The organism is Streptomyces sp. Y7 (genome assembly GCF_043195415.1).
Classification (GTDB): Bacteria; Actinomycetota; Actinomycetes; order Streptomycetales; family Streptomycetaceae; genus Streptomyces.
In genome coordinates this window covers 1-111,543 of sequence record NZ_JBIDDQ010000022.1, presented here as the reverse complement: position 1 = coordinate 111,543, position 111,543 = coordinate 1, and the positions used below count along the sequence as shown (strand labels likewise).

The window sequence follows — 111,543 nt, the reverse complement described above, 5'->3', positions numbered from 1 at the left end:
CAGCAGCATCGGCAGGGCCGGCGGGGTGCCGATGAGCAGCGCCTCGCGCGGGGTGGCCAGGACGGTCTCGATGCGCTCGTCCGCGTCGCCGAAACCGATGCCCTGCTCGTGGAGGAAGGCGTAGAAGGAGGAGTCGGGGTCGAAGTCCACGTCCAGGCGCGGCACCCGGGACACGGCGACATACGTGCTCTCCAGGCCGACCCGCTCGTCGTCGGCGAGCAGGACGCGCTCCAGGTGCCAGACGGGTTCGCCGCGTTCGAGACCGGCCTCGGCGGCGAGGGCGGCGGGGCAGGGGAAGCGGTCGAGGGTGACGAGGGTTCGGCCGGGGGTGCGCCCCTGCCGGCGGACGCCCTCGGTGTAGCTGGCGAGGGAGAGGGGCTGTTCGAGCTTGGGCCCGGCGACGACCGTGCCCCGGCCCTGCCGCCGCAGTTTCCCCTCCAGCACGAGTTCGCGGATCGCCTGCCGGACGGTCTCGCGGGCGACCTCGTACTCCTCGGACAGGTCGCGCTCGGTGGGCAGCGGGTCGCCCTCGCCGAGTTGGCCGATGAGGTGGTCGAGCCGGGCCTTGACCGCGTAGTACTTCGGAATGCGGCCGTGCTCCGGGATGCCCTGGCGCACGGGGGCGCCGGGGGCCTGGTCGTTCGGGTAGTCCACGCAGGGATCGTCGCAGACGGGGCGGGCCGCCGGGTCGGCGCCTCCCGGCGGCCCTGCGGGAGCCCGGCCAGGAGGCGGGGCCGGGCCTCAGCGGCGTCTGCGGACGACCATGAGGCCGGCGCCGGTCAGCAGCAGGACCAGGGTGGCGACGAGGGTGACCCCGGGGGCCGAGGCCAGGCCGGTGCGGGCGAGTTCGTCGGCGAGGGTGAGCCCGCTCTCGGCCGGGGCGGTGCCGGGCGAGGCGGAGCCGTCCGGGCGGGCGGAGGCGTCCTGGTAGGACGGGTCGGCGGGGCGGATCTGTGCGGAGGCGTCGGACCGGTCCTCCGCGTCGGGGGCGCCCGTGGCGTCGGCCTCGATCCGGAAGCGGTAGTCGTTGGACTGGCCGACCCAGTCGCCGTCGCCCTCGTGCCGCTGGACGACAGCCGCGTTGGCGGTGACCTGGTTCGGTACGGCGTCGGAGGTGACCGCCAGCCGGATCTTCACGGTGACGGTCTTGCGGGGGCCGACGGTGAAGCCGTCGAAACCGTCGAAGGCGCCGACGAGTTCGTCCTGGTCGGTGGTCTCGAAGCGGACGGCGTGCGGGCGGGCGCCGGCCGGGCCGCCGTAGAACTCCAGCCTCGGCTGGGACGGCTCGAGCGCCCGCTCGCCGTCGACCAGGACGACGACCGGGTGGATGCCGGTGCAGGTCCGGCCGGTGGTGTTCCTGAGGTCCAGATACCAGGTGCCGAACCCGCCGCCGGCCACGTAGGAGGGGGGACCGCCGTGCAGGCGGGTGCTGAGGGGGAATTCCCCGTCGCCCCCGGCACAACTGGGAAGCGGGGCGGACGGCTCGGCCGAGACCGGAGACGCCGCGGTGAGGAGGGCGGCTGCTGCGAGGCAGAGGGGGACAGATGAGTGCAGTCGCATCATCACATGACCCTGCCGGGTGGAGGCGGGTTCGGGGTGGAGCCATTCCGTACGGCACCACAAGTCCCCTCGATCAGCGCACGCCCGCCGCCGCGCACTGACCAGCCTCACCGCCCGCCCGAACGGCGGCGCCGCAACTCCCCTCCATCAGAGGGGCACCTGGGCACACCCGTCCAACCTCGGTTCCCGTCCTCACCCGCCCGCAACTCCCTTCGATCGGCGCAGCACCTCGGCGTACCCGTCCGACGTCGGTTCCCGACCTCACCCTTCCGCCCGTCCGAACAGCGGTGCCAGCAGGAGTTGGGCGGCGCCCTCGGCCACCCCGCCGCCCCCGCCGGAGGCGACCCGTACCGGTACCGGGTCCTCGCCCGCGCGGCCGGCGCGTTCGGTGAGGACCGCGGTGACTCCTCGTACGAAGGTCTCGGGCGCGGTGGCGACCGTGCGGCCGCCGAGCAGGACGAGGTCGACGTCCAGCAGGGCGACCAGGTTGCCGGCCGCCGTACCGAGCACGCGTGCCGCCTCCGCCGCGTCGCCCCGCGCCACGGCCGCCAGGCACAGCGCCTCCACGCAGCCGCGGTTGCCGCACCCGCAGGGCGGCCCGTCCAGTTGCACCACCTGGTGCCCGAACTCCCCGGCCCCGGTGCGGGCACCCCGGTGCACCGCTCCCCCGATCACGAGCGCCCCGCCCAGCCCCGCACCGAAGTGCAGATACGCGAAGGACGCGAGGGACCCGGCCTCGCCCCCGACCGCCAGCCCGAGTGCCGCGGCGTTGGTGTCCTTGTCGACGACGACCGGCAGCGAGAGCCGCCGCGCGAGCACGTCCCGCAGCGGGAAGCCGTTCCACTCCGGGAACCCGGTGACCCGGTGCAGCACCCCGCGGCGGTGGTCCAGCGGACCGGGCAGCGCCACGCCGACGCCGAGCACCGCACCGGGCCGGCCCGCCTCGCCCGCCAGCTCCGTCACCTCGCGCACCGCCCGCTCGACGACCGTCCCGGCACCGGCCCCCAGATCCAGCGGGGCGCTGCGGCGTGCCACCACGGCGCCGGTCAGATCGCAGAGCACGGCCGTCAGCTCGTCGCGGTCCAGGTGCGCCCCGACCGCGTGCCCGGCCTCCGGCACCAGCCGCAGCACCGTGCGCGGCTTGCCCCCGGTCGAGGCCCGCCGCCCCGCCTCCGCCGCGAGCCCTTCCTCGCGCAGCCGGGCGGTGATCTTGCTGACGGCCTGTGGGGTGAGGCCGGTGCGCTCGGCGAGTTCGAGCCGGCTGATCCCCTCGGGCCCGGCGGTGCGCAGCAGGTCGAGCACGAGCGCCGCGTTGTGACTGCGCAGGGCGCCCAGATTCACGCCCCCGGCCGAGCCGCCACCTACACCCCCGCTCCCGGAGCCACCGACGCCCCCGTTTCCAGAAACGCTGACACCACCGCCACCCACGTCCACACCGCCAACGCCCGCAACGCCGGCTCCACCGGCGCCACCAGCTCCACCGACCCCGCCGCCACCGTCGTCCGTCCCGCTCACGCCACCCGTCACCCCGCCATTCTCCCCCGCGCTTGCACTTTGGCAACAGCGTTGCGAAAGTAGGCGGCATGACTGGCACTCCCGGCACGAACGCTCCTCCCCTGCGCGTGGGCCTCGTCGGCTACGGCCTGGCAGGCTCCGTCTTCCACGCCCCGCTGATCGCCGCCACCGACGGCCTCGCCCTGGACACGGTGGTCACCTCGAACCCCGAGCGGCAGAAGCAGGCCCTGACCGAGCACCCGGACGTACGCGTCGCCGCCACGCCCGACGAGCTGCTGGCCCGCGCCGGCGACCTCGACCTGCTCGTCATCGCGTCCCCCAACAAGACGCACGTCCCGCTCGCCACCGCCGCCCTCGAGGCGGGCCTCCCCGTCGTCGTCGACAAGCCGATCGCCGGCACCGCGGCCGAGGCGCGCGAGCTGGCGGCGCTGGCCGAAGAGCGCGGGCTGCTGCTCTCCGTCTTCCAGAACCGCCGTTGGGACAACGACTTCCTGACCCTGCGCCACCTCCTGGCCGAGGGCGAGCTCGGCGACGTATGGCGCTTCGAGTCCCGCTTCGAGCGCTGGCGTCCGGAGCTGAAGGGCGGCTGGCGGGAGTCCGGCGACCCGGCAGAGATCGGAGGTCTGCTGTACGACCTCGGCAGCCACGTCGTCGACCAGGCGCTGGTGCTGTTCGGCCCGGTCACCCAGGTGTACGCGGAGGCCGTCGTGCGCCGCGCCGGCGCGCAGACCGACGACGACACCTTCCTCGCGCTCACGCACGCGAACGGCGTCCGCTCCCACCTGTACGCCTCCGCGACGACCGCCCAACTCGGCCCCCGTTTCCGGGTGCTGGGCTCCAAGGCGGGCTACGTCAAGTACGGCCTCGACCCGCAGGAGGCGGCGCTGCGCGAGGGGCTGCGGCCCGGCGGCGGCACGGAATGGGGCGTGGAGCCCGAGGAGATGTGGGGCACCGTGGGGGCCGGCGAATCCCCCGTGACGGGCGGCGGCCGCGCCGAACCCACCCTGCCGGGCGACTATCCCGCGTACTACGCGGCCGTGGCGAAGGCCCTCCTGGACGGCGGCCCCAACCCGGTGACCGCCCTGGAGGCGGCCGCCACCCTGGACGTACTGGAAGCGGCGCGCCGTTCGGCGCTCGACGGAGTGGCGGTGACGCTGTGACCCACGGCAAGGCACACGGTTCGGAGATCACCCCGAAGTTCCAGCCCGAGCTGACCCCGCCGCTGGCGGAGCTGGAGGCGCAGGAACGGCGCCTGGTCTTCCCCCGGTTCACCCACGACGACGCCTGGGCGCTGGGCTCGCTGCTGGTCGAGATGGCCCGCGAGCGCCAGGCCCCGGTCGCGATCGACATCCACCGGGCCGGCCAGCAGCTCTTCCACGCGGCGCTGCCCGGCTCCACGCCGGACAACGACGCCTGGATCGCCCGCAAGCGCCGGGTGGTGGAGCGCTACGGCACCTCCTCCTACATCGTCGGCGCCCGCTTCCGCGCCAAGGGCACGACCTTCGAGGACTCCTCCCGCCTGGACCCCGACACCTACGCGGCGCACGGCGGCTCGTTCCCCGTCAACGTCGAGGGCGTCGGTGTCATCGGGTCGGTGACGGTGAGCGGACTGCCCCAGCTGGAGGACCACCGGATGGTGGTGGAGGCGGTGGAGCACTTCCTGGCGAAGCGGTAGGGCAACGCCCTGCTTTTGTTTTTCAGGGGCGCGGGGAACTGCGCGAGCAACCACGGACGGCCGCACCCGCCGTACACGCGCAGCCCCCACCCCTCTAGGCGTCCTTGAATTCCTGGCGCTGCCGACCGAGCCCTTCGATCTCCAGCTCCACCACGTCCCCGGCCCGCAGATACGGCTTGGGCTCGGGGTGGCCCATCGCCACGCCCGCCGGGGTGCCCGTGTTGATGACGTCACCGGGGTACAGCGTCATGAACTGGCTGACGTACCGCACGACCTCGGCGACCGGGAAGATCTGCTCCGCGGTCGTGCCGTCCTGCTTCAGCTCGCCGTTGACCCACAGCCTCAGCGAGAGGTTCTGCGGGTCCGGCACCTCGTCCGCCGTCACCAGCCAGGGGCCCAGCGGGTTGAACGTCTCGCAGTTCTTGCCCTTGTCCCAGGTCCCGCCCCGCTCGATCTGGAACTCCCGCTCGGACACGTCGTGCGCCACCGCGTACCCGGCGACATGAGCGAGGGCCTCCTCGGCGGACTCCAGGTAGCGCGCCGTACGTCCGATGACGACCGCGAGCTCGACCTCCCAGTCCGTCTTGACCGACCGGCGGGGCACCAGCACGGTGTCGTTGGGACCCACGACCGTGTCCGCGGCCTTGAAGAAGACGACCGGCTCGGCGGGCGGCTGGGCGCCGGTCTCGCGGGCGTGGTCGTGGTAGTTCAGCCCGATGCACACGACCTTGCCGATCCGGCCGAGCGGCGGCCCGACGCGCAGGCCGGTCGCGTCCAGCGCGGGCAGCTCACCGGCGTCCGCGGCGGCCCTGATCCGGCCGAGCGCGGCGTCGTCGGCGAGCAGCGGCCCGTCGATGTCCGGCACGACGCCCGACAGGTCCCGCAGGGTCCCCTCGGCGTCGAGCAGCGCGGGGCGCTCCGCTCCCGCCGTACCGACTCGCAGCAGCTTCATGATCACAATCTCCCTCGATCGCGGGCGCCCGCCGATGTGTGCAGCCATCGGAGGACTGGTCGATCCTCCAAGGTCCACGGCCAGTCCGCAATACCCGGTTCACGTACTGGACCGTAGGCTCCCGGGCTACCGATAGAGGGCGGCCCGCTCGACCGCGCTCCAGGTGGTGCTGGTCACCACGTACAGGGCGGCGGCCAGCGGCACGACCGCCACGGTGACCAGCGTGAAGAAGGACATGAACGGCATGACCTTGGTCATGGCCCCCACCGCGCCCATCCCCGGCACCACGGGCCCGTCGGCCACCGGCACCGCCGGATTGGCGGCCATCATCCGCTTCGTACGGCGGAAGTTGAACGCGGCGACACAGGCGACGACCACGAACAGCGCGACGTAGACCAGTCCCGCCGCCCCGAACGCCCCGCCGTCGCCGAGCGCGTCGGCCCACCGGTCGCCCAGGGGCGCGGCGAAGAGCTGGTGCGAGAGCAGCTCGTTGGCCCGGCCGCCGATCGTGGTGTTGGAGAAGAGGTGGTAGAGGACGAAGAAGGCCGGCAGCTGGAACAGTCCGGGCAGGCACCCCGCCAGCGGCGACACCTTCTCCTCTGCGTGCAGCTCCATGACGGCCCGCTGGAGCCTCTCGGGGCTCTTGCCGTGCTTCTTGCGCAGTTCGGCGATCTTCGGCTGCAGCTCGGCCCGCGCCTTCTGCCCGCGCGCGGCGGCCCGGGACAGCGGATGCACGAGCAGGCGTACGAGCGCGGTGAACAGGATGATCGCGGCGGCGGCCGCACCGGCGCCGAACAGCGGGTCGAGCAGATCGGCGAGCCGCTGAACTAGGTCGGCGAAAACGGACATGGGTGAGCCCTCCGGGGGTCTCGTCGTGCCGGATGGAGAGATGCCGGGAAACGGCATGGCGGCATGACGACCCGCGCGGGGTCACACGGCAGGGTGTGCGCTCTGGAGTGCGTGCCCTACGCGACGGTCGCCGGGAGGGCGTGTCCGGGTGCCCTGGGCCGTGGCCGGCCCGAGGCGTCGGGGTCGCGTTGCGGGAGGAAGGCCGTACGGCGGGCCCGGTCGCGGATGGCCGTACGTACCCGGGTCGGCGCCACGGCGGGCGCGGCGCGCGAGGCGAGCAGGGAGCAGACGGCGAACGCGGAGCCGGCGGCGGCGGTCGCGGCGAGCGCGACGGTCGCGGAGAGGCTGCCGGTGTCCAGCAGCGTGATCTCCAGGAAGAGCAGCACGAGTGCGGCGGCGGGACGCAGACTGACCGGAACACGGATCATCGGCGGCCCTCCCCTCGTATCCCCTCGTGCGGCTCCTTGCGGCGCCGCGCGTCCTGACGTTCACAGCTGCCGTGGTCACAGCTGCTTTCGTTATACACGATCCGTCATGCCGACCCGGCGCCGCCGGCCCCTTCGGGTGCCTCGTCCGCGCCGATGCCGTCGGCCTCGATGGGCCGCAGCAGCCGCCTCGGCTTCAGCAGCGCGCGGCTGACCGGATCCGCCGGGTCCGGATCGAGTCCGGGTCCCGGCGTCATGAGGACGTCACCGACCGGTACGACGGTTGCGCAGGCGGGGCACTCGCCGTACGGCCCGAGTTCGGTACCGCACTGGGCGTGCAGGAAGTAGCGCAGCCGGGCCTCGCCGAGGTGCTCGCGCCCCCACAGGCCGAGCGAGCGCAGGGTGGGCCACAGGGCGATGCCGCGCTCGGTGACGACGTACTCGTCGCGCGGCGGCGACTGCTGGTACCGGCGCTTTTCGAGGATCCCCTCGGCGGTGAGCGTCTGGAGGCGGGCGGCCAGGACGGCACGCGGGATGCCGAGGTGGACGAGGAAGTCGTTGTAGCGGCGCACGCCGTAGAGGGCGTCCCGGATGACGAGCAGCGTCCAGCGCTCGCCGACGATCTCCAGCGCCCGGGCGATCGAGCACTGCTGTGTCGCGTAGTCCTTGCCCAATGCCATGCCGTCCACTGTAAACCCTTTTCACCTTCTTGGTTCAATGAACGAACCTGCGGGTGTTACGGTGGGGCACATGCCCAGGTTCAATGAACGAACTCTCCCCGAGGTCGCTACCGCCACGGCCGCCCCCCAGGCCGCGCCCGTTCCGCAGACCCCGCCCGCTCCCTCGTCCGCCCCCGTGGCCGCCGCGGAGCCGGCCCCGAACCGGCGGGCCACCCTCGGCCTGACCAGCGCCGCCACCGTCGTCGCCCTGATGACCTACACGGCCCCGATGGTCTCCCTCCCCCAGACCGCGGCCGCCCTGCACACCCCGCTCTCCGCCCAGGCCTGGCTCCTCAACGGCACCCCGCTCGGCCTCGCCGCCCTCCTGCTGGTGGCCGGCAGCCTCGCCGACGACTACGGCCGCCGCCGGATCTTCCTCGCCGGCACCTTCGCCCTGGGTGTCACCACCGCCCTCGGCGCGCTCACCACCAACACCTGGATGTTCACGCTGGCCCGCGTCACCCAGGGCGCGGCGAGCGCGGCGCTCCTCGCCAGCAGTCTCGGCCTGATCGTCCACGCCTTCCCCGACCCACGCGGCCGGCTGCGCGCGACCGGCGTATGGGGCGCCTTCGTCAGCGGCGGCATCGCCCTGGGCCCGGTCGTCACCGGCGCGATACCGAACTGGCGCCTGTCGTACGGCGTCCTCGCCGCCGCCGCGCTGATCGTGGCGGCCCTGGCCACGCGCGCCCTGTCGGAGTCGCGGGCCCCGCGCGGCGGCCGCCCCGACCTCGCCGGCGCCGTGACCTTCGGACTGGCCCTGGTCTCCCTGGTCGCCGCACTGACCCTCGGCCGCGACGGCTGGCTGCGGGCGCCCGTGGGCCTGCTGCTCCTGGCCGCCGTCGCCCTGCTCGGTCTCTTCGTCGCCGTGGAGCGCCGCACGGCGACTCCGATGATCGACCTGAACCTGCTGCGCCGGCCCCGTTTCCTCGCGTCCTCCACCGGCGGCCTGTTCACCGGACTCGCGGTGATCGGCCTGTTCAGCTTCCTGCCGGCGCTGCTCCAGCAGACGCTCGGCCTGTCCGCGATGGACACGGCGTGGCTGTTCCTGCTGTGGTCCGGCCTGTCCTTCGCCGTGGCCCTCCAGGCCCGCCGCCTGAACGGCCGCGTGTCACCCCGTATCCAGCTCGCCATCGGGTTCGTCCTCCACGCGGGCGGCACCCTGGCGATGCTGGGCGCGCTCGACGCGGGCTCCTGGCCCCGGCTGCTTCCCGGTCTGCTGATCGCGGGCGTCGGCAGCGGCCTGCTCAACGCCGCGCTGCCGCTGCTGTCGGTGGAGTCCGTGCCGCCCCAGCGCGCCGCGATGGGCTCGGGCGCCCAGCAGACCTTCCGCTACATCGGCTCGTGTGCCGGCGTGGCCCTGACCATCGCCCTCGCCACGTCCGCGGGCGGCGGGCTGGCCCGGGGCGCGGACATCGCGATGCTGGTCTCGGCCGGGCTCGCGCTGCTGGCGGCGGTGGGCGTGGTGGCCCTGCGCGAGCGGACCGCCTGACGCACGGGCTGCCAGACGGGGGGCGGACGGACTGCCGGACGGATGGGCGGACGGACTGCCGAACGGATGGGCGGACGGACTGCCGGACGGATGGGCGGACGGCCTCAGGGGCGCGCGCCCCTCAGCGGGGCCGCATCGAGACCAGCTTGCCCCACACCACCAGCCGGTACTTCGACGTGTACTCGGGGGTGCAGGTCGTCAGGGTGAGGTAGTAGCCGGGCTCGTCGTATCCGTGGCCCGGCACGACCGCGGAGCGCGGGATCGGCCGGATCACGCCGCCGTCGTGGGCGGCGGTCTGCCGCAGGGTCCGGTCGACGGCGTACGTGTACGTCGCGCTCCGCGTCTCGACCCGGACCGTGTCCTTCGGCTCCAGCCGGTTGATGTACCGGAAGGGCTCGCCGTGGGTGTTGCGGTGCCCGGCGAGCGCGAAGTTGCCCGCCTGGCCCGGCTGCTGGGTGCCGGGGTAGTGGCCGACGTAGCCCTTGTTGAGGACGCCGTTCCTGCCGACGCCCTCGGCGACGGGGACGCGCAGGTTCAGACGCGGGACGGTGAGGATGGCGTAGGCCCGGGACCAGTCGGGCGCGGCCTCGGCGGCCGGACGCCGGACCCCGCCGGCGGACCGCCCGGACGCGGCGTCGGACGCGGGCGCCGGCGGGTCCGACGCCGCCGGGACCGCCGTAGGGGACTCCGGGGCTCCCCCTCCGTCCCAGGACCGCTCCAGTGCCCGGACCTCCCGCCGGGCCCCCGCCCTGGCCTCCCGGTTGGTCCACCACATCTGGTGGACGACCAGCAGCAGAAGGACGACCCCCACGGTGACGAGCACCTCGCCACCACCCCACAGCACGCGCCGCCGCAGCCCGCTGTGCCGCACGACGCGAACCCGCCCCATCCCGAGCCTCCTTCACCGGAACCGCCCGCACGATAGGTGCCGCGGGGCAAGGTCTCCAGACCCGTGCGCGCCCGGCCTGCGTCCGGTCGGCACCGGGGGTGCGTCCGACCCTCCGAACACTTCCTCCACAGGTTTGAGAAAGGGCTGTCGGAACCCTCGACAACCCCACGCGTCACACCCGATGCTTCGTGTCGGCATGAACGGGACAAGGCCACGGAGCCGGTTCGACGACGACACCGCCGACACCGGCCGTTGAGCGAAGCGGAGAAGTCATGATCCGACGCAGAACTCTGCTGGCGGCGACAGGCGGCGCGTTCCTCGGCGGCGCCCTGGCCACGGGCACCGCCCACGCGGACGCGACCGTCGCCGTCAACCCCGGCACCTCGTACGGCACTTGGGAGGGCTGGGGCACCTCGCTGGCCTGGTGGGCGAACGTCTTCGGCAACCGGAACGACTTCGCCGACCTCTTCTTCACCACCGGCTCGGTGACCTACAACGGCACGACCCTGCCCGGCCTCGGCCTCAACATCGCCCGCTACAACCTCGGTGCGTGCAGCTGGAACAGCGTCAACGGCGAGTCGATGGCCGAGTCGGCGAACATCCCCGGCTTCAAGCAGATCGAGGGTTTCTGGCAGGACTGGAACAACGAGGACCCCACCTCCTCGGCCTGGGACTGGACGGCCGACGCCAACCAACGCGCGATGCTCCAGAAGGCGACGGCACGCGGCGCGACCACGGAACTCTTCGCCAACTCCCCCATGTGGTGGATGTGTTCCAACCACAACCCCTCCGGCGCGGCGGACGGCGGCAACAACCTCCAGACCTGGAACTACCGCCAGCACGCCTCGCACCTGGCGGCGACGGCCCTGTACGCGAAGAACAACTGGGGCGTGAACTTCGCGACGGTCGACCCGTTCAACGAGCCGGCCTCCAGCTGGTGGACGGCCACCGGCACGCAGGAGGGCTGCCACATGGACCCGGCGGTCCAGGCGGCCGTGCTCCCGTACATGCGCAGCGAGTTGGACAAGCGAGGTCTGTCCGGCGTCCGCATCTCGGCCTCCGACGAGACGAACTACGACACGGCCCGCTCGACGTGGGCGTCGTTCGGCGCCTCCACGAAGGCCCTGGTCAGCCAGGTCAACGTGCACGGCTACCAGGGCTCGGGCGGCCGCCGCGACCTCCTCTACACGGACGTGGTCACCACCTCCGGCAAGAAGCTGTGGAACTCCGAGACCGGCGACGGCGACGGCACCGGCCTCACCCTGGCCTCCAACCTCTGCTACGACTTCCGCTGGCTGCACCCGACGGCCTGGTGCTACTGGCAGGTCATGGACCCGACGGCGGGCTGGGCACTGATCGCCTACGACGCGAGCACCCTCCAACCCACCACGATCCAGACCAAGTACTACGTACTGGCACAGTTCACCCGCCACATCCGCCCCGGCATGCGGATCCTCGACACGGGCGTGAGCTACGCGGCGGCGGCCTACGACGCCTCGGCCCGCCGCCTGGTGATCGTCGCGGTGAACACCTCGACCTCGCCGCAGACCCTCACCTTCGACCTCTCCCGCTTCACCACGGTCTCCGGCGGCACGGGCGGCCTGGTCCCGCGCTGGAACACGGTGACGACGGGCGGCGACCAGTACCGGTCGTACGCGAACACGTACCTGAGCGGGAAGTCGGTGGCGGTGCCGTTCGCGGCGCAGTCGGTGCAGACGCTGCAGATCGACGGCGTGGTGATCTGAGCCGGCGCCCGTGACGCAACCACGGGCGTACACGGACCGTCGTGTGTCACATGACGAAGGCAGCTCGGACGAAGGAGACGGATGAACGCGGGCGCCGTACCGGACACGGCATGCGCGCCCTCCTGGCGCCGGCCCTGGCCAACCTGGCCATCGGAGTGCCCGCGGTCATCCCGCTCCACCTGACGTACTGGCTGCTCACGGAGTACCTCCCCTCGGACTGCGACAGCTTCGCCCCCGACCGGGCCCTGTCGAACTGCGACTACCACACCCTCGACCACGCCCCCGTGGTGATGGTCCTGCTGGCCCTCACCGGCACGCTGCTCCTGCTCACGGCCCTGGCGGTGAACGTCCTGGGCCCGCGCCGCCGGTCGGAGAAGCACCCGGGGAGGTGGCTGGCGATGGCGACGCTGATCCCGATGCCGTTCGTGACGCTGCTGTGCTTGGCGAAGAGCTGACGGAGGCCGGGGCACCCCCGCCTCCGCCGCCTCGACCAGGCAATATCTGAACCCTGTTCTCCCCTCTGTTCTCCGCTCCGCCATCCATGGGCAGTACGGTGTCCCCCATGCGCCCCGACACGCCTGCCGAAAACGTCGACCACACCGCCGAAGCGGCACGCCTGGAGCGAACCGCCGGCCTCTACCCGGAGGACGCCGAGGCCCTGCTGCTGCGGGCCGCGGCCCACCTGGAACTGTCCGGCGACCGCCCCGCCGCGACCGCGCTCTACGACCACCTGCTGTCGTCGTCGACGCCTCTGGAGCACCCCCACCTGGTCCGCGCCCTGAAGGCCTCGAACCTGTGGGAGTACGGCCACGAGGCGGAGGCCCGCGCGATCATCGACGGCGTCAGGGCGGCCTCCCCCCGGGACCCGGCACCGTGGGTGATCGTGGCGGAGGCGCTGGAGGCCCACGACGAGCTGGAGCAGGCGCAGGAGACGTTCACGGAGGGAGTACGCCTCCTCCTGACCGACGTCCAGGAGCCCCCGTACGCCACCCACCCCCTCCTCTTCGGCCGTCACCGGGTCCGCCGCATGCTGGGCGCCCCGCACGACGAGTGGGACACCTTCGCGGACACCCTCCACTCGCTGCCGGTCTCCCTGGACGAACTCCACGACCCCAAGCGCGTGTGGTCCCTGGGCTCGGACAACCCGGCGGAACTGGAGGCGGAGATCTCCCGCCTCCGCGCGGAACTGGGCGCCTACCGCGAGGCTCTCTCCCGCCCGTTCCCGGTGGCGGTCCTGCACTGGACGGCAGAGGAACTGGCGGAGCTGGTGGCCGCGTATCCGTCCCTGGCGGCGGAGTACCCCTCCCACAACGACCACCTCACGACGATAGAGGGCTCCCTCCGCGAACTCTCGGCCTCCGGCACCCCGAACCTGGGCATCGTGACCGGCACGGTCCCCTCCTACGAAGCCTTCGCAGCCTCCGAACTCTCCTCCCCGGAGGACGCGACCCTGCTCCCCCAGTACGCGACGACACTGGCGGCCCGGGGGCGGGCGGTGGCTTGGCCTCCGCAGCGTTCATCGACGTGCTGGTGCGCCTCGGGCCAGATTTATGGGGAATGCCATGGGGTTCGACCGCCAGCCTAACTTCCGCCTAAGTGCTCGATCCCTCGACTGCCCGCAGACACGCGGACGCATTCCCCTTGGTGCGCACCCGTCATGCCTGCGGGTAGGTCCCCTCCGTCACTGACGGACGACGGGGAATGCTTTGGCGTAAGAGTCCCCTGTCGTGGCTGTTCGCATCCTGGCTTCCCTGCCCATCCGGAACTGGGCCTATGGACGCTGGGGTGGGTCGTGATTCAAAGCCCGGTCTCCACAGCCATATGCAACCGCCGCGAGATACCGTCGGCCCAAGGCAGGCATCTGGATTCACCGGGACGGTGATGAGTCACACCCTGCAATTCGCGGTCCGATCTCTCGCGACCTCCAGGTCATCGAAGAGCACTTGCACCTGCGCCGCCCCTACGAGACGCCTACTCTGCGGCATCTGACGGCACCCACCTAACCCGCCAACCTCCCGCTTCGCGCGAACTGCACACCGTCTCATACATGTTGACTAGCACGCCAAGCAACGCATTCCACCGGACCTCGATCCAGACTCCGGCCGCCCCCAGCGCACCCAGCTCCTGTTCGTCGCCTGCTACCTCGGTGCAGGGCCATGACGTACCCGGTGGATAGCGCGCTTGTTCTGCTCACCCTCGCGCCCACTTCTGCCCCGGTCCCTCAGGGGAGATCGGCGAATTCCTGGCGTAAGACGGCCCGCAGACGCCAGTCCACCTCTGCAGACCAGATCTACTGCACCTGTACGGCGACCCTGTAAGCAGCGGTGACGGCGGCCGGTAGCAGGGCACACGCCGCCTCTCCTGCGCTCATTTCGGCAGCACGAAGACGTCCGACGGCACCCGCCAGGACCAACCTCCCTCCTCACATGAAGTGTCAGCCTTTGGAGTCTCAAATGCCGCATTGACTACCCAACCGGCCTCGCACCCGCTGGTTCTCGGTTCACTGACGCCGGCTCAGCATCAGCACTAAGATCGACGGACACCTGCCCCAGAGACGGCAGGATCGATCACACGGGGTGGCACCATGACAAGCGCCTATGAGTCGGATCCAATCTTCGAGACGGTTCCTCGACAGCTCTCGAACCTGGTCACTCGGATCCACGGCCGCGAGATTGCACTTCCTGACTTCCAGCGGGACTTCGTCTGGGACGCGACGCGCACCGAAGAGCTAATACAGTCGATTATCTCGGAGTTCCCAGTCGGCACCCTGCTCCTCTGGAAGCAAGGGGACGGCGAGACCTTCGCAAGTCGCAGCTTCGAGGGCGCTCCTGACTTGGGGGATAAAAGGCCTGCGGAACTCGTCCTAGACGGTCAACAGCGCCTCACGGCGCTCTACCAAGCCCTCACTGGCGTGGGCGACGAACGCTATTATCTCAAGGTCGACGAATTCGTCCACGTGGCCGAGGACTACGTGAAAGAGTTCCACGAAGTTGATTTCGAAAAGGCCATCATATCTGTACCCGTAGCCGTAAGTAGGGGACAGCTCAAGAAGAACGAAGAGCTGCTTGGCAGCTCACATTTCCCCGTGTCCGATGTCAACAGCTTCGATGACTGGCTTGATGATTTCGTCGACGGAAGCGTAACCATTGACGGCAACTCCAACGCTAAGTACCTGAAATCCCTGTACAGGAGGATGCGCGACAAGTACATCGTCCCTTTGCGCTCTTATGGCCTCCCGGTTCTAACCCTCCCGGAAACGACACCGATAGAAGCAGTATGCACAATTTTTGAGACCCTAAATCGAACCGGAAAGCCACTGGGGCCATTTGAACTCCTAACGGCCCGCTACTACCCACAGGGTGTCAATCTGCGAGACCTCTGGATAGAGGCGCAGGACAACTATAAGGCCCTGGTTGACTTCAAGGTGGACCCGTACAGCGTACTTCAGACTGTATGCCTGAGATCCTATGGTTCGGCCCAGAGGTCGGACGTCCTGAAAAAGCTGACCGCCTCCGACATCGCCGAGCACTGGTCGGCAGCTATCAAAGGCGTGGCCGGCGTAATCGACATGTTGCAATCGGATTGCGGACTGGTCGCGCCGAAGTGGCTCCCTTACGGAATGCTGCTAATACCGATGGGCGCTGTATGGAATGACATTCAGAAATTGGAACCCCTCGAACGAGCACCGGCATACACACGACTCCAGCGCTTCTTCTGGTGCAGCGTGTTCACCACCAACTACGACCAAGGCGCCAACAGCCAGGCAGGAGCAGACTACGCCCGCCTGAAGGATTGGGTCCTAACCGGTGAGGGGCAAGCACCGGAGGCGGTGAAGGAGCTTCCACTGAGCGCATCCACTCTACGCTCCGCCTCGGTACGCCGGAAGGCTTTGTACTGCGGTCTAATGTGTCTTCTCGCGACGACCCGAGCTGAGGACTTCCACACCGGACAGGCCATGACTCCATACCGGGTGGGAGAGGTTCAGATAGATTCGCATCACATATTTCCCAAGGCCTACTTGGCGCGCATCAAGGCATCAGAAAGCTCCGAGCTACTCCTCAACAGAACCTTGATCGACGCGGAAACGAACCGCATTATAAAAGACAAAGCACCCAGTCACTATCTGGGCGAGATGGCCACTACTTACGGAGAGGAGAAGCTGGAAGCCGTTCTTTCCTCCCACGCCATCAGAAGCGACGCAGACAGCGGCCTCGCGAAGGACAACTACGATGCCTTTCTCGACGAGCGCCTCAACACGGTTGTCCAGCTGATCGAGCGGGTGACGGGACGCAGCCTTCAGGAGCAGTAACGCTCCTCCGCATCGGTTCTTCCCGCCGAAACCGAAGTAGTGGGGCAGGATAGAACTGCCCCACACATCCCGATGCACAGCAGCGACGCCACCTGCGGCAATGAGCGTCGACCTGGCCGCGACTTCTGCCATTGTTAGCACGTCGGCCGCACGGACCGGATAACGCCGGTCGGAAACCGCGCACCTTGCGGCTGTGCAGGATGCCGCTAGCTCTCGGCCAAGCTGGATCCGCATTGGAGGGCCGATCAGGAGACCGGGCTACCTCCAGAGCAAGCCCGGCAGCTCTGCTCGACCACGGAACAACCGCGGCACATCTGCTCGCGGTTGCCCGCCACAATTACTCAACGACAGGCGTGGCTACCCAGCACGAGAACACGGTTATCACGGGCGGAAGTTGGCGGTCGATGCCGGGCCGCTGGGGCTGAACTCCCCGCCGGACTGCCGAGAGAGTCAGCCTGGCCGAGGTCAGTCGCTTGGTGTACCAGCTGCGCGAAGTCGGCCTCGCAATCCTGTCCGTCGAGTCCGATGCTTGGTCCACCTCGTGCGCGCATCTTGCACGAGCCCGGCGCGACGGTTGCCCGCCGGGCCGAGTTCGACACTGAAGCCGCGTAGCTGACGCAGCCTCATCGCCTGCGGAGCTGATTGCCCCTCATGGCCGTGGTCCGTATGGCAGCTTCGAGGAGCGGGGGCAGGCATATCGGATTAGCCTCACAAATGAGCGCTAAATGGATCTTTAGTCGTGCGCTCTACTCGAACCAAGGAGGAGTCATGCGCAAGCTTCAGAAGGCCGCTCTCGCGGCCGCGATGGTCGGGTCCCTGAGCTTCATAGCCACCGGCACCGCCTCCGCGCAGCCCTCGGACGGCCACCACGGTCACGGGGGTTGTAAGTCCCACGACATGAACATCGACATTCTCGGCCAGGTCGGGGTGCTCCCCGGTCTTGCAGGGAACCTGGTCAACGGTGAGGGCAACCCCGGCGCGATGTACAACGACGTCGGGTCCGACTGCCACCACTGAGCCAGATCGATTTCGTGGAGTAGTTCAACGCAATGGGCCCCGGTGCCCTGGGCGACGAGCCCGGGCACCGGGCCTTGCTTTGGGCGCGCTGGGCTGCCTTGGGGAGGCCGGTCAGTGCGCCCAGTGGTCCCGTTCCGGCAGCCGTACCCACCTGTCCGGGATCCCCACTACCGCCCGTGTGTCCGTAGGGCGCACGCCCACCCATGCGCAGGCGTAGGCCACCGCATGGTGGCGGAACAGGTAGGAGGACAGCACCTCCTCGGGTGAGGACTCCTCGTCGGGGGCGCCGCCCGGGTGGAGGTCCCAGCCCTCTATGACGCCGTCTCGGGCGGTACTGCCCTGGTTGCCGCTCTTGGGGTTGGCGTAGAGGCCGTAGCTGACGGTGCCTCGGGAGAGACGGGTGTGGATGCCCGGCATGGACGGTGCGTAGCCCCAGGGCTGGCTGACCACACAGCCGCCCGGGACCGTCGTCACGCCGACGATGTGCAGGGTTTCGTCCAGGTCATGGTCGAAGGGGGTCGTCCAGGATGTCGGCCACCTCCGCCTCGTCCGCCGGCGTTGCCTCCAGGCGCTTCACCGCCTCCTCCGCGTCGATGCCGGCCACGCACGCCAGGCCGAAGCCGTCGTGGTCGATACCGGCCAGGGCCTCGGTCAGGCGTCTGCCTTCCTCGGCGGCCGCACGCTCGCGGTCGGTGAGGCCGGCCTCGCCAGGCGGCAGGGGGAAGAGGTCGGGAATGGGGCCGGCCAGACTCAGGCGGCCGGGTGACCAGCCGGCGATCAGGGGGCGCCAGGGGTCGGCTCCCGCGGCGGCGAGGGCGCGGGCGTTCTCCGGGCAGTCGGACATGACCGCCTCCCACAGCGCCGTTGTGCCCCCTTCGAGAGCGTCCACATCCGCCACACGTCTCGCCAGTTCCGCTACGACCTCCGGTGAGCCGTAGACCGCCGCCCGATGCAGGGGACGGCTCCCTCCGAGGCCCCAGCGCTCGGGATCGGCGCCCTCCTCCAGGCGGCGCCTGACGTCGTCGTAGTCCTGCCAGCCCCGCCAGTTCATGCCCGACCAGGCGGTGCTCACGAGCCGTCACCATGCCTCCTCCGGGCGCGATACGGGTCCATCGGTTCAGGTGGACGGGGGCTCTCGCCGCCTCCGCCCCATACGGCCGGCCCCCTCACTCACACCTTCGCAGGCGGCACTGACAATCCGTGAAGGGGAAGGCGGGGAGCAGTGGCTTCGTCGGGTTCCGGGAGCTCGCCTGGGTTCTGACGCTCTTTTGTGTGGCGTGTGGCGTGTGGGGCCGTCGTCGGTGAAGTGGTCACTCGTCCTGCCGAGTGGCTCGTGAGGTTGTCGTGGGCTCCCTTGCAGGGGCCGGCCAGGCTGCTGACGTCCGTGCCGGAGCCCTGGCAGAGCGTCAGGTCTGGCGGGGCGGGGGCGGTGCTCGGGGTCGTGGTCGGGTTCGTCGCGGTGCACGAGTCGCTGTCGGTGCACGAGTCGCTGTCGGTGCGGGTGTCCGCCGACCGTGTGGTGCTCGGCATCAGGGACTCCTCGCAGGAGTTCGGGCGTGACCGGATCGGCCTGGTGGTGCGGGACGGCAAGCGACTCGCACTGCTCGGCCCGACGGCATGGAGATCGCCCGGGAGGAGTGCGGTCTGTCCTGGACGCGGCTGACCGTGGCGTTCGCCGCGTACGGGTACCGGTGGGCGGACGAGGATCCGCACCGTGCGGACGAGAGGAAGCGGCAGTACTGGCGCACGCCCAGCCTCTCCTGAGCTCGCCCGCCCGGTTTCGTCTTCGCGTTCGAGTACGGCGGGCGTATCGGCTGAGAGGATGACCGCGACCGTACTGGAGGAAGAGGGGGATGGGCGTGACCGTGCTCGTGTTGGTGGGCGTGCTGCTGCTCGTCGTCGGGGGATGCGTGTGTGTCGTATGGGCCGCGCGCGGCGGCCCGCGCTGGGTGCGTGTGGTGTCCAGCGTGACCCTGGGGCTCGCCGAGGTCGTGGGGACGCTGGCCCGTGGCTCGGGGAAGTCGAGGTCGGGTTCGAGCTCCGACGACTGACCGGCCGACCGAGGCCGAACACAGGCGACCGACCGGCCGCACGTACCCACGCACCCACTGGCCGCCCGCGCCCGGCACAGGCACACAGCGGGCGCGCACGCGTGGATACGCCAACGCGGGCCGCCCCAGGTTGCGTTGGGCGGTGCGGCCCGCGTCGTGGGGTGGGTGGGCGCGTCAGCCGGACTTCGTCGGCGGCGGGCCTGCCGTCGTCGCCCTGCCCTCCGTCAGGAGCCACTCGTGGTGGAGGGCGCCCAGCGGGATCTTCGTCTGGAAGACGGGGGTGCCGAAGATGGTCAGCTGGAAATTGAGCGTGCCGGTCAGGTCCACTCCGCCGTAGACGGCGTACGCGCCGCTTGCGGCACCCGTGCCGTCGGTGGAGCCCTCGGCCGACGCGTCGGCGTGGGCGCGGACGTACGGGGCCAGGTCGGCGGTGACGCCCACCGTGCCGTAGAGGCCGACCGTGGCCTCGGCGCCGAGGGCCGCCTTGACGTCCCCCGCGGCCGTGACGGTGGTCTTCAGAGCCTCGCCCGTCATGTCGGACTCGCTCACCGGGGTCCAGCCCTTGGCCCACGAGAAGCTGCCGCCGACGCGGAAGTCGCCCTTGAGGTCCTGTTCGACGTCGACGGTGACCTTGCCGTCCGCGTTCACCTGGATGTAGCAGGTCAGGTCGAGGTTGACGACGACCGGGATCGGGCCGACCTGGATCACCGGGTCGGAGTGGAGCTCGGCGAAGGGGATGCGGATCGGCCTGCCCTCGGTCGAGCCGGCCGCGCGGCCCTTGAGGGTCCACTGGGAGGCCCAGTCACCCGACAGGCCCAGGAAGGCCGCGCCGGGTGAGGTGCCCTTGCCGTCCGAGCCGCCGGGGTTGCCCGAACCCTCCGAACCGGCGGAGTTACCCGAACCCTCCGAGCCGCCGGAGTTGCCCGAACCCTCCGAACCGGCGGAGCTGCCCGAGCCCTCCGCACCGTCGTACGAGAACGCGACCTCGGGGGCCAGCTGTACGAAGCCCTCCACGGACGCGGCCGCCGACGCCGGGGCGCTCTCGGCCGTGGCGACCGCTGCGCCGACGTCGATCCGCAGGCTGCCCAGCGGGAGTTTCGCGCCCTCGGGGCCGAAGTGGAGGTCGCCGGTCTTCGCCCAGGAGACCTTCACGCCGTTCATGAGCGGCTTGACGTCGACGGACGACGGGTCGACCGGGACCTCGCCCTCGGCCTTGCTCGCGCCGAGCACGGAGTTGAGCTTCGCCGGTTCCGTCTCGACGGCCGTACCGCCGTTCTCCGCGGCGCCCACGACGTCGGTGACCTCGGCCAGTACGCCGTCGGGGGCGCCGGGGGCGGGAGCGCTGGCGATGATGTCGCCGACGGCCACCGGGGGTTGGGTGGAAGGGGCACTGGCCGACGGATCGGCGGGGGTACCGGTCGACGGGGTCGCCGTAGGGGTGCCCGTCGGTTTCGCGGCCGCCGGCGAGGAGATGACGGCCCGGCCGGTCTTCCTGTCGTACGAGGCGACCTTGAGGGAGGACTTCTTCGCCCGGCCTCCGCCGTCGCCGTCGGCCACGGCGGTCGGGGTGGCCGCCCCGGACGGGGCCGACACGACGGCGAGTTGTTCCTGGGCCGCGGCCGGTCGTGGGCTCTCCGACGCCGTGGAGGCCGCCGCGTCCGTGGTGGTCGAGGAGTCGGTGGAGCAGCCGGTGGTCAGTACGGCCGCGAGAGCGATCGCCGTCAGTAGGGCGTGGCTCTTGAACTTGGGTCTGTGCACGCGTGTTCCTCGGGAGCGGTGTATGGGGGTGCGCTGCAGGAGGTGACGCATGGGGGAGGGCCGGCACGCCGATCGTCGAGCAGGCGTGCCGGTGGGGCCGGTCCGGCGCGGGGCGCGGACGGCGGTGTGGTTACCCCCCAGTAGTCATGCATGAGCATGCCAGTACGCCGAGGGGTGGCATCCGCTTTCTACGGACGGGAGGGCGGTGACGTGAGTCACAACTGGACGGGCGTCGGCGCACGCCGGGTCACAGAGGGTCGGCGGGGGTCCCCTCCATCGGCGTCAGGACCCGGGTGCCCGTCTGCCGGTAGATCACCGAGCTGCGGAACGTCACCACCTCGCGGCGGGCGCTGAAGCGGTCCATGAGGAAGGCGTGGAGGTGCTCGATGTCCGGGACGGCCACATGGACCAGGAAGTCGTCGTCGCCGGAGACGACGAATATGGAGACCACCTCGGGGAGTTGGGTGAGGTAGCCCTCGAAGTCGTAGATCACCTCCCGGCTCAGGGGGCGCAGCTTCACGAAGACGAGGGCCTGGAGCGAGCGGCCCAGCAGGCGTGGCTGTACGGCCGCGTGATAGCCGGTGATCACCCCGCGGGCGCGCAGGGCGCGGACCCGTTCCAGGCAGGTGGAGGGCGCGATGCCGACCCTGCGGGCGAGTTCGCGGTTGGTGAGCCGTGCATCGCGCTGGAGATGGGTGAGGATCGCCGAATCAGTGTCGTCCATGGGCGTGATTCTTCCCGCGTCGCCGAATTTGGTTCGGCCGGGCCGCCCAACTCCCGTATCCGGGCCTACATTTCACTCGTCGCCGCCGGATCGAAGGGAGCCCTCGTCCATGACGATCGCCGCCAACCGCGTGGCCGACCAGGCCGTCGACCACTACGACCGTTTCCTCGCCGAGCACTACACCTGGATGCTCGGCGGGGATCTCGACGCCCTCGCGGCCGGCCAGCGTGCCGCGCTCGCACAGTGGGGCGTGACGCCCGGGTCGGCGATCGGGACGGCGGCCGGGTCGCTGGCCGTGGATCTGGGGTGCGGGCCGGGGCACGCCAGCCTCGCGCTGGCCGCCCTGGGCTTCGACTCCGTCCTCGCGGTCGATCTGAGCCGGCCGCTGCTGGGGGAACTCGCCGCGCACGCGGCCGAGTTGTCGGCGGTGCGCGTGGTGCGGGCCGATGTGCGGAACGCTCTGCGGGAGCTGGTGCGCCCGGGGTCGGCGGGGGCCGTCGTCTGTCTGGGCGACACGCTGACGCATCTGCCGACCCGCGGCCACGTGGTCGCCCTCTTCGCCGACGTCGCCGCTGCCCTCGCCCCCGAGGGGACGGCCGTGTTCTCCTACCGCGACCTGACGGTCCCGCTCACCGGCACCGACCGCTTCCTTCCGGTGCGGGCCACCGAGGACCGGATCATGACGTGCTTCCTGGAGTACCCGGACGACTACAACGACTACACGGTCGTCGTGCACGACCTGATCCACACCCGCGCCGCAGCCGACGCCGACTGGACGCTCACCGCCCGCAGCTACCGCAAGCTGCGGCTCTCCCATGCCTGGGTGCTGGAGCAGCTGCGCACGGCCGGGCTGCGGGTGCGGCACGAGGAGAGCGGAGCGGGCGGCCTGCGGACGGTCGTCCTGGAACGTGCCGCCCGCTCCTCCACGTACGAGTAACGCCGTTTCTCCGTCGGTCAGTTGTCGGACCAGAACACCCCGTTCACGGGTTCCTGCGCGATCGTCCTGCTCATGACGTTGCCCTCCAGCACATAGCGCGCGTGCTTGTCGGTGAGGAAGAAGTCGAGGGCGTTGACCGGTGTCGTCGCGTCGCACGCCAGGTCGCCGCGGATGCAGAAGCGGGCGACCGGGACGCCCGGGAACTCGCGGGGGCCGGGGCCGGTGGAGGTGAAGCCGAGGGCTCCCAGGCCCTGCGGAACCTTGGACCACATGCCGGTGTCGGGCTGCTTCGGGTCGGCGTACAGCTTGCCGTCGACCAGTTCGCGCGGGATGTCGGTGCCGCCGTTCGCGATGGTCTCCAGGACCGCGTCGGCGGCCTGGGCGCCCTGGGAGTAGCCGACGATGGTCAGGCGGGCGGTCGGGTCCGCGCGGTGGGTCCTCTCGGCGGCCTCCAGGAGGTTGGCGTACCCCTGGGCCACGCTGCTGTCGTAGCTCGGCGCGGTGAGGTCCGGGGCGTTCCGGCCGTTGAGCCAGGGGCCGGCGCCGGCCGGGTAGCAGACGGGGACGACCTCCGCGCCGCCCTCCAGGTGCTGGTCGGCGTAGGAGAAGGTCCCGGTGCACTGGGGCGCGGCCTGCGCGGAGCCGGTGCCGCCGATCTGGAGGTAGTAGTGGCCGGGCGCCTCTTCGGCGTGCGCGACGGCGGGTGTGAGGGCGGCGGCGGCCGTCATCGCCGCCGTGACGGCGACGGCTTTGGCATGGCGCGTGAGTCGGTTGGTGCTCGGCATGGTCTCCCCCATGGTCCCGTTGACGGATCTCGCCTGTGATGTGACGCCAGACGCTAGAGAGGAGCGATGAAATCGTCGTGAAGGGCGGAGCGGCGATGGTGCCGGGCGAGGTGCTGTTGCAGCCGGGCGTGCCGGAACTGGTAGACCGCGCCGGCCTGGCGCAGCACCCCGCGCTGGTAGGCGTCCTCCAGGAACGTGACCACGGCCCACGGCAGGCGTCCGGTCAGCGGCAGCCATATCCGGGTGAGGACCAGCCACTGACCCCAGGCGGTCAGGGTGAGGGCGTAGCCGATGGCGCCGCCGAGGCCGCTGATGACGCCGAGCAGGAGGGCTGCCTCGGTGGTCCACACGAGGGGGCCGAGCGATCCCTGGAGGAGGTCGACCGCCGCACCGCTGCCGAAGCCGACCACCGCTCCGAACGTGGGTGCCCAGACCAGCAGTTGGGTGGTCACCGTGCCGCGGTTGGTGGTCAGCAGGCTGCGCGGGTTGACGGCGGAGTCGATGTCGAGGGGGGTTTCGAGGAGCCCGAGGAGACAGAAGGTCAGTCCGGTGGCGACGCCGAAGACCGAGCCGTAGACAAGGCCGTCGATCAGTCCGACCCGCACGATGATCGAGACGTCGTTCGTGACGGCGTAGGTGAGCACCATGCCGACCACGAATCCGTACGCGAGGCCGAAGACCGCGCCGCCGAGCGTGCCGATCACCAGGCGGGGGCCGGCCGTCCACACGGTGGCCCCGGGCCTGCGCCGCAGCTGCAGGCGTACGGCGGACGGTGTGGCCTGTTTGCCCTTGGCCGTGTACGTCAGCCAGTGCACGAACCCGAACATCAGGCCGGCGAGGAGCCCGACGACCGAGCCGTCCAGGAGGGCGCCGCTGAGCCTGCCGTGCACGGCGAGGGAGATGGCGCCGTCGACGAGGCCGATGGTCAGGCCGAGGATGACGGTGGTGACGAGGGTGCGGGTGGAGCGGCGCAGTCCGTTGCCGAGCCGCCACCAGGCGAGGTCGGGGGTCCTGAGTCCGCTCAGATGGTGGGCGAGGTAGCCGAGCCAGTGCCGGGCGCGGTCCGCGTCGAAGCCCTGGTGGTGCGGTCCGCCGGACGAACTGCCGTGCAGCCGGTGGCGGTAGACGGTCGGGATGAAGTTGTCCAGCAGATGGTCCTCCAGCTTCTCCGGGCTGCCGAACCGCTCGGTGTCCAGGAGGGAGGCCGGGTCGTGGTCGGGGGTGTCGCTGTAGATGGTGCGGGCGAGCGCGACCATCAGCGGCGTCTTCAGGACCGTGGCGAGGGGGGAGCCGGGCCGGTCCTCGGGCTGCTCGCGCAGGGCGGTCAGGACCGGGTCCCAGGCGTTCGCACCGGGGTCCGCGCGGCCGGGCTTGCGGGTGGTGCGGGGCAGATAGGCCGCGAGGTCGTCGAGGGTGAGGTCGGTGAGCTGGATCGCGGCGGCCGCGGTCAGCACGTCGGTCTCGGCGACCGCGGCGGCGTACTCGGCGGGACGGCTGGTGAGGACCAGGGGGAGGGTGGTGGCGTTGAGCGCCTCCAGCGCGGGGCGGCGCAGGCCGTCGGCGATCTCGTCGAAGCCGTCCAGTACGGGGAGGATGCGGCCGGACTCGACGAGCTCACCGGCCAGGCTCTCGCTGCCCCGGCCCCGGGCGGCGTAGCCGGGGTGATCCCGCGTCAGCTGCGCGGCCAGCCAGTCGCGCAGGGTGATGGTGGTGGGGTCCCAGGCGCCGACGCTGAAGATCACCGGGACGGGTTCGGAGGTGCTGCGCGTCCTGAGGTGGTCGAGGACGAAACGCAGGGCCAGGATCGTCTTGCCCGAGCCCGACCGGCCGAGGACCACCAGCCGGCGGGACGGGATACGCCGGTAGGTGCCGGCGATCTCACCGAGCTCACCGTCCAGGTCGAGGGGGTCGGCCGTGGCCTGCGCGGGGAGCCGGAGGATGTTGGCCCAGTGGTCGGTCACCGCGTCGGGGGCCGTCTCCCAGCGGACGGGAAGGGGGAACGGGTCCTGCACCTGCCGCTGTTCCTCTTCGCGCTGCCAGCGGGCGGTCACGAGAGCGGCGAGTTGCTCGACGGGGTCGGTCGGGGGGTGGGAGCGGTCGGTCGGGGCGCCGGGCCGGAGGACGGGTGGGGCGGTGGGTGGTGCGCTGGGCTGGGCGGGGGGTGGCGCGGGGGACGGTGCGGTAGTCGGGGCAGTGGGCGGTGCGGTAGTCGGGGCAGTGGGCGGTGCGGCGGACGGTCCGGTCGGCGGTGCGGCGGACGGGTAGCCGGTGGCGTCGTTCGGGCGGACGTCGGTGGGGTGAGGGATCCGGCCGACCGCCCTGTAGCCTGCGCCGTCGTCCGTCCGGACGTAGGCCGAGAGACCGGTCCGGCCGACCGCCGGGCTGTCCGTACGGTCTTCGCCGGGGGCCGCGTCGGGCTCTTCGCCGGGGGCCGCGTCGGGCTCGGCCCGTCGTTCGCCGTCCAGGTCGCGGGGGACGGCGGCGCCCAGTAACTCCGCGCGCTCGCGGGGCCGTAGCGGAAGCGCATTGGCCAGGTCCTGCACGGTGGTCATACGCGGATTGGTGCGCTTGCCGGTTTCCAGGCCCCGGATGGTGCGCACACTGACCCCGGAACGCTCCGCCAGTTCCTCCTGGGTCAGCCCCGCACCCGTCCGCAGCCGTCGCAGCACCTCGCCGAACTCACCGGCCACAAGTCACAGCCCTTCCCCCAGAGATGTCGACTTTTCGCAGGTGAGGGACTCTAGCGCGGTCACCGGCCACATATGACCGCATCAATGGCCTGTCCACGTTTCCTACACCCGGGCCACCTTCGATGGCATCGACGGGATCGACCGCGGCGAGCGCATCGCCCGGTCCGGAGAACGGGGAACCGCCATGCCTACGACGACCGCGCGCCAGGGACACCCGAGCGCCCGCCAGGGCTGCCTGGGCGCAACGCCCCCGGTACGCCCGAGTGCCACGTCCCAGGCACGCCCGGGCGCCACACCCCAGGCACGCCCGAGCGCCACACCCCAGGCACGCCCGAGCGCCACACCCCAGGCACGCCCGAGTGCCGCGTCCCAGGCACGCCCGAGCGCCACACCCCCGGCACGCCCGAGCGCCGCGTCCCAGGCACGCCCGAACGCCACACCCCAGGCACGCCCGAGCGCCTCCCATCAGTTGGCGCGCGAGCTCCAGGCGACGGGCCCGGGTCTCGCCGGGCTCAGCGGCCAGGAACGCGAGGTGCTCTACGCCCTCGGCTGCGGCCTGGCCGACGCCGAGATCGCGGACGCGCTCTCGCTGCCGGAGCGGGCGGTGGCCGGGCAACTCGGCCGTTTACTGGTGAAGTTGGGGCTGCCCGACCGGACCGCCGCCATCGTGCACGCCTTCGACTGCGGTCTGGTCGTGCCGGGGCAGGGGCCGCGCCGGCGAACCGCACCGGCGACCACCGGCAACGGACGGACGGGAGCCGGCGCGAACCTCGGCACCGGCACGGCACCTGACACGGGCCGCGGCCCGGCCCCCGGCACCAGCGGCGGCACCGGCACAGGTACCGACACCGGCACCAGCACCGGCACCAGCGGCGGCACCGGTACAGGTACCGACACTGACACCGGCACCGGCACCCCGGCCGACGCGCGGCTGCGGGTCTGCGTGCTCGGTCCGTTGCGGGCCCGGCTCGGCGGGCGGTCGGTGGACGTCGGCCCGGTCCGGCAGCAGGCCGTGCTCGCGGCGCTGGCCCTGAGCCTCGGCCGGTCGGTCAGCCGGCAGGCCCTGCTGGACGGGGTCTGGGGGATGGAGTCGCCCGGCGCGAACGTCGTACCGGTCTATGTGTACCGGCTGCGCAAGGGCCTGCGGCTCGGGGAGTGCGCCGACTCCGTGATCGGGCGGGACCGGTACGGCTACCGGCTGGTGCGCGACGCCGTCGAAGTGGACGTGACGTGTATGGAGGACCTGGTCAGCGCGGCCGAGGCCGCCGAGCGGGCCGGTGACGGGGGCGAGGCGGTGCGGCTGTACGGCCGTGCGCTGGAGCTGTTCCGGGGGGAGCCGCTGGCCGGACTGCCGGGGCCGTTGGCCGAGTTGGAGCGGTTGCGGCTCATCGAACGCAGGGTCGCCCTCGCGTACCGGAGGGCGCACTGGCAGCTACGCCTGGGGCGGGTCGCCGACGCGATCGCCGGCCTGTCCGCGCTGGCGGTGGACCAGCCGCTGAACGAACCCGTCGCCGCGCTCCTGATGAGCGCGCTGCACCGCGCCGGACGGCGAGCCGAGGCCCTGGCGGTCTTCGAGCGCACGGGACGCCGACTCGCCACCGAGCTGGGCGTCACCCCGGGTGAACCGCTGCGCCGGGCGCGCTGGTCGATCCTGCGCGGGGACGAGACGGATCGTGGCCGGGCGGGTGCGGCGTGAGCGACGACGAGACGGATGGGGAGGGGGGCCGGGGCCGGGACCACGTCCGAGGCCGGGAAGGGGAGGCGGCGGACGAGGGGACTCGACGGGGCGGGACGGAGGACGGGACCCGACAGGACCGGCGGTCCGAGGCAACACATCGCGCCTCCCGGGACTACGCGCTCCCCGACGACCCGCAACACGACACACCCCCCTGGCACCGCACCCCCCACCGAGCCGACGCCCTCCTCCTCGCGCGTGTCTCCGAGGCCGCTGGGCGGGCGCGTCTCGGTCGGCGGTGCGCCACCTACCGGCCGCCGGTCACCGAACCGGCCCGTCGCCAGGCCGTCCTCGCCGCAGCGCGTCGCCTGCTGCCGGGCGCCGAACGCGGTGGCTCGGGAAGCGGCCCCGCTCCCCGGCTGGACCTGTACGAGCACGGCCTGACGGTCGCCGTCGACGGGCGGATCCATGTCGTCCGGTACGACGGAACGGTCGTGCGCCGGCGCCGGGCGCTCTCCCCGCAGGGCCTCGTGCGCGCCCACGTCCTCGTCGACGTCGGCGGCGAGCGGATCGCCCTGCGCTGCGGCGACTTCGGTGAACCGGAGGTGTGGGGACCGGAGATCCATCGCTCCGTCGCGGACGCCCAGGTGCCGCGGGCTCTCGCCGCGCTGGCCCGGGGTGAGCGGCTCGACTTCGGCCCGGTGTGGATCACCAGGGCCGAGCTCGGGTCCCGCGGTACGACGCTGCGCTGGGCCCAGGTCCAGCGGATCGAGATCCTCCGGGGCTCCGTCGCCGTACGCACCGCCGGACGGTGGCAGGTGTGGGGGTCCGTGAGGTCCGGCATCCCCAACCTCTGCGTGCTGCACGCCCTCACCGAGTACCTCACCGCCGCCGAGCGCGACGACGGCTGACGTACGCCATCCGCCCCCCTTTCACCGTTCGACCCGCCTTCCGCAGAAGGAGATTCCGGCATGTCCGACAGCTATCGGCACCGATGCGGCGAGTGCGGGCACCGCACCGCCTGGGGGACCGAGTCCCGGGGCGAGCAGGCGATCGAGACCCACTACGCCCACCGCCATCCGCACATCGCCCCACGCACACCCCACGACGACGCACACCACACACGACACGGAGGACCATGTGAACGGGGCCGGCGGCAAGGCTCGTAAATCGTTTGTGACGCGGAGTCGGCTCGCCCTACAGTGAGCCGACTTCGACGAGACGTTCCCCCGGAAACACGCCGCAGAGCGGGAGCGTCCCACCTCGCTGAGGTGCCGGAGGGGGCGGCAACTGACATTGTCGACCCCTCATTTCGGAGGCTCTTCATGAACGTCGGTACGCATGTCGGTATCGGCCTGCCCGTCGGCGATCCGGCCGCCCTGCTCACCTGGGCCCGGCGCGCCGACGCCGGCCCCTTCCGTACCCTCGGTCTGCTCGACCGGCTCGTCTACGACAACCCCGAACCGCTGGTCGCGCTCGCCGTCCTCGCCGGCGCCACCTCACGCGTCCGCGTCCAGACCGAGGTGCTGCTCGCCCCGCTGCGCGACACCGCCCTGCTGGCCAAGCAGGCCGCCACCCTGGACCGGATGACCGACGGACGGCTCGTCCTCGGCCTCGGGATCGGCGGCCGGGAGGACGACCACCGCGCGACCGGCACCGACCTGCGCACCCGGGGCCGGCGCCTGGACCAGCAGATGGCGACGCTGTGCCGGCTGTGGCACGGCGAGCCCTACGGCGACGGCGTCGGCCCGATCGGGCCGGTGCCCGCCCGCGTCGGCGGCCCGGAGCTGCTCTTCGGCGGCTTCAAGCCCGCCGCTCTCGAACGCGTCGCCCGCTGGGGCGACGGCTTCCTCGCCGCCGCGCCGCCCTCCTGGGCGGGCGGCCTGTTCGACACCGTGCGCGGTTTCTGGAAGGCGTACGGCCGCGACGGCGAGCCCCGTCTCGTGGCCCAGGTCAACGTCGCGCTCGGCCCGCAGGACGTGGTCGACGACGCGCGTGCCCGGATGCGCGCCTACTACGAGTTCACCGGCATGTCCGACCGCATGGTCGACGGCATGCTCACCACCCCGGCCGAGATCCGCGCCGCGCTCACCGCGTACGCCGATCTGGGTGTCGACGAGGTGATGCTCTACTGCTACGGCGTGGACCCGGACCAGGTGGACCGCCTGGCCGACGTGCTGTGACGCCCCTGCCATGACGCCCGTCCTGTAGCACTCCTGTTGCCGGAACTGTGGGCTCCGTCACAGCCGGGTGCGCCGGGTCCTGTTGGACTCGGCGCACCCGTCGTCGTGTGCACGTCCGGAGGCCAGGTGTTCCTGCTGATCCTGCTGCTCGTACTGATCGCGGTCGTCACCGCGTTCGGTCTGACCGGACACGGCATCGGCACGCTGGCCGACCGGCGGGCCCGGCGTACCGGCACCCCCGGCACCCTGCGCGGCGTCGCGGCTCTGGCCGCCGCCGGGGCGTGCGCCCTGTACGCCTGGGGCCTGCTCGGTGTGTGCGGTGCGGTCATGACGGCCGAGGACGGCGGGACCGACTCGGCGCCGCCCCGCTCGTGCCGTACGGAGGGCTGGTGGGAGCGGCATCAGCGGGGTGTCGAGATCACCGACTACTCGATCTCGTTCGTCCCGCTCGGGTTCGTCTGCGAGACGAGTGACGGCGGGAGTTACGACAACGGTGACGTGCCCGGGTATGTGAATCCGTCGGTGCTGGTCCTCGCCGTCACCGCCTCCGGGTGCCGCATCGGCGCGGAGTACGTCTCGGAGCTGCGGGCCCGTGCCGAGTTCCGGCGCGGCGGGGCCGGTTAGCCTCGGATCTCCAGGGACCGGCCGAAACAGGGCGCCGGCCCGGCAGCAGTGGTAGGAGGCAACATGGCCAGGGTTCCCAGCGCGGTGGTCGCGGCGGGCGGGCTCGTCGGCGGGTACGGCGTGGCCCGCTGGACCAGGAACCGGCAGCTCGGCGGGGCCGTATTGGCGGTGGCCGGGGCCACCGCCGCACAGCAGTGGCGGCAGCGCGCCGGCGCCACGGCGGCGGGCGCCCTGACCACCGCGTACGTCGCCGCCTTCGCCGGTTCGCACCCCCTGGCCAAGAAGGTGGGCGCCTGGCCCGCCGTGTTCTCGGTGGCGGGGGCGATGGCCCTGGCGTCCTGGGCGGTGGCGGACCGACGGGGCTGAGGCGCGGGGTGCGCCGGGACGCCCCGTCTCCTCAGGACCGATGGCTCAGCACGTTCACCACCTGCCCGCCCGGGTCCCGTACGAAGAACCGCCGTACGCCCCACTCCTCGTCCTTCAGCTCCCGTACGATCTCCGCGCCCGAGGCGGCGACCCGGGCATACACCGCGTCGACGTCCTCGACCTCGACGCTCAGGTCGGGGACGACGGGGCCGGTGGCCTCCTCGGTGAAGAAGCTGATCTGGGCGGTGGGGTTGGCGGGGGACGCCATGGTCATCACCCAGCCCATGTCCATCACCTCCTCGAAGCCGAGCAGGCCGTAGAAGTCACGGCTCGTCGCGATCGCTTCCTCGGACCCGGCGTGGACGTTGGGGACGATCCTGCGGATGGTCATCGGTGCGGCTCCTCGGAGGGGTTCCGGAGTTTTTGTTATCCCCCGCAGTCTGGCCCCGTCTCCTCACCGTCCCCAGCCACAGGCACGCGAGGAATGAGCCACGTGACACGACAGATCAGCCGCCGGAGCATGCTCAGGGCCGCGGGAGCGACCGCCGGAGCCGTCGGAGCCGGAATCGGAATCGGAATCGGTACGAGCGTCCCGGCAGCCGCGGCCGGCGCCTCCCTCGTCCATCCCGGCCTGCTGCACACCCGCGCCGACCTGGACCGGATGGCCGCCAGGGTGAAGGCGGGCGCGCAGCCGTACACAGCCGGTTTCGCCGAGCTGGCCGCCAATCCGCATGCGCGCAGCGACTGGCGGCCCCGGCCCAGCTCCGTCGTCCACCGAGGCGCGGGCTCGCCGCAGAACTACGCGGCGCTCTACAAGGACATCCACGCCGCCTACCAGAACGCCCTGCGCTGGCACATCACCGGCGAGAGCGCGCATGCCGACACGGCCGTCGCCATCCTCAACGCCTGGTCGGCGACGCTGACCCGGCTCGCGGGCAGCGCCGACCGGTTCCTCGCGGCCGGGCTGTACGGCTACCAGTTCGCCAACGCGGCCGAACTCGTGCGCGACCACGAGGACTTCGAGGCCGAGCGGTTCCGCGGGATGCTGCTGGACGTCTTCCACCCGCTGAGCGAGAGCTTCCTCGCCCACCACAACAACGCGGTCGTCACCAACTACTGGACCAACTGGGACCTGTGCAACATGGCCTGTGTCCTGGCCATCGGCATCCACTGCGACGACCGGGCGAAGGTGGACCGCGTCGTGGAGTACTTCAAGCACGGCGAGGGCCTCGGCTCGATCCGCAACGCCATCCCCGTCGTGTACGACGACGGACTGGGCGAGTGGCTGGAGGCCGGCCGCGACCAGGGGCACGCGCTGCTCGGCGTCGGTCTGATGGGCACCATCTGCGAGATGGCCTGGAACCAGGGCATCGACCTGTACGGCCATGACGACAGCCGCTTCCTCAAGGGCGCCCAGTACGTGGCCAAGTGGGCGATGGGCGGGGAGGTCCCGTTCACCGCGAACACCCGCAGGAAGGGCGCGATCGGCGGCTGGTCGGGATCGGAGACCGTGACCGAGGCGGCTGCCGTGAACCCGGAGATGACCCGCCCGATCTGGGCGATGATCGCCAACCACTACACCAGGCGCCGCTCTCTGCCGGCCTCGTACGTCACCCGGATCGCCGCCCGGTCCGCGCCCGAGGGCGGCGGCGGGAACTACGGGCCGGACAGCGGCGGATACGACCAACTCGGTTTCGGGACGCTGGCGTTCACGCGCGAGAGGACGACCGGGGCGGCGGGTGCGGCCGGCACGGGTGGCTCACCGAGCGCGACCGCCGCAGCCGGTGGCGCTGCCGGGGCAGGTGACGCTGCCGGGGCGAGGAGCGGCGCGGATCCCCGGCCGCAGACGGCCACCACCGCCTCGCCCTCGGCCTCCCCCGCCGGTGGCGACCTCGCCGCCACCGGCTCGAACGGCCTCCTCGGCTGGACCGCCGCCACCGGCGTCACGGCCCTGGCCGGCGGCATGCTCCTGCTGCGCCGCCGCGACCGGGCCCGGCGCGAGCCGCAGTAGGACGCCCCCGGGAAGGGCTCCTCACGTACCCGACGCCTTCGCCGCCCGCACCCCCGCACCCGACGGCTTGGCCACCGCCGTGAGCGGACGGGCGATGTCCTCCAGCGAGCGGCGTTCCGCGCGCACCGCGAAGAAGGCCGCGACCAGGCCGGCCAGGCACATCAGCGCCGCGCCGATCTGGAAGGCGAGGACCGTGTCGCCGACCTTGCCCGTCCCGGTGAGGTCGGCGAACAGCAGCGGGCCGCTGATGCCGCCGGCCGCGGTGCCGAGGGCGTAGAAGAAGGCGATGGACATCGCGCGGGTCTCCATCGGGAAGATCTCGGAGACCGTGAGGTAGGCGCTCGACGCGCCCGCCGAGGCGAAGAACAGGACCGCGCACCAACAGGCCGTCATCGTGGTCGCGTTGAGCGCGCCCCGGTCGAACAGCCAGGCCGTGCCGAACAGCAGCAGACCCGAGAGCAGGTACGTCGAGGAGATCATGACGCGCCGGCCGACCGTGTCGAAGAGCTTGCCGAGCAGCAGCGGGCCCATGAAGTTGCCGACCGCGATGACCGCGAAGTAGTAGCCGGTGTTGCCGGTCGGCACGTCGAAGAAGGTGGCGAGGATCGCGCCGAAGCCGAAGGTGATGGCGTTGTAGAGGAACGCCTGGCCGATGAAGAGGGAGAAGCCGAGGAACGCCCGCCTGCGGTACTTGGCGAAGACCGTGCGGCCGATCTCCAGGAACGTCACACTGGGGCGCTGGTGGATGGTGATCTCGCCCTCGGGGCGCGGGAGCGGCTCACCCCGCTCGGACTCCACCTTGCTCTCGATGTCGCTCACGATCCGTTCCGCCTCGTCGTCGCGGCCGTGGATCAGCAGCCATCGCGGGCTCTCCGGGACGTGCCGCCGGACCAGCAGGATCACCAGGGCCAGGACGGCACCGAGCGCGAACGTCAGCCGCCAGCCGACATCCGCGGGCAGGATCGCCGTGTCCAGCGCGACGATCGACAGCAGCGAGCCGGCGACCGCGCCCAGCCAGAAACTGCCGTTGATCATCAGGTCGACGCGGCCGCGGTACTGCGCCGGGATCAGCTCGTCGATCGCGGAGTTGATCGCCGCGTACTCGCCGCCGATGCCGAAGCCGGTCAGGAAGCGGAACAGGAAGAACCACCAGGTGTCGAACGAGATCGCGGTGAGGGCCGTCGCCGCCAGATAGACCGCGAGCGTGATCATGAAGAGCTTCTTGCGGCCCCACAGGTCGGTCAGCCGGCCCCAGAACAGCGCGCCCAGGCAGGCACCGGCCACATAGAGCGCGGCGGCCAGGCCGGTGACCTGGCCGGAGGTGATCGGCAGGCCGCTGCCGGGCTCGGACAGCCGGGGAGCGATGCTGCCGACGACCGTGACCTCCAGGCCGTCGAGAATCCACACGGTGCCGAGACCGATCACGATCGTCCAGTGCCAGCGCGACCACGGCAGGCGGTCGAGGCGGGCGGGGATGTCGGTGGTCACGGTGCGGCCGGTCGCGGCCTGCGCTGAGGTCATGGGCCCCCTCCTCATCGAGCGGAACCCCGGCCGAGTGCCCCGAGGCCTTGGCCCTACGCCCCGCCGACCGCCCTGAGCTCCCGTTCTACGCCCCCAGCGCCCGCGACACGGTGTAGATCAGCAGTCCGGCGAGCGAGCCCACCACGGTGCCGTTGATCCGGATGAACTGGAGGTCGCGTCCGATGTGCGCCTCGATCTTCCTGGTCGTGTGCTCCGCGTCCCAGCTCGCCACGGTGTCCGTGATCAGGGAGGTGATCTCCTTGCGGTAGGTGGAGACGACGTACACCGCCGCGCCCTCCACCCAGCCGTCGACCTTGGCCTGCAGCCGCGGCTCGACCGCCATCCGCGCGCCCAGCGACAGCAGCGAGGCACGCACCCGCAGCCGCAGCTCGCTGCGCTCGTCCTCGGCCGCCGAGACGATCATCCGGCGTACGGCGGTCCAGGCGGAGGCGATCAGGTCCTGCACCTCGCCGCGGCCGAGCACCTCTCCCTTGAGCCGCTCGACACGCGCGCGGGTCTCGGTGTCGGACTGCAGGTCGGAGGCGAAGTCGGTCAGGAACCGGTCGAGCGCGGCCCGGGCCGGGTGGGTGGGCATGTCGCGCATCTCGGTGACGAAGCGCAGCAGTTCCTTGTAGACCCGCTCGCCGACCCTGCGGTCCACGAACCTCGGGGTCCAGCCGGGGGCGCCGCCCTGGACGGCGTCCATGATCTCGTCGTCGTGCAGGATCAGCCAGTTCTGCGCCCGGGCGACGACGAGGTCGACGACCCGCTTGTGGCCGCCGTCGGCGACGATCTTCTCCAGCATCTTCCCTATGCCGGGCGCGACCTCCTGGGCGTCGGCGCGCCGGGTGATCGCCTCGCCCACGACCGCCTGGACGTCCGAGTCGCGCATGACCGTCAGGGCGCCCCTGAGTGCCGCCGACAGCTCCGCCGTCACCCGGTCCGCGTGCTCGGGTTCGGCGAGCCAGGCGCCCAGCCGGCTGCCGATGCCGACGGCGCGCAGCCGCTGCCGTACGACGTCCTCGGAGAGGAAGTTCTCACCGACGAACTCGCCCAGAGAGACGCCGAGCTGGTCCTTCTTGGTCGGGATGATCGCGGTGTGCGGGATGGGCAGGCCCAAGGGGTGGCGGAACAGGGCCGTGACCGCGAACCAGTCGGCGAGCGCGCCGACCATGCCGGCCTCGGCGGCCGCGGCGACGTACCCGGCCCAGGCGCCCGCGCCCTGGTTCGCGGCGACCTTGGCGAGGACGTAGACCAGCGCGACGAGGAGCAGCAGCCCGGTCGCGGTGAGCTTCATCCGCCGTACGCCGCGCTGCTTCTCCAGGTCGGCGGCGGTGAAGGTGGTCATCGCACGTACGGCCGATGCGGGCACGCGCCGGTTATCGGCGGTGTCCGGCCGGGCATGCTGCTCTACGTCACGCGTTGCCGTTTCATCCGGATTCGTACGTTCCATTCCGCTCCACCCGTCCAGGATCCCCCGCACACATTGTCCCTTCCTGACCGACTCCTGGAACGAATCAAGAGTTCCCGGCGTCTGTCCCGTGGGGGGAGGTCGATGACGAACTCCGGATGAACTCCGGCGGCCCAATGGGGGGTCCGTGCAACTCCCCTCTGCCTCATGACGCATCATGAGGTGATCACATCGGAGCCTCGGGCTCCCATCCGCCCGAGGAGACACGCACCGCATGACCAGGCGAAACGGTTATGCCTTGCTCAGCGCGATCATCGCCCTGATCGTCACGCTTTCCGCCGCGATATACATCGGAGTCGCCTCCGACGACGGCAGCGCAACCGGCAAGAGCGCCCCCACCAAGACCGGCTCCGGACGGGGCCCCGTCGCCCCGGCCTCCACCGGCATCTGGGTGGGCGCCTGGTCCGCCTCCCCCGTCGGCGCCGAGCCCGGCACCGAGCTGGAGGGCCTCGCCGGCGACTCGGTACGCAACGTCGTGCACACCAGCGTCGGCGGTACGAGTGCCCGGATCACGCTGTCCAATCTCTACGGCCAGTCCCGGCTGACGATCACGCACGCGTCCGTCGCCCTCGCGGCCGGCTCCTCCACGGCGGCCGCGGTCGCGGACACCATGCGCCGGCTGACCTTCGGCGGCAGCCCCTCGGTGGTCATCCCGCCGGGCCAGCAAGTTCTCAGCGACGCGGTGCGCCTGACGATCCCGGCGGACACCGACGTCCTGGTGACCACGTACTCCCCCACCCCGTCCGGCCCGGTGACCTACCACCCGCACGCCCGCCAGACCAGCTATGTCGCCGAGGGCGACCTCACCGAGGACGCGACCGGCACGGCGTACACCGGGCAGGTCGACGCCTGGCGGTACCTGACGGCGCTGGACGTCCTCAGCCACGACTCCGCGGGCACCGTCGTGGTCTTCGGGGACTCCCTGACCGACGGCATCACGTCCACCCAGAACGCCAACCGGCGCTGGACGGACGTCCTCTCACGCCGGCTACGGGCCGCCGTCGCCGCGGGCGAGGACGTGCCGCGCTACAGCGTCGTCAACCAGGGCATCAGCGGCAACCAGATCCTCGCCAGCGGAGGCGGACGCCCCGCGGACAACCAGGCGGGCGTCGGCCGCTTCCACCGCGACGCGCTGTCGCGTACCAGCGTCAAGGTCGTCGTCATCGACCTCGGCGTCAACGACATCCTGCGCAACCCGAACCTCGCCGACCCCGACCGCATCCTCGACGGACTGCGCGCCCTGGTCCGCCAGGCCCACGCCCGCGGCCTCAAGGTCGTCGGCGCCACCCTGATGCCCTTCCAGGGCCACCGGGGCTACACGGACGCCCGCGAGAACGTACGGCAGCAGATCAACGCCGAGATCCGCGCCGGCCGGGTCTTCGACGCGGTCGCCGACTTCGACGAGGCCGTGCGGGACCCGTACAACCCGCGCAAGTTCCGCCCCGACTACGACTCGGGCGACCACCTGCACCCCAGCGACCAGGGCTACGAGCGGATGGCGGACTCCTTCGACCTGCAGTCCCTCAAGGGCGCGGCTCCAGCGGAGCTGTAGCGGGACCTGCTCAGCCGCGGACACTGGTGCCGCTGGGGCGGCACGGGCGGGCTCCGGGTGGCTGCCCTCCGGGGGAGGCATCCCGCGAGCGCGGGCGGGGCGGCCCCACCCTCGAGCGACAGCTCCGGCACCGCTCAGTCCTCGTCGCGCTCCCGGGCCTTCTCCCCGCGCGGCCCGCGCTCCCCGTGGCCGTGGCGCCACATGTCCCGGTGCTCCTCGAGCATCCCGCGGTGGGCCTCGTACTGCTCGTCGCGGGCCGAGGACCGCAGCTCCCGGCGCTCCTCGCGCCGTTCCAGCCGCTCCCGGCGCCGCTCCTCGCGCAGCTGGAGCTTCTGCGTCCGGGTCAGCTTCCGCTCGACCCCGACACCGCCCCAGAACGCGAACCCGGTCACGATCACCCGCGGCGCACCGGGATCCCCGGGCGCCCCGTCCTCGCGGTGGTCGAAACCGCCCATGATCCCGATCCCGCGCACCTCGACCTCGACGCCGGGCGGCACGACGACCTCCACTCCGCCCATGATCGCGACGCAGTTGATCTCGACCACGCCGTCCGCGAAGTTCGCCTCCCGCAGGTCGATCTCCCCGCCGCCCCAGAACGCGAAGCAGTTGAACCGCCTCGGCACGGTCCAGCGCCCCTTGCGCTGGAACCCCGACAGCACGGCGACCCCCCACGTCGACGACCCCTCGCCGCCGACGATCCGGTCACCCCAACTCCCGACGGCGGCCCCGGGCTTCTTGACCATGTCGACCTTCGGCACGGCCACCTCGCCCACCGGCAGATCCCGGGTGATCGGGGCCAGATCCCCGTAGGTGCGTGCCTTGTACGTCGCGTCGAGGCGTTCCTCGAACTCCTCCATGTCGAGCCGCCCCTCCGCGAGGGCGTCCCGCAGGACCTCGGCGACCCGTTCACGATCGGCGTCGGAGGCACGCAGCTCCGGTCCGGTTGGCCTGGGGGATGATCCCTCGGAAGGCACAGCGTCGCTCATGTAAGGCAGCCTACGAGCAACCCCGCTCCGGGGCTACGAGATCGCCCGCTCGGCCCGTCCCGCCTTCTCGGCCTGTTCCGCGTACATCTTGGCGATCACGGCCTCGATGTCGGGCTCTCGCACCGACAGATCCACCAGCGGATACTCCGCCGCGATCCGCGCCACCAGCACCGCCGCCGACTCGGCCGCCGGAAACGCCAGCCACTGCCGCGGCCCCTCGACCTTCACCACGCGCGCGGGCCCGGCCTCGATCGGCGGCAGCTCACGCTCCAGGTCGACGACCAGGATCCGCTCGCTCTCCCCCACCTCGTGCAGCCCGGCGAGCGGGCCGTCGTACATCAGCCGCCCGTGGTCGATGACCATCACCCGTGAGCACAGCTGCTCGATGTCCTGGAGGTCGTGCGTGGTCAGCAGCACCGTCGTGCCGCGCTCGGTGTTCAACTCCCGCAGGAACTCGCGCACCTTGGCCTTGGAGATGACGTCGAGCCCGATGGTCGGCTCGTCCAGGTACAGCACCTCCGGGTCGTGCAGCAGCGCCGCCGCGATGTCGCCGCGCATCCGCTGGCCGAGCGACAGCTGCCGTACGGGCACGTCCAACAGGTCGGCCAGGCCGAGGAGTTCCACGAGCCGGTCGAGGTTCTCGCGGTAGCGGGCGTCGGGGATGCGGTACATGCGGTGCATCAGCTTGTACGAGTCGATCAGCGGCAGGTCCCACCACAGTGTGGTGCGCTGCCCGAACACCACCCCGATGCGGTGGGCGAGCCGGGTGCGTTCGCGGGAGGGGTTGATGCCGGCCACCCGCAGCCGGCCGCCGCTGGGGGTGAGGATGCCGGTCAGCATCTTGATCGTGGTCGACTTGCCGGCGCCGTTCGGCCCGATGTAGCCCACCATCTCCCCGCATGCCACCCGGAAGGAGATCGAGTCGACGGCCCGCACCTGCCGCCGCTCCCGCTTGAGGAAACCGGTCTTCCTGCGCACGTCGAAGACCTTCTCGACATCGTCGAGCTCGATGAACGCCGCCTCTGACATGCCTGCCCCTAACTCCCCGTACTCCGATACGACCGCAGCCCGGCCCGCCACGCCAGACCGGCGAGCGCACAGCACACCGCCGCCACCAGGGGCGAGGCGAAGGCCGTCCAGCCGGGCAGGTCGATCGGGTACGGCCGCTCCAACACGTAGGCGGCGGGCACCCAGTTGACGAAGGCGAGGGGCAGCATGAAGGTCACGCCGCGCACCAGGTCCTTGCCGAACACGGTGGGCGGGTACTGCAGCAGCGTCGTCCCGCCGTAGGTGAACGCGTTCTGCACCTCGGCGGCGTCCTGCGCGAATATCTGGAAGGACGCGCCCGCCACGAACACCGCCGAGAAGATCGCCGCCCCACTGAGCAGCATCACCGGCACCAGCAGCACCTTCACGGGCGTCCAGTCGACACCGGCCGACACCAGCGCCCAGCCCAGGACCAGCGCTCCCTGGGTGATCCGGCCGAGGCGGCGCAGCGCGAACTGGTCGGCGCCGACCTGCGCGAGCACCGGCGCGGGCCGCACCAGCAGCGTGTCGAAGGAGCCGTCGCGGATCCGGGCGCCCAGGGCGTCCATCGAGCCCAGCACCAGGTCGGCGATCCCGAACGCGGTCGCCGACAGGCCGTACAGCAGGGCGATCTCCGGAAGCGACCAGCCACCCAGGGTGTCGACCTGCGAGAACATCAGCAGGATCGCCACGAAGTCCAGGCCGGTCACCATCAGGTTGCCGAGCACGTTGACGGCGAAGGAGGTGCGGTAGGTCATGCTGGAGCGCACCCACATGGCGGCGATCAGCAGGTAGGCCCGCAGCCCTTCGAACAGGGCACCGCGCTCACCCACCCTGCACCACCACCCGGCGCGTCGCCGCCGACTGCACGATCCGCCCCGCCGCCAGCAGCACCACCGCCCACACCGCCTGGAAGGCGAACGCCCCGAGCGGCGCCCGCTCCCCCATCAGCACGTCCGCCGGCATCTGGATCTGCGCCGCCCACGGCAGCACCCGTGCGACCTCGCCGAACACGCCCGGGAAGGCGTTCAGGGGCAGCACCATGCCGGAGAAGAAGATCCCGGTGATCATCAGGGCCTGGTTGACGCCCTTGCCGTCCAGCAGCCAGAACACGCTCAGGGCCGCCAGATAGCGGATCGCGAAGCTGACGACCGCCGCCAGCAGCAGGGTGACCGTGAAGGCCGCCCACAGGGTGACGTCCGACGGCAGCGCCATCGGGAAGAACACCGCGCCGAACAGGAACGGGACCACGCCCCGCCCGACCATCTGGAACAGCGCCCGCCCCATGTCCCCGGCCAGCCACCAGAGTTGGAGATCGGCCGGCCGGTACAGGTCGACGGCGATCTCACCGGTGCGGATCCGCTCCATGAGGTCCTTCTCGGCGCCGCCGCCCTGGATCGCGAGCGTCGCGTACAGGCACTGCCCCAGCCACACATAGGTGACGGCCTGCGCCTGGTCGTAGCCGCCGAGATAGGGCTTCTGGTCCCACAGCGCCAGATAGGTGTGGACGAGGATCACGCCGAAGACGGTGTTGGTGAACACGCCGGCGGCGGTGGCCACCCGATAGGTCGCGTACCGTCTGAAGCCGCCTGCCGCGACGGCCAGGTACAACCGCCCGGAGCCCACATCCACAGCCCTCCTCGCCCGCGCCCGGCACCGAAGCGCAGGAGCCTAGTGCGCGCGCGAGCGGGGCTGCCAGCCATTTTCCGGGCGCCGCGGGCAAATGAGTCTGCTCACTTTCCAGGACACGCGCCGGTTTCCGGGAACGGAACGCCCGATGCGAGAGTCTTCAATGGGGGCGCAGTAGGCGTACGAGGGCGTACGGGAACGTACGACGCGAAACAGGAGTCCGTGCCAGAGATGAGTGACGAGCCGCAGCCGCAAGAGCCGCAGGCCCAGCCACAGCAGCAGAACGGGAAGCCCAAGCGGCCGAAGAGGACGGGCTGGCGGCGGATCATCCCGACCTGGCGCATGGTGCTGGGCACCTTCGTCGTCGGCACGCTGCTGCTCGTCGGCCTGTTCTTCCTGGCCTACTCCCTGGTCAAGATCCCGCCGGCCAACGCGCTCGCGACGAAGCAGGCCAACGTCTACATGTACGCGGACGGCTCGGTGATCGCCCGCGACGGCGAGGTCAACCGGGAGAACGTCACCCTCGCGCAGATGTCCAAGGACGCCCAGCACGCGATCCTGGCCGCCGAGGACCGCGACTTCTACAGCGAGTCCGCCGTCGACCCCAAGGCGATGCTGCGGGCTGCCTGGAACACGGCCACCGGCAAGGGCAAGCAGTCCGGCTCCACGATCACCCAGCAGTACGTGAAGAACTACTACCTGCGCCAGGACCAGACGGTCACCCGCAAGGCGAAGGAGTTCATCATCGCGATCAAGCTGGATCGCGAGAAGACCAAGAACGAGATCCTCGAGGGCTACCTCAACACCAGCTTCTTCGGCCGCAACGCCTACGGCATCCAGGCCGCCGCCCAGGCCTACTACGGCATGGACGCCAAGGACCTCGACCCGGCCCGCGCCGCGTACCTGGCCGCGCTGGTCAACGCGCCCAGCGAGTACGACGTCGTCGCCCACCCGGAGAACAAGGCCGCGGCCGTGGCCCGCTGGAACTACGTCCTGGACGGCATGGTCACCAAGGGCTGGCTCAGCGAGTCCAAGCGGGCGGGCATGAAGTTCCCGACCCCGAAGGAGGCCGCGACCTCCACCAACCTCTCCGGTCAGCGCGGCTACATCGTGCAGATCGTCAAGGACTATCTGACGAGGAACAAGATCGTCAGCGAGGAGGAGCTGGAGCTCGGCGGCTACCGCATCACCACCACCCTGCAGAAGGACAAGCAGAACGCCTTCGTCGACGCCGTCAACGACCAGCTGATGTCCAAGCTGGACAAGAAGAACAACAAGGTCGACAACTACGTCCGCGCGGGCGGCGCCTCCGTCGACCCGAGGACCGGCAAGGTCGTCGCGATGTACAACGGCATCGACTACGTCAAGCAGTACACCCCGAACGCCACCCGCAGGGACTTCCAGGTCGGCTCCACCTTCAAGCCGTTCGTGTTCACCTCGGCCGTGGAGAACGGCTCGACCACCCAGGACGGCCGTCAGATCACCCCGAACACGATCTACGACGGCACCAACAAGCGCCCCGTCCAGGGCTGGACCGGTGCCTACGCCCCCGAGAACGAGGACCAGCACTCCTACGGCGACATCTCCGTCCGCGAGGCCACCGACTCCTCCGTGAACTCGGTGTACGCGCAGATGGCCGTGGACGTCGGCCCGGAGAAGGTCAAGGACACCGCGATCGAGCTGGGCCTGCCGACCAGTACCCCCGACCTCCAGCCGTACCCGTCGATCGCCCTCGGCACCGCCACCGCCAGCGTCCTCGACATGGCGGAGGCGTACGCGACCCTCGCCAACCACGGCAAGCACGGCACGTACACGATGATCGACAAGATCACCAAGGACGGCGCCGACGTCATCGAGCTGCCGGCACGCAAGACCTCCCAGGTCATCACCCGCGAGGCCGCCGACACCACGACCTCCGTCCTGCGGAGCGTCGTCGACAACGGCACCGCCACCGCGGCCCTGGCCGCCGGGCGGCCCGCGGCGGGCAAGACCGGTACCGCCGAGGAGGACACCGCCGCCTGGTTCGCCGGGTACACGCCCGAACTGGCCACCGTCGTCTCCGTCATGGGCCAGGACCCGGTCACCGCCAAGCACAAGTCGCTGTACGGCGTGATGGGCCTGAACCGCATCAACGGCGGCGGGGCGCCCACCGACATCTGGGCCCAGTTCACCAAGGAGGCCCTGAAGGGCAAGCCGGTCGGCGAGTTCGACCTGCAGCTCCAGGAGGGCGCGGACGTGCCCCAGTACCCGACGACCGACCCGACCCAGGGCGACGAGGACTCCGGCGACCAGGACGAGGACGGCACCACCGGGGAGACGACGACCGGCGGCCAGGACACCGAGGGCCAGACCGGGGGCGAGACGCCGGGCGAGACGGACGGCGGCACCACCGGCGACACGACGACCGGCGGCACCACCGACGGGGGCACCACCGACGGCGGCGCGACCGGCGGGACCGACACCGGCGGCACCGCGGACGGAGGCACCACCGACGGGGGCACGACGGACGGCGGCACGGACTCGGGCGGCACGGACACCGGCGGCACGACCGACGGGACCGACTCCGGCGGCACCGACAGCGGTGGAGTCACGCTCGGCACCACGAACGGGCCGCAGAGCACCAACCGCAGACAGTGAGCCCCCGGCCCGCCCGGCGACCGCCCGACCCCGTGGCCGCCCGACCCCGTGGCCGCCGGGACCCGGTGACCGCCGGGACTCAGTGACCGCTGGTCGCCTTGAGACCCACGACGGCGACCAGCAGCAGGCAGACGAAGAAGATCCGCGCGGCGGTGGCCGGCTCCCCCAACACGACCATGCCGACCACCGCGGCACCGGCCGCACCGATACCCACCCACACTCCGTAGGCGGTGCCGATGGGCAGCGACCTCGCGGCGTAGGACAGCAGCAGCATGCTGGCGACGATGCCGGCGCCGGTGAACAGGCTGGGGACGAGCCGGGTGAATCCGTCGGTGTACTTCATGCCGATCGACCAGCCGACCTCGAGCAGACCGGCGACGACGAGCAGAACCCAGGCCATGACAGGCACCTCCGAGACGTACGACATGGAACGGGGGTGCGTCGTCTTTGCGTACGTCCCGGTACGGCGCGTCTCGTCGGGTCCCTTCAAAACTAGCAAAGGAAACAGCGAAAGGGGCCGGTGACGATGGTCACCAGCCCCTTCGAACCGTCGATCCCGAGGCGGAGCGGACTACAGGTAGAGCCCCGTGGAGTCCTCCGCCCCCTCGAACCGGTCGGCGGCCACGGCATGCAGATCACGCTCGCGCATGAGCACGTACGCGACCCCGCGCACCTCGACCTCGGCGCGGTCCTCCGGGTCGTACAGCACCCGGTCACCGGTCTCCACGGTGCGTACGTTCTGCCCCACCGCGACGACCTCGGCCCAGGCCAGCCGACGGCCCACGGCCGCGGTGGCGGGGATCAGGATGCCGCCACCGGAACGCCGCTCGCCCTCGCCGGTGTCCTGCCGCACGAGTACGCGGTCATGCAGCATCCGGATGGGCAGCTTGTCGTGGTGGGGGCTGTGCTCGTTTCTGTTGGCGCTCACGCTGTGAACCTACCTGCCTTTACCGCCCGCGTACGCCCTCGGGTCCGCCGCTCAGCCCCGGCGGCGCCGGGTACCCAGGGCGAGCAGCCCGACAAGGCCGACCGCGACGAGCGCGACGGGCACGATGCGCTCCAGCCGGGGCGCGCCCGCCTCGTCGGTGAACTTGGCCGTCACCCCGCTCACGGCCCGGTTGACCTCGACATAGGCCCGCCCCAGGGTGTGGTCGATGTTCGAGACGACCTTGGCCTTGGCGTCGCCCACGATCGTCTTCGGGTGCACGCGCACCCCGATCTCGTCGAGCGTCTCGGCCAGCGCTGCGCGGCGGGCTTTGATGTCCGCCTCGATCTGCGCCGGTGTTCTGGTGTCCGACGTGTCCGCCACCGTACGGCCTCCGAAGTGAAGCTGATGCTGTTTCCGGACAGTCTGTCAGTTCCTCGCCGGACCGCACTGTCAGGCTCCCCGGTTACGCTGGTTCGATGAGCGAGCGACTCCAGCCGGGGGACGTGGCCCCCGCCTTCACCCTGCCCGACGCCGACGGCAACGAGATGTCCCTGTCGGACCACAAGGGCCGCAAGGTCATCGTCTACTTCTACCCCGCCGCCCTGACCCCGGGCTGCACCAAGCAGGCCTGCGACTTCACGGACAACCTGGAGCTGCTGGCCGGCGCGGGCTACGACGTGATCGGCATCTCCCCGGACGCCCCGGAGAAGCTCGCCAAGTTCCGCGAGAAGGAGTCCCTCAAGGTCACGCTGCTGGCCGACCCGGAGAAGTCCGTCACCGAGGCGTACGGCGCCTACGGCGAGAAGAAGAACTACGGCAAGACGTACATGGGCGTCATCCGGTCCACGATCGTCGTGGACGAGGAGGGCAAGGTCGAGCGGGCGCTGTACAACGTGCGGGCGACCGGCCACGTGGCGAAGATCATCAAGGACCTGGGTATCTGAACGAGATCCACACATCGGGAGCCAGGTCGGCCCGCCCCGGCACCGGCCTGCGCTCCTCGCTCCACATCCCCGGCGCGAGTTCCTCGGCGACCCGCCGCCAGAACCGTACGGCGCCCGCGTTGACGTCCTGAAAGGCGACGGCCCATTCCCCGGGATGCCGCCGCACCACCTCCCGCACCGCCTCCGACCCGACTCCGGCCCGGCGCGCTCCCCGCACCACGAAGAAGCTGTTGAGCACACGGGTGGGGCCACCGGCCGCCCGCACGAAGGCGAACCCGACGGGATGCTCGCCCCTGCTGAACAGATACGGCACCCAGTCGGCGTCACCGCTGAAAGCCGCCTCCAGCCGCTCCTTGCGAAACGTCCCGTCCGGGTGGGGCAGTTGCCCGCCGAACTCGGACAGGTCATGCCGGAACAGCAGCCAGAGGCGTTCGACGACGGGACGGTCCTCGTGTTCGGCCGGGCGCACACGCACCGGCACAGCACTGTGAATGATCATGAAAAAAGCCTCCCGGAGTTGCTCGGTCGCCCGAGCCCGGAAGGCTTGCCTGGTGATCCACACCATACCAGCGCCCCCGTCACCACCCGACCGCCGGTTCGTTGCTCCGTACGGGTCATGAACAGGTGACCGAGAGCGGAGGGGCGCGATGGGTGCCAGTGCGTACACCAGGGAGCGGTTGGAAGAGGCGGCTCGGGGGGCACGGACCTTGTCGGAGGCGCTTGAGCGGTTGGGGGTGGATCCGAAGGGCTGGAGACGGCGGTACATCCACGAGCGGATGAAGAAACTCGGGGTGGACGTCTCGCACTTCGAGCGGGAGGGGGCCAAGTGGACGAGGCAGGTCCTGGAGCCGGTGGTCGCGGTGTCGACCAGCGTCAACGAGGTCCTGCGGGAGCTCGGGCTCGAAGTGGTCGGGGGGCACCATACGAACATCTCCCGCCGTATCAAGCTCTACGGCCTCGATACCTCGCACTTCACGCCTGCGGTCCGCACCGAGCGGCATCGGAACAATCAGCGCCGCCACACGGCCGAAGAGATCCTCGTCGACGAGAGCTCGGCCGGGGCCGGGCGAGTGCCGGGCAGCCGGCTCAAGCGGGCGATGCGAGAGCTGGGCGCAGCGGAGAACTGTGCCCTGTGCGGGATCGAACCGGTGTGGCTCGGCGAACGCCTTCCTCTGGAGGTCGACCACATCGACGGCAACTGGCGGAACAACCGCATCGAGAACCTGCGGCTGCTCTGCCCCAACTGCCACTCGACCACGGACAGTTACCGGGGCCGGGGCAAGGGACGTGCCAGGGGCGGCACCTCATGAGCACCAGCGTGGAGTACACGCGCGAGCGACTGGCAGAAGCCGCCGCACTGTGCTCCGACATCGAAGAGGTCATCGCCTTTATCGGCACCAGGCCGTACCGCAATCTTCGTCAGCACCTGTACAAGCGCTTCGAGCACTTCGGCATCGACATCTCGCACTTCCCCCGCCGGAGGCGGGCCGGGAAGCCACACCCGAAACCGGCCCAGGAGGAGCTGCGGCGCGCTGTTCACGAGGCGACGTCCATCGCGGGGGCGCTCCGCGCCCTGGGACGACCTCGCACCGGCCAGTTCCGCACCCTGTTCCACCAGTGGGTGGCCGAGGAGTGCCTCGACACCTCCCACTTCCTGGGCCAGGCCCACCAACGGGGCAGACCGAGCGCGACCGCCAAACGCCCGGAGGACATTCTGGTGCTGCACGACGGCAGGCTCCGGACAAAGACCTCGCTGCTACGTCGCGCGCTCCGCGACGTCGGCGTACCCGAAAGGTGCGCCCGTTGCAGAGTCGCTCCGGAGTGGCTCGGCAAGCCCATGACGCTGGAGGTCGACCACATCAACGGTGACTGGCGCGACGACCGGCGCGAGAACCTGCGGCTGCTCTGCCCCAACTGCCATGCGATCACCAGTACGTGGTGCCGAGGTGGTCAGCGAGCAAAGCACAGGGCGCAGTAAAGTAGGCGGCGCTGCGGGCCCGTACCCCAGCAGGCTAGAGGGCGCCGGTTTAGGTCCGGTGTGTCGTGGGTTCGAGTCCCACCGGGCCCACACGAGAAACAGGCCCCGCGCCTTCACTTCTTAGGCGCGGGGCCTGTCCGCCCAGTCAGCCCACCAGCTCCCGCACCACCGGCACCAGTGCCCGGAACGCCTTGCCCCGGTGACTGATGGCGTTCTTCTCCTCGGGGTTCAGCTCGGCGCAGGTCCGGCTCTCGCCCTCCGGCTGCAGGACAGGGTCGTACCCGAAGCCGTTGGTGCCGGCCGGTACCTGGCGCAGGATGCCCCTGAGCTGTCCCTCGACCACGCGCTCCGTGCCGTCGGGCAGGGCGAGTGCGGCGGCGCAGGCGAAGTGGGCGCCGCGGTGGGCCTCGTCGATGTCGGAGAGCTGGGCCAGCAGCAGGTCCAGGTTGGCCTTGTCGTCGCCGTGCCGGCCGGCCCAGCGGGCCGAGAAGATGCCGGGGGCGCCGTTGAGGACGTCGACGCAGAGCCCGGAGTCGTCGGCGACGGCGGGCAGTCCGGTCGCCCGCGCCAGGGCGTGGGCCTTCAGCAGCGCGTTCTCGGCGAAGGTGACGCCGGTTTCCTTGACGTCGGGGATCTCCGGGTAGGCGTCCGCGCCGACGAGCTCGTGGTCGAGACCTGCGTCGGCGAGGATCGCCCGGAGCTCGATGATCTTTCCGGCGTTGCGGGTGGCGAGGATGAGGCGGGTCATGGCAACACAGTAGCCAGGCAGCCCCGGACGCCCCAAGGCGGCCGCGGAGCGGTCGATAGGGGCGCGGGGAACTGCGCGACCAGCCACGACGGGCCTGCGGCCGCACGCCGACGGAACCGGGGCCGACCGCCGACGGAACCGGGGCCGCCTGCCGACGGAACCGGGCAGATGAGTCGCGTCGGCGCGGCGTTACGGCGTGCAGACCTTCGTCAGCTCGCCGGCCGCGTCCGTGATCCCGCTGATGTCGGGCGTGGTGTCACCGTTCTCGACGGCCGTCTGGACCTCGAGTAGGGCCTTGCGCATGTCCGCGGTCGCCTTGTCGAGGTCGGCGTTGTCCGTCTTGCTGCCGATCTCGTCGAGGTTGTCCCCGATGGACACGATCGCCTCGTCGATCTGCGTGGGGTCGTTCGAGGCGTTGTCCACGGCCTGCTGGAGTTCCGTGACACTGTCGGCGACTGCCTCGGCGGTCTGGACGCAGTCCAGTGCCTTGTTGACGGCGTCGCAGCCGGTGGTCAGCCCGGCCGTCAGTCCTACCGCCGCGATCGTGGCGGCGGCTATGGCGATACGGCTCCGGCGTCGTCGGCTCGTGGCCATGCTTGACGTTCCCCTCCCTGCACAGGCCCCGCAGGCCCCCCGTGCTCACTGGCCGGGCGCACAGCGGTGTGCCGTACGCCCGTACCCCTAGTGACGCCGGGGAAGGCCGCGTGGTTGCCCGAAGCGGCGGCTCTTCTTGGCGCGCCCTTTACTTTTCGAGGACGGTATCAAGCGCCTTGCGCTGGAGGTCCGCCAGCTCCCCGCAGCCCGAAACGGCCAGGTCCAGCAGGGCGTTGAGCTCCTCGCGCGCGAAGGGCTCGGCCTCGGCGGTGCCCTGGACCTCGACGAAGCGGCCGTCGCCGGTGCAGACGACGTTCATGTCGGTGTCGGCCTTCACGTCCTCCTCGTAGCGGAGGTCGAGGAGCGGGACGCCGTCGACGATGCCGACCGAGACGGCGCTGACGGTGCCGGTGAGCGGCTTGCGGCCGGGCTTGATCAGCTTCTTGCCCTGGGCCCAGGCGATGGCGTCGGCGAGGGCGACGTAGGCGCCGGTGATGGCGGCGGTGCGGGTGCCGCCGTCGGCCTGGAGGACGTCGCAGTCGAGGACGATGGTGTTCTCGCCGAGCGCCTTGTAGTCGATGACCGCGCGCAGGGAGCGGCCGATGAGGCGGCTGATCTCGTGGGTGCGGCCGCCGATCTTGCCGCGGACGGACTCGCGGTCGCCGCGGGTGTTGGTGGCGCGGGGCAGCATGGCGTACTCCGCGGTGACCCAGCCCTCTCCGCTGCCCTTGCGCCAGCGCGGGACGCCTTCGGTGAAGGAGGCGGTGCACAGGACCTTCGTGTCACCGAAGGAGACGAGGACGGAGCCCTCCGCGTGCTTGCTCCAGGCGCGTTCGATGGTGACCGGCCGGAGCTGTTCGGGGGTGCGCCCGTCGATGCGGGTCGTTGAGGAGGTAGCTGCCATGGCGTGAGCCTAGCCCCACACGGGGAAGGGGCCCCTGTCGCGGTGGACGGGGGCCCCTTCGGTGAGCTGCGTCGCTCACATCATGTCTTCGATCTCCGCGGCGATCGGGTCGGCGTCGGTGCCGATGACGACCTGGATGGCGGTGCCCATCTTCACGACGCCGTGGGCGCCGGCGGCCTTCAGGGCGGACTCGTCGACCAGCGAGGCGTCACTGACCTCGGTGCGCAGCCGGGTGATGCAGCCCTCGATCTCCTCGATGTTGTCGATGCCACCGAGCCCGGCAACGATCTTCTCAGCCTTGCTGGCCATGTTCCTTCTCCCTGATCCGAACCGCTTTGTCGCAGTAACCCACAGTTGGCCCATCTTCGCGAGCGGTCATGCCGTGGGTGCCGAAGGATGGCGTTCACGACAGTGGAACCGTCGCCAACTGGTCTACACCACCTTACCGAGGGGCGTCCATGAGTGCCGACAGCTCCGCCATCAGTCCCGCGCGGGCGCGCTGGCACAAGTTCTTCCAGGGCCTGCAGAAGATGGGCCGCAGCCTTCAACTGCCCATCGCCGTCCTGCCCGCCGCCGGCATCCTCAACCGCCTCGGCCAGCCGGACGTGTTCGGGGACGACGGACTCGGCTGGACCGATGTCTCCAAGGTGATGGCGGGCGCGGGCGGCGCACTGCTGGACGGCTCGCTCGGGCTGCCGCTGCTGTTCTGCATCGGTGTGGCCATCGGCATGGCGAAGAAGTCCGACGGTTCGACGGCGCTGGCGGCGGTCGCGGGGTTCCTCGTCTACTACAACGTGCTGCGCCAGTTCCCGGAGGACTGCCCGGAGGGCTCGAAGGCGGTCCCCAACGTCGGCTGTCAGCTGCAGGACGGGACGGTGACGGTCTTCGAGTACCAGAATCCGGGTGTCTTCGGCGGCATCGTCATCGGTCTGCTGGCCGCCTTCTTCTGGGCCCGTTACCACCGTACGAAGCTGGTGGACTGGCTCGGCTTCTTCAACGGCCGGCGGCTCGTCCCCATCATCATGGCGTTCGTGGCGATCGCGTTCGCGGCGCTGTGCCTGTGGGTGTGGCCGCCGATCGGTGACGCGCTGGAGAGCTTCAGCGACTGGATGAGCGACCTGGGTTCCTGGGGCGCCGGTGTCTTCGGCATCGCCAACCGTGCGCTTCTGGTCGTCGGGCTGCACCAGTTCCTCAATGTGCCCATCTGGTTCCAGTTCGGCACCTACACCAAGCCGGACGGCACGGTCGTGCACGGCGACATCAACATGTTCCTCGCGGGCGACCCGGACGCCGGCCAGTTCACCTCGGGCTTCTTCCCGATCATGATGTTCGCGCTGCCCGCGGCGGCCCTCGCCATGACCCACTGCGCCAGGCCGAGCCGCCGTAAGGAGGTCGGCGGCCTGATGCTGTCGGTGGCCCTGACGTCCTTCGTCACCGGCATCACGGAACCGATCGAGTACTCGTTCCTGTTCGTCGCGCCGCTGCTGTACGCGGTGCACGCGGTGCTGACCGGTGCGTCGATGGCGGTCACCTGGGGCCTGGGCGTGCACGACGGCTTCAGCTTCTCGGCCGGTCTGATCGACTACATCATCAACTGGAACCTGGCGACGAAACCGTGGGCGATGATTCCGATCGGCCTGTGCTTCGCGCTCGTCTACTACGTGATCTTCCGCTTCGCGATCACGAAGTTCGATCTCAAGACGCCGGGCAGGGAGCCCGAGGACCAGGTCGAGGACGTCACAAAGGGCTGATTTAGGGCTTGATAACGGTCCAGAAAACCCTTGGGAATCGCGGGTTCCTTATCTCACCTTCATCGTGCTACAACAGGTCTACACCACTGAGTGGTGTAGACCACCACCCGATGGAGGAAGTCTATGAGCACCGCCACCTCGCCAACGGCGGCCCCCACAAAGAAGTGGGGATCCGGTCTTTTCCAGGGCCTTCAGAAGGTCGGCCGCAGCCTGCAGCTGCCGATCGCCGTGCTTCCGGCCGCAGGTCTCCTGCTCCGCTTCGGCCAGCCCGACGTGTTCGGCGCGGACGGGCTCGGCTGGGACAAGGTCGCGGCCGTGTTCGCCACCGCCGGTGGCGCGATCTTCGACAACCTGCCGATGCTGTTCTGCATCGGTGTGGCGATCGGCTTCGCCAAGAAGTCGGACGGCTCGACCGCCCTGGCCGCGCTCGTCGGCTTCCTTGTCTACAGCAACGTGCTGAAGGCGTTCCCGGTCACCGAGGCCAAGGTGCAGGCCGGCGCGGACATAGCCGCGACCTACAACAACCCCGGTGTCCTCGGCGGCATCATCATGGGTCTGCTGGCCGCCGTGCTGTGGCAGCGCTACCACCGCACCAAGCTGGTGGACTGGCTCGGCTTCTTCAACGGCCGCCGTCTCGTCCCGATCATCATGGCCTTCGTCGGCACCGTCATGGGTGTCTTCTTCGGCCTGGTGTGGGAGCCGATCGGTGAGGTCATCGCCGACTTCGGCGAGTGGATGACCGGTCTCGGCGCCGTCGGCGCGGGTCTGTTCGGTCTGATCAACCGCGCGCTGATCCCGGTCGGCATGCACCAGTTCGTGAACACCGTCTCCTGGTTCCAGCTCGGCGACTTCAAGGACGCCGCCGGTGAGATCGTGCACGGCGACCTGAACCGCTTCTTCGCCGGTGACCCGACCGCCGGTCAGTTCATGTCGGGCTTCTTCCCGATCATGATGTTCGGTCTGCCGGCCGCCGCCATCGCCATCGCGCACTGCGCCCGCCCCGAGCGTCGCAAGGCCGTGATGGGCATGATGATCTCGCTCGCCCTGACGTCCTTCGTCACCGGTGTCACCGAGCCCATCGAGTTCGCGTTCATGTTCATCGCCCCGGTGCTGTACGTGATCCACGCGGTCCTGACCGCCCTGTCGATGGCGATCACCTGGGCGCTCGGCGTCCACGCGGGCTTCACCTTCTCCGCGGGCTTCATCGACTACGCGCTCAACTGGAACCTGGCGACGAAGCCATGGCTCATCATCCCGATCGGCCTCGTCTTCGCCGCGATCTACTACTCCGTCTTCCGCTTCGCCATCACGAAGTGGAACCTCCCCACCCCGGGCCGCGAGCCCGAGGAGGAGCTGGAGGACCTCACCAAGGCGTGAGGCCGAGCCGTACGGCATGACGAAGGCCCCGGAACCGGGAAGGTTCCGGGGCCTTCTTCGCGCATACGGGCCTGAACCCCGTACGGGCCGTGTTCTCGAAGGCTAGATCTCGTACGTGCGCCTCGGCACCGCGAGTTCCACCGGACCGTCGTAGACCTCACGCGCGTCGGCCAGATTGACCTGGGGGTCGGTCCACGGCGGGATGTGGGTGAGGACCAGACGGCGGGCGCCCGCGCGGGCCGCCGACTGACCTGCCTCACGACCGTTGAGGTGCAGGTCGGGGATGTTCTCCTTGCCGTGCGTGAAGGCGGCCTCGCACAGGAACAGATCCGCGTCGCGGGCGAGTTCGTCCAGGGCGGTGCTGATGCCCGTGTCACCCGAGTAGGTCAGCGTCTTTCCACCGTGCTCGATGCGGATGCCGTACGCCTCCACCGGATGGGCCACGCGTTCGGTGTGCACCGTGAAGGGGCCGATCTCGAAGGTGGACGGCTTGACCGTGTGGAAGTCGAAGACCTCGCTCATGGACGAGGCGGTGGGGGTGTCGGCGTAGGCGGTGGTCAGGCGCTGCTCGGTGCCCTCGGGTCCGTAGACCGGGATCGGGTCGCAGCGTCCGCCGTCGTGCCGGTAGTAGCGCGCGACGAAATACGCGCACATGTCGATGCAGTGGTCGGCGTGCAGGTGGCTGAGGAAGATCGCGTCGAGGTCGTAGAGACCGCAGTGGCGCTGCAGCTCGCCGAGGGCGCCGTTGCCCATGTCGAGAAGCAGCCGGAAGCCGTCGGCCTCGACGAGGTAGCTCGAGCAGGCCGATTCCGCGGACGGGAACGACCCCGAGCAGCCGACGACGGTGAGCTTCATGAAACAGAAACCTCCGCTGGCGGGAAATCCAGAAGATCGGGAATTGGGGCTTCGGGGGTCGTGCGGTTTGTCGAGCGTAAGGCGCAAAACCTCCGGTCGCTCCTCCGCAAAGGTCTGTTGTGGGCGAACTCACCTGTGGTGTCACGCGTTCGGCTGGATATGGGACCCGAGTAACGGCAGGTGCGTGCGAAGCACTCGCACACGGTCGTGGCAAAGGGCAAAGAAGGCGGGGAAGAGGGCGCGCGCGGGCCGGGGCGCGCCGGTACCTTCTCCTCATGGACACGTCCTGGTGGCTGGCGCTCGCGGCGGTGGTACTGCTCGCGCTGATCGCCACGCTCGTGGACGGATGGGGGCGCGGCAGCCGGCCCAGGAGCCGTCGGACCCGCCCGCCGGGACGGCCCGCGGGGCGCGCGTCGGCGCGGCCGGAGCCCGCGGAGATCTGGTGGGCGCGAGTGCCCTACGAGGACGGGCCGGGGTCGAAGGGCGCGGTGCCCGGCGCCTCGGGCGCGGCGGTGGCGGCAGACGGGCGGGCCAAGGACCGGCCGTGTCTGGTGCTGGCGGTGCGCGGGCAGCAGGTGACCGTCGCGAAGATCACCAGCAAGTACCGCGCCGAACGCTACGGAGTGATCCCGCTGCCGCCGGGCGCGGTCGGCGACGCCCGCGGCCGGGCGAGTTTCCTGGAGACCGGCGAACTGCGGAACGTACCGGTGTGGGAGTTCCGGCGGCGGGTGGGGGTGATGGACCCGGTCGTGTGGGACCAGGTCCGTCACCTCGCCGAATAGGCGCTCCGCCGGGTGGGAGCGGGGCCCTCGCGGGCACCGCTCAGGCCCAGAGCTGACCCTGGAGGGTCTCGATCGCTTCCTCGGTCGTGGCCGCCGTGTAGACGCCCGTCGAGAGGTACTTCCAGCCGCCGTCGGCGACGACGAACACGATGTCCGCGCTCTCCCCCGCCTTCAGCGCCTTGTTGCCGACGCCGATCGCCGCGTGCAGGGCGGCGCCGGTGGAGACGCCCGCGAAGATGCCCTCCTGCTGGAGGAGTTCACGGGTGCGGGTGACCGCGTCGGCCGAGCCGACCGAGAAGCGGGTGGTCAGGACGGAGGCGTCGTACAGCTCGGGGACGAAGCCCTCGTCGAGGTTGCGCAGGCCGTAGACCAGGTCGTCGTAGCGCGGTTCGGCGGCGACGATCTTCACGTCGGGCTTCTGCTCACGCAGGAAGCGGCCGACGCCCATCAGGGTGCCGGTGGTGCCGAGGCCGGCGACGAAGTGGGTGACGGAGGGGAGGTCGGCGAGGATCTCCGGGCCCGTCGTGGCGTAGTGGGCGCCCGCGTTGTCGGGGTTGCCGTACTGGTAGAGCATCACCCAGTCGGGGTGCTCGGCCGAGAGCTCCTTGGCGACCCGTACGGCGGTGTTGGAGCCGCCCGCGGCCGGGGACGAGATGATCTCCGCGCCCCACATGCCGAGCAGGTCGCGGCGCTCCTGCGAGGTGTTCTCGGGCATCACGCAGACCATGCGGTAGCCCTTGAGCTTGGCCGCCATCGCGAGCGAGATGCCGGTGTTGCCGCTGGTCGGCTCCAGGATCGTGCAGCCCGGGGTGAGGCGGCCGTCCTTCTCCGCCTGCTCGATCATGTGCAGGGCGGGGCGGTCCTTGACCGAGCCGGTGGGGTTGCGGTCCTCCAGCTTGGCCCAGATGCGGACGTCCTCGGACGGCGACAACCGCGGCAGGCGCACCAGAGGGGTGTTGCCCACCGCGGCGAGCGGGGAGTCGTAGCGCATTCGGATCAGGCCATGCCGCCGGCCACGGCCGGCAGGATCGTCACGTTGTCGCCGTCGGCGAGCTTGGTGTTGATGCCGTCGAGGAAGCGGACGTCCTCGTCGTTGAGGTAGACGTTGACGAAGCGGCGCAGCTGGTCGCCGTCCACGATGCGGGCCTGGATGCCCGTGTGCCGGGTCTCGAGGTCGGTGAACAGCTCGGCGAGGGTGTCACCGCTGCCCTCCACCGCCTTCTGACCGTCGGTGTAGGTGCGGAGGATGGTGGGGATGCGGACCTCGATGGCCATGGCTCAGGGCTCCTGTCGGGAGTAGTCAGTCGGGGGCGCGCGGCAGCGCAGTACAGCGGGGTGGTGCGTGTGAAGCGCCGCGGCTCACGGCCGGTCGGCGGCAGGGTGTCGCGTCAACAGATGGCGCTGGCGAGCCTGCACAGGTCGACGTGCAGCCGCGCCACGAGCAACATGCCCGGCGTCTTCTCGCTCACGTCGTGGAAAACCATGGGGTCATCGTATCGATTCCCGGTCCGGCTTTTGGAAGGTGATCCCACATCGCGGACGGTTGAGGGCCGGGGAGTGAGACCGCACTGTTCAGACCGGCTCAGTGGGCCTCGACGACCTTGACCTCCTCCTCCGCCACCTCGCCGTCGACGATCCGGTAGGAGCGGAACTGGAAGTCGCCGAGGCCGTCGGTGTCGGCGGTGGAGACCAGGACGTAGTGCGCGCCGGGCTCGTTGGCGTAGGAGATGTCGGTGCGCGAGGGGTAGGCCTCGGTGGCGGTGTGGGAGTGGTAGATGACCACCGGCTCCTCGTCGCGGTCGTCCATCTCGCGGTAGAGCTTGAGCAGGTCGCCGGAGTCGAACTCGTAGAACGTCGGCGACATGGCCGCGTTCAGCATCGGGATGAAGCGCTCGGGACGGTCCGAGCCGGCCGGGCCCGCGACGACGCCGCACGCCTCGTCGGGGTGGTCCTTGCGGGCGTGGGCGACGATCTGGTCGACGAGGGCCTGCGTGATGGTCAGCATGTGCGTCAGGATAAGCAACGGGCCGCCCCGTACCGAAGAGTGGTACGGGGCGGCCCACATGCCGGACGCCCTGAGCGGCAGCCACCGGGAGCGCCACGAGTGCTCCGGGGGCGGGACGTCCTGGAGGGGCAGATCGGCAACGCCCTGAAGGGGCGCGGGGAACTGCGCGACCGGCCACAGCGGAGCCGCGGACGACCGATGGCCCCGCGCGGCCTTTACAGCGAAGCGCCTAGCCGACCTTCTCGAGCTCCGGCTCGCCCCCGCGCTCCCCGAGCTGCGGGTTACGGCGCTTGAGGACCGCCCAGCCGATGCCCAGGGCGACGGCCCAGCCGGCCGCGACGTACAGGCAGACCCGCGCGTCCTTGTCGTACGCGATCATGAAGGTCACGCCGATGAGGAAGAGAAGCGCGACCCAGCTGAAGAGCGCACCGCCGGGAGCGGGGAAGGACGAGGCACGCAGCCGGCCCGCGTCGACCGCGGCGCGGTAGCGGATGTGACTGACGAGGATCATCATCCACGTCCAGATGCCGGCCGCGGTGGCGACGGAGGTGACGTAGAGGAACGCCTTCTCCGGGACGACGTAGTTCAGGACCACACCGATGCCCATGAGCGCCACGGAGACCGTGATGCCGATGGCGGGCGTCTTGCGGGAGTTGAGCTTGCCGAACGCCTGCGGGGCCTCGCTGTTGGCGGCCAGGTCGCGCAGCATGCGGCCGGTCGAGTACATGCCCGAGTTGCAGGAGGAAAGGGCCGCGGTGAGCACCACGAAGTTCACGATGCCCGCGGCGAGCGGGATGCCGATCTTGCCGAACGCGTGGACGAAGGGGCTCTCGCCCGCGGAGAACTCGGTCCACTTCACGACGGACAGGATGACCAGCAGGGCACCGACGTAGAAGACGATGATGCGCCAGGGCAGCGTGTTGATGGCCTTGGGCAGGGTCTTCTCGGGGTTCTCGGACTCGCCCGCGGTGACGCCGACGAGCTCGACGGCGAGGTAGGCGAACATGACGCCCTGGAGCGTCATCAGGCTGGAGCCGATGCCGTTCGGGAAGAAGCCGTCGTGCGCCCAGAGGTTGGAGACGGTGGCGGTGTCACCGGCGTCGGAGAAGCCGAGGGTGAGCACGCCGAGGCCGATGACGATCATGCCGATGATGGCCGTGACCTTGATCATCGAGAACCAGAACTCGACCTCGCCGAAGATCTTGACGGAGATCAGGTTCACACCGAAGAGCACCACCAGGAACACCAGGGCGCTGACCCATTGCGGGATCTCGGGGAACCAGAAGTGGATGTAGATCGCGGCGGCGGTGAGCTCGGCCATGCCGGTGACCACCCACATGAGCCAGTACGTCCAGCCCGTGACGAACCCGAAGAAGGGGCCGAGGAATTCGCGGGCGTACTCGGCGAAGGAGCCGGAGACGGGCCGGTAGAGCAGCAGCTCGCCCAGGGCCCGCATGATGAAGAAGATGACGACGCCCGCGAGGGCGTACATGAGGATGATGCTGGGGCCGGCCTTCGCGATGTTCGCTCCGGCACCCATGAAGAGGCCGACGCCGATGGCGCCGCCGATCGCGATCATCTGGACCTGACGGCTGCCGAGACCCCGCTCGTACCCCTCTTCCGGGGTACCCGTGGCCTTCTCGTCAGTGACCTTCGCAGAGGTCATGTGTTGTGCGCCTTTCTCCATGCCGACCCGGACCTTCGTCGGCCCCGGATCGGGTCTCGATCCCCCCGGATTGCTGGAGCTGTGCCCTGCCGACGATCCGTCGGCCCTGTGGCGCACCCGGCCGAACATTCGGGTGGTGCTCGGCGGGCGTCGTGAAGATTTATCACGGCCTTAACCGTGATCGGGGGCGCTTCGTGTGGCGCATCGCACAGGAAGAAGCGGACAAACGAGACTGCCGCCCCCATAGCGGGTGGCGGCAGTGACGCGATCGTTATCCGGATTTGAGCGTCCGCTGAGCGAACACAAAATCGTCACACTTCAGCACAAGACGGTCGCGAACTACGGCATGAGCGTGGCGACCAGCGTCTCCTGGAGCCCTCCGAGCCACAGGTAGGCCATCACCATCGGCTTGCGCGGATCCTCGTCCGGGAGCCGGTAGAGCAGATCGGTGTCGTCCTCGTCGGCGATCTCCAGCCGGGAGCCGATGGCCAGGCGCAGGTCGTTCAGCGCGCCGAGCCACTGCTGGGACTCCTCGACGGAGAGCTTGAGCACGGCGCCGCCCTCACCGGCGGAGGCGGTGCTCAGCGAGTCCAGGCAGCGCACCACGGTGAGGGCGTTGTCCCGCTTGCCCGACCGCAGGTCGTTCTCGGTGTAGCGGCGGAATTCCGCGGAGTACGCCCGCTGCTCCTCGGCCTCCTTGGCCTGCGGAGTGCCGTCGGGGTCGCCGTAGGCGTCCGGGAAGAGGCGCTTGAGGACCGGGTCGGCCGGCGGTTCGCTCGGGCCCTCGGCGAACAGCTCGGCGAGCGGGTCGTCGGGGGCGTCCTCGGCGGGGCCGGGGCCGATGAGCTCCAGGAGCTGCACGGCCAGCGACCGGATGATGGAGATCTCGACGTCGTCGAGGGCGACGGCCGCGCCGCCGCCGGGGAGCGGTTCGAAGGTTCCTGGCATGAAGACGATTCGCTACTTCCGGTCCTGCTGCAGGGTGGCCCACAGACCGTAGCCGTGCATCGCCTGCACATCGCGTTCCATCTCCTCGCGACTACCGCTGGAGACGACCGCCCGGCCTTTGTGGTGGACATCGAGCATGAGCTTGGTCGCCTTGTCCTTCGTGTACCCGAAGTACGACTGGAAGACGTAGGTCACATAGCTCATGAGGTTGACCGGGTCGTTGTGCACGATCGTGACCCAGGGGACGTCCGGCTCGGGTACGGCGAAGGTCTCCTCCGCCGATTCGGTGCGTTCGATCTCTACGGGAGCGGGTGACGTCACAGTGCCCATGCTGCCACCGCAGGGGGGTGGTCGCACAAATCCCCGCCGAACTCCCGGGACCAAATCGTCAGACTGACGAAATGGGGGTACCATCGGTTGCCATGAACACAGCGGACCTTGGGCTGCCGGTGGACGTTCCCTCGACAGCGCTCTTCACGGACCAGTACGAGCTCACGATGCTTCAGGCCGCCCTGAAGGCGGGCACCGCCGAGCGGCGGAGCGTGTTCGAGGTCTTCACCCGGCGGCTGCCGGAGGGCCGGCGCTACGGCGTCGTGGCCGGCACCGGCCGAGTCCTGGACGCCGTCGAGAACTTCCGCTTCGACGCGGACGTCCTCGGCTTCCTGCGCGAGGGGAGGATCGTCGACGAGCAGACCCTGGCCTGGCTCGCGGACTACCGGTTCTCCGGTGACATCTGGGGCTACCCCGAGGGGGAGGTCTACTTCCCCGGCTCGCCGATCATGCGGGTGGAGGGCACCTTCGCCGAGTGCGTGCTGCTGGAGACGGTGATCCTCTCCATCCTCAACCACGACTCCGCGATCGCCGCCGCCGCCTCCCGCATGTCGTCGGCGGCCGGCACCCGCCCGCTCATCGAGATGGGCGCCCGCCGCACCCACGAGCTGGCCGCCGTGGCCGCCTCCCGCGCCGCCTACGTCGGCGGCTTCACCTCCACGTCCGACCTGGCCGCCGGCTTCCGCTACGGCATCCCCACGGTCGGCACCAGCGCCCACGCCTTCACCCTGCTGCACGACCGCGAGCGGGACGCCTTCCAGGCCCAGGTCAACTCCATGGGCCGCGGCACCACGCTGCTCGTGGACACCTACGACGTCGCCGAGGCGGTCCGTACGGCCGTGGAGGTGGCCGGGCCCGAGCTGGGCGCTGTCCGTATCGACTCCGGTGATCTGCTGCTGGTCGCGCACCGGGTCCGCCAGCAGCTCGACGAGCTGGGCGCGACCGGCACCCGGATCATCGTGACCTCCGACCTGGACGAGTACGCCATCGCCTCGCTGGCGGCGGCGCCGGTGGACGCGTACGGCGTCGGCACCCAGCTGGTGACCGGCTCCGGGCACCCGACCTGCTCGATGGTCTACAAGCTGGTCGCCCGCGCCGAGTCCACCGAGGCCGGCGCACCGCTGCTGCCGGTCGCGAAGAAGTCGACCGGGGGCAAGACCTCCATCGGGGGCCGCAAGTGGGCCGCGCGGCGCCTGGACGAGTACGGCGTCGCGGAGAGCGAGGTCATCGGCACGGCGGCGGTGCCGGCGGAACTCGCCGACCGGCAGCTGCTGGTCGAGCTCGTCAAGGGCGGGACCGTGGTGGCCCGGGAGCCGCTGGACGCCGTACGGGACCGGCACGCGGCCGCGCGCGCGAACCTGCCGCTGTCCGCCACGCAGCTCTCGCGCGGGGAACCTGTCATTCCGACCGAGTATGTCAACGGGCGCTCGGGGAGCTCCGCGGGGGCGTGAAGCGAGCGCGCCCGGCGTGCTCACCCCATGCCCCCTCCCGCACCGCACCCGAAGTCTCTAGGCTCGGAAGTTCACCGGCCGGGCCGGCACCGATTTTCAGCGTCCCGACCCCAGCGTCCATAACCGAAGGACACCGACCATGCGCCGCGCCTTGATCGTCGTAGACGTGCAGAACGACTTCTGCGAGGGAGGCAGCCTCGCCGTGGCCGGCGGTGCCGACGTGGCCGCCGCCGTCACCGAGCTGATCGGGCAGGCGGCCGGGTCCGGCTACCAGCATGTCGTGGCCACCCGCGACCACCACATCGCGCCGGGCGGTCACTTCTCCGCCCACCCCGACTTCCGGCACTCCTGGCCGGCGCACTGCGTCGCGGGCACGGAGGGGGTCGGGTTCCACCCGAACTTCGCCCCCGCGGTGGCCTCGGGCGCGATCGACGCGGTCTTCGACAAGGGGGCGTACGCGGCGGCGTACAGCGGGTTCGAGGGGGCCGACGAGAACGGCGTGAAGCTGGCGGACTGGCTGCGGGCCCGGGAGGTCTCGGAGGTGGACGTGGTGGGCATCGCCACGGACCACTGCGTGCGGGCTACCGCGCTGGATGCGGCGCGGGAGGGGTTCCGTACGCAGGTGCTGCTGGATCTGACCGCGGGGGTGGCCACGGAGACCACTGAGCGGGCACTCGAGGAGATGCGCGAGGCGGGGGTCGAGCTGTCCGGGAAGCCGGTCGTGGCGTAGCCGGTCCGCCCGACGGGGGTGCCGCGGTCGGCCGTCCGGCGGCTGCCGCGTCGTCGTGGCCGTTCGCGCAGTTCCCCGCGCCCCCAGGGCGTGGCCGCCGCCCGTGGCTCAGAGGGCGCCGGTGCTTCGTGTGCCCGGGGGCGTGGCTGCAGCCCGTGCCTCAGGGGCGCCCGCTGCTGCCTGCGGCCCAGGGGGTGCCGGTGCCGCTCCTGCGTGGCCCAGGGGGTGCCGGGCTGCTCCTGCGTGGCCCAGGGGGTGCCGGTGCTGCTCCTGCGTGGCTCAGAGGGTGCCGGTGGTTTCCGTGCCCCAGGGCCTTGCCGTGGGTCTCCTCAGGAGTGCCCTGATCGGGTGCCACAGTTCCTGCATCAGGTCCGGGGCGGTGGCGACACCGTTGTCGGGGGCCGTTCGCCATATCAGGCCGTCGGGGTGGTGCAGGACGGCGGTGATCTCGTCCGGGGTGGGCGGAGCGGCGTTGCCCCGCAGGTAGACGGCGCGCATGCCCAGGTTGCGGAGCCTGGTCAGGGCTCGGGCGCGGTTCTGGGCGTGGACGAGGACACGGACGCAGCCCGTGCCGTCGGCGGTGGGTCTGGGCAGGTTCAGAGCCACCACCACGCTGCCGGTCGGCAGCTTGCAGAAACCTCCTGCGGCCATGCGGTCACACCCCCGTGCGAGTCGGTGTCAGGGTCGGTGCCGGTGCCGTCGCCGGCCCCGGTGTCAATAACGGAAGCACAGGGTGCACCTAAACACGAGCGGCGGCAACCCCGCCAGGGGGTTGCCGCCGATCATGCTCTGACCTGCAATGATGCCGATTACTTCACCGCAGGAGCGACCTCGAGCTCGATCGTGGAGCCGTCCTTGGCCTCCTTGACGATCTTGATCTTGGTGTTGGTGTCAGTGATCTTGACACCGGCGGTCGGGGTCAGCGCGTCGTAGTACGTGTGGGTGCGGTCGTTGAAGACCGACACCCCCGGACGCGACGGGATCTTGGTCAGCGCGTCGGCGTTGTGCAGGTTGATGCCGTCCGTGCGGAACTTGCTGAACGGGGAGTCGAAGGACTGGATGCGGTTGCGCATCACCGTGCCGTCGGCCCACTTCAGCGCCGCCGGGTGCGAGTCGATCGGCAGGACCAGGCCGACACCGGGGTGGACGCTGGTGTTGTTGTCCGCCTGGGAGGTGTCCCACTTCCAGATCAACAGACCGTTCTGGTACGGGTAGTGCTCCACCCAGTCCGGACGGGTCGTCGCGAAGCCGAAGTTGTACGGGCCGGTCTTCAGGACCTTGTCGTACGAGACGTACTGACGGTTCTCGGCGATGTAGTACTGGGCGTAGTCGTCCGTGATGGACGCGCCGATGCGGGAGAAGCCCTTGGTCTTCCAAGCGGCGTCCGCGCTCTCGGCGTTGTCGGAGAACAGCGCCGTGCCGTCGGCCGTCACGGTGATCTGGTCGGCCGCGAAGCCCTTCTGGGCCACGCCGCCGTCGGTCTGGTAGCGGAAGCGCAGGTCGACCTTCTTGCCGGCGTAGGCGTCCAGCGGGAAGACCAGCTTCTTGTACGCGTCGACCGTGCCGGTGAGCGCCGGCTTGCCGCTGGCGTCCTTCGGGATGGCCGCACCGTCGACGGTGCCGTCGACGGCCGTCCAGTTGGCGCCGCCGTCGGTCGAGACCTCGGTGTAGAGGTAGTCGTACTCGGCCTCGATGTCGTACCAGCCGTCCAGCGTCAGCGAGGCGGAGGTCTTGCCCGTGAGGTCCACGGAACGGGTCAGGGTGTTGGCGAGGTTGTCACCGCTGCCGCTCCACCACTGGTTCGCGCCCTGCGCCGGCGCCACGATCGTCGTGGTGACCCGCTTCTTGGGCAGCTCGACCACAAGACCCTGCTTGTGCTTGGTGTTGTACTCGGCGACACCCAGCTTGTGCCACGAGCTCGTGGCGGCCTTGGCCGTGTCGTACTTGAGCCAGCCCAGCTGGAGCTTGTCCCAGGCGGTCATGTCGCCCGGCAGGTCACCGATCTCGTTCTTGCCGGTGCCGAGCCAGGAACCGGAGGACATCAGGGTCCAGAAGCCGGTGGAGTTGTCGCCGTTGCCGGTGGTGTCGTAGTGGTCCGGCAGGCCGAGGTCGTGGCCGTACTCGTGGGCGTAGACACCCAGGCCGCCGTTCTCGGGCTGGACCGTGTAGTCGCCGACCCAGACGCCGGTGTCGCCGATCTTCGCGCCGCCCAGCTTGTTGCCGGCGGGGCCGGTGGCACCCGCGTCGGTGCCGAACGCGTACCAGCGGTGGGCCCAGATGGCGTCGGTGCCCTGCGCGCCGCCGCCCGCGGACTCGTCCTCACCGGCGTGCACGACCTGGAAGTGGTCGATGTAGCCGTCGGCCTCGTTGAAGTCGCCGTCACCGTCGAAGTCGTAGCGGTCCCACTGGTCGAACTGCTTGACGTCCGCCTTGATCTCGGCGTCGGTCTTCCCAGCCGCCTTCTGCTGGGCGACCCACGCGTTCAGACCGTCGCTGACGACGTTCCAGACGCTGGAGCAGTTGGTCTGGCCGCAGGCGTTGTTGCCGTAGCGGGCCTCGTTATAGGGGACCTTGACCCAGTCGGCGACCTCGCCCTCGACCGAGTAGCGGCCCGAGGACTGCTTCTCGTAGTACTTCTTCACCGACTCGGTCTTCTTGCCGGTGCCGAAGTAGAGGTCCTCGTAGTGCTTCTGGTTGTAGTCCTTCTTCCACGCCGTGGAGTTGTCCAGGGCGCGGTCGGGCTCGGCTATCTGGTTGTGGGCCGGGCCGGGGGTGCCGCCGAACTCGCTGAGCTTGTCGCCGAACTCGACCAGGATCGTGAAGATCTTGTCGGTCTTCTCGCGCCCGAGCTCGACGTACTTGCTGTCGCCCTTCTTGCTCTTGAGCTGGACGACCTGCGAGCCCTCGCGCTTGGTCACCTTGGCGTCGCCGGATATGACCTGGTTCAGGGCTTCCTCGCGCTGGGCCTCCTGAGTCTTGCTCATCGGGCCGTCGAGGTTGTGCTCGGCGTGGGTGTTGTCCGCCGGGTCGTGCCGCTCCACGGAAGCCGGCGCGCCTTCGTCGGCCTGCGCCACCGCGAAGGTCGAGAACGTGGCCGCCGCCGTGGCGAGCGCGACGGCGGTCGCCGCCGTTCTGAACGTCCAGGGTCTACTGGTCACTTGAGATCCTCCCCCGCGCCGGGCGCGCGGAAGGAGGGTCCTGGTCATGGAGGATCCGCGCGCGGGATCAACGCGTGTAGTCAAGTGACGACATTTGACTAGAGGTTAAGCAGAAAAAACAGACCTTGACTTGAACAGGTCAATTGCATTATGCGGAGTTGGTGTTCGTTTAGCGAACAACGATCTTTGACGAACGGGCGCGTGCCGCCGTCCACTTGCTGGACGCCATGACTCCGTGCGCCCCCTGTGCACCGGCACTGTTGGTTAGGTCACGCTTACGGTTTGTTCCTCTCGGGCATGCACGCGGTTAGAGTCGGATGGCGGAACGCCCGGACGTCGGCGCAAAGCCAGGCCGAGACCCCCGTGCACCCCTGATTCCGAGGACACGATGATCATGCCTCGTCCGACTGCCGCACAGCTCTCCTACGGCTCGTGCACCGTGATCTTCTCCACGCTCGCCATGCTGCTGCTGTCACAGACCAGTTCGGGTGTGGGGATCGCGGTCATCGCCGTAGCGGCGCTCATGCTCGGCCTCCTGGTCGCCATGACGGTGCCGATCCCGAAGAAGACCCGCGTGGTGACGGTGCGCAAGCCCGTCGGCGCGGAACAGGAGAAGGCCGAGGAGCCCGCACTCTCGCAGTCCTGACATCCGTCAGCTGCCGGTGCTGACCACCACTGTCTTCGCCGCCTTGTCGTGCAGACCCTGTTTGTAGGGCCGGTCGAAGTAACTCCAACCGCCGCAGATCGCCGTCCAGATGCAGGCACAGCAGAACGCGAACGGGATCCACAGGACCGCCGCGCGGATCAGTGAGTTCTGCACGGACGGCGTGGCGCCGTTGTCGAGGTTGGCCACCCGCAGCTTGAACAGCCGCTTGCCGAGGGTCTGTCCGTCCCGGACCGTCATGACGGTGTCGTAGGCGATGTAGAGCACGGCAGCGATCGCCGACTGGCCGAGGGACTTGCCGTACTCCACCTTGTCGGTGTCCACGTCGAGTTCGGTGACGCCGAATCCCCAGGTGAGCAGCCAGACCACGACACCCACCAGGATCATGTCGAGGATGCGGGCGATCGTGCGTTTGCCGCTGTCGGCCAGCGGGGGCATCCCGGCGAGGGGGTCGCTGGGGTAACCGCCGCCGCCGTACGGGTCACCGCCGTAGGGACCACCACCGCCACCCGGCGGAGGCGGGGGCTGGCCGCCGTACGGAGGCTGATCACCGTACGGCGAACCCGAGCCCCCGGGCGGCGGGGGCTGCTTCCTGAACCTGTCGTCTTCCGGGGGCTGCTGCCCGGAACCGGGAGGCGGTTCGCTGCTCATGGCCCCGAGTCGACCGCGAACCCCGCGCTTTCGCATCCGGCGCGGGGCCGTCCGGAGTACGTAAATCCCCCGGGACGTACGCCGTACGGGTCAGCCCGCGACGAACGTATGCGCAGCCTTGTCGTGCCAGCACTGGTGCCACGGACGGTCGAACACGCACCACAGGACACCGACGACGCCGATGACGAGGAGGCCGGGGACGCTGTACACGAGCCAGCGGCGCAGGGCGGCGCCGAACTGCGGAGGCTCGTGGCCCTCGATGTCCCGCACCTCCAGGCCGAGCACCTTCTTGCCCAGGGTGCGGCCCCACTTGGCGGTGGGCAGCGCCTCGTAGACCACGCCGAACAGGAGCAGCACGGCCAGGATGACGCTGAGATACACGGACGTGGTGCCGTCCAGCAGCCAGACGGTGACCGTCTCGCCGGACAGCTTCGCGGCGTCGATCTTGTCGTTGACGTGGTCGATGGCCTTGGTGCCGAGCGGCACGGCGACCACCGCGGTGACGGCGGCCAGCACGACGGTGTCGAGCAGCCGGGCGGCCAGCCGCTTGCCGAGGTTGGCGGGGCGGGCGGCGGCCTGACGCATGGCGGCGGCCTGGAAGGGGTCCAGGGTCGGGGGCTTCCAGGGGGCGACGGGCTGGTCCTCGTCGGACGGGCCCGCGAGCCGGTGGACCTGCTGCGCCCAGGAGGACTGACCGCCGCCGGCGCCCGCGGCCATGGGCGTGCCGGAACCGGCGGCCTGCTGCTGCGGGCCGGCGGCCTGACGGGGAACGCTCGGAGCGGCCTGCTGCGGGCCGGGGACGCCTCCGGGGGTGCCGGCGGGCGCCTGGGCGGCGGACCCGGCTCCAGCGGCCGCCTGGGCCGGTGGCTGGGCCGTCCCGGCGCGTTCCGCGGCGGCCTTCCCCGCGCCGAAGCCGGGGCCCTGCGGGGCACCGGCCGCGCCGGGGCGCTCTGCGTCCGCACGTGCGGCGCCCGGGACGGCGGACGCGCCCGTGCCACCGGTCTGCGCCCCGGCCGCCCCGCCCTGCTGCCCCGTGCGCGGGGACACGGCGCGGATCGCCATGGTGCCGTCGGCGGGGGCGGGGCCACCGGGGCCGGGGATACCGGGAGCGGCCTGGCTCGCGGCGCCGGCGACGGGCCTGCGGATCATGAACGTGTCACCTGAGGCGACACCGCCGGAGTCCGCGGCCGGCTCGGCGGGCGGGATCGACGCCGTGCCGTCGGCGCGGGCGGCGTGGCCGTCCGGCTGGGCCGCCGTGCGCGGATCCCGCGGGTCGGGTTCGGGCTGCCCCCAGGAGACCCGGCGGTCCTGGTCGCCGCCGAAGCCGGACTGGTGCCCGGAGTCGGCGCCCCAAGCGGACGCCGGCTCGGGGCGGCTGCCGTGCTGGGCTCCGCCCGGTGCGGACCCGGCGGCCGGCTCCTCGTCGAAGAAGTGCGGGCCGGTCTCCTCCACCGAGGGCGGCTGGGACGGCTGCGCACCCGGCGGCGGCGCGAGCGTCTCGCCGTCCGTGGGTGCCGGACGGCTGGTGCCCGGCACCCAGGAGGCACCGTTCCAGTACCGGACATATCCAGGAATGGACGGGTCCGGGTAATACCCATCGCGGGGCCGGTCGTCACCGGGGGCCGGGGTAGGGGCGCTCATGTCCGTCGTCCGGTATCTGCTCGTGGGTCAAATGAGGGCCTCCACATCTATCAGACCGGCGCGCCAACCACCGCCGGTCCCGCCGGACCCGCCCCTTTCCAGGCAACCTCGTACACGTACTGCACACGAGCGGGACTCCGGTGCGGTATGCCGACGACACCACTCACTCGCGGCGGCTGCTCGGACAACGGCGGTCTCGCTCTGTCGGCTGGGGGTCCGGGGGTCACCCCCCGGGAAAGCACAGCCAGGCAACCTCGTACACGTACTGCACACGAGCGGAACTCCGGTGCGGTAGGCCGACGACACCACCCCGGGACCACCCACCCGCGGCGGCTGCTCGGAGACCGGCGGTCTCACTCCGTCGGCTGGGGGTCCGGGGGTCACCCCCCGGGAAAGCACAGCCAGGCAACCTCGTACACGTACTTCACACGAGCGGAACTCCGGTGCGGTAGGCCGACGACACCACCCCTGCGGGATCGGGCCGGAAAAAGTCGGGGGAAGTCGCGTAATGGTCCGCGGCCCCGCTCCCTCTCCACTCGTACGAGCCCGTCCGTGCGGCTCGCACGCGTCGCGAGAGAGGAAACGAACGCCATGCATCACACCGTCGTGGAGCGCGAACTGGAGTTGCGGCTCATCCTGTCGCCGGAGCGCAGTGTGCCGGTGCCGGCGCGGCTGGGTTATCGCAGCGACGATCCGTACGCCGTGCACGTCACCTTCCACATCAACTCCGAGCAGCCCGTGTTCTGGACCTTCTCCCGCGATCTGCTCGTCGAGGGGGTGTTCCGGCCGTGCGGGCACGGGGACGTGCGGGTGTGGCCGACGAAGGCCGAGGGCCGCAGTGTGGTGCTGATGGGGCTGAGCTCGCCCGACGGCGACGCCCTCCTGGAGGCACCCGCGGCGCAGGTGTCGGCCTGGCTGGAGCGGACGCTGCGGCTGGTGCCTCCGGGAACCGAGGGCGAGCAGCTGGGGATCGACGACGCGCTCGACCAGCTGCTCGCCCAGTGAGGTGCGGGACGTCAGAAGAGCTTGCCCGGGTTCAGGATGTCCAGCGGGTCGAAGACCTGCTTGATGCCCCGCTGCATCTCGATCCCGACGGGGCCGATCTCGCGCGCCAGCCACTCCTTCTTCAGGACACCCACGCCGTGCTCGCCGGTGATCGTGCCGCCGAGTTCCAGGCCGAGGGCCATGATCTCGTCGAAGGACTCGCGGGCGCGCCGGGACTCGTCGGGGTCCGACGCGTCGAAGCAGACGGTCGGGTGGGTGTTGCCGTCACCGGCGTGCGCGACGACGCCGATGGTCAGCTGGTGCTTCTCCGCGATCCGCTCGACGCCCTCGATGAGGTCGCCGAGCCGCGAACGGGGCACGCACACGTCGTCGATCATCGTCACGCCCCGCACCGCCTCCAGCGCGGTCAGGGACAACCGCCGCGCCTGGAGGAGGAGTTCGGACTCGGCGGCGTCGTCCGCCGGGACCACCTGGGTGGCGCCGGCCGCCTCGCACAGCGCGCCGACGGCGGCCAGGTCGGCCGCGGGGTCCGGGGTGTCGAAGGCGGCCAGCAGGAGGGCCTCGGTGCTCTCCGGCAGCCCCATGTGCGCGAGGTCGTTCACCGCCTTGACCGTCGTACGGTCCATGATCTCCAGCAGTGACGGAACGTGCCCGCCGGCCATGATCCGGCACACCGCGTCGCAGGCGGCGGCCGCGGACGCGAACTCGGCGGCCAGCACCAGCTGCTGCGGCGGCTGCGGCCGCAGCGCCAGGACGGCCCGTACGACGATGCCGAGCGAGCCCTCGGAGCCGACGAACAGGCGGGTCATGTCGTACCCCGCGACCCCCTTGGCCGTGCGGCGGCCGGTCGTCATCAGACGGCCGTCGGCGAGGACGACGTCGAGGCCGAGGACGTACTCGGCTGTGACCCCGTACTTCACGCAGCACAGGCCCCCGGAGGCGGTGCCGATGTTGCCGCCGATCGTGCACATCTCCCAGCTGGAGGGGTCCGGCGGGTAGTACAGGCCGTGTTCGCCCACCGCGCGCGACAGGGCGGCGTTGATGACGCCGGGCTCGACGACGGCGATGCGGTCGACGGGGTTGATCTCCAGGATGCGGTCCATCCTGGTCAGCGACAGCACGATGCAGCCGTCGGAGGCGTTGGCCCCGCCGGACAGTCCCGTGCGGGCGCCCTGGGGGACGACCGGGACGCGCAGCTCGGTGGCGGTGCGCATGACGTGCTGGACCTCTTCGACGGTGCGCGGCAGCACCACCACCGCGGGGGCGCCGGCCGGGCAGAAGCTGGCCATGTCGTTGGCGTAGGAGGCCGTGATGTCGGGGTCGGTGAGGACGGCCTCCGCGGGCAGACCCGCGAGCAGCCGCTCGGTGAGGTCACCCCGGGCCTGGGCGGGTGCGGCTTCGATACGGCTCATGATCACAGCGTGACACCCGGGGCCATCGGTGTGAACCCCGCGTACGGCAGCCGACGTAAGGCGGGTGCGGTCGTCGTGTCGGCGCACCGGTTTCACGCACAGTGAGCGCCATGGAGAACGACGCCGTGGAGAACGGACAGGACGCGCGGCCGGGGTTCTGGCGTGTCCGACGGCGGGCGCTGCTCGCCTCGGTGGCGGGGTGTGCCGCGCTCGGCGGGCTGCTGACGCTGCTGCCGTGGGGGTCGGGCGGGACCGGGGCGCCCGAGCCGGCACCGGGGGCGCAGGCGCTGGCCGCGGTCACCACGGGCGTGAGGGCCGCGCTGCCCGATCTGGCGGTGCTGATCGACGAGCGGGAACGGCACGTGCGGGCCGCCCCGAGGGACGCCGAGTCGTGGGCCGTGCTGGGTGCGGCGTATGTGGAGCAGGGGCGCCGGACCTCGGATCCGGCCAACTACCCGAAGGCGGAACGGGCGCTGCGGACGTCCCTGAAGGTGCGGGCGAGCAACGCCGGGGCGCTGGACGGCATGGCGGCGCTGGCGAACGCGCGGCGGGACTTCCGGGCGGCGCGCACCTGGAGCGAGGCGGCCCTGAAGGCGGACCGCAAGCGGTGGGCGACGTATCCGCAGCTGATCGAGGCGCAGACCGGGCTCGGTGACTACAAGGCGGCGAAGCGGGCGCTGGACCGGCTGGTGCAGCTGCGCAAGGGGCCGGAGGTGCTGGCGTGGTCGGCGGGCGTGTACCGGGACCGGGGCTGGCGGGAGGACGCGGCGGCCGCGTTGTCGGACGCGGCGGCGGGAGCCGAGGCGCCGGCCGAGCGGGCGGCGTATCTGGAGCGGGGCGGTCAGCTCGCCTTCGAACGCGGTGACCTGGACGTGGCCCTGCGGTACTTCCAGGAGGCGGTGCGGCTCGACCCCGACCAGCGGGCCGCGCTCGCCGGACAGGGGCGGACGCTGGCCGCGCTGGGCCGTACGACGGAGGCGCTGAACGCCTACCGGGCGGCCTTCGCCAAGCAGCCGGATCCGCAGTACGCGCTGGAGCTGGGCGAACTGTACGAGTCGCTGGGGCTGGGGCAGGCGGCGCGGGTGCAGTACGACGCGCTGCGGGAGCGGGCGGCGCGGGCCGCGGCCGGCGGGGTGGACGAGGAGCTGGTGCTGGGCCGTTTCGAGGCGGACCACGGCGACCCGCGGTCCGCGGTGCGGCGGCTGCGGGCCGAGTGGCGCCGGCAGCCGGGGATCGCGGTGGCCGACGCGCTGGGCTGGGCGCTGCACCGGTCCGGCGAGGACAAGGAGGCGCTGAAGTTCGCGCGGGTGGCGACCGACCGGCAGCACGGGGGCGGGGTGCGCAGCGCGCTGTACGTGTACCACCTGGGGATGATCGAGCGGGAGCTGGAGATGCCGGGGGCCGCGCGCCGGCACCTCCAGGAGGCGCTGCGGATCAGTCCCCACTTCTCGCCGCTCCGGGTGCCGTTGGCGGAGCAGGCGCTCCGGGAGCTGGGCGAACCGTCGGTGGAGGACGTGCCGGACATGGACGCGGAGCCCGAGGAGGAGTCCGAGGGGAAGCCCGGGGAGGAGTGAGCCGGGCCGGCCTTCAGGGGCGGTGCGGCTTCTGTCAGGGGCGGTGCGGCTCGCATCAGGGGCGGTGCGGCTTGTAGTAGACGGAGAACTCGCGGGCGCCCACCGCTCCGGACGCGAAGCCCATGCACAGCCACGGTTTCGGTGTCCGCCGCACCGCGAGGCCCTCCGGCTCGCGGAAGGAGAGCGAGTGACCGGCCTCGGTGCGCTCGCGCTGGACCGGTTCGCCGGTGCGGATGTCGAGACAGGACACATGGGTGTCGCCGCGGCCCGCGGGCGGGTTGGTCCGCGGGTCGTAGGGCGTTCCGGCGAGCTGGTACAGGTGGTCGCCGTGCAGGGCGAACCCCTGGAAGGGGACCGTCGGGTCGGGGTGCGTGCCGGTCTGCGGGAAGTCGGCGAGGTGCACGCTGTAGTCGCCGGCGACGAAGGCGGCGAGGTCGTAGATCCGGTAGCGCGGCACGTCGTCGACCCGGTGGCGGACGGCGATACGGCCCGTCGCCTGGCAGACCGACGGCTGGTTGCCGGCCGAACCCGGGACCGGGAAGCGGACGTTGACGTCGGCAGCGGTACGGGTGGCGCCGGGGAAGAAGCGGAAGCGGGTGACCCCCCGGCCGTAGCCGCTGTCGCTCGCGGCGCACTCGGTCCAGATCCAGACGGTGCCGTCGGACGCGTGCTGCACGCCGATGCCCACGCCGTGCCCGAAGCCGCGCAGGTACATGTGGCCGAGGCGTTTTCCCCGGAGGTCGAGCCGGTTCAGGCACAGGTCGCCGGCCTCGGAGCCGCCCCGGACGATCTGAAGGACGTACAGGTGCTGGTTCGTCTCGTCGAAGGCGAAGGACTGCAGGACGGTGGGCTCCTTGAGCGTGGTCCGCCTCCACAGCCAGCGCTCGGACGCCACGGACAGGTCGAAGCGGTCCACCGTGTCCCTCACGGGTGTCTCCCCCCGTCGTGCGGATGCCCCCCGTGACACCCGCACGACTGGAGAAGCTCAGTGGGCCGTCACAGGTTCCCGCGCTTGGCCTGCTCCCGCTCGATCGCCTCGAACAGGGCCTTGAAGTTGCCCTTTCCGAAGCCCATCGAACCGTGCCGCTCGATGATCTCGAAGAAAACGGTCGGACGGTCCTGGACCGGCTTGGTGAAGATCTGCAGCAGGTAGCCGTCCTCGTCGCGGTCGGCGAGGATCTTCAGCTCGCGCAGGGTCTCGACGGGGACACGGGTGTCGCCGACCCACTCGCCGAGGGTGTCGTAGTACGAGTCGGGGGTGTCCAGGAACTGGACGCCGGCCGCGCGCATCGTCCGGACCGTCGCCACGATGTCGTTCGTGTTGAGCGCGATGTGCTGGACGCCGGCGCCGCCGTAGAACTCCAGGTACTCGTCGATCTGGGACTTCTTCTTGGCGATGGCGGGCTCGTTGATCGGGAACTTGACCTTGAGCGTGCCGTCGGCCACGACCTTCGACATCAGCGCGCTGTACTCGGTCGCGATGTCGTCGCCCACGAACTCCTTCATGTTCGTGAAGCCCATGACCTTGTTGTAGAAGCCGACCCACTCGTTCATCCGGCCGAGCTCGACGTTGCCGACGCAGTGGTCGATGGCCTGGAAGGTCCGGTGGGCGGGCGGCTCGACCATCGGCTTCGCCGCGACGAAGCCGGGCAGGTACGGGCCGTCGTAGCCGGCGCGCTCGACCAGGGTGTGCCGGGTCTCGCCGTACGTCGCGATGGCGGCCAGCACGACCGTGCCGTGCTCGTCCTTCACCTCGTACGGCTCGGCCACCGAGCGGGCGCCGTGTTCGAGGGCGTAGGCGTACGCGGCCCGCGCGTCCGGCACCTCGATCGCGAGGTCGACGACGCCGTCGCCGTGCTCGGCCACGTGCTGGGCGAGGAAGTGGCCCCAGGCGGTGGCGGGCTTGATGACGGAGGTGAGGACGAACCGGGCGGAGCCGTTCTCCAGCACATAGCTCGCGGTCTCGCGGCTGCCGTTCTCCGGTCCGGAGTAGGCCACGAGACGCATGCCGAAAGCGGTCGAGTAGTAGTGCGCCGCCTGCTTGGCGTTGCCCACGGCGAAGACGACCGCGTCCATTCCCTTGACCGGGAAGGGGTCGGCCTGCCGGGCGGTGTCGGGAGTGTGGTGTGTGGTCTGCGTCATAGGCGCAGCCTCACTCCGGACGGCAAGGTGCGCAATAGTTTGGTTTTTCACTGGACAATATGCACAGTGCAGGGTCCGTTTCTGCGGGCTGTCTGTACAGGATGACCACCCCACCAGGGAGGCTGCTGTGGCGATCGATCATCTGGACGGACGGATCATCGTGCTGCTGGCGCGCGAGCCGCGGATCGGGGTGCTGGAGATGTCCCGGCGGCTGGGGGTGGCCCGCGGGACCGTGCAGGCGCGGCTGGACCGGCTTCAGTCGAACGGAGTCATCCGCGGATTCGGTCCCCAGGTGGATCCGGCCGCGCTCGGCTATCCGGTCACCGCGTTCGCGACTCTCCAGATCCGCCAGGGGCAAGGGCCGGACGTACGCGCCCACTTGGCGACCGTGCCGGAGGTGCTGGAGCTGCACACCACCACCGGGACCGGGGACATGATGTGCCGGCTCGTGGCGCGCTCCAACGCCGATCTCCAGCGGGTGATCGACCGGGTTGTCGGCTTCGATGGGATCGTCCGGGCCTCCACCGCGATCGTGATGGAGAACCCGGTGCCGCTGCGGATCATCCCCTTGGTGGAGCAGGCGGCTCAGGACAGGGCCGACAACTAGCCCGCGACCCGGTGGGGTGAGTGCGAGTGAGCTTCTGGGAGTACCTGGGCAACCGCCACCAGCAGCTGTTCGCCGACGCCCTCCAGCACGCCAGCGCCGTCCTGCAGTGCATGGTGGTGGCGACCGTGATCGGGGTGCTGATCGGCGTGGCCACCTATCGCACCGAGTGGGCGGGCAATCTCGCCACGCTGACCACCTCCGGCATCCTGACCATTCCGTCGCTGGCCATGATCGGTCTGCTCATCCCGATCGTGGGGCTGGGCGTGGCCCCCACGGTGATCGCGCTGACGCTGTACGGGCTGCTGCCGATCGTGCGCAACTCCATCGTCGGGCTGCGCGGGGTCGACCCGTCCCTGGTGGACGCGGCCAAGGGCATCGGGATGTCGCGGCTCACCCGGCTGCTGAAGGTGGAGCTGCCGCTGGCCTGGCCGCCGATCCTGACCGGGATCCGGGTCGCCACGCAGATGCTGATGGGCATCGCGGCCATCGCGGCGTACGCCTCCGGCCCCGGCCTCGGCAATGTGATCTTCCGCGGTCTCGCCTCGCTGGGCAGCGCGAACGCGCTGAACCAGGTACTCGCGGGCACGGTCGGGATCATCATCCTGGCGCTGCTGTTCGACGCCGCGTACGTCCTGATCGGGCGGCTGACCATCCCCAGGGGGATCCGTGCCTGAGAACAACGGTCACGACGGCCACCACGGCGCCTCCATCGAGCTGGAGAACCTCTCGAAGCATTATCCGGGCACGCCGCAGCCGGCCGTGGACAACGTGAACATGGAGATCAAGGCCGGCGAGGTCGTCATCCTCGTCGGCCCGTCCGGGTGCGGGAAGTCGACGACGCTGAAGATGATCAACCGGCTGATCGAGCCCACCGGTGGCCGTATCCGCATCGGCGGCGAGGACGTCACCGACATCGACCCGGTGAAGCTGCGCCGCAAGGTCGGCTACGCGATCCAGTCCGCGGGGCTGTTCCCGCACATGACGGTCGCGCAGAACATCGCCCTCGTGCCGAAGATGATCGGCTGGTCGAAGACGCGGATCGCCTCGCGCGTCGAGGAGCTGCTCGACCTCGTCGGGCTGGACGTCGGGGAGTTCCGCGGCCGGTATCCCCGCCAGCTCTCCGGCGGTCAGCAGCAACGCGTGGGCGTGGCGCGGGCGTTGGCTGCCGACCCGCCGGTGCTGCTGATGGACGAGCCGTTCGGCGCGGTCGACCCGATCACCCGTGACCATCTCCAGGACGAGCTGATCAGGCTCCAGCACGAGCTGCACAAGACGATCGTCTTCGTGACGCACGACTTCGACGAGGCGATCAAGCTCGGTGACCGTATCGCCGTGCTGCGCGAGCAGTCGCACATCGCCCAGTTCGACACCCCGGAGGCGATCCTCACCAACCCGGCGGACGACTTCGTCTCCGGCTTCGTGGGAGCCGGGGCGGCGCTGAAGCGGCTGAACCTGTCCCGGGTGCGGGACGTGGAGATCACCGACTATCCGACGGTCACCGTCGACGACCCGCTCCAGGAGATCTTCAACCGGCTCCGCTCCAGCGGCACCAACGAGATCCTGCTGCTCGACAAGCGGGGCCGGCCCTACAAGTGGCTCCGGCGCGGCGATCTGATGCGGGCCCGGGGTTCGCTGGCGCGGGCCGGGACGCTGGTGAACGACACGGTGACGCCGGACGCCACGCTGCGGGACGCCCTGGAGGCGGTCCTCACCGACAACGCGGGGCGGGTCGTGGTGACCGGGCGGCGCGGCGAGTACACGGGCGTCGTCGACATGGAGACGCTGATGAACTCCGTGCACGAGCTGCTGGAGGCCGACCGGCTGGAGGCGCTGGAGGCCCAGCACGAGCTGGAGGGGGCGCGGACGGAGCGCACGCACGCCGAGCAGGAGGGCGAGACAGGGGGGATGAAGGCGTGAGCAGTCCCGAGGCCCCCAGGACCTCCCGGGCACGGGAGACGTCCGGGGAATCCGAGGCTCCCGCGACCGGTGCGTCCACGGCGAGCGGGGAGGCCCCCTCCCCCACGCATGTCCGGGCCCCGGCCCGGCTGAGCTGGCAGAAGCTCACCGTCGTACCCGCGATGCTGGTGGTGCTGCTGCTCGCGACCTGGCTGTGGTTCCAGCAGGCCGACCTCGACGCGGTCTCCGAGAACGCGCTGTCGAACGGTCAGGTCTCCCAGGCCCTGTGGGAGCACATCGAGCTCACGGCGATCTCCACCTTCTTCGTGCTGATCATCGCGATCCCGCTGGGGATCCTGCTCACCAGGCGGCCGTTCCGCAAGGCCACCCCGGTGGTGCTGGCGTTCGCCAACATGGGCCAGGCGACCCCGGCGATCGGTCTGCTCGCGCTGCTGGTGATCTGGCTGGGCATCGGCCGCAGGGCGGCCCTGATCGGCATGATCGCGTACGCCGTGCTGCCCGTGCTGTCCAACACGATGGCCGGCCTCAAGGCGAACGACCCGACCATGCTGGAGGCGGCGCGCGGCATCGGCATGTCCCCGATGGGGGTCCTGTCACGGGTGGAACTCCCCCTGGCGGTCCCGCTGATCCTGGCGGGCGTGCGCACGGCCCTGGTCCTCAACGTCGGTACGGCGACCCTGGCGGTCTTCGGCGGAGGCGGCGGGCTCGGCGTGCTGATCACGGCCGGTATCACCAACCAGCGCATGCCGGTCCTGGTCCTGGGCTCGATCCTCACGGTCGCCCTCGCCCTGCTGGTGGACTGGCTGGCCTCGCTGGCGGAAGTGCTGCTGCGGCCGAGGGGGCTGGACCTGTGAGGCGGCCCGTGGTCCTGCTGACGGCGGGGTTGCTGGTGGCGGCCGCCGGGTGCGGTCTGACCAGCGGCTCCCCCATGGTGGACGACGTACGGCCCGGGACGATCGGCCGGGGCGAACCGCTCAAGGGCGCCGAACTGACGGTCACGTCGAAGTCCTTCACCGAGCAGCTCATCCTCGGCGCGATCATGGGCATCGCCTTCGAGGCGGCGGGCGCGGACGTGCTCGACCGCACCGGCATCCAGGGGTCCATCGGCAGCCGGGAGGCGGTCAGGAAGGGCGACGCGGACGCGGGGTACGAGTACACGGGCACGGCCTGGATCACGTATCTGGGCCACAGCGATCCCATCACCGACCCGCAGGAGCAGTGGGAGGCGGTGCGCAAGGAGGACGCGAAGAACGGGCTGACCTGGCTGCCGCCGTCCGCGCTGGACAACACCTACGCGCTGGCGATGAACCAGGCGAACCACAAGAAGTACCGCACGAACGACCTCTCGGAGGTCGCCGCGCTGTCCAAGTCGGACCCCGACGCGGTGACGCTGTGCGTGGAGGTCGAGTTCGCCAACCGGGCGGACGGGCTGCCGGGCATGCAGAAGGCGTACGGCATGAACGTGCCGACGGGCAACATCACCCAGATGGACACCGGGATCATCTACACCCAGGTCGCCAAGGGGACCTGCACCTACGGCGAGGTCTTCACGACGGACGGCCGCATCAAGTCCATGAACCTCGTGGTGATGGACGACAACAAGCACTTCTTCCCCAACTACAACGCCGCCCCGGTGATCAACACCAAGACCCTGAAGAAGTGGCCGGCGATCCCCGAGGTCCTCGACCCGATCACCAAGAAGCTGAACAACTCCGTCGCCCAGGACCTGAACGCGAAGGTGGACGTGGACGGGGAGGACCCTCATCAGGTGGCGCTGGACTGGATGAAGCAGGAGGGGTTCGTGAAGTAGGGCCGAGTGACCGGGAGTTGGGGGTTCAAAAGTTCCAAAGAACTCCTTGCAAAGAAGTAGTTGCACAACTACCTTTGCACGCATGGCCGGAGAGCACGACGTACGGAAACTCGACGCCCGTTCACTGCGCGGACTCGCGCATCCCCTGCGGATGGAACTGCTCGGCGCACTGCGACGGCACGGCCCGGCCACCGCGTCGATGCTCGCCGAACGTCTCGGCGAGTCCAGCGGCGCCACCAGCTACCACCTGCGCCAGCTCGCCGCGCACGGCTTCGTCGAGGACGCGCCGGAACGCGGCAAGGGGCGGGAGCGCTGGTGGAAGGTGGTCGAGCAGGGCATCTCGATCCAGGAGGACCTGCACCAGTCCACGGACCCGGCGGTGCGCGGCGCGGCCGACGTCTTTCTGCACGAGATGGTCTCGCAGCACCACCGCGACCTGACGAACTGGGTGGCCACCCGCGACCGGTGGGGGCCCGCGTGGTGGGACAACCGCGCCATGGACCTGAGCGACTGGGAGCTGCGCCTGACGCCCGAGCTCGCCCGTGAACTCATCGCCAGGGTCCATGAGTTGATCGGCACCTACGACGGCCTCGACGTCCCCGAGGACACCCCCGAAGCGGAGTACGTCCGCTTCCACACGCACGTCTTCCCCATCGCCACGGACCGAAAGAGCCCGCAGTGATCGACCCGGAAACCCACCGCGCCTTACAGCGCATCCGAGCCGCCGAACTCCACGCCCAGGCCGCCGCACACCGCCTCGCCACCGCGGCCGGCCCCACCCGTGACCTGCGTATCCGCCTCGGCTGGACCCTCGTGGAGGTCGGCCTGCGGCTGGCCACCCCGAGGTCGCCGGCGCTGGCCCGCTAGCAGCTGGGGACCGACCCCTTGCCCGACTCCAGGGCCTGAAGGGCGCTGACCGCACCCTTCAAGGTGGTCACCGGGATCAGGCGCAGGCCCTTGGGGAGTTCGGCCTTCGCGTCGCCGCACTCCTCCTTGGGGACCAGGAAGACCGTCGCGCCGTCGCGGCTGGCCGCCTGCGTTTTCAGGGAGACGCCGCCGACCGCGCCGACCTTGCCGGCGGGGTCGATCGTGCCGGTCCCGGCGATGGTGCGGCCGCCGGTGAGGTCGCCTCCGGTGCCGTCGCCGTTGAGCTTGTCGACGATGCCGAGGGAGAAGAGCAGACCGGCGCTGGGACCGCCCACGTCCGCGAGCTTCAGGGTGACCTTGATGTCCTTGTCGTCGAGGTCGAGGTAGTTCAGCGCGGCGTCGGTCGCGTCGCCCTGCGACTCCCGCATCTGCTCGGTGTTGTACTGCTCGATCTCCTGCGTGCTGCGCCCGCTCGGATAGACCGAGTCGCGCGGCATGACCGCCTTGTCCGTGCTGAACCACGCGTCGATCACATCGCCGAGCGACACGTCCGTGTCGGGCGAGGTCGCCTCGATCGTCGTCATGCGCAGTTGGCCGGTGGTGTCCCGGGTCGGCGCACCGGAGATCGTGATGACCTGCTCGCCCCGGTTCTCGCCCAGCACGTCCGCCGTCAGGCCGGGCTGCGTCAGCGAGAACGGCAGTGGCGCGAAGGCCGCCGTGGCGAGCAGGGCCACGACCGGGAGAGCGCAGAGGGCGACGGCCCGGGGGCGCGTGAGGCGAGAGAACACGGGATCAATCTAACGTGACGGCGGGTCGGGGCCAGGTGCAGGTCGGAGCTGCCCAGGCTGCCCCACCGAGGTCACGGACCAGGGCTCGTCAGGTCACGTACAGGTCTCGCCGCTCCCTGGTGAAGCGCCGCAGGACCTCCGGCAGCGGCCGCACCCCGATCCCCGGCGTCCGCGGCACCGGCAGATGCCCGTCCACCAGCACGAACGGCTCCGTGATGTCCTCGGCGAAGTAGCGGCTGGACGCGGAGGTGTCCCCGGGCAGCGTGAAACCGGGCAGGGCGGCCAGCGCCAGGTTCGCCGCCCGGCCGATCCCCGTCTCCAGCATGCCGCCGCACCACACCGGCACCCCGTGCGCGTGCGCCACGTCGTGCACCCGCCGCGCCTCCAGGTACCCCCCGACCCGAGCGGGCTTGACGTTCACGACCCGGCAGGCGTCCATCGCGATGGCGGACGCGGTGTCACGGGCGTTGTGCAGGGACTCGTCCAGACAGACGGGCGTCGAGATGCGCTGCTGGAGACAGGCGTGGGCGTGCAGGTTGTTCTCGTCCAGCGGCTCCTCGATCAGCAGCAGCCCGAACTCGTCCAGCCGCCGCAGATGCTCGGCGTCCGCGAGCGTGTACGCCGTGTTGGCGTCGACCTGGAGCGGCAGGTCCCACCCGAAGCGGTCGCGCACCGCCCGTACGGGTTCGAGATCCCACCCCGGTTCGATCTTCAGCTTGATCCGCACGTACCCCTCGGCGAGATAGCCCTCCACGGCGTCCAGCAGCTCGGCGATCGTCGGCTGGATCCCGACCGACACCCCGGCCGGCACCCGCTCCCGCACCGCTCCGAGATACGTGGCCAGCGACATCCCGTACGACCGCAGCTCCGCGTCCAGCACCGCCGTCTCCAGCGCCGCCTTCGCCAGCTCGTGCCCCTTGACGCCCGCCGTCGCGGGCGCGAGGTGGGCCGCGGCGAGCACGGGGAGCGCGGCGACGCGCGGCAACAGGAAGTCGCGCAGCACGATCTCCGCGCCGGCCACGAACTCCGAGCAGTACCCCGGTTCCGGGTCGGCCGCGAACTCCGACCAGCCCTCGGCGGCGTCGGTGACGACGCGCAGCAGGAAGGTGTCCTTCGTCGTCATCGTGCCGAAGGACGTACGGAAGGGGCTGACCAGCGGAATCGCCACATGGACGATCTCGACGCGTGCGAGCTTCACGAAGCGGCCTCCCGGCGGGTGAGCGTGTACCAGCCGTCACGAGACATACCCGTCGCGAGGAAACCGTCCGCGAACGCCTTCGTGAAGACGTCCCGTACGGCACGCCGCCAGCGCAGCGCCAGCCGGGGATCGGCGGCACGCAGCGCCACGATGTCGTCCGGCACCCGGCACCACACATGCCGGTCGGAGAGGTCGCGGCGGGCGAGCGGGCCGCCGTCGGGAGCGGCGTGCGTGGTGGGCGCGACCTCGCGCTCGGCCGGCCCCGCGACGCCTTCGTGCCGGCCCGGCTCGATCAGGTCCCAGGTCACCGCCAGCCGGTCGGTCTCGTCGCCGTCGTTCACGCCGTCCGCCATGGGGCCGTAGAAGTCGACGAGGTACTCGGTGCCCTCGGCGCCCAGCTTGACGAAGTTGAAGCGGGCGTTGCGCCCGACCAGCGGATCGAAGGTCCAGCGCATGGTGCGTGCCCCCAGCTCCACCGCCCACGCCCGCTGCGCCTCCTTGAGCGGCACCCCGAGCCCCCGCTCGGCGGCGGCCAGCACGGAGTACACCTCTCTCGTCAGCGGCGGCCCGAACACGGCCACACAGGCACCGGCGAGCCGCTCCCCGTCGAACACGGCGTGCACGGCCCCGCCCGCGTGGGCGATGCTGTGCAGCGTCTCGGGCAGTAAGGGAGGCGCGGTACGGGGCGTCTGCCATACGTCGCTGAAGTAGTCGGCGACCGCGGTGAACCCGGCGACGTCGTGAACCGTGCGGATGCTGAGTGAGGTCATGGATCGAGTGTCGGAGGTGGCACGGGCCCTGCCTAGAGCGCCTGCGCACCACGCCACCCGGCGACCGGCCACCGCACGGCATGGCCGACAGGCGTCAGCGCAGGGCCTCGGCCACCTCCTTGGCCGCGTCCATGACGCGCGGTCCCACCCGCTCCGGCACCGAGTCGGCCAGCATCACCACGCCCACGCTGCCCTCGACCCCCGTCACGCCGAGCAGCGGCGCGGCCGCCCCGCTCGCTCCCGCCTCCAGCTCGCCGTGGGTCAGGGTGTAACCGGGCTCCTCCATGGGCTGCCGCCGGGCGGAGAGTATGGCCCGGCCGGCGGCACCGCGGTCCAGCGGGTGCCGGAAGCCGGCCCGGTAGGCCACGTGGTAGTCGGTCCAGGTCGGCTCGACCACGGCGACGGCGAGCGCCTCCGTGCCGTCCACCAGCGTCAGATGGGCCGTCGCCCCGATGTCCTCGGCGAGCGAACGCAGCGCCGGCAGCGCGGCCTCGCGCACCAGCGGATGCACCTGTCGGCCCAGTCGCAGCACCCCGAGCCCGACCCGGGCGCGGCCGCCGAGGTCGCGGCGTACGAGGGCGTGTTGTTCCAGTGTGGCGAGGAGCCGGTACACGACGGTCCGGTTCACGCCCAGTTTGTTGGAAAGCTCGGTGACGGTCAGCCCGTGGTCCGTATCGGCCAGCAGTTTGAGGACACGCAGTCCCCGGTCGAGCGTCTGAGAGGTCTCCGCGGTCACGACGCCCACTCCTTAGTGGTGAGGTCGGCAGCCCCCTCGCGGCGGATGCGTCACCGAGTCCCGTCAGTGACGCGCTTCAGAGGCCGCCGATCGGCCTGCGGTCCGGCATTCCGGACCGCGTCGCTTCACGGCTGCGCTCCGCGGCGGCGCTGCCACGGGGCGTGTGCGTAGGCGGACATTAGCGAAGCCGGTTCGCTGAGCGGAAGGCTCCGTCCAGAATCCGGGCAGTGGCCGGTACGGACCACGCCCGTTTGCCCTGATACGTACGGCGCCCGCAGCGCCCCGAGGGGCGCGGGAACTGCGCGACAAGCCCCCACCGACCGCGCCCGCAGCGCCTCAAGGGACGCGGGGAACTGCGCGACAAGCCCCCACCGACCCGCACCCGAACCACAACCGGCACCACCCACCCGCGGCACCATCCCACCCGCGGCGTCACTTCATCCGCGTGGCCCACTCCTGCACCTTGGCGATCCGCTGCCGAAGCTGCCCGGCCGTCGCCTCCGCGCTCGGCGGCCCCCCGCACACCCGCCGCAGCTCCGTATGGATCACCCCGTGCGGCTTCCCGCTCTGATGCACATACGCACTGACCATCGTGTTGAGCTGCTTGCGCAGCTCCATCATCTCCTTGTGCGAGACGACGGGCCGCCGCTCGGCCGGCAGCTCCAGCAGATCCGCCTCGGAGTCCGGCTTCTTGCGGCTGTGCGCGATCTGCCGCGCCTGCCGCTTCTGGAGCAGGAGTTGGACCTGGTCGGGCTCCAGCAGCCCGGGGATCCCGAGGTAGTCCTGCTCCTCCTCGCTGCCCGGGTGGGCCTGCATGCCGAACTCGGCACCGTCGTAGAGGACCCGGTCGAAGACGGCCTCGGACTCCAGCGCCTCGAAGGAGAACTGCTCCTGCTCGCCGGTGTCCTCGTCCTGCTCCTTGTTCGCCTCCTCCATCTCCTTCTCGGACTCGGCGTACGGGTCCTCCTCGCCCTCTTTCTTCGGCTTGTCGAGGGCGTGGTCGCGCTCGACCTCCATCTCGTTGGCGAAGGTGAGCAGGTCCGGGACGGTCGGCAGGAACACGGACGCGGTCTCGCCGCGCCGCCGGGACCGCACGAAACGTCCGACGGCCTGGGCGAAGAAGAGGGGCGTGGAGATGGTCGTGGCGTACACGCCCACCGCCAGCCGGGGCACGTCGACGCCTTCCGACACCATGCGGACGGCGACCATCCAGCGGTCGTTGCTGCCGCTGAAGTCGTCGATCCGCTTGGACGCGCCGGCGTCGTCGGAGAGCACGAGCGTCGCCTTGTTTCCGGTGATCTCACGGATGAGCTTGGCGTAGGCGCGCGCGGAGTCCTGGTCGGAGGCGATGACGAGGGCGCCCGCGTCCGGGATGGCCTTCCTGACCTCGGTCAGCCGCTGGTCGGCGGCGCGCAGCACGCTCGGCATCCACTCGCCGCGCGGGTCCAGCGCCGTACGCCATGCCTGGCTGATGGCGTCCTTGGTCATGGGCTCGCCGAGCCGCGCGGCGATCTCGTCGCCCGCCTTGGTGCGCCAGCGCATGTTGCCGCTGTAGGAGAGGAAGATGACCGGCCGCACGACGTGGTCGGCGAGCGCGTTGCCGTACCCGTAGGTGTAGTCGGCGGCGGATCGCCGGATCCCGTCGTTCCCCTCCTCGTACGTCACGAAGGGGATCGGGTTGGTGTCGGACCGGAACGGCGTACCGGTGAGCGCGAGCCGGCGCGTGGCGGGCTCGAAGGCCTCCAGGCATGCCTCGCCCCAGGACTTGGAGTCACCGGCGTGGTGGATCTCGTCGAGGATGACGAGGGTCTTGCGCTGCTCAACGCGGTTGCGGTGCAGCATGGGCCGTACGCCGACACCGGCATACGTCACGGCGACGCCGTGGTAGTCCTTGCCGAGCGGGCCGGCGCTGTACTCCGGGTCGAGCTTGATGCCTATACGCGCGGCCGCTTCCGCCCACTGCTTCTTCAGGTGCTCGGTGGGCGCGACCACGGTGACCTGCTGCACGACATGGTGGTGCAGCAGCCAGGAGGCCAGGGTGAGGGCGAAGGTCGTCTTGCCGGCGCCCGGCGTGGCGACCGCGAGGAAGTCACGCGGCTGCTCCTGGATGTACTTCTCCATCGCGCCCTGCTGCCAGGCACGCAGCTTGCTCGCGGTGCCCCAGGGGGCGCGGCCGGGAAAGGCGGGGGACAGATGGTGCGAGGAGGAGGCGGCGGTGGTAGTCACGGTCTCCGTAAAGGGGTCGGGCGGCTCGGCTACGTATGACAACCGGGCCACCCTACCGGCGGCCCGACGGTGCCCAGGCGCGGACAAGGCCGGGTCACACGCGGGTGGGACCGACGTCACAACCGCCGCAGCCGGCCCGCTATCACGGAGATGTCGCTCTCGTCCCCGGAGGCCACATCGATGACCAGGTCGTACGCGGTGTCCTGGTCACAGCCCGCGAGATCGACGCCGTTGACGGCGAGGAAGGTCGCGGCGGCCAGCCAGGCCGTGCGCTTGTTCCCGTCCACGAGGGGGTGGTTCGTCGCGATGGCGTGCAGCAGCGCGGCCGCCTGCTCGTGGAGGTCCTCGTAGGCCGCCGTGCCGAACATACGGGCGCGGGGCCGGTGCACGGCGGACACGAACAGCCCCCGCTCCCGGACCTCCGGGGTACGCCCGCCGAAGGCGATCCGGGCGATCGTCGTGACCTCCGCGACCGTCAGATGCCTGGTCATTCGCCCAGCCTCCGCAGCAGTTCGGCGTGCGCGCCGGCGAGCGCCTGAGCCGTCACCAGCACCTGCGAGGACTCCTGCGTGAGCCGGTGCAGCACGGCGTCCACGGCGATGTCCTCGGGGAGCCGGCCGGTGGCGTCCGCGAGGTCGTCGAGCTCCCGCCGCAGGGCGGGGTCGAGACGGAGGATGAGCTCGTCCATGGCGGAAGGCTAGGCGCCGTACCCACCCGCCCACGACCGATTTACGACCGCCCCGGTCCCGGGACCGCCCGTTCCCTCACGTCTCTCCTCACCGCTCCCGCACCCGCGTGGTCACCCAGGCTCCCGCCAGCGCCACCGCCGCCATCGGCAGGAACACCGCGGCGAAGGCGGCCGGGTGCGAGCCGGACGTGGTGGACGCCTCCGTCGCCGTGTGGCTCACCGCGCCCCCGCCGAGTGCGGCGAACGCGGCACCGCCGATCGCCAGCAGGATCACGTTGGAGAGGCCGTCGGAGATCTGGAGGGCGGCGGAGTTGGTGCCGGCCTCCTCGGGGGCGGAGAGGTGGAGGAGCAGCACGCTGGTGGAGGAGATCACCAGGCCCATCCCGAAGCATCCGAACGCCCACGCCACGGCCAGGGACCAGGCCGGCACGGAGTGGATCAGCACGCTCGGCGCGGCCGCGATGGAGGCCGCCACCAGCACCATCCCCAGCGTCATCAGCCGTTCCCGGTACGGCTCCAGCCGCGGCCGGGACTGCAGCCAGGACCCCAGCGCCCAGGTCCCGCCACCCGCCGCGAGCGAGAACCCGGCGAGCGTCGGCGACAGCCCCCGCTGGGTGACCAGCATCAGCGGCACGAACGACTCGGCCGCGATGAACGACCCCGCGGCCACCCCGCGCAGCAGCACCACGGACGGCAGCCCGCGCGCCGCCCGGTAGGTGCCGCGCGGGAGCAGCCCGAGCACGGCGGGCACGAGGAGCGCGGCGCCGGCGACACCGGGGACGAGGGAGAGCCACCTCAGGTCCTGGGCGGCGTACTGGAGCAGACCCGCGCCGACGGAGATGCCGAGGGCGAGCCGGATGCGGCGCCGGTCGAAGGAGGCGGGGCGGCCGGAGCCGTCGAGGGGGCCGCCCGCCCGGCGCCGTATCTGCGGCAGCGCGAGCGCGAGCGGGAAGACGACCAGGACCGGGATCCCGACGAACACCCAACGCCAGCCCAGATGCTCGGTCACCGCTCCCGAGGCCAGCGGCCCCACGATCGACGGCACGACCCAGCTCGCCGCGAACGCCGCCATGATCGCCGGCCGCAACCGCTCCGGGTAGGCCCGGCCGACGACGACGTACAGGGCGACGATGACCAGTCCCCCGCCGAGCCCCTGCACGGCCCTTCCGAGAATGAACAGCCACATCACCCCGGCCGTCCCGGCCAGCAGCAGCCCGGCGCCGAAGGAGGCGATGCCGGCCGTGAGCGCGCCGAGCGGTCCGCGCCGGTCCGACCACTGCCCGGCGAGCACCATCCCGAACAGGCTGGTGGTGAAGTACCCCGAGAACGCGAACGCGTACAGCGACACCCCGTCCAGCTCGCGCGCCGCGACCGGCATCGCCGTCCCGACGGCGGTGGCCTCGAAGGCGATGAGCAGCACGACGGAGACGATCCCGATGCTGAGCGCCCGGTAGGACCTGCCCAGCACACTCTCCTCGGACTCGGGGACCGAGGGCACATCGGATGTCTTCGCGAGGTCGGCGTCGCGCGGCTCGAGGGCAGTCATGGTCGCCAGCGTAAGGTCCACAACCCGCTTTGGCCCCTGTCGGGAGGCGGCCCCGGGGTGAGACCTTGGTCGTACGACCACGGGGTTCGTGAACGGGGTGTGGCAGTCGCATTGCAGCGCGCCCGGTTTGCTTGAGGCGCCGGCGAGCCGGGTCGTACGGTCGATCCACCGGGTTCGGAACGGAGTCCCGCTCCCCCGACACGGCCGTGTGCCCGAGTGGTTCAGGGATTCGCCTGCAAAGCGAATTACGCGGGTTCGATTCCCGCCACGGCCTCCACCTCCACTCCCCTCACACGACCGTGTGCCCGAGCGGTTCAGGGATTCGCCTGCACCGCATCCATCAGCGAGCTCCGCTCGCGGGGAATCACGCGGGTTCGATTCCCGCCACGGCCTCCAGTTCCACTCCCCTCAGACGACCGTGTGCCCGAGCGGTTCAGGGATTCGCCTGCGCCGCATCCATCAGCGAGCTCCGCTCGCGGGGAATCACGCGGGTTCGATTCCCGCCACGGCCTCCAACTCCACTCCCCCGACACGACCGTGTGCCCGAGCGGTTCAGGGATTCGCCCGCACCGCATCCATCAGCGAGCTCCGCTCGCGGGGAATCACGCGGGTTCGATTCCCGCCACGGCCTCCACCTCTTCCCCTCGTCCGCACCGTCTCCTTCGTCTCTCCTCAAACAGGAGTACAACCCTCGACGCCTTCGGGGTGTCCAGGACATGACTGGACGGCAAAGCTCCGGTCGCCGTGCTTCCTGTTTGGACGAGGAGACCCATCCGTGCGCCAGCGCCTCCGCCCCTCGCACCTCCGTACGTCGGCGGCCTTCGTGGCCGCCGCCGCGATCGCCGCGGCCGTTCCCGCGGTCGTCGCCCCTTCGGCACACGCCGAGGAGGCCGCGCCCGCCCTGGTGATCTCGAACCTGCCGAGCGCGTCCCCCAAGCCGGGCGATGTGTACGACGAGAACGTCGTCATCACCAACAACGGCACGGCGGCCGCGGACGGCGTCACCTTCCGGGTCCGCCTCACCCGCGGCCTCGACTTCGCCGAGGAGACGAAGGGCTGCACGTACTCGACCGTCCAGGACCAGGTCCGCCAGGCCCTGTGCGAGCTCGACCTCGACGTCGCACCCGGCGCCTCCGTCGAGACGCCCGTGCGGTTCAAGGCGCTGGACAGCGCGCTGATGGAGGCCGTCGAGTACGGCACCTCGGCCACCGGCGAGGCCCCGGGCGAGGGCTACGACGACAGCTACCGGCGGATGACCCTGACCGCCGACAGCTCCGCCGACCTCGTCGCCGTCGGCGAGGACACCGAGGCCCTCGCGGGCGACCGGCAGTCGATCACGGTGCAGCTCCGCAACGACGGCCCCGGCTGGATCCAGAACCAGGAGAGCGACGACCAGCCGGCCCTCATGGTGAAGATCCCGAAGGACACCGTCGCCAGTGAGGTGCCCGAGGAGTGCGCGCCGTTCGGCATCGACGGCCCGACCGGTCCGGGTGGCACGCCGGGCAAGTCCACGTACGTCTGCTCGCCCGCCGACCACACCATCGACGTCGGCGAGGCCCTCTCCTTCACCTTCATGCTGGAGATCGACGAGGACGCCAAGACCACCACCGGCGAGGTGAAGGCGACCTCCGTCTACGACATCCACCCGGAGTTCGACAAGAACCCCGCCAACGACACGGCCCCGATCCGCGTCGCCATCCCCACCGACTACGAGCCCGACCCCGGCACCTCGGGCGGCACCTCCACCGGCGGCTCCACGGACGGCGGCGCCGGCACGGGCGGCAACGACCCCGCGGGCCAGTCCACCGGCGGCACGGGTTCCACCGGTGGCAGCGGCTCCTCGTCGGCCGGCACCTCCACCGGCGGCTCCACCACCGGCTCCGTCGACGGCAACCTGGCGAGCACCGGCTCCGACGGCACCCCGCTGATCGCCGGTTCGGCGGCCGCCGCGGCGGCCCTCGGCGGCGCCCTGATCCTGGCCGTGCGCCGGCGCCGCGCGAACGCCAAGTCCTCCTGACGCCCCGCTCCTGACGCCGGCGGCCGACCGCTCCCGGTCAGCCGTCGGCCGCAGCGGGCCGCTGCCCGAGCCGGTCGCCGGCCGGGCTCAGCGCACCCCGCCCACCGATTCGAGCACCCCGCTCGCCTCGTCCTGGAACACCTCGGTCCAGTAGTGCCGGCCGTCCCGGCCCGCCCTGGTGCCGGTGGGGTCGACCGTCGACAGGACCTGAAGCATGGTCATGGCGAGCTGGTCGTAGGTGTCGCTGGTCAGCGCATGGCCCGACGCCTGGTCTATCGCCTGCTCGCGGTGCAGCAGCCAGAGGGTGAAGGCGAGGGTCGACACGTCCGTGTTCAGCGGGAAGAGCCGCGCCTCGGACTCGCTCCAGTTCAGCACCGCACCCGACGCGCCGTCGACGACCAGGCTGTTGTCCTCGACGAGATGACCGAGGCGGATCAAGTGATCGGCCCGGGCCGGGAGTTCGGCCGAGGGGTCGACCTCGGCGTAGTACTCGGCGAGCGTCGGCAGCGACACGTCCGTGTCCAGGCAGAACAGGAAGCCGTCCTCGGGCAGGCCCACTTCGCGCAGGAAGCGGCGGGTCGGCTCGTGCGTGAGCGTGCCGGGGAAGTCGACGTCCTCGAAGCGCACCACCTGGCGCCGGCCGAACTCCTCGTCCAGCAGACGGGACGGCAGGTCCAAGGCCAGGCCCGAGGTGCCGGCCCGGCCGGCGACGAGCGCCAGCGGCCGGATCAGCGCGGCCATCTTCCAGAACGGCGCCGGCTCACCGTCCGCGCCCTCCTCGAACACCGCGAGCAGGTGCCGGGACGCCTCCGCCACCGCCTTGGGGCCGTACCGGCCGACGTAGGAGGCGAACTGGCCGCGCAGGCCCGCCAGTTCGTCCGTCGCCTCGGCGAAGCGCACCAGCGTCCGCAGGGACGGCGCCAGGGGGCGGCGGTCCATCAGGTCGGGGCGGTCGTGCAGGAAGTGCGTCGTCGAGATCTCGCCCGTGACGCCGTCCAGCAGGAGCGACTCCGTCTCCAGGCCGCCGGGCCCGAGCAGTCCGCCTATCACCAGCTGGTCCCTGAGCCCGGCCGCGAGCCGGTCCCCGGGGTCGCCCGTCGAGTCCGCGACCGTCCGCAGGCCGTCCCGGCCGAGCTCGGCGAAGGTCAGCACACCGCTGTCGCCGGGCAGTCCGGGTCCCGTCAGCCAGCGCCGCGTCGACGCGTGCGTGACGTAAGGACCCAGCTCGGCCTCGGTCAGGACGATCGCCGTATCAGCGACGTGAGTCGTGGTCGTCGTGCTCATGGCTCCCCCGCATGCGCTTTCTCGCCACCCCGGGCACGACACGGCCTACCGACCGGCCCGCCGGACCCGGCTGCCGTCCCCACTGCCCAGAACACTACGCGCCACCACTGACAACGCCCCTGGACCAGCTCGCCCGCTGACAGCGCTTCACATCAGTAGACGCTCGACGCACCCCAGAACGTTCCCTCCTCGCTGGAATCGCTCCCACGAGTCAGCCCGCGAGTCGGTCCACGAGCGGGGCGAACCGGGAATTCGGCACATCAGGGCGTGCGGCGGTCCTGCCGGTCGGACGGGTCGGCCGACCGTCGGCTCACTGCGCGTTGACCACCGCGGCCTGCGGCCTGATCGGCAGCCGGTTCACGGGACGGCCCGTCGCCGCGCGCACGGCGGACGCGATGGCCGCCGGCGACGTCACCACCGGCACCGCGCTGACCGCCTTCGCGCCGAAGGGCGCGACCACGTCCCGCTCCTCGACCAGCTTCACGATCCGGATGTCGGGGGCGTCCAGGGCCGTCGGCAGGGAGTAACCCGTCAGATCCGGGTGCCGGATCAGGCCACGTGCCGAGCGCAGGTTCTCCGTGAGCGCTATGCCCACGCCCTGCGTCACGCCCGCCTCGATGCGCGCCTCCAGCTGCGCCGGGTTCAGCACCCGCCCGACGTCCTGGGCGAGCGCCAGCTCGACCACGCGCACCGAGCCCAGCTCGATGTCGACGTCGACGACCGCGCGGATCGCGCAGAAGGACATGCCCACGAAGGCGTCGCCCTGGCCGGCGTCGTTCAGCGGCTCGGTCGGGTGCGGGCGGCACTGGGCCGTCGCCCACAGCTCCTTGCCGTCCATCGCCTCGGTGACGGTGGTCGACAGGACGCCGTCGTACGACGTGATCTTGCCGTCGGTGATCTGGAGCAGCTCGGTGGACATGCCGAACTTGTGCGCCAGGGGCTGGAGGAGCTGCGTGCGGACCATCTTGGCCGCCCGCTCCACCGCGCCGCCCGACACCCAGGTGTGACGGCCGCGGCAGCCCGCGCCCGCCGGGGGCTGGTCGGTGTCCACGGGTGCCACGTGCACCTCGTCGATGCCGAGGGTCTCCTGGACGATCTGCCGGGCCAGGGTCGTGAAGCCCTGACCGGTCTCGACGGCCGCGCAGAGCACGGTCGCCACGCCGTCGTGGACCTTCACGGTCGCCGTGGAGACCTCGTCCGCGCCCTCGGCGCCGAGCATGTGCACCATGCCCAGGCCGTAGCCCACGCCGCGCCGCACGGCACCCGGTTCGCCCGCGCCCTCGGGGCCGCCGGGCAGCAGCCACTCGTCCTCGGGGGTGTCCTTGGGCAGCGCCGGCAGCGGGTAGTCCCGTACCGCCTGCAGGAGCTCGGCCACCGGGGCCGGGCACGTCACCGTCTGCCCCGTCGGCAGGACGTCGCCCGTGGCCAGCGCGTTGCGCAGGCGCAGCTCCGCCGGGTCCAGGCCGAGCTTCTTGGCGAGCTTGTCCATCTGCGCCTCGTAGGCGGCGCACACCTGCATGGCGCCCTCGCCGCGCACATGGCCGGAGGGCGGGTTGTTGGTGCGTACGGCCCAGCCCTCGATGAAGGCGTTCGGGACGACGTACGGGCCGCAGGCGAAACCGACGGCGGCGGCCAGGGCTTCGGCGGAGGTGTCGGCGTAGGCGCCCGCGTCCAGCAGGATCTGTGCCTCGACCTTGACCAGTTTGCCCTCGGCGTCCGCGTGATGGCGGTAGCGCAGCAGGGTCGGGTGCCGGTGGGTGTGGCCGAGGAAGGACTCCTCGCGGGTGGCCGTCAGCTTCACCGGGCAGCCGGTCTTCAGCGCCAGCAATCCGAGCGGGAGCTGGAAGCCCTGGTCCTCGCGGTCGGCGGTGGCGCCGGGCACTCCGGTGACGACGACCTTGACGCGCTCGGGTTCCAGGCCGTAGCAGGCGGCGGCCCGGTCGCGGTCGGTGTGCGGGTCGGTGGAGGCGAGGTAGAGCTCCACGCCGCCGTCGGGCCGCGGCACGGCGAGGCCGGCCTCGGCGCCGATCGGGGCCGGGTCCTGGCGGCCGATGCGGTACAGGCCCTCGACGACGATGTCGCCGGCCGCGTCCGGGTCGCCGTGGCGCAGCGGGATGTGCCGGATCAGGTTGCCGTCGGGGTGCAGCGGCTCGGCCTCGAAGGCCTGCTCGGGGTCGGTCACCGGGTCGAGCGTCTCGTACTCGACGATGACGGCCGCGGCGGCCAGCCGGGCGGTGTCCGGGTGGTCGGCGGCGACGGCGGCGATGGGCTCGCCGTGGTGGCGTACGACCTCAGAGGCGAAGACGGGGCGGTCGGCCTTGCCGCGGCCGACCAGCGAGCTGCCCGGCACGTCCTCGTGCGTGACGACGGCCCGGACGCCGGGCATCTCCCGCGCGTGGGCGGTGTCGATGGACTTGATGCGCGCGTGCGGGTGCGGCGAGCGCAGTACGGCCGCCCACAGCAGGCCCTCGGCCCACAGGTCGGCCGCGTACGGGAACGTGCCCTCGGTCTTGGCGCGGGCGTCGGCGGCCTGGAGTGAGGCGCCGAGGCCGTGCGGGATCGGCTCGGGGGCGGGTGCTGCCTCCGCGGCTGTGGTCGCGGTGGCGGCTTCGTTGCTCACGCCTGGCCTCCGTCCTGGCCGTACGCCTGGTCATGCGGTCCCCTGGCGCCCCGTGGCTCGAACGCCGACGGGTTGACCCCGCCGGCTCCCGGGCCCGCCTGGTGGGGGATACGCGGCTCGTCCCCGTCCTGTTCGTCGTCGGACCCGCTGTGCGCCTCGCGTTCGGCGACGACTTCCTTCACGGCGTCCACCACGCCCCGGTAGCCGGAGCAGCGGCACAGGTTGCCGCACAGCGCCTGGCGGGTCTCCAGCTCGGTCGGCGCCGGGTTGCCCTCCAGCAGGTCGTGCACGGTCATCGCCATGCCCGGCACGCAGAAGCCGCACTGCACGGCGCCGCAGCGGGCGAGCGCCCGCTGCACGTCCGAGGGCTGCCCGTCGACGGCGAGGCCCTCGACGGTGCGGACCTCGCTGCCGGCGGCGGTCACGGCGGGCACCAGGCAGGACGCGACGAGGCGTCCGTCGACCTGCACGTTGCAGGCGCCGCACTCGCCCTGCGAGCAGCCGTCCTTGGCGCCCGCGAGGCCGAGCCGCTCGCGCAGCACGTAGAGCAGCGACTCCCCGATCCAGGCGTCCGAGACGGGCCGGTCGACCCCGTTGACGCGCAGCACGTAGGAGGCCAGGGGGTGTTCCTCGCCGGGCAGCGGCGGCGCGTCGTCGGCCTGCTCGGAGTCCTCGGCGGCCGCGGGGCCGGAGTCGCCGTCGTCGGGCGCGCTCTCGGCGGTGGGCTCCGCGGGGCCCTGGGGGGCCTCTGTGGCGCCCCGGGCGTCCGGGCGGTCCGTGGCGGGCTCACCGGTCCCGGGAGCGGCCTGTGGGGCCTCTGGAGCGCTCTCCGCGGAGTCCTCGGAGTGGCCCGGGGCGAACGCGCCGGGTGCCACGCGTGCGTGGGGGTCCGCGGACGGATCGCCGTCACGGCCGAAGGCGGCGGACGCGGGCCCGGTTCCGACCGGCCGCCGCGACGGGCGCCCGCCGGCGGGTCCGGCCTGCGGGTCGCCGGCGTGCGGCCCCGGCTGTCCGGGAACGTGCCCGGTGTCGGCGGGCCCCGCGGGCGCGGTTCCCAGCGCCTCGGCGGCCGCGGTCTCCGTCTGCTGTCCCCACGGCTGCCCGGTCGCCTGCGGCGCCCAGGGTGCGGCCGCGCCGCCCGGCAGCGTGGCGGGCGGTGTGCCGCCCCACTGCTCGACGAGCGACGACGTGGTGAACTCGCCCGATTCGTCCGGAAGGTCACCCCCGGCGACGGGGATCGACCACTGCCCGGTGACGTCCTGCCCCGGAGCCCCGGGGTCCTGGCCCGCCGCGGTCTCGGAGAAGTTCCACTGCTGGGTGGCGCCGGGGTTGTAGGTGAACCGGTCGCCGCCCGGCTCCTGCGGGGCGTTCGGGTCGGGCCATCCGGTGCCCTCGGCGGGCGTGCCCGCGGCCGGCCAGCCGCCGGGGGCCGAGGGGTCGGTGCCCGCGCCCGTGCCCGGCGTGACCGTTATCTGCGGCGGGACGTACCCGTGGCCGGGCGCGGCGAGCGGGCTGTCGGAGGAGGCCAGGAGGGCCTCGATGCCGCCTTCGGGGAGCTTGACGAAGGCCGTGGCCCCGTCGTCGTACTCGCCCTGGGGCAGCGGGTCCCAGCGGCCCCGGCCCCGGGGCGTGCCCTCTCCGTGCTGGTCGTCGGTCACGACAACGCCCTCCCCAGTGCTCGTCGGGCCAGCGCGGCGACGGTGCGCCGCAGGTGCAGTACGGCGGGCGGATGCTGCGTCACGGACCCGTCCTCGGCCGGGGCCGGGTCGGGGATGCAGGCGGCGGCGACGTACTCGCCGAAGGCGTTGAGCGCCTCGGGGACGATCGCGCGGCTGTTGTCCCAGTCGATCAGCTGGGCGACCCACTGCTCGGCCTCCAGGGGCCTGAGCGGCATCGGCGCTATGGCGCCGACGGCGCACCTGACTCCGCGCCGGGCGGGGTCGAGCACGACGGCGACGGAGGCCATGGCGCGTCCCGGGCCGGTGCGCCCGGTGGCCTTGAGGAAGACCTGCGGGGCGTGCAGCAGCGGCACGCGCACGTACCCGATGAGTTCGCCGGCGCGCAGCATCTCCATGCCGGCCAGGAGGTGCGACACGGGGATCTCCCGGCGGGCTCCGCCCGGGCCCGCGACGATCAGGGTCGCTTCGAGCGCGGCGAGCACCGGCAGGGCGTCACCGGTCGGTGAGGCCGAGGCGATGTTGCCGCCGAGGGTGCCGGCGTTGCGGATCTGCGGCGGGCCCGCGGCGCGCGCGGCGGCGGCGAGCGCCGGGATGAGGGCCGCGAAGTCGGGGCGGCCCATGCGCGCGTGCGTGAGGCCCGCGCCGAGCAGCGCGTGGCCGTCCTGGTACTGCCAGCCGCGGATCTCGCTGATCCGGCCGAGGCCGACCAGCGCGGCCGGCCTGAGCTGCCCGGAGTTGACGGCGGCCATCAGGTCGGTGCCGCCCGCCACGGGCACGGCGGCGGGCATGGCCGCGAGGGCCGCCACGGCCTCGTCCAGCGTCGTGGGCAGCGTGACGGCCTGCGCCGCCTGCGGTGCGTGCGTGGTCAAACCGGCTGCCCCTTCCCGCTGCCCCACCTGGTCCCACCTGTGTTGCCGTACGGTACGTGCTGACAGGGCGGACGTGGCAACTCTGGCACATCTTCGCAGGGCACGAAGACAGGGGTCCGCTAGGAGGCATTCGCCCACCTGATCAGGGAGATGGTCCGTTTTCGTACGCCATCACCGATCTTGACCGATTGACACTCTTCGGTGACCCCATGCCGGTTTTTTTCCATTATCTGTTCGGGGGCGGCCCGTCGATCGGCCGGCCCGGGACGCCGGGGCGCCGCTGCCAGGGCCGCGGTCCGGCGGGTGGCCGGTACGCGACCCCGAGAGCGTCAAGTCGCCCGTAGTGGGCGGCCAGTCGGCGCTCGAAGCCGGCGAAGTCCCGTTCCGCCGAGGCGGGCAGGTCGCTCCAGGCCACCTCGGCGAAGGCGGCCAGGCGCGGAAACGCCTGGTAGTCCACCCTGGACCGGTCCTCCATCACCTCGGTCCACAGGTTGGCCTGGGTGCCGAGCACATGGCCGGCCTCCTCCGGCGTCAACTCCGCGGGAACGGGCTCGAACCGGTAGACGTCCTGCAGGGTGCGCACGTAGCCGATCGGCACCGGCTCGTCGGGGCCCGCGTCCTGACGGTGGTCCAGATACACCTGCTGCTCGGGGCACATGACGACGTCGTGGCCCGCGCGGGCCGCCGCGACACCGCCGGCGTATCCGCGCCAGGACGACACGGCCGCGCCTTTCGCGAGCCCGCCCTCCAGAATCTCGTCCCAGCCGATGAGCCGGCGCCCGCGGGCGGTGAGCCAGGTGTCGAAGTGGCCGATGAACCACGCCTGGAGCTCGTCCTCGTCCTTCAGCCCGAGTTCCCGGATGCGCTCCTGAGCGGTGGCCGACTGCCGCCACTGGTCCTTGAGGCATTCGTCGCCCCCGACGTGAAGGAACTCCGAGGGGAACAGCTCCAGGACTTCCTCGAACACCCCCTCGTAGAAGCGCAGGGTGTTGTCAGTGGGGGCGAGTACGTTCGGATTGATCCCCCAGGTGTCCCAGACCGAGAGCGCGGAGGTGTCGATGACGTCGGTGTTGCCGAGTTCCGGGTACGCGGCGATGGCGGCCTGCGAGTGGCCGGGTACGTCGATTTCCGGGACGACGGTGATATGCCGCTCGGCGGCGTACGCGACGATCTCGCGGATGTCGTCCTGGGTGTAGTGGCCACCGTGCGGCTTCTCCTCCCACAGCGGCGAGGCCCGGTGGCCGAATTTCGTGCGCGCCCGCCAGGAGCCGACCTCGGTGAGCCGGGGGTACTTCTTGATCTCGACGCGCCAGCCCTGGTCGTCCGTCAGATGGAAGTGGAAGACGTTGAGTTTGTGGGCGGCCATCAGGTCCAGGTAGCGCAGGACGCCGTCCTTGGGCATGAAGTGCCGGGCGACGTCGAGCATGAGGCCGCGCCAGCGGAATCGGGGGGAGTCCCGGATCTCGGTCAGGGGCAGCCGCCACGTACGACCGGGAAGGGGGGCGCGCCGGAAGGCGTCGGGGCCGAGAAGCTGCCGCATCGTCTGGGCGCCCCAGAAGACGCCGGCGGGCGATCCGCCCTGGATATGGACGCCGTGGGGGGCGACGACGAGGCGATAGGCCTCGGCGTCGAGGCCGGGCCGGACGGACAGGTGGAGGACGTCGTGCTCGTCCCCCTTCCTCGGCGGCAGCGCGAGCCCGGTCGCCGCGCCGAGCGTCGCGCGCAGCCAGCGCGCGGTGTCCTCGGTGCCCGGTCCGGCCTCGATCCCGAAGCCGTCGCCGAGTTCGAAGAAGCCCTCGGCCCGCTCCATCTGCTGAGGCAGCGGAATGAGATCCATGAATGATCAGGCCTTTCAGTCCTTGACCGCCCCGCCCAGCCCCGAGACCAGACGTCGCTGTACGAGTACGAAGAAGATCAGCACCGGAATCGTCATCACCGTGGACGCCGCCATCACGCCGCCCCAGTCCGGCTCGTCCGGCTTGTAGAAGACGAGCAGGGCCATCGGCAGCGTGGACTGCGAGGTGTCGCTGATGATGAACGACTTGGCGAACAGGAAGTCGTTCCAGGCGGAGATGAAGGAGAAAACGCTGGTGGCCACCAACCCCGGGAAGACCAGCGGGAAAAGGATCTGCCACAGGAATCGCGAGCGGCTCGCCCCGTCGATGTACGCGGCCTCCTCCAGGGCCTCCGGAACGGCCTTCACAAACCCCCGCAGCATCCAGATCGCGAACGGCAGCGAGAACGCGATGTGCGGCAGGATCAGCGACCCGAGCGTGTTCAGTTGGCCGAAGTCCCGCATGAGGAAGAACAAGGGGATCGTCAGGGCCTCCACCGGCACCATCTGGGCCACCAGAAACATGATCAGCAGGGTGGTCCGGAAGCGGAACCGGAATCGGGTGACCGCGGTCGCCGCGAGAAACGCGATCAGCGCCGAGGCGATCACCACGGTGCACGCGACGACAAGGCTGTTGACGAAGTAGCGGCCGAATTCGTTCTGCTCGAAGACGCGCCGGAAGGATTCCAGCGAGGGCTCCAGCGTCCACGGCCGCGGCTCGCTCGACTCGATCTCCCCGGCCGGTTTGAAGGCGCCGAGCACCATCCAGTACAGCGGAAACGCCACCACCACGGCGATCAGCAGCGCGGACGCCTCCGCCAGCAGCCGCCAGGGCCGCCGTACGAGACGCGTCGGATTCATGGAACTCACAGCTCCTCCCCCTGTCTGCGCAGCAGCCGCAGATACCCGAGCGTCACCGCCAGCAGGATCAGCAGCATCACCACGCCGATCGCCGAGCCCAGGCTGTACTGCGAGGACGCGAACGCCTTCTGGTAGGCGTACACGTTCAGCACGAGGTTCTGGCCTGCGATGCCGCCGCCGCCCGTCATGACGTAGATCTGGGTGAAGACCTTGAAGTCCCAGATCACCGACTGGATGGTGACGACCACCAGGATCGGCCGCAGCATCGGCGCCAGCACCGACCGCCAGATCCGCCACTGCGAGGCGCCGTCCAGCGCGGCGGCCTCCAGCACCTCGGCCGGGACGGAGCGGATACCGGCGTAGACCGTGACCATCACGAACGGGAAGGAGCACCACACCACTTCGAGCAGCACCAGGAAGAAGGCGCTGAACCGCCCGTACGTCCAGGAGTGGTCACCGAGCCCCAGCAGCCGGTTCACCGGTCCGAAGTCGGGGTCGAACAGGAACAGCCACACCGTCGACCCGGTGATGGCCGGCGTCGCCCACGCGCCCAGCGCGGCCAGCATCAGCGCCAGCCGCGGCACGGCACGCACCCGCGTGAGCAGTACGGCGAGGGCGCATCCCACGGCGAGCGTCGACACGACACACGCCGCCGCGAAGACGACGGTGGCCAGCAGCACCTGCCAGAACTGCGGGTCCGAGAACAGCTCCGCGTAGTTCCCGAACCCCTGGAAGGTGGTCGGCTCCCCACCGCTGACCTGTGCCTGCGTGTACTGGAAGAGCGAGATCAGCCCGAGCTGATAGACGGGGTAGACGAGCAGCCCGCCGAGGACGACGAGGGCGGGAGCGAGATACAGCCAGGGAGTCCAGCTCTTTCGACGCCGGCCACTGGAACGCCCCAAGGGGCGCGGGGCTGTGTTGAATGTGCGGCTGCCGCCGCGTGTGCGCGACCAGCCACGATCCACCGGCGGCCGCACACGATCCGCACGCCCCGAGCTCGTAGGCGCAGTCATCCGGCGGACCCGAACGCCTCATCCATCTTCTTCGCCGCGTCCCCCGACGCCCCGGCGACATCCTTCTTGCCGCTGATGACCTCCTGGAACATCGTCGGCAGGACGAGCGACGAGTCGATCTCCGACCAGGCGGGGGACGCGGGCACGAACTTCGTCCCCGAGGACAGCGTCTCCACGAAGGGCTTCACGTACGGCTTCTCGGCCGCGGCCTTCTCCCGCACGTCCCCGAACGTGGGCAGGAACCCCATCGCCTCGAACATCGACGTCTGCGTCCGCTTCGAGGCCAGCTGCTCCATGAGCTGGACCGCCAGCGTCCGGTGCGACGTGCTCTTCAGGACACCGATGTTGTTGCCCCCGGCGAACGCCGGCGCCACGGACCCCGCCTTCACGCCCGGCAGCGGCACGACCGCGTACTTGCCCTTCACCTTCCCGGCCTCCACGGCCGCGTGGCTGAAGTCGCCGCCGATCGCCATGCCCGCCTTGCCGGCCGCGAACGCGGTGACCGTGTCGTTGCCGCCCATGCCCGCGCACTTGGCGGCCGGACAGTTGTCGTCGGTGAAGAGGGCGGTGTACTCCTTGATGCCCTTCTGCGCGGCCTCGCTGTCGATGGCCGAGGCGTACGAGCCGCCCTTGCCGGTGGCGATCTCACCGCCGTTGGCCCACACGAACGGCATCGCGCCGTAGGTGTACGCACCGCCCACCACGAGCCCGTACAGCCCGGGCTCGGCGGCGCGGATCCTGCGGGCCGTGGTTCCCAACTCGGCCATGGTCTTCGGCACTTCGAGACCGAGGTCCTCGAAGACGTCGGTGCGGTAGTACAGGGCGCGCACTCCGACGTAGAAGGGGGCGCCGTAGATCTTGCCGTCCACGGTGACGGACTGCCTGGCCGTGGGGTCGGTGTCCTCCGCCTCGCTCCAGGCGCCGAACTCCTTCGTGACGTCGAGGAGTCCGCCGTCCTTCACATAGCCGGCGGTGTCGGTGTTGCCGTACTCGATGACGTCGGGGGCGGACTTCGGGTCGTTGAAGGCGGCCTTCACGCGCTGGGCGCGGGTCTCGACCGGGATGTACTCGACGTCGACCTTCGTGCCCTCGTGCTCCTTCTCGAAGGCGGCGACGACGGAGTCGACGACCTTCTCCTTCGGCTGGTTGCCGACCTCCTGGAAGAGCCAGACCCGCAGGGTGCCGGTCTTCTCGTCCTTGTCGGAGGAGGCGTTGTCGGAGGTCTGGGGGGCGCAGGCCGCGACGACGAGCGCGGCAGCCGCGAGCGCGGGGACCCGGAGCGAACGGACGGACAGCTTCATGGTGCTCCTCCGATGAGGTGTTGCAACATGCGCAATGACGGTTTCGCTGTGCACAACACTCGGAGGCTAGGGAGTTCATGAACACGACCACAAGAGGTCTCAACCACTCTGTGACCGGCGGACGCACTCCCTGCAACGCAGGGGCAGCACAAAGGCCCCCAGGGCGCGCAAAACGCACCCTGGGGGCCTCGCGGGGGCTAGCGGGCCTTACGGCCGCCGGGCCGGGGCCGGGCTACTTGTCGCCCTTGCCCTTGTCGTCACCGCCGCCGGCGCCCATGGACTCGTAGATCTCCTTGCACATGGGGCACACGGGGTACTTCTTCGGGTCGCGGCCGGGCACCCAGACCTTGCCGCACAGCGCCACGACGGGGGTCCCGTCGAGGGCGCTCGCCATGATCTTGTCCTTCTGGACGTAGTGGGCGAAGCGCTCGTGGTCGCCGTCGCCGTGGGAAGTCTGCGGCGTGGGCTCGACGAGGGTCCCCGTACCAGTCCCGCGCTCGGGCTCGAGAGTGCTCATACCGCCAAGAGTACTGAAGCTCACACGCATCAGTTGAGCGACGGGTCGTCGGGGTACGTGGCCACCATCGCGAGCTCGTTGCGCTGGCGGCGCAGCACCGAGCGCCACAGCCCTTCCGGGGACGGCGAGGACACATCGCCCGGTTCGGACTCCACGACGTACCAGGCGCCCTCCACCAGCTCGTCCTCCAGCTGGCCGGGCCCCCATCCGGCGTACCCGGCGAAGATTCTCAGGGATCCGACGGCCGAGGCGAGCAGCTCGGGCGGTGCCTCCAGGTCCACCAGTCCGATCGCGCCGTGCACCCGGCGCCAGCCCAGCGGGGCGCTCTCGCCGTTCGCGTCGCCGGGGATGACGGCCACGCCGAGAGCCGAGTCCAGCGACACCGGGCCGCCCTGGAAGACGACGCCGGGCTCGCCGGCGAGATCCGCCCAGCCCTCCAGGATGTCGCCCACGTCGACGGGGGTCGGACGGTTGAGGACGACACCGAGGGAGCCCTCCTCGTCGTGGTCGAGAAGGAGCACCACCGCGCGGTCGAAGTTCGGGTCCGCCAGGGCGGGCGTTGCCACGAGCAACCGCCCTGTGAGCGAGGACACCTCGGTCATGCCAGACATGATCCCGCATCTTCCCTCCATGTGGGGAGGCAATGCCGGTTCGGGAGTGAATGCAGCTCAGGGCGGACGGAAGCGCTGCCCGGCGCACAGCCGCGACGGTGACCGCTCGTGCCCGACGGGGAACCGTTCGTGTTGTGACAGAGCTATGACGTTCCTGAGCCGTACTTGGGCTTACTGAAGGGGGGGCGACGGCGATTACCCTTTCCCTCCTGGCCCCTGCCCAACTCATCGGAACGCGAGATACATGACCGTCAACGACGATGTCCTGCTTGTCCACGGCGGAACCCCGCTGGAGGGCGAGATCCGTGTCCGCGGTGCGAAGAACCTCGTACCGAAGGCAATGGTCGCCGCCCTGCTGGGCAGTGAGCCGAGTCGACTGCGCAACGTGCCGGACATCCGTGACGTGCGCGTCGTACGCGGTCTGCTGCAACTGCACGGGGTGACGGTCCGTCCCGGTGAGGAACCCGGCGAGTTGGTGATGGACCCCTCGCACGTGGAGAGCGCGAACGTCGCTGACATCGATGCCCACGCGGGTTCCAGCCGGATCCCGATCCTCCTGTGCGGTCCGCTGCTGCACCGCCTCGGGCACGCCTTCATCCCGGGCCTCGGCGGCTGCGACATCGGCGGCCGGCCCATCGACTTCCACTTCGAGGTGCTGCGGCAGTTCGGCGCGACGATCGAGAAGCGGGCCGACGGCCAGTACCTGGAGGCCCCGCAGCGGTTGCGCGGCACGAAGATCCGGCTGCCGTACCCGTCCGTCGGCGCCACCGAGCAGGTGCTGCTGACGGCCGTCCTCGCGGAAGGCGTCACCGAGCTCTCGAACGCGGCCGTGGAGCCGGAGATCGAGGACCTCATCTGCGTCCTGCAGAAGATGGGCGCCATCATCGCGATGGACACCGACCGGACCATCCGCATCACCGGTGTGGACCGGCTCGGCGGCTACAACCACCGCGCGCTCCCGGACCGCCTGGAGGCCGCCTCCTGGGCGTCCGCCGCGCTGGCGACCGAGGGCAACATCTACGTCCGCGGCGCCCAGCAGCGCTCGATGATGACGTTCCTCAACACCTACCGGAAGGTGGGCGGTGCCTTCGAGATCGACGACGAGGGCATCCGCTTCTGGCACCCCGGTGGCCAGTTGAAGTCCATCGCCCTCGAAACGGACGTGCACCCGGGCTTCCAGACCGACTGGCAGCAGCCGCTGGTGGTGGCCCTCACGCAGGCCACGGGCCTGTCCATCATCCACGAGACGGTCTACGAGTCCCGCCTCGGCTTCACGTCCGCCCTGAACCAGATGGGCGCGCACATCCAGCTCTACCGCGAGTGCCTCGGCGGCTCCGACTGCCGCTTCGGCCAGCGCAACTTCCTGCACTCCGCGGTGGTGTCCGGTCCGACGAAGCTCCAGGGCGCCGACCTGGTCATCCCCGACCTGCGAGGCGGCTTCTCGTACCTCATCGCCGCCCTCGCGGCCCAGGGCACGTCCCGGGTCCACGGCATCGACCTCATCAACCGCGGCTACGAGAACTTCATGGAGAAGCTCGTGGAGCTCGGCGCGAAGGTGGAGCTGCCGGGCAAGGCACTCGGCTGACACACACGTACGCCGATGGGGCGGCCACCCGGTTCCGGGTGGCCGCCCCATCGGCGTTGCTACAGCGCCCCGAAGGGGGCGCGGGGAACTGCGCGGCCGGCCAGGCGGCCCGCAGTCGCCCACGGCGCCACACCACAACGGCGCTCGGGCGGACCCTTACTTGCCCTTGGCGGCTTCCTTGAGCTTGCTGCCCGCGGAGACCTTCACGCTGTAACCGGCGGGGATCTGGATCGGGTCGCCGGTCTGCGGGTTGCGGGCGGTGCGAGCGGCACGGTGGGTGCGCTCGAAGGTCAGGAAGCCGGGGATGGTGACCTTCTCGTCGCCCTTGGCGACGACCTCGCCGACGGTCTCGGCGAACGCGGCCAGCACGGCGTCGGCGTCCTTGCGGGTCACCTCGGCGCGGTCGGCCAGCGCGGCCACCAGCTCACTGCGGTTCATGTTGTTACTCCCGTGTTCATTTGCCTTGAGGCGTGCCACGCGGCGGAGCCGCATGTCGGGCACAGCGATGTCGATGCTGCCAGGGTCCTCGGTGTGACCCGGGACCCGGGTCCGTCGTCAGACCCTCGCGCCCAGAGACGCATCCTGCCCCTACCTGCGGCGGGAAAGCCAATCCGGCGCCCGGAGGAGTCGTGAGAACACCCGTGGGGGTCACACGAAGAGAGGGCCTGAGCTTGGCCGTCACGATAAACGGCGTGCCAAGGCCCCAGGTTCCACGACGCGCCGTTACAAGGGCTTGCCGTGGCGATCCTCACAGCCCATGCACACTTTTCAGGGCTGTGAGGCGCCGAACCCGTGCGATTACTCGCCCGACGTCACCGCGGAGACGGCCTTCGCGGCCTCCCGCACCGCGCCGGCGACCGCGCCCGCGACCTTGTCGTTGAACACGCTCGGGATGATGTAGTTCGGGTTCAGCTCGTCCTCGGTCACCACGTCCGCCAGGGCCTTCGCGGCCGCGAGCATCATGTCCGTGTTGACGGTGCGGGACTGAGCGTCCAGCAGACCGCGGAAGACGCCCGGGAAGACCAGCACGTTGTTGATCTGGTTCGGGAAGTCGGAGCGGCCGGTGGCCACAACTGCGGCCGTCAGACGGGCGATTGCCGGGTCGACCTCGGGGTCGGGGTTCGCGAGCGCGAACACGATCGCGTTCTCCGCCATGGCGGCCACGTCGGGGCCGTCGAGGACGTTCGGGGCGGAGACGCCGATGAAGACGTCCGCGCCGCGCACGGCCTCCTTCAGCGTGCCGGTCAGGCCCTCGGGGTTGGTGTTGTCGGCGATCCAGCGCAGCGGCGAGTCGGCCGCGGCGTTCACCAGGTCCTCGCGGCCGGCGTGCACGACACCGTGGATGTCCGCCACGACGGCGTTCTTCACACCGGCGGCCAGCAGCAGCTTGAGGATGGCCGTACCGGCGGCGCCGGCACCGGACATGACGACGCGGATGTTCTCGATGGCCTTGCCCGCCACCCGAAGTGCGTTGGTGAGCGCGGCGAGGACGACGATCGCGGTGCCGTGCTGGTCGTCGTGGAAGACGGGGATGTCGAGGGCCTCGCGCAGGCGGGCCTCGATCTCGAAGCAGCGCGGGGCGGAGATGTCCTCGAGGTTGATGCCGGCGAACCCGGGGGCGATCGCCTTGACGATCTCGACGATCGCGTCGGTGTCCTGGGTGTCCAGGCAGATCGGCCAGGCGTCGATGCCGGCGAACCGCTTGAACAGGGCCGCCTTGCCCTCCATCACGGGCAGCGCGGCCTTCGGGCCGATGTTGCCCAGTCCCAGCACGGCCGAGCCGTCCGTCACAACCGCAACGGAGTTGCGCTTGATGGTCAGGCGGCGGGCGTCCTCGGGGTTCTCGGCGATCGCCATGCAGACCCGCGCCACACCCGGCGTGTAGACCATGGACAGGTCGTCACGGTTGCGGATGGGGTGCTTGGACTGCATCTCGATCTTGCCGCCGAGGTGCATGAGGAACGTACGGTCCGAGACCTTGCCCAGCGTGACGCCCTCGATGGTGCGCAGCTGCTCCACGATCTCGTCGGCGTGCGCGGTGGAGGTGGCGGCGATGGTGACGTCGATCCGGAGCTTCTCGTGCCCGGAGGCGGTCACGTCGAGGCCGGTGACCGAGCCTCCGTGAGACTCCACGGCCGTGGTGAGCTGGGAGACCGCGGTTCCGCTCGCGGGCACCTCCAGCCGGACCGTCATCGAGTAGGAGACGCTGGGCGCCGTTGCCATGGCCGACTTCCTCTGCTTTCACCGTGTGTCGCTGTATGCCGTCCGATCGTCGCACCTACCGCTGAGTAGGAGTTAGCCGGGCATGGATTGCGAACGTATTGTTCGCCACGTCTTCGCAAGAAAAGAGGCCCACGTCACATCGTGACGTGGGCCTCTTCTACGTTCATGACACCGACCCGCCATGCTCGCCTCGCGGCAAGTGGTCGCTCGTAGCGACGAAGGTTGGGCCCGGGGGCTTGGATCGAGCCGGTGTCACACCCAGGCTAACAAACAGATCCCGCAAGGCCATTCCCGTACCGCGAGTTCATTTCCCCGCCGCCGGCAAAGCCCCCGTTCGGCCCCGCTCCGTGCGTCAGTCCCGCAGCAGGTCCGGCACGCCGGACGCATCCGGCTCGTCGCGGTCGCCCGAGACCACCGTCAGCTGCTGGGTCGCCCGGGTCAGTGCGACGTACAGCACCCGCAGTCCGGCCGGTGACTCGTCCGCGATCTCCGCCGGGGAGACGACGACCGTGGCGTCGTACTCCAGGCCCTTCGCCTCCAGGCTGCCGAGCGCGACGACGCGGTCGCCGAGCCCGGTGAGCCACTTGGCCGCCTCCTCGCGCCGCCGCATGGCGACGACGACGCCGATGGTCCCGTCGACCTGGTCGAGCAGCCGGGCCGCCTCCTCGCGGACGGTCTGCGCGAGCGTGTCGCGGACCACAGTGAAGCGCGGCCGTACGCCGGTGGAGCGCACCGCCGACGGGGACGTCGAACCCGGCATGGCCAGGGCCAGCACCTTCGCGGCGAGCTCGGCGATCTCGGCCGGGTTGCGGTAGTTCACGGTGAGCTGGAAGCGGCGGCGCGGGCGGGTGCCGAGAGCCTCGTCGCGTGCCTCGGCCGCCTCGTCCACGTCGGACCAGGAGGACTGGGCCGGGTCGCCGACGACCGTCCAGGTGGCGTGCCGGCCGCGGCGGCCGACCATGCGCCACTGCATCGGCGTGAGGTCCTGGGCCTCGTCGACGATGACGTGGGCGTACTCGGTGCGCTCGGCCGCCAGCCGCTCGGCGCGCTCGCGCTGCGACTCCTCGCGCACCGGCATCAGCTCCTCCAGGCCGGTGAGCTGGTCGAGCGGGTCCAGGTCGCGCTTCTTGCGCGGGCGGGCCGGGGTGCCGAGGATCGCCTGGAGCTCGTCGAGCATGGCGATGTCGTGCACGGTGAGGCCGTCGCGCTTGAGCGAGCGGGCCACCTTGCGTACCTCGCCGGGGTTGAGGATGCGGCGCGCCCAGCGGCCGAGGCGGCGCTCGTCGGCCATCGCCGCGAGGACCGCCTTCGGGGTGAGCTCCGGCCACCACGCGTCGAGGAAGGCGATGAAGCTGTCCTCCGAGGCCACGTCCTCGTCGAAGGAGGAACGCAGCTCGGCGGCGAGCTCCGGGTCGGTGTGCCGGGTGGCGCCGCCGGACTGCGCCCACAGGGCGTCGAGCAGCAGCTTGCGGGCGCGCGGGCGCAGCAGGTTCACGGGTGCCGTGCCGCCGAGGGCGGTGCGGCGGACGCGTTCCAGCGCGTCGGCCTCCAGCTCCAGGCGGCGCCCGAAGGCGACGACGCGCAGCCGGGTGGGGGGTCCGGCGGGGGCCGGCACGGGACTGTCGTCGGCGTCGTCGCCGAAGGCGAGCTGCCCACCGCGGTCCGCCCCGGCGCCGCCGGCGACGGCCGCGCCGCCCGTACCCAGCTCCAGCGCGCCGCGCGCCGCCTTCCGCAGCACCTTGAGCATGCGGTACGAGCCCTTGGCGCGGGCCGTGGCCGGGGAGTCGTAGAGCGTGGCCTCGACGCCGTCGACGAGGGACCCGATCGCGCGGATGGCGACCTGGCCCTCCTCGCCGAGCGACGGCAGGACGCCTTCGGTGTACGCCACCAGCAGCGGGGTCGGCGAGACGATCAGGATGCCGCCCGCGTAGCGGCGCCGGTCCTGGTAGAGCAGATAGGCGGCGCGGTGCAGGGCGACGGCGGTCTTGCCGGTGCCGGGGCCGCCCTCGACGTAGGTCACCGAGGCGGCGGGGGCGCGGATGACCAGGTCCTGCTCGGCCTGGATGGACGCCACGATGTCCCGCATGGTGTGGCCGCGGGCCTGTCCGAGGGCCGCCATCAGGGCGCCGTCGCCGATGACGGGCAGTTCGTGCCCGTCCAGGAACGCCTTGAGCTCGGGGCGCATCAGGTCGTCCTCGACGCCGAGCACCTTGCGGCCCTTGGAGCGGATGACCCGGCGCCGTACGACCCGCCCCGGGTCGACCGGGGTGGAGCGGTAGAAGGGCGCCGCGGCCGGGGCCCGCCAGTCGATGACCAGCGGGGCGTAGTCCGCGTCGAGCACACCGATACGGCCGATGTGCAGGGTCTCGGCGATGTCGGCGGTGCCGTCGTCGCGCACCGCGCCCTCGGCGGGCTCGACGGCGGTGTAGGCGCCGTCGGGGCCCTTCTTGCCGTCCTTGCCGAGGAGCAGGTCGATGCGTCCGAAGAGGAAGTCCTCGAACTCGTTGTTGAGCCGGTTGAGGTGCACGCCGGCCCGGAAGACCTGCGCGTCCCGCTCGGCGAGCGCGCCGGGCGTGCCGACCTGGCCGCGCTGGGCCGCGTCGTTCATCAGGAACTCCGCCTCGTGGATCTTCTCCTCGAGGCGCCGGTACACCCGGTTGAGGTGTTCCTGTTCGACGCCGATCTCTCGGTCTCGCAGGGAGTCGAGCGCGGTTTCCTGTGGAGCCTGAGCGGCCACCGGGCCCCCTTCTGACGTGCTGGGCAGCCGTCAACCGTACGCGAAGGGGACCCGGAAAAGCTACGTCGACTACACGTCGACCTCGACGAGCTTGTTTCCGTCGAAGTCCATGACCTCGACATGATCGACCTCGTCGGGTGCCATGGACACGCCACCGCTGACGTAGAGCGGGTTCCTGGCCTGCTCTGTCTTGGCGTCCGGGATGCCGTAGCCCCACTTGGGGACGGACCAGGAGGCCGCCGTCTCGCGCTGGCCGTCCTTGCCGACGAAGATCAGGGAACACTTGAGCGGGCCCTTGACGCCCTTGAGCTCCAGGCCCGTCTGGGTGCCCCAGGGCTTCGCGTCCAGGCCGACGGTCGCGCTGACCCCGGTCTTCGCGTCGTTGCCCGAGACCTTGTTCTCGATACCGGTGAAGAGGTCCTTGGCGGGGTTGGTCGCGCTCACGACCCGGTTGCCGCCGTCACCGCCGCTGTCGCTGCCGCCACTCGCCGCCATCGCGGCGAACGGACCGCCGACGATCAGCGCGGCCGCCGCGGCCACCATGTAGAAGCTGCGCCGGCGCTTCTGGGCGCGCCGCTCGGCGACCTCGTCGACGAGGTTGTTCACCATGCGCGGGCTGGGCTTCGCCGACAGGGACTCACCGATCGCGGGCGAACCGGAACCCGGCAGGTCCGCGAGCGCGGCCAGCATCGGTTCCATTCCGGCGAGTTCGTCCAGTTGCTGGGCGCACCATTCGCAGGTCGCGAGATGAGCCTCGAAAGCGGTTGCCTCGGCGTCGTCGAGGATCCCGAGGGCGTAGGCGCCGACGGTCTCATGCTCACTCGGGCCCGGTCGTCCCTGCGTGGGGCTCATGGACCCAGACATACCCGAACCGCCCATCCCGAATCCCTGGTTTCCCCCGTAAACACTCATCACGCCGTCACCCCCCGCTCCTCCAGAGCCAGCTTCATCGACCGCAGGGCATAGAAAACCCTTGAGCGAACGGTGCCGCTGGGTATGCCCAGCGTCTCGGCCGCCTCATTGACGGTACGCCCCTTGAAGTACGTCTCGACGAGAACCTCCCGGTGGGCGGGGGTCAGGTCGTCGAGTGCGTCCGACAGCGTCATCAGCCACAGCGCCTTGTCGATCTCGTCCTCCGCGGGGATGACCTCCAGCGGCGACGGATCGACCTCCTGCGGCCGGGCCTGCCGACTGCGGTGGCCGTCGATGACGATGCGCCGGGCGACCGTCACCAGCCAGGGGCGTACCGATCCGGTCGCTCGATTGAGCTGTCCGGCGTTCTTCCAGGCACGGATGAGCGTCTCCTGCACAACGTCCTCTGCTCGTTGCCGGTCACCGGCGACCAGTCGAAGGACATACGCGAGGAGGGGTCCGGCGTGCTCTCTGTACAGCGCACGCATCAGCTCCTCATCAGGTTCCGAGGGCTGGGACATGCGATGTCGGGCCCTCGATCCACGTTCATTGGCCACGACGGAATCCTTGCGCACGCCCACCTCCGATGTCCGGGGGTTCCCCCAGTCGGTCGCTCGACCACCCGTACGCAAGCGATGCGTTGAGTGTTCAAAGTGAGGCGACAGTTTTCTTCGGAGTGACGTGACGAGCGGGACATGGCAGCACATTCCCACCGCGCGATCTTTACATTTCCGTCACATCGGCAAGATCATCTCCACGCTTCCCTACGGTCGCGTAGGTAAACGGCATGTAATCGAAATCACTTCGACAGCCGTTTCACAGAAGCCGCATAACGGACTGTCAGGCGCGGGTGAGGGCCACTCGGCGACGATGCCGGGCCACTCTTTCGCGATTCCCGCAGACCTCACTGGAGCACCAACGCCTCCTGCGCCCCCGTGATGTGTCGAGATAGACGATGGGGCAGTTGTCCCCTTCGCACTCTCTGAGCGCGGCCCGCGCGACGGGGTCGGTGAGCAGTTCCAGGGCGTCCCGCGCGACGGCCCCGAGCAGCGCGGCGCACTCCGGCGGATGATCCAACTCCCGCACCAGCGTGCCGTCCTCCCCTCGCACGGCACGCGGCGCCGGGGGCGCGGCGCGGGCGACCTCGTTCACCATGGCGAGCGCGATGTCGTACGACGGCCAGGGCTCGGGGGCGAGCGAGCCCCGCACCAACTGTCCTATTCGTCCGCGCAGTTCACGGAAGTCCACCAGCCAGGGCGGGCCGGCGTGGGCCAGCGGGGTGCCGGGCGGGACGAGACCGGCGCCGACGATCCAGGCACACAGCACCTCGACGGAGTCGAACCGTTCCTCCGGGTGTGTGGTCGCGAGGAGATCCAGAGAGATCCGCCCGGCGTCGAACCGCAGTTCGTACGGGTCCGTGGCCGTACCCAGTGCCATGTGCCTGTCACCGCCTAGGGGTCAACCCGGTCAGGAGGGGTCGGTGAGATGCCGTGAGGAGAGCTGGGGGGAGATCTGGGGGAACCGTTCCCTCTTACAGTGCCTGCCCCGTGGCGGGGCCGGAACCCCTCGTACCGGCGGTCGGCGCTGGACGACCGCGTATGCGGCTGCGCGTGACGGCCATGTTCGCCGGGCCCGCGCGGCCGTTGACTGAGGGACATGACACGAAACAACGGGATCGCCGGAACCGTACTGGGCGCGGCCATGGTCACCACGGGCCTGATCGCCGGGGCCTTCTACATCTTCGCCTGCGCCGTGATGCCGGCGCTGGCCCGCAGCGACGACCGCGTGTTCGTCGACGTCATGCGCGACATCAACGACGTGATCCAGAACCCGGTGTTCCTGCTCGGCTTCCTAGGGGCGCTGGTGCTGACGGGGGTGTCGGCGTGGCAACTGCGCGGCCGCCCGTACCGGTGGTGGGTGTGGGGAGCGCTGGTGGCGTACGGGCTGGCGTTCCTGGTGACGGTGGCCTTCAACATCCCGCTGAACAACGGCCTCGACGCCGCCGGGGATCCGGCCACGCTGCGGGAGGAGTTCGAGGATCCGTGGGTGGCGTGGAATGTGGTGCGGACGGTGTTGTCGACGGTGGCGGTGGGGTTTCTGGGGCGGGCGTTGGTGGGGTACGGCCGGGCGCGCGCCTGACCAGGGGCCGGTCCGCACCCATCAGCCCGTGCGACGTGAGCGGACGGGCCGGTCCGCACTCTTTCAGCCCGTCCGACGTGGGCGAACGAGCCGGTTCACATCCATCAGCCCGTCCGACGTGGGCGAACGAGCCGGTTCACATCCATCAGCCCGTCCGACGTGGGCGGACGGGCTGATGGA

Annotated in this window: 108 protein-coding genes, 5 tRNA genes and 1 riboswitch (1 of these 114 only partly in view); of the genes, 45 read left to right on the top strand and 68 right to left on the bottom strand. The window is 70.8% G+C overall.

Annotated elements, in window-relative coordinates; all coding sequences use genetic code 11:
• From ACGFW6_RS35470 to ACGFW6_RS35460, 3 genes are all read right to left on the bottom strand, one after another.
• Positions 1-654 carry the 5' portion of a GntR family transcriptional regulator gene (locus ACGFW6_RS35470; protein ID WP_393519446.1) on the bottom strand. Its footprint begins 102 nt before the window's first position, so the window shows 654 of its 756 coding nt (coding positions 1-654); the start codon lies at positions 652-654; the stop codon falls past the left edge of the window.
• 87 nt (positions 655-741) lie between these two features.
• Positions 742-1,566 carry a hypothetical protein gene (locus ACGFW6_RS35465; RefSeq protein WP_393519443.1) on the bottom strand — a complete coding sequence of 275 codons (825 nt, stop codon included), beginning with the start codon at positions 1,564-1,566 and terminating at the stop codon, positions 742-744.
• A gap of 255 nt (positions 1,567-1,821) precedes the next feature.
• The gene (locus ACGFW6_RS35460) at positions 1,822-3,075 is read right to left on the bottom strand and encodes an ROK family protein (protein WP_393519441.1); all 1,254 of its coding nucleotides are present in this window, start codon (positions 3,073-3,075) and stop codon (positions 1,822-1,824) included.
• A gap of 68 nt (positions 3,076-3,143) precedes the next feature.
• On the opposite strand from ACGFW6_RS35460, the gene ACGFW6_RS35455 reads away from it, so the two are divergent.
• Complete coding sequence (locus ACGFW6_RS35455) at positions 3,144-4,235, top strand: Gfo/Idh/MocA family oxidoreductase (RefSeq protein WP_393519438.1); 1,092 nt, start codon at positions 3,144-3,146, stop codon at positions 4,233-4,235.
• On the top strand, positions 4,232-4,750 hold the full coding sequence (locus ACGFW6_RS35450) for a heme-degrading domain-containing protein (RefSeq protein WP_393519435.1): 519 nt from the start codon (positions 4,232-4,234) through the stop codon (positions 4,748-4,750). The genes ACGFW6_RS35455 and ACGFW6_RS35450 overlap by 4 nt, the downstream gene beginning before the upstream one ends.
• A 94-nt stretch (positions 4,751-4,844) precedes the next feature.
• Here ACGFW6_RS35450 and ACGFW6_RS35445 read toward each other — a convergent pair whose 3' ends face one another.
• The 4 genes from ACGFW6_RS35445 to ACGFW6_RS35430 all read right to left on the bottom strand — a co-directional run bounded on the left by ACGFW6_RS35445 (position 4,845) and on the right by ACGFW6_RS35430 (position 7,656).
• A complete protein-coding gene (locus ACGFW6_RS35445) occupies positions 4,845-5,702 on the bottom strand; it encodes a fumarylacetoacetate hydrolase family protein (protein WP_393519432.1) in 858 nt (285 codons plus the stop codon).
• Between the two features lie 126 nt (positions 5,703-5,828).
• Positions 5,829-6,551, bottom strand: coding sequence for a YidC/Oxa1 family membrane protein insertase (locus tag ACGFW6_RS35440; protein WP_393519429.1), 723 nt, complete (start codon positions 6,549-6,551; stop codon positions 5,829-5,831).
• A gap of 116 nt (positions 6,552-6,667) precedes the next feature.
• Complete coding sequence (locus tag ACGFW6_RS35435) at positions 6,668-6,979, bottom strand: DUF6412 domain-containing protein (protein ID WP_393519426.1); 312 nt, start codon at positions 6,977-6,979, stop codon at positions 6,668-6,670.
• Positions 6,980-7,083: 104 nt separating this feature from the next.
• Positions 7,084-7,656: a winged helix-turn-helix transcriptional regulator gene (locus ACGFW6_RS35430; protein WP_393519423.1), complete on the bottom strand. Its 573-nt coding sequence runs from the start codon at positions 7,654-7,656 to the stop codon at positions 7,084-7,086.
• Between the two features lie 70 nt (positions 7,657-7,726).
• Here ACGFW6_RS35430 and ACGFW6_RS35425 point away from each other — a divergent pair, with 70 nt between their 5' ends.
• A complete protein-coding gene (locus ACGFW6_RS35425) occupies positions 7,727-9,184 on the top strand; it encodes an MFS transporter (protein WP_393519420.1) in 1,458 nt (485 codons plus the stop codon).
• 121 nt (positions 9,185-9,305) lie between these two features.
• On the opposite strand, the gene ACGFW6_RS35420 is transcribed toward ACGFW6_RS35425, so the two are convergent.
• Positions 9,306-10,073 (bottom strand): class E sortase, encoded by a 768-nt coding sequence (locus ACGFW6_RS35420; RefSeq protein WP_393519417.1) that lies wholly within the window; start codon positions 10,071-10,073, stop codon positions 9,306-9,308.
• A 272-nt stretch (positions 10,074-10,345) separates the two neighbouring features.
• Between ACGFW6_RS35420 and ACGFW6_RS35415 the strand changes: the two genes are divergently transcribed.
• The 5 genes from ACGFW6_RS35415 (at position 10,346) to ACGFW6_RS35395 (ending at position 17,144) form a co-directional block, all read left to right on the top strand.
• On the top strand, positions 10,346-11,818 hold the full coding sequence (locus tag ACGFW6_RS35415; RefSeq protein WP_393519414.1) for a glycoside hydrolase: 1,473 nt from the start codon (positions 10,346-10,348) through the stop codon (positions 11,816-11,818).
• 50 nt (positions 11,819-11,868) lie between these two features.
• Positions 11,869-12,273, top strand: a complete 405-nt coding sequence (locus tag ACGFW6_RS35410; RefSeq protein ID WP_393519411.1) for a hypothetical protein — start codon at positions 11,869-11,871, stop codon at positions 12,271-12,273.
• Positions 12,274-12,380: 107 nt separating this feature from the next.
• Positions 12,381-13,403 carry an SEC-C domain-containing protein gene (locus ACGFW6_RS35405; protein ID WP_393519408.1) on the top strand — a complete coding sequence of 341 codons (1,023 nt, stop codon included), beginning with the start codon at positions 12,381-12,383 and terminating at the stop codon, positions 13,401-13,403.
• Positions 13,404-14,402: 999 nt separating this feature from the next.
• Entirely contained in the window at positions 14,403-16,127 is a 1,725-nt protein-coding gene (locus tag ACGFW6_RS35400; protein WP_393519405.1) for a DUF262 domain-containing protein, read from the top strand.
• A gap of 768 nt (positions 16,128-16,895) precedes the next feature.
• Entirely contained in the window at positions 16,896-17,144 is a 249-nt protein-coding gene (locus ACGFW6_RS35395; protein ID WP_393519402.1) for a hypothetical protein, read from the top strand.
• Between the two features lie 111 nt (positions 17,145-17,255).
• Here ACGFW6_RS35395 and ACGFW6_RS35390 read toward each other — a convergent pair whose 3' ends face one another.
• Both ACGFW6_RS35390 and ACGFW6_RS35385 read right to left on the bottom strand, forming a co-directional pair.
• Positions 17,256-17,618, bottom strand: coding sequence for a hypothetical protein (locus tag ACGFW6_RS35390; protein ID WP_393519400.1), 363 nt, complete (start codon positions 17,616-17,618; stop codon positions 17,256-17,258).
• Positions 17,619-17,646: 28 nt separating this feature from the next.
• Entirely contained in the window at positions 17,647-18,216 is a 570-nt protein-coding gene (locus ACGFW6_RS35385) for an ankyrin repeat domain-containing protein (protein WP_393519397.1), read from the bottom strand.
• A gap of 312 nt (positions 18,217-18,528) precedes the next feature.
• On the opposite strand from ACGFW6_RS35385, the gene ACGFW6_RS35380 reads away from it, so the two are divergent.
• Together ACGFW6_RS35380 and ACGFW6_RS35375 are read left to right on the top strand one after the other, a co-directional pair.
• On the top strand, positions 18,529-18,807 hold the full coding sequence (locus ACGFW6_RS35380; protein ID WP_393519394.1) for a hypothetical protein: 279 nt from the start codon (positions 18,529-18,531) through the stop codon (positions 18,805-18,807).
• Positions 18,808-18,997: 190 nt separating this feature from the next.
• The gene (locus ACGFW6_RS35375) at positions 18,998-19,195 is read left to right on the top strand and encodes a hypothetical protein (RefSeq protein WP_393519391.1); all 198 of its coding nucleotides are present in this window, start codon (positions 18,998-19,000) and stop codon (positions 19,193-19,195) included.
• A 174-nt stretch (positions 19,196-19,369) separates the two neighbouring features.
• On the opposite strand, the gene ACGFW6_RS35370 is transcribed toward ACGFW6_RS35375, so the two are convergent.
• Positions 19,370-20,953, bottom strand: coding sequence for a hypothetical protein (locus ACGFW6_RS35370; RefSeq protein WP_393519388.1), 1,584 nt, complete (start codon positions 20,951-20,953; stop codon positions 19,370-19,372).
• Between the two features lie 247 nt (positions 20,954-21,200).
• The gene (locus ACGFW6_RS35365; protein WP_393519385.1) at positions 21,201-21,677 is read right to left on the bottom strand and encodes an Lrp/AsnC family transcriptional regulator; all 477 of its coding nucleotides are present in this window, start codon (positions 21,675-21,677) and stop codon (positions 21,201-21,203) included.
• 109 nt (positions 21,678-21,786) lie between these two features.
• Here ACGFW6_RS35365 and ACGFW6_RS35360 point away from each other — a divergent pair, with 109 nt between their 5' ends.
• Complete coding sequence (locus ACGFW6_RS35360) at positions 21,787-22,614, top strand: class I SAM-dependent methyltransferase (RefSeq protein ID WP_393519383.1); 828 nt, start codon at positions 21,787-21,789, stop codon at positions 22,612-22,614.
• 17 nt (positions 22,615-22,631) lie between these two features.
• On the opposite strand, the gene ACGFW6_RS35355 is transcribed toward ACGFW6_RS35360, so the two are convergent.
• A complete protein-coding gene (locus tag ACGFW6_RS35355) occupies positions 22,632-23,399 on the bottom strand; it encodes a PE-PPE domain-containing protein (protein ID WP_393519380.1) in 768 nt (255 codons plus the stop codon).
• Between the two features lie 53 nt (positions 23,400-23,452).
• The gene (locus tag ACGFW6_RS35350; protein ID WP_393519378.1) at positions 23,453-26,089 is read right to left on the bottom strand and encodes a helix-turn-helix domain-containing protein; all 2,637 of its coding nucleotides are present in this window, start codon (positions 26,087-26,089) and stop codon (positions 23,453-23,455) included.
• Between the two features lie 469 nt (positions 26,090-26,558).
• Here ACGFW6_RS35350 and ACGFW6_RS35345 point away from each other — a divergent pair, with 469 nt between their 5' ends.
• The 5 genes from ACGFW6_RS35345 (at position 26,559) to ACGFW6_RS35325 (ending at position 30,937) form a co-directional block, all read left to right on the top strand.
• Positions 26,559-27,785 carry a BTAD domain-containing putative transcriptional regulator gene (locus ACGFW6_RS35345; RefSeq protein WP_393519540.1) on the top strand — a complete coding sequence of 409 codons (1,227 nt, stop codon included), beginning with the start codon at positions 26,559-26,561 and terminating at the stop codon, positions 27,783-27,785.
• Entirely contained in the window at positions 27,782-28,675 is an 894-nt protein-coding gene (locus ACGFW6_RS35340) for a DUF6585 family protein (protein WP_393519375.1), read from the top strand. Before ACGFW6_RS35345 ends, ACGFW6_RS35340 begins: the two co-directional genes overlap by 4 nt.
• Before the next feature lie 414 nt (positions 28,676-29,089).
• Positions 29,090-29,947, top strand: coding sequence for an LLM class flavin-dependent oxidoreductase (locus ACGFW6_RS35335; RefSeq protein WP_393519372.1), 858 nt, complete (start codon positions 29,090-29,092; stop codon positions 29,945-29,947).
• Positions 29,948-30,073: 126 nt separating this feature from the next.
• The gene (locus ACGFW6_RS35330) at positions 30,074-30,571 is read left to right on the top strand and encodes a hypothetical protein (RefSeq protein ID WP_393519370.1); all 498 of its coding nucleotides are present in this window, start codon (positions 30,074-30,076) and stop codon (positions 30,569-30,571) included.
• 63 nt (positions 30,572-30,634) lie between these two features.
• Complete coding sequence (locus tag ACGFW6_RS35325) at positions 30,635-30,937, top strand: hypothetical protein (RefSeq protein ID WP_393519367.1); 303 nt, start codon at positions 30,635-30,637, stop codon at positions 30,935-30,937.
• Between the two features lie 31 nt (positions 30,938-30,968).
• On the opposite strand, the gene ACGFW6_RS35320 is transcribed toward ACGFW6_RS35325, so the two are convergent.
• Entirely contained in the window at positions 30,969-31,328 is a 360-nt protein-coding gene (locus tag ACGFW6_RS35320; RefSeq protein WP_393519364.1) for a VOC family protein, read from the bottom strand.
• A gap of 93 nt (positions 31,329-31,421) precedes the next feature.
• Between ACGFW6_RS35320 and ACGFW6_RS35315 the strand changes: the two genes are divergently transcribed.
• The gene (locus ACGFW6_RS35315) at positions 31,422-32,948 is read left to right on the top strand and encodes an alginate lyase family protein (protein WP_393519361.1); all 1,527 of its coding nucleotides are present in this window, start codon (positions 31,422-31,424) and stop codon (positions 32,946-32,948) included.
• A gap of 21 nt (positions 32,949-32,969) precedes the next feature.
• Here the strand turns inward: ACGFW6_RS35315 and ACGFW6_RS35310 are convergent, their stop codons facing one another.
• Complete coding sequence (locus ACGFW6_RS35310; RefSeq protein ID WP_393519358.1) at positions 32,970-34,469, bottom strand: MFS transporter; 1,500 nt, start codon at positions 34,467-34,469, stop codon at positions 32,970-32,972.
• Positions 34,470-34,554: 85 nt separating this feature from the next.
• Positions 34,555-35,922 (bottom strand): DUF445 domain-containing protein, encoded by a 1,368-nt coding sequence (locus ACGFW6_RS35305; protein ID WP_393519355.1) that lies wholly within the window; start codon positions 35,920-35,922, stop codon positions 34,555-34,557.
• Between the two features lie 232 nt (positions 35,923-36,154).
• Between ACGFW6_RS35305 and ACGFW6_RS35300 the strand changes: the two genes are divergently transcribed.
• Positions 36,155-37,492, top strand: coding sequence for an SGNH/GDSL hydrolase family protein (locus ACGFW6_RS35300; protein WP_393519352.1), 1,338 nt, complete (start codon positions 36,155-36,157; stop codon positions 37,490-37,492).
• 134 nt (positions 37,493-37,626) lie between these two features.
• Here ACGFW6_RS35300 and ACGFW6_RS35295 read toward each other — a convergent pair whose 3' ends face one another.
• From ACGFW6_RS35295 to ACGFW6_RS35280, 4 genes are read right to left on the bottom strand one after another with little or no spacing between them, the layout of a single operon-like run.
• Positions 37,627-38,478: a DUF1707 domain-containing protein gene (locus ACGFW6_RS35295; RefSeq protein ID WP_393519349.1), complete on the bottom strand. Its 852-nt coding sequence runs from the start codon at positions 38,476-38,478 to the stop codon at positions 37,627-37,629.
• Positions 38,479-38,511: 33 nt separating this feature from the next.
• Positions 38,512-39,507 carry an ATP-binding cassette domain-containing protein gene (locus ACGFW6_RS35290; protein WP_393519346.1) on the bottom strand — a complete coding sequence of 332 codons (996 nt, stop codon included), beginning with the start codon at positions 39,505-39,507 and terminating at the stop codon, positions 38,512-38,514.
• Positions 39,508-39,515: 8 nt separating this feature from the next.
• Positions 39,516-40,337, bottom strand: coding sequence for an ABC transporter permease (locus ACGFW6_RS35285; RefSeq protein WP_393519343.1), 822 nt, complete (start codon positions 40,335-40,337; stop codon positions 39,516-39,518).
• On the bottom strand, positions 40,330-41,130 hold the full coding sequence (locus ACGFW6_RS35280) for an ABC transporter permease (protein WP_393519537.1): 801 nt from the start codon (positions 41,128-41,130) through the stop codon (positions 40,330-40,332). The genes ACGFW6_RS35285 and ACGFW6_RS35280 overlap by 8 nt, the downstream gene beginning before the upstream one ends.
• A 234-nt stretch (positions 41,131-41,364) precedes the next feature.
• Between ACGFW6_RS35280 and ACGFW6_RS35275 the strand changes: the two genes are divergently transcribed.
• A complete protein-coding gene (locus ACGFW6_RS35275; RefSeq protein ID WP_393519340.1) occupies positions 41,365-43,770 on the top strand; it encodes a transglycosylase domain-containing protein in 2,406 nt (801 codons plus the stop codon).
• A 79-nt stretch (positions 43,771-43,849) separates the two neighbouring features.
• Here ACGFW6_RS35275 and ACGFW6_RS35270 read toward each other — a convergent pair whose 3' ends face one another.
• From ACGFW6_RS35270 to ACGFW6_RS35260, 3 genes are all read right to left on the bottom strand, one after another.
• Positions 43,850-44,170, bottom strand: a complete 321-nt coding sequence (locus tag ACGFW6_RS35270; RefSeq protein WP_020132220.1) for a multidrug efflux SMR transporter — start codon at positions 44,168-44,170, stop codon at positions 43,850-43,852.
• A gap of 35 nt (positions 44,171-44,205) precedes the next feature.
• Positions 44,206-44,277, bottom strand: a riboswitch (guanidine-III (ykkC-III) riboswitch).
• Positions 44,278-44,341: 64 nt separating this feature from the next.
• Positions 44,342-44,698 (bottom strand): GroES family chaperonin, encoded by a 357-nt coding sequence (locus ACGFW6_RS35265; protein WP_393519336.1) that lies wholly within the window; start codon positions 44,696-44,698, stop codon positions 44,342-44,344.
• A gap of 51 nt (positions 44,699-44,749) precedes the next feature.
• Entirely contained in the window at positions 44,750-45,079 is a 330-nt protein-coding gene (locus tag ACGFW6_RS35260) for a DUF3618 domain-containing protein (RefSeq protein WP_126900492.1), read from the bottom strand.
• A gap of 95 nt (positions 45,080-45,174) precedes the next feature.
• Here ACGFW6_RS35260 and bcp point away from each other — a divergent pair, with 95 nt between their 5' ends.
• The gene (gene bcp, locus ACGFW6_RS35255) at positions 45,175-45,642 is read left to right on the top strand and encodes a thioredoxin-dependent thiol peroxidase (RefSeq protein WP_393519333.1); all 468 of its coding nucleotides are present in this window, start codon (positions 45,175-45,177) and stop codon (positions 45,640-45,642) included.
• Here the strand turns inward: bcp and ACGFW6_RS35250 are convergent.
• Positions 45,623-46,141, bottom strand: coding sequence for a GNAT family N-acetyltransferase (locus tag ACGFW6_RS35250; RefSeq protein ID WP_393519330.1), 519 nt, complete (start codon positions 46,139-46,141; stop codon positions 45,623-45,625). The two genes, bcp and ACGFW6_RS35250, sit on opposite strands and share 20 nt — an antisense overlap.
• A 148-nt stretch (positions 46,142-46,289) precedes the next feature.
• Here ACGFW6_RS35250 and ACGFW6_RS35245 point away from each other — a divergent pair, with 148 nt between their 5' ends.
• The 3 genes from ACGFW6_RS35245 to ACGFW6_RS35235 all read left to right on the top strand — a co-directional run bounded on the left by ACGFW6_RS35245 (position 46,290) and on the right by ACGFW6_RS35235 (position 47,710).
• Complete coding sequence (locus ACGFW6_RS35245) at positions 46,290-46,952, top strand: HNH endonuclease (protein ID WP_393519327.1); 663 nt, start codon at positions 46,290-46,292, stop codon at positions 46,950-46,952.
• On the top strand, positions 46,949-47,620 hold the full coding sequence (locus tag ACGFW6_RS35240) for an HNH endonuclease (protein WP_393519324.1): 672 nt from the start codon (positions 46,949-46,951) through the stop codon (positions 47,618-47,620). The genes ACGFW6_RS35245 and ACGFW6_RS35240 overlap by 4 nt, the downstream gene beginning before the upstream one ends.
• Positions 47,621-47,635: 15 nt before the next feature.
• Positions 47,636-47,710, top strand: a tRNA-Leu gene (locus tag ACGFW6_RS35235).
• A 55-nt stretch (positions 47,711-47,765) separates the two neighbouring features.
• Here ACGFW6_RS35235 and rdgB read toward each other — a convergent pair.
• The 4 genes from rdgB to ACGFW6_RS35215 form a co-directional block, all read right to left on the bottom strand.
• The gene (gene rdgB / locus ACGFW6_RS35230) at positions 47,766-48,368 is read right to left on the bottom strand and encodes an RdgB/HAM1 family non-canonical purine NTP pyrophosphatase (RefSeq protein ID WP_393519321.1); all 603 of its coding nucleotides are present in this window, start codon (positions 48,366-48,368) and stop codon (positions 47,766-47,768) included.
• A 189-nt stretch (positions 48,369-48,557) separates the two neighbouring features.
• Positions 48,558-48,962, bottom strand: coding sequence for a hypothetical protein (locus tag ACGFW6_RS35225; protein WP_393519319.1), 405 nt, complete (start codon positions 48,960-48,962; stop codon positions 48,558-48,560).
• A gap of 148 nt (positions 48,963-49,110) precedes the next feature.
• Positions 49,111-49,866: a ribonuclease PH gene (gene rph / locus ACGFW6_RS35220; protein ID WP_393519316.1), complete on the bottom strand. Its 756-nt coding sequence runs from the start codon at positions 49,864-49,866 to the stop codon at positions 49,111-49,113.
• Positions 49,867-49,941: 75 nt separating this feature from the next.
• Positions 49,942-50,175, bottom strand: a complete 234-nt coding sequence (locus ACGFW6_RS35215) for a glucose PTS transporter subunit EIIB (protein WP_030945941.1) — start codon at positions 50,173-50,175, stop codon at positions 49,942-49,944.
• A gap of 149 nt (positions 50,176-50,324) precedes the next feature.
• Here ACGFW6_RS35215 and ACGFW6_RS35210 point away from each other — a divergent pair, with 149 nt between their 5' ends.
• Positions 50,325-51,617: a PTS transporter subunit EIIC gene (locus tag ACGFW6_RS35210; RefSeq protein WP_393519312.1), complete on the top strand. Its 1,293-nt coding sequence runs from the start codon at positions 50,325-50,327 to the stop codon at positions 51,615-51,617.
• Positions 51,618-51,740: 123 nt separating this feature from the next.
• Positions 51,741-52,994, top strand: coding sequence for a PTS transporter subunit EIIC (locus tag ACGFW6_RS35205; RefSeq protein WP_393519310.1), 1,254 nt, complete (start codon positions 51,741-51,743; stop codon positions 52,992-52,994).
• Between the two features lie 102 nt (positions 52,995-53,096).
• Here ACGFW6_RS35205 and ACGFW6_RS35200 read toward each other — a convergent pair whose 3' ends face one another.
• Positions 53,097-53,849 (bottom strand): MBL fold metallo-hydrolase, encoded by a 753-nt coding sequence (locus ACGFW6_RS35200; RefSeq protein ID WP_393519308.1) that lies wholly within the window; start codon positions 53,847-53,849, stop codon positions 53,097-53,099.
• A 275-nt stretch (positions 53,850-54,124) separates the two neighbouring features.
• On the opposite strand from ACGFW6_RS35200, the gene ACGFW6_RS35195 reads away from it, so the two are divergent.
• The gene (locus ACGFW6_RS35195; RefSeq protein WP_393519306.1) at positions 54,125-54,631 is read left to right on the top strand and encodes a type II toxin-antitoxin system PemK/MazF family toxin; all 507 of its coding nucleotides are present in this window, start codon (positions 54,125-54,127) and stop codon (positions 54,629-54,631) included.
• Between the two features lie 40 nt (positions 54,632-54,671).
• Here the strand turns inward: ACGFW6_RS35195 and ACGFW6_RS35190 are convergent, their stop codons facing one another.
• The 7 genes from ACGFW6_RS35190 to clpS form a co-directional block, all read right to left on the bottom strand.
• Complete coding sequence (locus tag ACGFW6_RS35190) at positions 54,672-55,622, bottom strand: PLP-dependent cysteine synthase family protein (protein ID WP_393519304.1); 951 nt, start codon at positions 55,620-55,622, stop codon at positions 54,672-54,674.
• Positions 55,623-55,627: 5 nt separating this feature from the next.
• Positions 55,628-55,906 carry a MoaD/ThiS family protein gene (locus tag ACGFW6_RS35185; RefSeq protein ID WP_393519302.1) on the bottom strand — a complete coding sequence of 93 codons (279 nt, stop codon included), beginning with the start codon at positions 55,904-55,906 and terminating at the stop codon, positions 55,628-55,630.
• Between the two features lie 113 nt (positions 55,907-56,019).
• Positions 56,020-56,115 carry a putative leader peptide gene (locus tag ACGFW6_RS35180; protein ID WP_316959376.1) on the bottom strand — a complete coding sequence of 32 codons (96 nt, stop codon included), beginning with the start codon at positions 56,113-56,115 and terminating at the stop codon, positions 56,020-56,022.
• A gap of 98 nt (positions 56,116-56,213) precedes the next feature.
• Positions 56,214-56,636, bottom strand: coding sequence for a Mov34/MPN/PAD-1 family protein (locus ACGFW6_RS35175; RefSeq protein WP_393519299.1), 423 nt, complete (start codon positions 56,634-56,636; stop codon positions 56,214-56,216).
• A 229-nt stretch (positions 56,637-56,865) separates the two neighbouring features.
• Positions 56,866-58,302, bottom strand: a complete 1,437-nt coding sequence (locus tag ACGFW6_RS35170; RefSeq protein ID WP_393519297.1) for an amino acid permease — start codon at positions 58,300-58,302, stop codon at positions 56,866-56,868.
• A 339-nt stretch (positions 58,303-58,641) separates the two neighbouring features.
• Complete coding sequence (locus ACGFW6_RS35165; RefSeq protein ID WP_393519295.1) at positions 58,642-59,250, bottom strand: DUF2017 domain-containing protein; 609 nt, start codon at positions 59,248-59,250, stop codon at positions 58,642-58,644.
• 12 nt (positions 59,251-59,262) lie between these two features.
• A complete protein-coding gene (clpS, locus tag ACGFW6_RS35160) occupies positions 59,263-59,580 on the bottom strand; it encodes an ATP-dependent Clp protease adapter ClpS (protein WP_190074556.1) in 318 nt (105 codons plus the stop codon).
• A gap of 92 nt (positions 59,581-59,672) precedes the next feature.
• On the opposite strand from clpS, the gene ACGFW6_RS35155 reads away from it, so the two are divergent.
• Complete coding sequence (locus tag ACGFW6_RS35155; RefSeq protein ID WP_393519293.1) at positions 59,673-61,031, top strand: nicotinate phosphoribosyltransferase; 1,359 nt, start codon at positions 59,673-59,675, stop codon at positions 61,029-61,031.
• 139 nt (positions 61,032-61,170) lie between these two features.
• Positions 61,171-61,761 (top strand): isochorismatase family protein, encoded by a 591-nt coding sequence (locus ACGFW6_RS35150; RefSeq protein ID WP_393519291.1) that lies wholly within the window; start codon positions 61,171-61,173, stop codon positions 61,759-61,761.
• A 279-nt stretch (positions 61,762-62,040) separates the two neighbouring features.
• Here ACGFW6_RS35150 and ACGFW6_RS35145 read toward each other — a convergent pair whose 3' ends face one another.
• Positions 62,041-62,412, bottom strand: a complete 372-nt coding sequence (locus tag ACGFW6_RS35145) for a hypothetical protein (RefSeq protein WP_393519289.1) — start codon at positions 62,410-62,412, stop codon at positions 62,041-62,043.
• Between the two features lie 158 nt (positions 62,413-62,570).
• Complete coding sequence (locus ACGFW6_RS35140; protein ID WP_393519287.1) at positions 62,571-64,919, bottom strand: immune inhibitor A domain-containing protein; 2,349 nt, start codon at positions 64,917-64,919, stop codon at positions 62,571-62,573.
• A gap of 388 nt (positions 64,920-65,307) precedes the next feature.
• Between ACGFW6_RS35140 and ACGFW6_RS35135 the strand changes: the two genes are divergently transcribed.
• Complete coding sequence (locus tag ACGFW6_RS35135) at positions 65,308-65,565, top strand: hypothetical protein (protein WP_393519285.1); 258 nt, start codon at positions 65,308-65,310, stop codon at positions 65,563-65,565.
• 6 nt (positions 65,566-65,571) lie between these two features.
• Here the strand turns inward: ACGFW6_RS35135 and ACGFW6_RS35130 are convergent, their stop codons facing one another.
• Together ACGFW6_RS35130 and ACGFW6_RS35125 are read right to left on the bottom strand one after the other, a co-directional pair.
• Positions 65,572-66,234: an RDD family protein gene (locus ACGFW6_RS35130; protein ID WP_393519283.1), complete on the bottom strand. Its 663-nt coding sequence runs from the start codon at positions 66,232-66,234 to the stop codon at positions 65,572-65,574.
• A gap of 90 nt (positions 66,235-66,324) precedes the next feature.
• A complete protein-coding gene (locus ACGFW6_RS35125) occupies positions 66,325-67,875 on the bottom strand; it encodes an RDD family protein (protein ID WP_393519281.1) in 1,551 nt (516 codons plus the stop codon).
• A 591-nt stretch (positions 67,876-68,466) separates the two neighbouring features.
• On the opposite strand from ACGFW6_RS35125, the gene ACGFW6_RS35120 reads away from it, so the two are divergent.
• The gene (locus tag ACGFW6_RS35120; RefSeq protein ID WP_393519279.1) at positions 68,467-68,880 is read left to right on the top strand and encodes an SsgA family sporulation/cell division regulator; all 414 of its coding nucleotides are present in this window, start codon (positions 68,467-68,469) and stop codon (positions 68,878-68,880) included.
• A gap of 11 nt (positions 68,881-68,891) precedes the next feature.
• On the opposite strand, the gene ACGFW6_RS35115 is transcribed toward ACGFW6_RS35120, so the two are convergent.
• A complete protein-coding gene (locus ACGFW6_RS35115; protein WP_393519277.1) occupies positions 68,892-70,298 on the bottom strand; it encodes an FAD-binding oxidoreductase in 1,407 nt (468 codons plus the stop codon).
• Between the two features lie 104 nt (positions 70,299-70,402).
• Between ACGFW6_RS35115 and ACGFW6_RS35110 the strand changes: the two genes are divergently transcribed.
• Entirely contained in the window at positions 70,403-71,866 is a 1,464-nt protein-coding gene (locus ACGFW6_RS35110; protein WP_393519275.1) for a tetratricopeptide repeat protein, read from the top strand.
• Between the two features lie 55 nt (positions 71,867-71,921).
• Here the strand turns inward: ACGFW6_RS35110 and ACGFW6_RS35105 are convergent, their stop codons facing one another.
• Entirely contained in the window at positions 71,922-72,794 is an 873-nt protein-coding gene (locus ACGFW6_RS35105; protein WP_393519272.1) for a Teichoic acid biosynthesis protein C (Precursor), read from the bottom strand.
• 68 nt (positions 72,795-72,862) lie between these two features.
• Positions 72,863-74,008 carry a 4-hydroxyphenylpyruvate dioxygenase gene (gene hppD, locus ACGFW6_RS35100; RefSeq protein WP_393519269.1) on the bottom strand — a complete coding sequence of 382 codons (1,146 nt, stop codon included), beginning with the start codon at positions 74,006-74,008 and terminating at the stop codon, positions 72,863-72,865.
• A gap of 127 nt (positions 74,009-74,135) precedes the next feature.
• On the opposite strand from hppD, the gene ACGFW6_RS35095 reads away from it, so the two are divergent.
• The 7 genes from ACGFW6_RS35095 to ACGFW6_RS35065 all read left to right on the top strand — a co-directional run bounded on the left by ACGFW6_RS35095 (position 74,136) and on the right by ACGFW6_RS35065 (position 79,209).
• On the top strand, positions 74,136-74,615 hold the full coding sequence (locus ACGFW6_RS35095) for an Lrp/AsnC family transcriptional regulator (RefSeq protein WP_393519266.1): 480 nt from the start codon (positions 74,136-74,138) through the stop codon (positions 74,613-74,615).
• A 26-nt stretch (positions 74,616-74,641) separates the two neighbouring features.
• Positions 74,642-75,289, top strand: coding sequence for an ABC transporter permease (locus ACGFW6_RS35090; RefSeq protein WP_393519263.1), 648 nt, complete (start codon positions 74,642-74,644; stop codon positions 75,287-75,289).
• The gene (locus ACGFW6_RS35085; protein WP_393519260.1) at positions 75,282-76,532 is read left to right on the top strand and encodes a betaine/proline/choline family ABC transporter ATP-binding protein; all 1,251 of its coding nucleotides are present in this window, start codon (positions 75,282-75,284) and stop codon (positions 76,530-76,532) included. The genes ACGFW6_RS35090 and ACGFW6_RS35085 overlap by 8 nt, the downstream gene beginning before the upstream one ends.
• On the top strand, positions 76,529-77,386 hold the full coding sequence (locus ACGFW6_RS35080; RefSeq protein WP_393519257.1) for an ABC transporter permease: 858 nt from the start codon (positions 76,529-76,531) through the stop codon (positions 77,384-77,386). The genes ACGFW6_RS35085 and ACGFW6_RS35080 overlap by 4 nt, the downstream gene beginning before the upstream one ends.
• Positions 77,383-78,342: a glycine betaine ABC transporter substrate-binding protein gene (locus ACGFW6_RS35075; protein ID WP_393519254.1), complete on the top strand. Its 960-nt coding sequence runs from the start codon at positions 77,383-77,385 to the stop codon at positions 78,340-78,342. The genes ACGFW6_RS35080 and ACGFW6_RS35075 overlap by 4 nt, the downstream gene beginning before the upstream one ends.
• Positions 78,343-78,424: 82 nt before the next feature.
• Complete coding sequence (locus ACGFW6_RS35070) at positions 78,425-79,024, top strand: ArsR/SmtB family transcription factor (RefSeq protein WP_393519252.1); 600 nt, start codon at positions 78,425-78,427, stop codon at positions 79,022-79,024.
• Entirely contained in the window at positions 79,024-79,209 is a 186-nt protein-coding gene (locus ACGFW6_RS35065) for a hypothetical protein (protein WP_393519534.1), read from the top strand. Before ACGFW6_RS35070 ends, ACGFW6_RS35065 begins: the two co-directional genes overlap by 1 nt.
• Here ACGFW6_RS35065 and ACGFW6_RS35060 read toward each other — a convergent pair.
• The 8 genes from ACGFW6_RS35060 to ACGFW6_RS35025 form a co-directional block, all read right to left on the bottom strand.
• A complete protein-coding gene (locus ACGFW6_RS35060; RefSeq protein WP_393519249.1) occupies positions 79,206-79,997 on the bottom strand; it encodes a S16 family serine protease in 792 nt (263 codons plus the stop codon). The two genes, ACGFW6_RS35065 and ACGFW6_RS35060, sit on opposite strands and share 4 nt — an antisense overlap.
• Positions 79,998-80,085: 88 nt before the next feature.
• Positions 80,086-81,195: an o-succinylbenzoate synthase gene (gene menC, locus ACGFW6_RS35055; RefSeq protein ID WP_393519246.1), complete on the bottom strand. Its 1,110-nt coding sequence runs from the start codon at positions 81,193-81,195 to the stop codon at positions 80,086-80,088.
• The gene (locus tag ACGFW6_RS35050) at positions 81,192-81,965 is read right to left on the bottom strand and encodes a chorismate synthase (RefSeq protein ID WP_393519243.1); all 774 of its coding nucleotides are present in this window, start codon (positions 81,963-81,965) and stop codon (positions 81,192-81,194) included. Before ACGFW6_RS35050 ends, menC begins: the two co-directional genes overlap by 4 nt.
• 94 nt (positions 81,966-82,059) lie before the next feature.
• A complete protein-coding gene (locus tag ACGFW6_RS35045) occupies positions 82,060-82,701 on the bottom strand; it encodes an IclR family transcriptional regulator (RefSeq protein WP_393519240.1) in 642 nt (213 codons plus the stop codon).
• A 432-nt stretch (positions 82,702-83,133) separates the two neighbouring features.
• Complete coding sequence (locus tag ACGFW6_RS35040; RefSeq protein ID WP_393519237.1) at positions 83,134-84,927, bottom strand: DEAD/DEAH box helicase; 1,794 nt, start codon at positions 84,925-84,927, stop codon at positions 83,134-83,136.
• Between the two features lie 116 nt (positions 84,928-85,043).
• Positions 85,044-85,418 (bottom strand): type II toxin-antitoxin system death-on-curing family toxin, encoded by a 375-nt coding sequence (locus ACGFW6_RS35035; protein ID WP_393519234.1) that lies wholly within the window; start codon positions 85,416-85,418, stop codon positions 85,044-85,046.
• Complete coding sequence (locus tag ACGFW6_RS35030) at positions 85,415-85,615, bottom strand: hypothetical protein (protein ID WP_393519231.1); 201 nt, start codon at positions 85,613-85,615, stop codon at positions 85,415-85,417. Before ACGFW6_RS35030 ends, ACGFW6_RS35035 begins: the two co-directional genes overlap by 4 nt.
• Before the next feature lie 88 nt (positions 85,616-85,703).
• Positions 85,704-87,161: an MFS transporter gene (locus ACGFW6_RS35025; RefSeq protein WP_393519228.1), complete on the bottom strand. Its 1,458-nt coding sequence runs from the start codon at positions 87,159-87,161 to the stop codon at positions 85,704-85,706.
• Positions 87,162-87,363: 202 nt separating this feature from the next.
• Here ACGFW6_RS35025 and ACGFW6_RS35020 point away from each other — a divergent pair.
• The 5 genes from ACGFW6_RS35020 (at position 87,364) to ACGFW6_RS35000 (ending at position 89,178) form a co-directional block, all read left to right on the top strand.
• Positions 87,364-87,438, top strand: a tRNA-Cys gene (locus tag ACGFW6_RS35020).
• Positions 87,439-87,456: 18 nt separating this feature from the next.
• A tRNA-OTHER gene (locus tag ACGFW6_RS35015) sits at positions 87,457-87,557 on the top strand.
• Between the two features lie 18 nt (positions 87,558-87,575).
• Positions 87,576-87,676 (top strand) — tRNA-OTHER (locus tag ACGFW6_RS35010).
• A gap of 18 nt (positions 87,677-87,694) precedes the next feature.
• A tRNA-OTHER gene (locus ACGFW6_RS35005) sits at positions 87,695-87,795 on the top strand.
• 141 nt (positions 87,796-87,936) lie between these two features.
• Complete coding sequence (locus ACGFW6_RS35000; protein ID WP_393519226.1) at positions 87,937-89,178, top strand: LPXTG cell wall anchor domain-containing protein; 1,242 nt, start codon at positions 87,937-87,939, stop codon at positions 89,176-89,178.
• Positions 89,179-89,265: 87 nt separating this feature from the next.
• Here ACGFW6_RS35000 and ACGFW6_RS34995 read toward each other — a convergent pair whose 3' ends face one another.
• The 10 genes from ACGFW6_RS34995 to ACGFW6_RS34950 form a co-directional block, all read right to left on the bottom strand.
• The gene (locus tag ACGFW6_RS34995; protein ID WP_393519224.1) at positions 89,266-90,462 is read right to left on the bottom strand and encodes an SUKH-4 family immunity protein; all 1,197 of its coding nucleotides are present in this window, start codon (positions 90,460-90,462) and stop codon (positions 89,266-89,268) included.
• Between the two features lie 310 nt (positions 90,463-90,772).
• Positions 90,773-93,082 carry a xanthine dehydrogenase family protein molybdopterin-binding subunit gene (locus tag ACGFW6_RS34990; protein ID WP_393519221.1) on the bottom strand — a complete coding sequence of 770 codons (2,310 nt, stop codon included), beginning with the start codon at positions 93,080-93,082 and terminating at the stop codon, positions 90,773-90,775.
• Positions 93,079-94,740 (bottom strand): 2Fe-2S iron-sulfur cluster-binding protein, encoded by a 1,662-nt coding sequence (locus ACGFW6_RS34985; RefSeq protein WP_393519218.1) that lies wholly within the window; start codon positions 94,738-94,740, stop codon positions 93,079-93,081. The genes ACGFW6_RS34990 and ACGFW6_RS34985 overlap by 4 nt, the downstream gene beginning before the upstream one ends.
• Complete coding sequence (locus ACGFW6_RS34980) at positions 94,737-95,630, bottom strand: FAD binding domain-containing protein (RefSeq protein ID WP_393519215.1); 894 nt, start codon at positions 95,628-95,630, stop codon at positions 94,737-94,739. The genes ACGFW6_RS34985 and ACGFW6_RS34980 overlap by 4 nt, the downstream gene beginning before the upstream one ends.
• A gap of 226 nt (positions 95,631-95,856) precedes the next feature.
• Positions 95,857-97,467, bottom strand: coding sequence for a beta-N-acetylhexosaminidase (locus tag ACGFW6_RS34975; RefSeq protein WP_393519212.1), 1,611 nt, complete (start codon positions 97,465-97,467; stop codon positions 95,857-95,859).
• Positions 97,468-97,482: 15 nt separating this feature from the next.
• Positions 97,483-98,325: a carbohydrate ABC transporter permease gene (locus ACGFW6_RS34970; RefSeq protein ID WP_393519209.1), complete on the bottom strand. Its 843-nt coding sequence runs from the start codon at positions 98,323-98,325 to the stop codon at positions 97,483-97,485.
• A gap of 5 nt (positions 98,326-98,330) precedes the next feature.
• Positions 98,331-99,338, bottom strand: a complete 1,008-nt coding sequence (locus tag ACGFW6_RS34965; protein WP_393519206.1) for a carbohydrate ABC transporter permease — start codon at positions 99,336-99,338, stop codon at positions 98,331-98,333.
• On the bottom strand, positions 99,335-100,639 hold the full coding sequence (locus tag ACGFW6_RS34960) for an extracellular solute-binding protein (protein ID WP_393519203.1): 1,305 nt from the start codon (positions 100,637-100,639) through the stop codon (positions 99,335-99,337). Before ACGFW6_RS34960 ends, ACGFW6_RS34965 begins: the two co-directional genes overlap by 4 nt.
• A 232-nt stretch (positions 100,640-100,871) precedes the next feature.
• A complete protein-coding gene (locus ACGFW6_RS34955) occupies positions 100,872-101,156 on the bottom strand; it encodes a DUF3039 domain-containing protein (protein ID WP_393519200.1) in 285 nt (94 codons plus the stop codon).
• A gap of 29 nt (positions 101,157-101,185) precedes the next feature.
• The gene (locus ACGFW6_RS34950; protein WP_030946849.1) at positions 101,186-101,758 is read right to left on the bottom strand and encodes a YqgE/AlgH family protein; all 573 of its coding nucleotides are present in this window, start codon (positions 101,756-101,758) and stop codon (positions 101,186-101,188) included.
• Between the two features lie 253 nt (positions 101,759-102,011).
• Between ACGFW6_RS34950 and murA the strand changes: the two genes are divergently transcribed.
• Positions 102,012-103,352, top strand: coding sequence for a UDP-N-acetylglucosamine 1-carboxyvinyltransferase (murA, locus tag ACGFW6_RS34945; RefSeq protein ID WP_030946846.1), 1,341 nt, complete (start codon positions 102,012-102,014; stop codon positions 103,350-103,352).
• Between the two features lie 156 nt (positions 103,353-103,508).
• Here the strand turns inward: murA and ACGFW6_RS34940 are convergent, their stop codons facing one another.
• The 6 genes from ACGFW6_RS34940 to ACGFW6_RS34915 all read right to left on the bottom strand — a co-directional run bounded on the left by ACGFW6_RS34940 (position 103,509) and on the right by ACGFW6_RS34915 (position 110,661).
• Entirely contained in the window at positions 103,509-103,790 is a 282-nt protein-coding gene (locus ACGFW6_RS34940) for an HU family DNA-binding protein (protein ID WP_007498188.1), read from the bottom strand.
• A 360-nt stretch (positions 103,791-104,150) separates the two neighbouring features.
• Positions 104,151-105,575 carry an NAD-dependent malic enzyme gene (locus ACGFW6_RS34935; RefSeq protein ID WP_393519195.1) on the bottom strand — a complete coding sequence of 475 codons (1,425 nt, stop codon included), beginning with the start codon at positions 105,573-105,575 and terminating at the stop codon, positions 104,151-104,153.
• 352 nt (positions 105,576-105,927) lie between these two features.
• Positions 105,928-108,312: a HelD family protein gene (locus ACGFW6_RS34930; protein ID WP_393519192.1), complete on the bottom strand. Its 2,385-nt coding sequence runs from the start codon at positions 108,310-108,312 to the stop codon at positions 105,928-105,930.
• A 69-nt stretch (positions 108,313-108,381) separates the two neighbouring features.
• Positions 108,382-109,164: an anti-sigma factor family protein gene (locus tag ACGFW6_RS34925; RefSeq protein WP_393519189.1), complete on the bottom strand. Its 783-nt coding sequence runs from the start codon at positions 109,162-109,164 to the stop codon at positions 108,382-108,384.
• A 59-nt stretch (positions 109,165-109,223) separates the two neighbouring features.
• On the bottom strand, positions 109,224-109,745 hold the full coding sequence (locus tag ACGFW6_RS34920; protein ID WP_010039908.1) for a sigma-70 family RNA polymerase sigma factor: 522 nt from the start codon (positions 109,743-109,745) through the stop codon (positions 109,224-109,226).
• Between the two features lie 319 nt (positions 109,746-110,064).
• Complete coding sequence (locus ACGFW6_RS34915; protein ID WP_393519186.1) at positions 110,065-110,661, bottom strand: CGNR zinc finger domain-containing protein; 597 nt, start codon at positions 110,659-110,661, stop codon at positions 110,065-110,067.
• 219 nt (positions 110,662-110,880) lie between these two features.
• Between ACGFW6_RS34915 and ACGFW6_RS34910 the strand changes: the two genes are divergently transcribed.
• Positions 110,881-111,363 (top strand): DUF1772 domain-containing protein, encoded by a 483-nt coding sequence (locus ACGFW6_RS34910; RefSeq protein WP_393519184.1) that lies wholly within the window; start codon positions 110,881-110,883, stop codon positions 111,361-111,363.
• The last annotated feature ends 180 nt before the right edge of the window (positions 111,364-111,543 follow it).

What these genes read in the sequence shown, in the direction of transcription:
- ACGFW6_RS35455 (WP_393519438.1), top strand. Translation starts at nt 3,144, where the DNA reads ATGACTGGCACTCCCGGCACGAACGCTCCTCCCCTGCGCGTGGGCCTC.
- ACGFW6_RS35445 (WP_393519432.1), bottom strand. Translation starts at nt 5,702, where the DNA reads ATGAAGCTGCTGCGAGTCGGTACGGCGGGAGCGGAGCGCCCCGCGCTG.
- ACGFW6_RS35440 (WP_393519429.1), bottom strand. Translation starts at nt 6,551, where the DNA reads ATGTCCGTTTTCGCCGACCTAGTTCAGCGGCTCGCCGATCTGCTCGAC.
- ACGFW6_RS35435 (WP_393519426.1), bottom strand. Translation starts at nt 6,979, where the DNA reads ATGATCCGTGTTCCGGTCAGTCTGCGTCCCGCCGCCGCACTCGTGCTG.
- ACGFW6_RS35430 (WP_393519423.1), bottom strand. Translation starts at nt 7,656, where the DNA reads ATGGCATTGGGCAAGGACTACGCGACACAGCAGTGCTCGATCGCCCGG.
- ACGFW6_RS35425 (WP_393519420.1), top strand. Translation starts at nt 7,727, where the DNA reads ATGCCCAGGTTCAATGAACGAACTCTCCCCGAGGTCGCTACCGCCACG.
- ACGFW6_RS35420 (WP_393519417.1), bottom strand. Translation starts at nt 10,073, where the DNA reads ATGGGGCGGGTTCGCGTCGTGCGGCACAGCGGGCTGCGGCGGCGCGTG.
- ACGFW6_RS35415 (WP_393519414.1), top strand. Translation starts at nt 10,346, where the DNA reads ATGATCCGACGCAGAACTCTGCTGGCGGCGACAGGCGGCGCGTTCCTC.
- ACGFW6_RS35410 (WP_393519411.1), top strand. Translation starts at nt 11,869, where the DNA reads ATGACGAAGGCAGCTCGGACGAAGGAGACGGATGAACGCGGGCGCCGT.
- ACGFW6_RS35405 (WP_393519408.1), top strand. Translation starts at nt 12,381, where the DNA reads ATGCGCCCCGACACGCCTGCCGAAAACGTCGACCACACCGCCGAAGCG.
- ACGFW6_RS35400 (WP_393519405.1), top strand. Translation starts at nt 14,403, where the DNA reads ATGACAAGCGCCTATGAGTCGGATCCAATCTTCGAGACGGTTCCTCGA.
- ACGFW6_RS35395 (WP_393519402.1), top strand. Translation starts at nt 16,896, where the DNA reads ATGCGCAAGCTTCAGAAGGCCGCTCTCGCGGCCGCGATGGTCGGGTCC.
- ACGFW6_RS35375 (WP_393519391.1), top strand. Translation starts at nt 18,998, where the DNA reads ATGGGCGTGACCGTGCTCGTGTTGGTGGGCGTGCTGCTGCTCGTCGTC.
- ACGFW6_RS35365 (WP_393519385.1), bottom strand. Translation starts at nt 21,677, where the DNA reads ATGGACGACACTGATTCGGCGATCCTCACCCATCTCCAGCGCGATGCA.
- ACGFW6_RS35360 (WP_393519383.1), top strand. Translation starts at nt 21,787, where the DNA reads ATGACGATCGCCGCCAACCGCGTGGCCGACCAGGCCGTCGACCACTAC.
- ACGFW6_RS35355 (WP_393519380.1), bottom strand. Translation starts at nt 23,399, where the DNA reads ATGCCGAGCACCAACCGACTCACGCGCCATGCCAAAGCCGTCGCCGTC.
- ACGFW6_RS35335 (WP_393519372.1), top strand. Translation starts at nt 29,090, where the DNA reads ATGAACGTCGGTACGCATGTCGGTATCGGCCTGCCCGTCGGCGATCCG.
- ACGFW6_RS35325 (WP_393519367.1), top strand. Translation starts at nt 30,635, where the DNA reads ATGGCCAGGGTTCCCAGCGCGGTGGTCGCGGCGGGCGGGCTCGTCGGC.
- ACGFW6_RS35320 (WP_393519364.1), bottom strand. Translation starts at nt 31,328, where the DNA reads ATGACCATCCGCAGGATCGTCCCCAACGTCCACGCCGGGTCCGAGGAA.
- ACGFW6_RS35315 (WP_393519361.1), top strand. Translation starts at nt 31,422, where the DNA reads ATGAGCCACGTGACACGACAGATCAGCCGCCGGAGCATGCTCAGGGCC.
- ACGFW6_RS35310 (WP_393519358.1), bottom strand. Translation starts at nt 34,469, where the DNA reads ATGACCTCAGCGCAGGCCGCGACCGGCCGCACCGTGACCACCGACATC.
- ACGFW6_RS35305 (WP_393519355.1), bottom strand. Translation starts at nt 35,922, where the DNA reads ATGGAACGTACGAATCCGGATGAAACGGCAACGCGTGACGTAGAGCAG.
- ACGFW6_RS35300 (WP_393519352.1), top strand. Translation starts at nt 36,155, where the DNA reads ATGACCAGGCGAAACGGTTATGCCTTGCTCAGCGCGATCATCGCCCTG.
- ACGFW6_RS35295 (WP_393519349.1), bottom strand. Translation starts at nt 38,478, where the DNA reads ATGAGCGACGCTGTGCCTTCCGAGGGATCATCCCCCAGGCCAACCGGA.
- ACGFW6_RS35290 (WP_393519346.1), bottom strand. Translation starts at nt 39,507, where the DNA reads ATGTCAGAGGCGGCGTTCATCGAGCTCGACGATGTCGAGAAGGTCTTC.
- ACGFW6_RS35275 (WP_393519340.1), top strand. Translation starts at nt 41,365, where the DNA reads ATGAGTGACGAGCCGCAGCCGCAAGAGCCGCAGGCCCAGCCACAGCAG.
- ACGFW6_RS35270 (WP_020132220.1), bottom strand. Translation starts at nt 44,170, where the DNA reads ATGGCCTGGGTTCTGCTCGTCGTCGCCGGTCTGCTCGAGGTCGGCTGG.
- bcp (WP_393519333.1), top strand. Translation starts at nt 45,175, where the DNA reads ATGAGCGAGCGACTCCAGCCGGGGGACGTGGCCCCCGCCTTCACCCTG.
- ACGFW6_RS35250 (WP_393519330.1), bottom strand. Translation starts at nt 46,141, where the DNA reads ATGATCATTCACAGTGCTGTGCCGGTGCGTGTGCGCCCGGCCGAACAC.
- ACGFW6_RS35245 (WP_393519327.1), top strand. Translation starts at nt 46,290, where the DNA reads ATGGGTGCCAGTGCGTACACCAGGGAGCGGTTGGAAGAGGCGGCTCGG.
- ACGFW6_RS35240 (WP_393519324.1), top strand. Translation starts at nt 46,949, where the DNA reads ATGAGCACCAGCGTGGAGTACACGCGCGAGCGACTGGCAGAAGCCGCC.
- rdgB (WP_393519321.1), bottom strand. Translation starts at nt 48,368, where the DNA reads ATGACCCGCCTCATCCTCGCCACCCGCAACGCCGGAAAGATCATCGAG.
- ACGFW6_RS35225 (WP_393519319.1), bottom strand. Translation starts at nt 48,962, where the DNA reads ATGGCCACGAGCCGACGACGCCGGAGCCGTATCGCCATAGCCGCCGCC.
- rph (WP_393519316.1), bottom strand. Translation starts at nt 49,866, where the DNA reads ATGGCAGCTACCTCCTCAACGACCCGCATCGACGGGCGCACCCCCGAA.
- ACGFW6_RS35215 (WP_030945941.1), bottom strand. Translation starts at nt 50,175, where the DNA reads ATGGCCAGCAAGGCTGAGAAGATCGTTGCCGGGCTCGGTGGCATCGAC.
- ACGFW6_RS35210 (WP_393519312.1), top strand. Translation starts at nt 50,325, where the DNA reads ATGAGTGCCGACAGCTCCGCCATCAGTCCCGCGCGGGCGCGCTGGCAC.
- ACGFW6_RS35205 (WP_393519310.1), top strand. Translation starts at nt 51,741, where the DNA reads ATGAGCACCGCCACCTCGCCAACGGCGGCCCCCACAAAGAAGTGGGGA.
- ACGFW6_RS35200 (WP_393519308.1), bottom strand. Translation starts at nt 53,849, where the DNA reads ATGAAGCTCACCGTCGTCGGCTGCTCGGGGTCGTTCCCGTCCGCGGAA.
- ACGFW6_RS35195 (WP_393519306.1), top strand. Translation starts at nt 54,125, where the DNA reads ATGGACACGTCCTGGTGGCTGGCGCTCGCGGCGGTGGTACTGCTCGCG.
- ACGFW6_RS35190 (WP_393519304.1), bottom strand. Translation starts at nt 55,622, where the DNA reads ATGCGCTACGACTCCCCGCTCGCCGCGGTGGGCAACACCCCTCTGGTG.
- ACGFW6_RS35185 (WP_393519302.1), bottom strand. Translation starts at nt 55,906, where the DNA reads ATGGCCATCGAGGTCCGCATCCCCACCATCCTCCGCACCTACACCGAC.
- ACGFW6_RS35180 (WP_316959376.1), bottom strand. Translation starts at nt 56,115, where the DNA reads ATGGTTTTCCACGACGTGAGCGAGAAGACGCCGGGCATGTTGCTCGTG.
- ACGFW6_RS35175 (WP_393519299.1), bottom strand. Translation starts at nt 56,636, where the DNA reads ATGCTGACCATCACGCAGGCCCTCGTCGACCAGATCGTCGCCCACGCC.
- ACGFW6_RS35170 (WP_393519297.1), bottom strand. Translation starts at nt 58,302, where the DNA reads ATGACCTCTGCGAAGGTCACTGACGAGAAGGCCACGGGTACCCCGGAA.
- ACGFW6_RS35165 (WP_393519295.1), bottom strand. Translation starts at nt 59,250, where the DNA reads ATGCCAGGAACCTTCGAACCGCTCCCCGGCGGCGGCGCGGCCGTCGCC.
- clpS (WP_190074556.1), bottom strand. Translation starts at nt 59,580, where the DNA reads ATGGGCACTGTGACGTCACCCGCTCCCGTAGAGATCGAACGCACCGAA.
- ACGFW6_RS35155 (WP_393519293.1), top strand. Translation starts at nt 59,673, where the DNA reads ATGAACACAGCGGACCTTGGGCTGCCGGTGGACGTTCCCTCGACAGCG.
- ACGFW6_RS35150 (WP_393519291.1), top strand. Translation starts at nt 61,171, where the DNA reads ATGCGCCGCGCCTTGATCGTCGTAGACGTGCAGAACGACTTCTGCGAG.
- ACGFW6_RS35145 (WP_393519289.1), bottom strand. Translation starts at nt 62,412, where the DNA reads ATGGCCGCAGGAGGTTTCTGCAAGCTGCCGACCGGCAGCGTGGTGGTG.
- ACGFW6_RS35135 (WP_393519285.1), top strand. Translation starts at nt 65,308, where the DNA reads ATGATCATGCCTCGTCCGACTGCCGCACAGCTCTCCTACGGCTCGTGC.
- ACGFW6_RS35130 (WP_393519283.1), bottom strand. Translation starts at nt 66,234, where the DNA reads ATGAGCAGCGAACCGCCTCCCGGTTCCGGGCAGCAGCCCCCGGAAGAC.
- ACGFW6_RS35125 (WP_393519281.1), bottom strand. Translation starts at nt 67,875, where the DNA reads ATGAGCGCCCCTACCCCGGCCCCCGGTGACGACCGGCCCCGCGATGGG.
- ACGFW6_RS35120 (WP_393519279.1), top strand. Translation starts at nt 68,467, where the DNA reads ATGCATCACACCGTCGTGGAGCGCGAACTGGAGTTGCGGCTCATCCTG.
- ACGFW6_RS35110 (WP_393519275.1), top strand. Translation starts at nt 70,403, where the DNA reads ATGGAGAACGACGCCGTGGAGAACGGACAGGACGCGCGGCCGGGGTTC.
- hppD (WP_393519269.1), bottom strand. Translation starts at nt 74,008, where the DNA reads ATGACGCAGACCACACACCACACTCCCGACACCGCCCGGCAGGCCGAC.
- ACGFW6_RS35070 (WP_393519252.1), top strand. Translation starts at nt 78,425, where the DNA reads ATGGCCGGAGAGCACGACGTACGGAAACTCGACGCCCGTTCACTGCGC.
- ACGFW6_RS35050 (WP_393519243.1), bottom strand. Translation starts at nt 81,965, where the DNA reads ATGACCTCACTCAGCATCCGCACGGTTCACGACGTCGCCGGGTTCACC.
- ACGFW6_RS35035 (WP_393519234.1), bottom strand. Translation starts at nt 85,418, where the DNA reads ATGACCAGGCATCTGACGGTCGCGGAGGTCACGACGATCGCCCGGATC.
- ACGFW6_RS35030 (WP_393519231.1), bottom strand. Translation starts at nt 85,615, where the DNA reads ATGGACGAGCTCATCCTCCGTCTCGACCCCGCCCTGCGGCGGGAGCTC.
- ACGFW6_RS35025 (WP_393519228.1), bottom strand. Translation starts at nt 87,161, where the DNA reads ATGACTGCCCTCGAGCCGCGCGACGCCGACCTCGCGAAGACATCCGAT.
- ACGFW6_RS34995 (WP_393519224.1), bottom strand. Translation starts at nt 90,462, where the DNA reads ATGAGCACGACGACCACGACTCACGTCGCTGATACGGCGATCGTCCTG.
- ACGFW6_RS34975 (WP_393519212.1), bottom strand. Translation starts at nt 97,467, where the DNA reads ATGGATCTCATTCCGCTGCCTCAGCAGATGGAGCGGGCCGAGGGCTTC.
- ACGFW6_RS34970 (WP_393519209.1), bottom strand. Translation starts at nt 98,325, where the DNA reads ATGAATCCGACGCGTCTCGTACGGCGGCCCTGGCGGCTGCTGGCGGAG.
- ACGFW6_RS34965 (WP_393519206.1), bottom strand. Translation starts at nt 99,338, where the DNA reads ATGACTGCGCCTACGAGCTCGGGGCGTGCGGATCGTGTGCGGCCGCCG.
- ACGFW6_RS34960 (WP_393519203.1), bottom strand. Translation starts at nt 100,639, where the DNA reads ATGAAGCTGTCCGTCCGTTCGCTCCGGGTCCCCGCGCTCGCGGCTGCC.
- ACGFW6_RS34955 (WP_393519200.1), bottom strand. Translation starts at nt 101,156, where the DNA reads ATGAGCACTCTCGAGCCCGAGCGCGGGACTGGTACGGGGACCCTCGTC.
- ACGFW6_RS34950 (WP_030946849.1), bottom strand. Translation starts at nt 101,758, where the DNA reads ATGACCGAGGTGTCCTCGCTCACAGGGCGGTTGCTCGTGGCAACGCCC.
- murA (WP_030946846.1), top strand. Translation starts at nt 102,012, where the DNA reads ATGACCGTCAACGACGATGTCCTGCTTGTCCACGGCGGAACCCCGCTG.
- ACGFW6_RS34940 (WP_007498188.1), bottom strand. Translation starts at nt 103,790, where the DNA reads ATGAACCGCAGTGAGCTGGTGGCCGCGCTGGCCGACCGCGCCGAGGTG.
- ACGFW6_RS34935 (WP_393519195.1), bottom strand. Translation starts at nt 105,575, where the DNA reads ATGGCAACGGCGCCCAGCGTCTCCTACTCGATGACGGTCCGGCTGGAG.
- ACGFW6_RS34925 (WP_393519189.1), bottom strand. Translation starts at nt 109,164, where the DNA reads ATGAGCCCCACGCAGGGACGACCGGGCCCGAGTGAGCATGAGACCGTC.
- ACGFW6_RS34920 (WP_010039908.1), bottom strand. Translation starts at nt 109,745, where the DNA reads ATGTCCCAGCCCTCGGAACCTGATGAGGAGCTGATGCGTGCGCTGTAC.
- ACGFW6_RS34915 (WP_393519186.1), bottom strand. Translation starts at nt 110,661, where the DNA reads ATGGCACTGGGTACGGCCACGGACCCGTACGAACTGCGGTTCGACGCC.
- ACGFW6_RS34910 (WP_393519184.1), top strand. Translation starts at nt 110,881, where the DNA reads ATGACACGAAACAACGGGATCGCCGGAACCGTACTGGGCGCGGCCATG.